Annotated in this window: 109 protein-coding genes and 1 tRNA gene (1 of these 110 running past the window's edge); 56 read left to right on the top strand and 54 right to left on the bottom strand. The window is 59.2% G+C overall.

The features are described from left to right. Positions 1-12: 12 nt before the first annotated feature. On the bottom strand, positions 13-1143 hold the full coding sequence (locus K3754_RS11955; RefSeq protein WP_259937574.1) for an SMP-30/gluconolactonase/LRE family protein: 1131 nt from the start codon (positions 1141-1143) through the stop codon (positions 13-15). A 90-nt stretch (positions 1144-1233) separates the two neighbouring features. Here K3754_RS11955 and K3754_RS11950 point away from each other — a divergent pair, with 90 nt between their 5' ends. Further along, entirely contained in the window at positions 1234-1800 is a 567-nt protein-coding gene (locus K3754_RS11950; protein ID WP_259937573.1) for a TetR/AcrR family transcriptional regulator, read from the top strand. A gap of 14 nt (positions 1801-1814) precedes the next feature. On the opposite strand, the gene K3754_RS11945 is transcribed toward K3754_RS11950, so the two are convergent. The 5 genes from K3754_RS11945 to K3754_RS11925 all read right to left on the bottom strand — a co-directional run bounded on the left by K3754_RS11945 (position 1815) and on the right by K3754_RS11925 (position 5953). Beyond that, complete coding sequence (locus tag K3754_RS11945; RefSeq protein ID WP_259937572.1) at positions 1815-2159, bottom strand: RidA family protein; 345 nt, start codon at positions 2157-2159, stop codon at positions 1815-1817. Continuing rightward, positions 2156-3562: an NAD(P)/FAD-dependent oxidoreductase gene (locus tag K3754_RS11940; protein ID WP_259937570.1), complete on the bottom strand. Its 1407-nt coding sequence runs from the start codon at positions 3560-3562 to the stop codon at positions 2156-2158. Before K3754_RS11940 ends, K3754_RS11945 begins: the two co-directional genes overlap by 4 nt. Then, positions 3559-3849: a (2Fe-2S)-binding protein gene (locus tag K3754_RS11935; RefSeq protein WP_259937569.1), complete on the bottom strand. Its 291-nt coding sequence runs from the start codon at positions 3847-3849 to the stop codon at positions 3559-3561. Before K3754_RS11935 ends, K3754_RS11940 begins: the two co-directional genes overlap by 4 nt. Beyond that, positions 3842-4942 (bottom strand): FAD-binding oxidoreductase, encoded by a 1101-nt coding sequence (locus K3754_RS11930; protein WP_259937555.1) that lies wholly within the window; start codon positions 4940-4942, stop codon positions 3842-3844. Before K3754_RS11930 ends, K3754_RS11935 begins: the two co-directional genes overlap by 8 nt. A gap of 90 nt (positions 4943-5032) precedes the next feature. Then, positions 5033-5953, bottom strand: a complete 921-nt coding sequence (locus tag K3754_RS11925) for a LysR family transcriptional regulator (protein WP_259937552.1) — start codon at positions 5951-5953, stop codon at positions 5033-5035. A gap of 224 nt (positions 5954-6177) precedes the next feature. On the opposite strand from K3754_RS11925, the gene K3754_RS11920 reads away from it, so the two are divergent. From K3754_RS11920 to pssA, 9 genes are all read left to right on the top strand, one after another. Continuing rightward, entirely contained in the window at positions 6178-7791 is a 1614-nt protein-coding gene (locus K3754_RS11920) for an ABC transporter substrate-binding protein (protein WP_259937550.1), read from the top strand. Between the two features lie 52 nt (positions 7792-7843). After that, positions 7844-8839: an oligopeptide/dipeptide ABC transporter ATP-binding protein gene (locus tag K3754_RS11915; protein ID WP_259937547.1), complete on the top strand. Its 996-nt coding sequence runs from the start codon at positions 7844-7846 to the stop codon at positions 8837-8839. Beyond that, positions 8832-9803: an ABC transporter permease gene (locus K3754_RS11910; protein ID WP_259937545.1), complete on the top strand. Its 972-nt coding sequence runs from the start codon at positions 8832-8834 to the stop codon at positions 9801-9803. Before K3754_RS11915 ends, K3754_RS11910 begins: the two co-directional genes overlap by 8 nt. Next, entirely contained in the window at positions 9796-10728 is a 933-nt protein-coding gene (locus tag K3754_RS11905; protein WP_259937543.1) for an ABC transporter permease, read from the top strand. The genes K3754_RS11910 and K3754_RS11905 overlap by 8 nt, the downstream gene beginning before the upstream one ends. A 2-nt stretch (positions 10729-10730) precedes the next feature. Beyond that, positions 10731-11753: an ABC transporter ATP-binding protein gene (locus K3754_RS11900; RefSeq protein ID WP_259937542.1), complete on the top strand. Its 1023-nt coding sequence runs from the start codon at positions 10731-10733 to the stop codon at positions 11751-11753. A 110-nt stretch (positions 11754-11863) separates the two neighbouring features. Then, positions 11864-12313 (top strand): gamma-glutamylcyclotransferase family protein, encoded by a 450-nt coding sequence (locus K3754_RS11895; protein ID WP_203210866.1) that lies wholly within the window; start codon positions 11864-11866, stop codon positions 12311-12313. Positions 12314-12406: 93 nt separating this feature from the next. Continuing rightward, entirely contained in the window at positions 12407-13543 is a 1137-nt protein-coding gene (gene nagA, locus K3754_RS11890; protein WP_203210867.1) for an N-acetylglucosamine-6-phosphate deacetylase, read from the top strand. 77 nt (positions 13544-13620) lie between these two features. Then, the gene (locus K3754_RS11885; protein ID WP_259937529.1) at positions 13621-14301 is read left to right on the top strand and encodes a phosphatidylserine decarboxylase; all 681 of its coding nucleotides are present in this window, start codon (positions 13621-13623) and stop codon (positions 14299-14301) included. An 8-nt stretch (positions 14302-14309) separates the two neighbouring features. Continuing rightward, on the top strand, positions 14310-15065 hold the full coding sequence (pssA, locus tag K3754_RS11880) for a CDP-diacylglycerol--serine O-phosphatidyltransferase (protein ID WP_259943340.1): 756 nt from the start codon (positions 14310-14312) through the stop codon (positions 15063-15065). Positions 15066-15074: 9 nt separating this feature from the next. Here the strand turns inward: pssA and K3754_RS11875 are convergent, their stop codons facing one another. From K3754_RS11875 to K3754_RS11865, 3 genes are read right to left on the bottom strand one after another with little or no spacing between them, the layout of a single operon-like run. Next, positions 15075-16085: an ABC transporter substrate-binding protein gene (locus K3754_RS11875; protein ID WP_259937513.1), complete on the bottom strand. Its 1011-nt coding sequence runs from the start codon at positions 16083-16085 to the stop codon at positions 15075-15077. Next, entirely contained in the window at positions 16064-17431 is a 1368-nt protein-coding gene (locus tag K3754_RS11870; RefSeq protein ID WP_259943339.1) for a sensor histidine kinase, read from the bottom strand. The genes K3754_RS11875 and K3754_RS11870 overlap by 22 nt, the downstream gene beginning before the upstream one ends. Further along, on the bottom strand, positions 17424-18089 hold the full coding sequence (locus K3754_RS11865; RefSeq protein WP_120502706.1) for a response regulator transcription factor: 666 nt from the start codon (positions 18087-18089) through the stop codon (positions 17424-17426). The genes K3754_RS11870 and K3754_RS11865 overlap by 8 nt, the downstream gene beginning before the upstream one ends. 106 nt (positions 18090-18195) lie before the next feature. Here K3754_RS11865 and K3754_RS11860 point away from each other — a divergent pair, with 106 nt between their 5' ends. From K3754_RS11860 to K3754_RS11850, 3 genes are read left to right on the top strand one after another with little or no spacing between them, the layout of a single operon-like run. After that, positions 18196-19182: a tripartite tricarboxylate transporter substrate binding protein gene (locus K3754_RS11860; RefSeq protein WP_259937510.1), complete on the top strand. Its 987-nt coding sequence runs from the start codon at positions 18196-18198 to the stop codon at positions 19180-19182. A 60-nt stretch (positions 19183-19242) separates the two neighbouring features. After that, complete coding sequence (locus K3754_RS11855) at positions 19243-19725, top strand: tripartite tricarboxylate transporter TctB family protein (RefSeq protein ID WP_259937508.1); 483 nt, start codon at positions 19243-19245, stop codon at positions 19723-19725. Positions 19726-19729: 4 nt separating this feature from the next. Beyond that, positions 19730-21244, top strand: coding sequence for a tripartite tricarboxylate transporter permease (locus K3754_RS11850; RefSeq protein ID WP_203210872.1), 1515 nt, complete (start codon positions 19730-19732; stop codon positions 21242-21244). A gap of 18 nt (positions 21245-21262) precedes the next feature. On the opposite strand, the gene K3754_RS11845 is transcribed toward K3754_RS11850, so the two are convergent. Both K3754_RS11845 and K3754_RS11840 read right to left on the bottom strand, forming a co-directional pair. Then, positions 21263-22642, bottom strand: coding sequence for an aspartate aminotransferase family protein (locus K3754_RS11845; protein ID WP_203210873.1), 1380 nt, complete (start codon positions 22640-22642; stop codon positions 21263-21265). 121 nt (positions 22643-22763) lie between these two features. Next, on the bottom strand, positions 22764-23258 hold the full coding sequence (locus tag K3754_RS11840) for an Lrp/AsnC family transcriptional regulator (RefSeq protein WP_238933021.1): 495 nt from the start codon (positions 23256-23258) through the stop codon (positions 22764-22766). A gap of 95 nt (positions 23259-23353) precedes the next feature. On the opposite strand from K3754_RS11840, the gene K3754_RS11835 reads away from it, so the two are divergent. From K3754_RS11835 to K3754_RS11825, 3 genes are all read left to right on the top strand, one after another. Beyond that, positions 23354-24538: a M24 family metallopeptidase gene (locus tag K3754_RS11835; RefSeq protein ID WP_259937505.1), complete on the top strand. Its 1185-nt coding sequence runs from the start codon at positions 23354-23356 to the stop codon at positions 24536-24538. Beyond that, a complete protein-coding gene (gene doeB, locus K3754_RS11830; RefSeq protein ID WP_259937503.1) occupies positions 24535-25527 on the top strand; it encodes a N(2)-acetyl-L-2,4-diaminobutanoate deacetylase DoeB in 993 nt (330 codons plus the stop codon). The genes K3754_RS11835 and doeB overlap by 4 nt, the downstream gene beginning before the upstream one ends. Positions 25528-25808: 281 nt before the next feature. Then, entirely contained in the window at positions 25809-31367 is a 5559-nt protein-coding gene (locus K3754_RS11825) for a DUF4214 domain-containing protein (protein ID WP_259937501.1), read from the top strand. A gap of 33 nt (positions 31368-31400) precedes the next feature. Here K3754_RS11825 and hemN read toward each other — a convergent pair whose 3' ends face one another. Genes hemN through ccoG form a run of 5 tightly spaced genes read right to left on the bottom strand, consistent with a single transcriptional unit; the run spans position 31401 to position 37097 of the window. Then, the gene (hemN, locus tag K3754_RS11820) at positions 31401-32753 is read right to left on the bottom strand and encodes an oxygen-independent coproporphyrinogen III oxidase (protein ID WP_203210877.1); all 1353 of its coding nucleotides are present in this window, start codon (positions 32751-32753) and stop codon (positions 31401-31403) included. Further along, positions 32750-32950: a cbb3-type cytochrome oxidase assembly protein CcoS gene (gene ccoS / locus K3754_RS11815; protein ID WP_203210878.1), complete on the bottom strand. Its 201-nt coding sequence runs from the start codon at positions 32948-32950 to the stop codon at positions 32750-32752. The genes hemN and ccoS overlap by 4 nt, the downstream gene beginning before the upstream one ends. Continuing rightward, positions 32947-35139: a heavy metal translocating P-type ATPase gene (locus tag K3754_RS11810; protein WP_259937490.1), complete on the bottom strand. Its 2193-nt coding sequence runs from the start codon at positions 35137-35139 to the stop codon at positions 32947-32949. The genes ccoS and K3754_RS11810 overlap by 4 nt, the downstream gene beginning before the upstream one ends. Positions 35140-35148: 9 nt before the next feature. Next, positions 35149-35601 (bottom strand): FixH family protein, encoded by a 453-nt coding sequence (locus K3754_RS11805; protein WP_259937488.1) that lies wholly within the window; start codon positions 35599-35601, stop codon positions 35149-35151. A gap of 2 nt (positions 35602-35603) precedes the next feature. Further along, on the bottom strand, positions 35604-37097 hold the full coding sequence (ccoG, locus tag K3754_RS11800) for a cytochrome c oxidase accessory protein CcoG (protein WP_203210881.1): 1494 nt from the start codon (positions 37095-37097) through the stop codon (positions 35604-35606). Between the two features lie 199 nt (positions 37098-37296). Here ccoG and K3754_RS11795 point away from each other — a divergent pair, with 199 nt between their 5' ends. Continuing rightward, positions 37297-37887, top strand: coding sequence for a DJ-1/PfpI family protein (locus K3754_RS11795; protein WP_259937485.1), 591 nt, complete (start codon positions 37297-37299; stop codon positions 37885-37887). 90 nt (positions 37888-37977) lie between these two features. Here the strand turns inward: K3754_RS11795 and ccoP are convergent, their stop codons facing one another. The 4 genes from ccoP to ccoN are packed head-to-tail and all read right to left on the bottom strand — an operon-like array spanning position 37978 to position 41484. Next, on the bottom strand, positions 37978-38877 hold the full coding sequence (gene ccoP / locus K3754_RS11790; protein ID WP_203210883.1) for a cytochrome-c oxidase, cbb3-type subunit III: 900 nt from the start codon (positions 38875-38877) through the stop codon (positions 37978-37980). Further along, positions 38874-39098, bottom strand: coding sequence for a cbb3-type cytochrome c oxidase subunit 3 (locus K3754_RS11785; protein ID WP_203210884.1), 225 nt, complete (start codon positions 39096-39098; stop codon positions 38874-38876). The genes ccoP and K3754_RS11785 overlap by 4 nt, the downstream gene beginning before the upstream one ends. Before the next feature lie 14 nt (positions 39099-39112). After that, positions 39113-39868: a cytochrome-c oxidase, cbb3-type subunit II gene (gene ccoO, locus K3754_RS11780; RefSeq protein ID WP_203210885.1), complete on the bottom strand. Its 756-nt coding sequence runs from the start codon at positions 39866-39868 to the stop codon at positions 39113-39115. Between the two features lie 11 nt (positions 39869-39879). Continuing rightward, positions 39880-41484: a cytochrome-c oxidase, cbb3-type subunit I gene (gene ccoN / locus K3754_RS11775; RefSeq protein WP_203212106.1), complete on the bottom strand. Its 1605-nt coding sequence runs from the start codon at positions 41482-41484 to the stop codon at positions 39880-39882. Between the two features lie 194 nt (positions 41485-41678). On the opposite strand from ccoN, the gene K3754_RS11770 reads away from it, so the two are divergent. Then, positions 41679-42518 carry a universal stress protein gene (locus tag K3754_RS11770; RefSeq protein ID WP_203210886.1) on the top strand — a complete coding sequence of 280 codons (840 nt, stop codon included), beginning with the start codon at positions 41679-41681 and terminating at the stop codon, positions 42516-42518. A 4-nt stretch (positions 42519-42522) separates the two neighbouring features. Here K3754_RS11770 and fnrL read toward each other — a convergent pair whose 3' ends face one another. The 3 genes from fnrL to K3754_RS11755 form a co-directional block, all read right to left on the bottom strand. Then, positions 42523-43269 (bottom strand): transcriptional regulator FnrL, encoded by a 747-nt coding sequence (gene fnrL / locus K3754_RS11765; protein WP_203210887.1) that lies wholly within the window; start codon positions 43267-43269, stop codon positions 42523-42525. A gap of 119 nt (positions 43270-43388) precedes the next feature. Then, complete coding sequence (locus K3754_RS11760; protein WP_259937480.1) at positions 43389-45656, bottom strand: mechanosensitive ion channel family protein; 2268 nt, start codon at positions 45654-45656, stop codon at positions 43389-43391. Next, a complete protein-coding gene (locus K3754_RS11755; protein ID WP_259937478.1) occupies positions 45653-46774 on the bottom strand; it encodes a 2Fe-2S iron-sulfur cluster binding domain-containing protein in 1122 nt (373 codons plus the stop codon). Before K3754_RS11755 ends, K3754_RS11760 begins: the two co-directional genes overlap by 4 nt. A gap of 188 nt (positions 46775-46962) precedes the next feature. Between K3754_RS11755 and K3754_RS11750 the strand changes: the two genes are divergently transcribed. The 3 genes from K3754_RS11750 to choV all read left to right on the top strand — a co-directional run bounded on the left by K3754_RS11750 (position 46963) and on the right by choV (position 49818). Beyond that, entirely contained in the window at positions 46963-47886 is a 924-nt protein-coding gene (locus tag K3754_RS11750) for a choline ABC transporter substrate-binding protein (RefSeq protein ID WP_203210890.1), read from the top strand. Positions 47887-47971: 85 nt separating this feature from the next. After that, positions 47972-48805, top strand: a complete 834-nt coding sequence (gene choW / locus K3754_RS11745) for a choline ABC transporter permease subunit (protein ID WP_259937477.1) — start codon at positions 47972-47974, stop codon at positions 48803-48805. Next, entirely contained in the window at positions 48802-49818 is a 1017-nt protein-coding gene (gene choV, locus K3754_RS11740) for a choline ABC transporter ATP-binding protein (RefSeq protein WP_259937475.1), read from the top strand. The genes choW and choV overlap by 4 nt, the downstream gene beginning before the upstream one ends. 229 nt (positions 49819-50047) lie before the next feature. On the opposite strand, the gene K3754_RS11735 is transcribed toward choV, so the two are convergent. Together K3754_RS11735 and K3754_RS11730 are read right to left on the bottom strand one after the other, a co-directional pair. Continuing rightward, positions 50048-51292 carry an APC family permease gene (locus tag K3754_RS11735; RefSeq protein ID WP_259937473.1) on the bottom strand — a complete coding sequence of 415 codons (1245 nt, stop codon included), beginning with the start codon at positions 51290-51292 and terminating at the stop codon, positions 50048-50050. Between the two features lie 338 nt (positions 51293-51630). Further along, entirely contained in the window at positions 51631-52335 is a 705-nt protein-coding gene (locus K3754_RS11730; protein WP_259937471.1) for a helix-turn-helix domain-containing protein, read from the bottom strand. Positions 52336-52353: 18 nt separating this feature from the next. Here K3754_RS11730 and mddA point away from each other — a divergent pair, with 18 nt between their 5' ends. Together mddA and K3754_RS11720 are read left to right on the top strand one after the other, a co-directional pair. Further along, a complete protein-coding gene (gene mddA, locus K3754_RS11725) occupies positions 52354-53223 on the top strand; it encodes a methanethiol S-methyltransferase (protein WP_259937463.1) in 870 nt (289 codons plus the stop codon). Position 53224: 1 nt separating this feature from the next. Beyond that, complete coding sequence (locus tag K3754_RS11720; protein ID WP_259937462.1) at positions 53225-53830, top strand: OsmC family protein; 606 nt, start codon at positions 53225-53227, stop codon at positions 53828-53830. 137 nt (positions 53831-53967) lie between these two features. On the opposite strand, the gene K3754_RS11715 is transcribed toward K3754_RS11720, so the two are convergent. After that, positions 53968-54681: a VIT1/CCC1 transporter family protein gene (locus tag K3754_RS11715; protein WP_203210897.1), complete on the bottom strand. Its 714-nt coding sequence runs from the start codon at positions 54679-54681 to the stop codon at positions 53968-53970. 279 nt (positions 54682-54960) lie between these two features. Here K3754_RS11715 and K3754_RS11710 point away from each other — a divergent pair, with 279 nt between their 5' ends. Next, on the top strand, positions 54961-55284 hold the full coding sequence (locus K3754_RS11710; RefSeq protein WP_259937457.1) for a TraR/DksA family transcriptional regulator: 324 nt from the start codon (positions 54961-54963) through the stop codon (positions 55282-55284). Between the two features lie 110 nt (positions 55285-55394). On the opposite strand, the gene K3754_RS11705 is transcribed toward K3754_RS11710, so the two are convergent. After that, positions 55395-55470, bottom strand: a tRNA-Thr gene (locus K3754_RS11705). 255 nt (positions 55471-55725) lie between these two features. Between K3754_RS11705 and K3754_RS11700 the strand changes: the two genes are divergently transcribed. Next, the gene (locus K3754_RS11700; protein ID WP_203210899.1) at positions 55726-56601 is read left to right on the top strand and encodes a hypothetical protein; all 876 of its coding nucleotides are present in this window, start codon (positions 55726-55728) and stop codon (positions 56599-56601) included. 174 nt (positions 56602-56775) lie between these two features. Here K3754_RS11700 and K3754_RS11695 read toward each other — a convergent pair whose 3' ends face one another. Continuing rightward, positions 56776-58311 (bottom strand): trimethylamine methyltransferase family protein, encoded by a 1536-nt coding sequence (locus K3754_RS11695; protein ID WP_259937455.1) that lies wholly within the window; start codon positions 58309-58311, stop codon positions 56776-56778. A gap of 215 nt (positions 58312-58526) precedes the next feature. On the opposite strand from K3754_RS11695, the gene K3754_RS11690 reads away from it, so the two are divergent. From K3754_RS11690 to kynU, 8 genes are all read left to right on the top strand, one after another. Next, positions 58527-60818: a bifunctional salicylyl-CoA 5-hydroxylase/oxidoreductase gene (locus tag K3754_RS11690; protein WP_259937453.1), complete on the top strand. Its 2292-nt coding sequence runs from the start codon at positions 58527-58529 to the stop codon at positions 60816-60818. After that, on the top strand, positions 60815-61534 hold the full coding sequence (locus K3754_RS11685) for an SDR family NAD(P)-dependent oxidoreductase (protein ID WP_259937452.1): 720 nt from the start codon (positions 60815-60817) through the stop codon (positions 61532-61534). The genes K3754_RS11690 and K3754_RS11685 overlap by 4 nt, the downstream gene beginning before the upstream one ends. Further along, complete coding sequence (locus K3754_RS11680) at positions 61531-62010, top strand: MarR family winged helix-turn-helix transcriptional regulator (RefSeq protein ID WP_259937450.1); 480 nt, start codon at positions 61531-61533, stop codon at positions 62008-62010. The genes K3754_RS11685 and K3754_RS11680 overlap by 4 nt, the downstream gene beginning before the upstream one ends. After that, positions 62000-62800, top strand: coding sequence for an enoyl-CoA hydratase family protein (locus tag K3754_RS11675; RefSeq protein WP_203210904.1), 801 nt, complete (start codon positions 62000-62002; stop codon positions 62798-62800). Before K3754_RS11680 ends, K3754_RS11675 begins: the two co-directional genes overlap by 11 nt. Before the next feature lie 113 nt (positions 62801-62913). Next, positions 62914-64062 carry an acyl-CoA dehydrogenase family protein gene (locus K3754_RS11670; RefSeq protein ID WP_259937448.1) on the top strand — a complete coding sequence of 383 codons (1149 nt, stop codon included), beginning with the start codon at positions 62914-62916 and terminating at the stop codon, positions 64060-64062. A gap of 1 nt (position 64063) precedes the next feature. Further along, positions 64064-65683, top strand: a complete 1620-nt coding sequence (locus K3754_RS11665; RefSeq protein WP_259937446.1) for an AMP-binding protein — start codon at positions 64064-64066, stop codon at positions 65681-65683. Beyond that, positions 65680-66507, top strand: a complete 828-nt coding sequence (locus tag K3754_RS11660) for a tryptophan 2,3-dioxygenase (RefSeq protein ID WP_259937441.1) — start codon at positions 65680-65682, stop codon at positions 66505-66507. Before K3754_RS11665 ends, K3754_RS11660 begins: the two co-directional genes overlap by 4 nt. Beyond that, positions 66508-67698, top strand: a complete 1191-nt coding sequence (gene kynU, locus K3754_RS11655; protein ID WP_259937433.1) for a kynureninase — start codon at positions 66508-66510, stop codon at positions 67696-67698. Between the two features lie 84 nt (positions 67699-67782). Here the strand turns inward: kynU and pcaG are convergent, their stop codons facing one another. From pcaG to K3754_RS11625, 6 genes are read right to left on the bottom strand one after another with little or no spacing between them, the layout of a single operon-like run. Then, positions 67783-68373 carry a protocatechuate 3,4-dioxygenase subunit alpha gene (gene pcaG, locus K3754_RS11650; RefSeq protein ID WP_259937431.1) on the bottom strand — a complete coding sequence of 197 codons (591 nt, stop codon included), beginning with the start codon at positions 68371-68373 and terminating at the stop codon, positions 67783-67785. Beyond that, on the bottom strand, positions 68373-69113 hold the full coding sequence (gene pcaH / locus K3754_RS11645) for a protocatechuate 3,4-dioxygenase subunit beta (RefSeq protein ID WP_259937428.1): 741 nt from the start codon (positions 69111-69113) through the stop codon (positions 68373-68375). The genes pcaG and pcaH overlap by 1 nt, the downstream gene beginning before the upstream one ends. After that, positions 69113-70282, bottom strand: a complete 1170-nt coding sequence (gene pobA, locus K3754_RS11640) for a 4-hydroxybenzoate 3-monooxygenase (protein WP_259937424.1) — start codon at positions 70280-70282, stop codon at positions 69113-69115. The genes pcaH and pobA overlap by 1 nt, the downstream gene beginning before the upstream one ends. Before the next feature lie 52 nt (positions 70283-70334). Next, the gene (locus tag K3754_RS11635) at positions 70335-71129 is read right to left on the bottom strand and encodes a metal ABC transporter permease (RefSeq protein WP_203210912.1); all 795 of its coding nucleotides are present in this window, start codon (positions 71127-71129) and stop codon (positions 70335-70337) included. Continuing rightward, positions 71119-71880, bottom strand: coding sequence for a metal ABC transporter ATP-binding protein (locus tag K3754_RS11630; RefSeq protein ID WP_259937423.1), 762 nt, complete (start codon positions 71878-71880; stop codon positions 71119-71121). Before K3754_RS11630 ends, K3754_RS11635 begins: the two co-directional genes overlap by 11 nt. Continuing rightward, complete coding sequence (locus K3754_RS11625) at positions 71877-72356, bottom strand: transcriptional repressor (RefSeq protein WP_203210914.1); 480 nt, start codon at positions 72354-72356, stop codon at positions 71877-71879. The genes K3754_RS11630 and K3754_RS11625 overlap by 4 nt, the downstream gene beginning before the upstream one ends. Before the next feature lie 85 nt (positions 72357-72441). Between K3754_RS11625 and K3754_RS11620 the strand changes: the two genes are divergently transcribed. Next, the gene (locus K3754_RS11620; RefSeq protein ID WP_259937414.1) at positions 72442-73515 is read left to right on the top strand and encodes a zinc ABC transporter substrate-binding protein; all 1074 of its coding nucleotides are present in this window, start codon (positions 72442-72444) and stop codon (positions 73513-73515) included. Here K3754_RS11620 and K3754_RS11615 read toward each other — a convergent pair. Together K3754_RS11615 and K3754_RS11610 are read right to left on the bottom strand one after the other, a co-directional pair. Further along, a complete protein-coding gene (locus K3754_RS11615; protein WP_259937413.1) occupies positions 73476-74630 on the bottom strand; it encodes a Hint domain-containing protein in 1155 nt (384 codons plus the stop codon). The genes K3754_RS11620 and K3754_RS11615 overlap by 40 nt on opposite strands. Positions 74631-74866: 236 nt before the next feature. After that, positions 74867-76888: a PhoX family phosphatase gene (locus K3754_RS11610; protein WP_259937411.1), complete on the bottom strand. Its 2022-nt coding sequence runs from the start codon at positions 76886-76888 to the stop codon at positions 74867-74869. A gap of 292 nt (positions 76889-77180) precedes the next feature. Between K3754_RS11610 and K3754_RS11605 the strand changes: the two genes are divergently transcribed. From K3754_RS11605 to K3754_RS11595, 3 genes are all read left to right on the top strand, one after another. Beyond that, on the top strand, positions 77181-77837 hold the full coding sequence (locus K3754_RS11605) for an ATP-dependent Clp protease proteolytic subunit (protein ID WP_203210918.1): 657 nt from the start codon (positions 77181-77183) through the stop codon (positions 77835-77837). Between the two features lie 125 nt (positions 77838-77962). After that, positions 77963-79231 carry an ATP-dependent Clp protease ATP-binding subunit ClpX gene (clpX, locus tag K3754_RS11600; RefSeq protein ID WP_203210919.1) on the top strand — a complete coding sequence of 423 codons (1269 nt, stop codon included), beginning with the start codon at positions 77963-77965 and terminating at the stop codon, positions 79229-79231. Positions 79232-79306: 75 nt separating this feature from the next. Next, a complete protein-coding gene (locus tag K3754_RS11595) occupies positions 79307-79669 on the top strand; it encodes a RidA family protein (protein WP_259937410.1) in 363 nt (120 codons plus the stop codon). A gap of 13 nt (positions 79670-79682) precedes the next feature. Here K3754_RS11595 and K3754_RS11590 read toward each other — a convergent pair whose 3' ends face one another. After that, complete coding sequence (locus K3754_RS11590; RefSeq protein ID WP_259937409.1) at positions 79683-81449, bottom strand: FkbM family methyltransferase; 1767 nt, start codon at positions 81447-81449, stop codon at positions 79683-79685. 171 nt (positions 81450-81620) lie between these two features. Here K3754_RS11590 and K3754_RS11585 point away from each other — a divergent pair, with 171 nt between their 5' ends. Both K3754_RS11585 and K3754_RS11580 read left to right on the top strand, forming a co-directional pair. Continuing rightward, a complete protein-coding gene (locus tag K3754_RS11585; protein WP_203210922.1) occupies positions 81621-82004 on the top strand; it encodes an NADH:ubiquinone oxidoreductase subunit NDUFA12 in 384 nt (127 codons plus the stop codon). A gap of 42 nt (positions 82005-82046) precedes the next feature. Next, positions 82047-82400, top strand: coding sequence for a DUF2155 domain-containing protein (locus tag K3754_RS11580; protein WP_259937407.1), 354 nt, complete (start codon positions 82047-82049; stop codon positions 82398-82400). Here the strand turns inward: K3754_RS11580 and aat are convergent. Genes aat through accB form a run of 3 tightly spaced genes read right to left on the bottom strand, consistent with a single transcriptional unit; the run spans position 82364 to position 84866 of the window. Further along, positions 82364-82999: a leucyl/phenylalanyl-tRNA--protein transferase gene (gene aat, locus K3754_RS11575; RefSeq protein ID WP_259937404.1), complete on the bottom strand. Its 636-nt coding sequence runs from the start codon at positions 82997-82999 to the stop codon at positions 82364-82366. The genes K3754_RS11580 and aat overlap by 37 nt on opposite strands. A 6-nt stretch (positions 83000-83005) precedes the next feature. Continuing rightward, complete coding sequence (gene accC, locus K3754_RS11570) at positions 83006-84358, bottom strand: acetyl-CoA carboxylase biotin carboxylase subunit (protein ID WP_203210925.1); 1353 nt, start codon at positions 84356-84358, stop codon at positions 83006-83008. A gap of 10 nt (positions 84359-84368) precedes the next feature. Next, entirely contained in the window at positions 84369-84866 is a 498-nt protein-coding gene (gene accB / locus K3754_RS11565) for an acetyl-CoA carboxylase biotin carboxyl carrier protein (protein ID WP_203210926.1), read from the bottom strand. Between the two features lie 144 nt (positions 84867-85010). Between accB and K3754_RS11560 the strand changes: the two genes are divergently transcribed. Beyond that, positions 85011-86513: a class I adenylate-forming enzyme family protein gene (locus K3754_RS11560; RefSeq protein ID WP_259937401.1), complete on the top strand. Its 1503-nt coding sequence runs from the start codon at positions 85011-85013 to the stop codon at positions 86511-86513. Between the two features lie 96 nt (positions 86514-86609). On the opposite strand, the gene K3754_RS11555 is transcribed toward K3754_RS11560, so the two are convergent. The 5 genes from K3754_RS11555 to K3754_RS11535 all read right to left on the bottom strand — a co-directional run bounded on the left by K3754_RS11555 (position 86610) and on the right by K3754_RS11535 (position 91861). Beyond that, positions 86610-87362, bottom strand: coding sequence for an ABC transporter ATP-binding protein (locus K3754_RS11555; protein ID WP_203210928.1), 753 nt, complete (start codon positions 87360-87362; stop codon positions 86610-86612). 11 nt (positions 87363-87373) lie between these two features. Then, positions 87374-88135: an ABC transporter ATP-binding protein gene (locus K3754_RS11550; RefSeq protein WP_203210929.1), complete on the bottom strand. Its 762-nt coding sequence runs from the start codon at positions 88133-88135 to the stop codon at positions 87374-87376. An 11-nt stretch (positions 88136-88146) separates the two neighbouring features. Further along, positions 88147-89370, bottom strand: a complete 1224-nt coding sequence (locus K3754_RS11545; RefSeq protein ID WP_203210930.1) for a branched-chain amino acid ABC transporter permease — start codon at positions 89368-89370, stop codon at positions 88147-88149. 3 nt (positions 89371-89373) lie between these two features. Then, positions 89374-90402: a branched-chain amino acid ABC transporter permease gene (locus K3754_RS11540; protein WP_025048373.1), complete on the bottom strand. Its 1029-nt coding sequence runs from the start codon at positions 90400-90402 to the stop codon at positions 89374-89376. 112 nt (positions 90403-90514) lie between these two features. Continuing rightward, entirely contained in the window at positions 90515-91861 is a 1347-nt protein-coding gene (locus tag K3754_RS11535) for a substrate-binding protein (RefSeq protein WP_203210932.1), read from the bottom strand. Between the two features lie 231 nt (positions 91862-92092). Here K3754_RS11535 and K3754_RS11530 point away from each other — a divergent pair, with 231 nt between their 5' ends. The 5 genes from K3754_RS11530 (at position 92093) to K3754_RS11510 (ending at position 98156) form a co-directional block, all read left to right on the top strand. After that, a complete protein-coding gene (locus K3754_RS11530) occupies positions 92093-93388 on the top strand; it encodes a helix-turn-helix domain-containing protein (protein ID WP_259943336.1) in 1296 nt (431 codons plus the stop codon). 114 nt (positions 93389-93502) lie between these two features. Beyond that, the gene (locus tag K3754_RS11525; RefSeq protein ID WP_259937398.1) at positions 93503-93871 is read left to right on the top strand and encodes a response regulator transcription factor; all 369 of its coding nucleotides are present in this window, start codon (positions 93503-93505) and stop codon (positions 93869-93871) included. Between the two features lie 14 nt (positions 93872-93885). Further along, positions 93886-94170 (top strand): hypothetical protein, encoded by a 285-nt coding sequence (locus K3754_RS11520; RefSeq protein ID WP_203210935.1) that lies wholly within the window; start codon positions 93886-93888, stop codon positions 94168-94170. After that, positions 94170-96902 carry a sensor histidine kinase gene (locus tag K3754_RS11515; protein ID WP_259937396.1) on the top strand — a complete coding sequence of 911 codons (2733 nt, stop codon included), beginning with the start codon at positions 94170-94172 and terminating at the stop codon, positions 96900-96902. Before K3754_RS11520 ends, K3754_RS11515 begins: the two co-directional genes overlap by 1 nt. 63 nt (positions 96903-96965) lie before the next feature. Beyond that, a complete protein-coding gene (locus K3754_RS11510) occupies positions 96966-98156 on the top strand; it encodes a FliM/FliN family flagellar motor C-terminal domain-containing protein (protein ID WP_259937395.1) in 1191 nt (396 codons plus the stop codon). A 16-nt stretch (positions 98157-98172) separates the two neighbouring features. Here the strand turns inward: K3754_RS11510 and K3754_RS11505 are convergent, their stop codons facing one another. Next, complete coding sequence (locus K3754_RS11505; RefSeq protein WP_259937393.1) at positions 98173-98595, bottom strand: TIGR01244 family sulfur transferase; 423 nt, start codon at positions 98593-98595, stop codon at positions 98173-98175. Between the two features lie 87 nt (positions 98596-98682). Further along, positions 98683-98922, bottom strand: coding sequence for a hypothetical protein (locus tag K3754_RS11500; protein ID WP_203210939.1), 240 nt, complete (start codon positions 98920-98922; stop codon positions 98683-98685). Between the two features lie 100 nt (positions 98923-99022). Here K3754_RS11500 and K3754_RS11495 point away from each other — a divergent pair, with 100 nt between their 5' ends. Both K3754_RS11495 and tig read left to right on the top strand, forming a co-directional pair. Continuing rightward, positions 99023-99307 (top strand): DUF2312 domain-containing protein, encoded by a 285-nt coding sequence (locus K3754_RS11495; protein ID WP_025048364.1) that lies wholly within the window; start codon positions 99023-99025, stop codon positions 99305-99307. Between the two features lie 175 nt (positions 99308-99482). Continuing rightward, the gene (gene tig / locus K3754_RS11490; protein WP_259937390.1) at positions 99483-100814 is read left to right on the top strand and encodes a trigger factor; all 1332 of its coding nucleotides are present in this window, start codon (positions 99483-99485) and stop codon (positions 100812-100814) included. 63 nt (positions 100815-100877) lie between these two features. Here the strand turns inward: tig and K3754_RS11485 are convergent, their stop codons facing one another. Then, a complete protein-coding gene (locus K3754_RS11485; RefSeq protein ID WP_259937389.1) occupies positions 100878-101288 on the bottom strand; it encodes a helix-turn-helix domain-containing protein in 411 nt (136 codons plus the stop codon). 67 nt (positions 101289-101355) lie between these two features. On the opposite strand from K3754_RS11485, the gene K3754_RS11480 reads away from it, so the two are divergent. Further along, positions 101356-101829: a DUF2938 domain-containing protein gene (locus tag K3754_RS11480; protein WP_259937387.1), complete on the top strand. Its 474-nt coding sequence runs from the start codon at positions 101356-101358 to the stop codon at positions 101827-101829. Between the two features lie 28 nt (positions 101830-101857). On the opposite strand, the gene K3754_RS11475 is transcribed toward K3754_RS11480, so the two are convergent. The 5 genes from K3754_RS11475 to K3754_RS11455 form a co-directional block, all read right to left on the bottom strand. Next, positions 101858-102352, bottom strand: a complete 495-nt coding sequence (locus K3754_RS11475; protein ID WP_259937386.1) for a lytic transglycosylase domain-containing protein — start codon at positions 102350-102352, stop codon at positions 101858-101860. Positions 102353-102511: 159 nt separating this feature from the next. Next, a complete protein-coding gene (rplI, locus tag K3754_RS11470; RefSeq protein WP_259937384.1) occupies positions 102512-103141 on the bottom strand; it encodes a 50S ribosomal protein L9 in 630 nt (209 codons plus the stop codon). Between the two features lie 11 nt (positions 103142-103152). Beyond that, positions 103153-103380, bottom strand: coding sequence for a 30S ribosomal protein S18 (gene rpsR, locus K3754_RS11465; protein ID WP_005852865.1), 228 nt, complete (start codon positions 103378-103380; stop codon positions 103153-103155). Between the two features lie 28 nt (positions 103381-103408). Further along, positions 103409-103762, bottom strand: a complete 354-nt coding sequence (rpsF, locus tag K3754_RS11460) for a 30S ribosomal protein S6 (RefSeq protein WP_025048358.1) — start codon at positions 103760-103762, stop codon at positions 103409-103411. Between the two features lie 155 nt (positions 103763-103917). Next, on the bottom strand, positions 103918-105318 hold the full coding sequence (locus K3754_RS11455) for an MATE family efflux transporter (protein WP_259937354.1): 1401 nt from the start codon (positions 105316-105318) through the stop codon (positions 103918-103920). A gap of 286 nt (positions 105319-105604) precedes the next feature. Here K3754_RS11455 and K3754_RS11450 point away from each other — a divergent pair, with 286 nt between their 5' ends. Together K3754_RS11450 and K3754_RS11445 are read left to right on the top strand one after the other, a co-directional pair. Then, complete coding sequence (locus K3754_RS11450) at positions 105605-106138, top strand: hypothetical protein (RefSeq protein WP_203210946.1); 534 nt, start codon at positions 105605-105607, stop codon at positions 106136-106138. Between the two features lie 313 nt (positions 106139-106451). Continuing rightward, positions 106452-107036, top strand: a complete 585-nt coding sequence (locus tag K3754_RS11445; RefSeq protein WP_259937352.1) for a YceI family protein — start codon at positions 106452-106454, stop codon at positions 107034-107036. A 53-nt stretch (positions 107037-107089) separates the two neighbouring features. Here K3754_RS11445 and K3754_RS11440 read toward each other — a convergent pair whose 3' ends face one another. Continuing rightward, entirely contained in the window at positions 107090-108289 is a 1200-nt protein-coding gene (locus K3754_RS11440; protein WP_203210948.1) for a cytochrome b/b6 domain-containing protein, read from the bottom strand. A gap of 140 nt (positions 108290-108429) precedes the next feature. On the opposite strand from K3754_RS11440, the gene fabD reads away from it, so the two are divergent. From fabD to fabF, 6 genes are all read left to right on the top strand, one after another. Then, a complete protein-coding gene (fabD, locus tag K3754_RS11435; RefSeq protein ID WP_259937350.1) occupies positions 108430-109362 on the top strand; it encodes an ACP S-malonyltransferase in 933 nt (310 codons plus the stop codon). Further along, positions 109362-109928, top strand: coding sequence for an alpha/beta hydrolase (locus K3754_RS11430; protein WP_259937349.1), 567 nt, complete (start codon positions 109362-109364; stop codon positions 109926-109928). The genes fabD and K3754_RS11430 overlap by 1 nt, the downstream gene beginning before the upstream one ends. Before the next feature lie 24 nt (positions 109929-109952). Beyond that, positions 109953-110690, top strand: a complete 738-nt coding sequence (gene fabG, locus K3754_RS11425) for a 3-oxoacyl-[acyl-carrier-protein] reductase (protein WP_203210951.1) — start codon at positions 109953-109955, stop codon at positions 110688-110690. A 201-nt stretch (positions 110691-110891) separates the two neighbouring features. Beyond that, on the top strand, positions 110892-111125 hold the full coding sequence (locus K3754_RS11420; protein WP_025048350.1) for an acyl carrier protein: 234 nt from the start codon (positions 110892-110894) through the stop codon (positions 111123-111125). Positions 111126-111302: 177 nt separating this feature from the next. After that, entirely contained in the window at positions 111303-111836 is a 534-nt protein-coding gene (locus tag K3754_RS11415) for a GNAT family N-acetyltransferase (protein ID WP_203212107.1), read from the top strand. Positions 111837-111969: 133 nt separating this feature from the next. Beyond that, positions 111970-112727: the 5' portion of a beta-ketoacyl-ACP synthase II gene (gene fabF, locus K3754_RS11410; protein WP_203210952.1), read on the top strand. The gene runs 502 nt beyond the window's last position; only the first 758 of its 1260 coding nucleotides appear in the window; its start codon is at positions 111970-111972; its stop codon lies beyond the right edge, outside the window.

Genomic DNA, 112727 nt, shown 5'->3' with positions numbered 1-112727 from the left:
CGCTGGCCGTCGTCACTCTGCGGTGTTGCCCGCCGGAATGCGGTAGATGGCATAGGGCGCCGATTGCTTCATGACCTCGGCCGAGGCGGGATTGCCAAATGGATCAAGCAGATCGGTCAAGCGGCTGTCGGTAAACCAGATGTCGCCATTCGGGGCCACCGTCACGCTGTCGGCCCAATCAACGCCGTCCAAGGCCACAAGCGTTTGCAATCTGCCATCCTCAAGGACCGCCAGTCCGCCATTTTCCACATCCGTCAGGATCACAGCCCCCGCCGGGGTCAGCGCGATGCCATCGCTCATCGGGGCAGGGCCGAGTTTTTCGATGGCGTTCTCGATGTCTTCAGGGCGGCTGTCGAAATTGGTCAAAAGAGCGGTTGGCACACGGTAAACACTGTCATGGCTCATCGCCGCATAGATTAGCCAATCGCCATCTTCGGACAACTCCAATCCGTCCACGCCCACCTGAAAACTGACCAAACCATAGCCCAGACGATAGGCACTGCCATCGGTGCGCCGCATGACCCAATTTTGCGGCGCGATCGTTTCATGGCCCTCCAGCACCTTGCGGACCTCTTTGGTTTGGGTGTCGAGTACCAGCAGCGCCGCATCGGTGAACCGCAGCAATCCGGTGTCGGCCAGATAGACATACCGGCCATCAGCCGAGACCCGCAGATCCTGCGCAAAACCGCCCATGCCATCGGGGAATGTATGTTCAAAGGCAATCTGGCCGTTGTCGATGTCGATAGCCAACACCTGCGTCGGGCGGCCTTCCATGGCGCCGGGGCGCACGACCCAAAGCCGGTTTTGGCGGTCCACAGTGATGCCGAACACACCGTGCAATTGTGCGGCAAGTTCAGGCGCCAGGGGCACTGCGCCGCCAGGGGTCCATTCAAAGATCAGATGTTCTGTATGGTCTTGCGGGCGATGAAACGGGTGATAGGTGAAAAAGATCCGCCCTTGCGGCCCTGCGGCGACCATACCCGGCGGCAAGGGCAGCGTGATTGCGGGCGCCGCATCGCTGCGCAGAGGCGGCGTCGAAACATCAGGGTAGGGCTTGCCCATCCCATAGATCAGCTTGATCGCCAGCAAGGTGGCGATCACTGTTCCGAGAAGGGCGAGAAGGGCCCACTTGATGATTTTCATGACGCAGTTCCATTTTTTGAACAGGGAGAATCAAAACGAATTGAACGAATAACGATCATAGTGTATAGTTTTGAAAATGGAACAGCCTTTATGACAGATGCCCTCAGCCCCCTCCGGTCCAGCCGCCGTGACCGTATCGTTTCATTGGCCCAACAGGCATTTGTGCAATCGGGTTTTCGCGCCACCTCGATGGAGGGACTGGCGCAAGCGGCGGGGGTCTCCAAGGCGACACTTTATAGCTATTTTCCTGACAAGGATGCGGTCTTTGTCGCGGTGGCCGATCATGTGGCGTTCCGTTTGATCAATGCGGTGGAGGCGGCGCTGGCCTCGGACGCGGCGACGGTCCAACAGCGGGTGAGGGCGGCCCTGACGGACAAACACCGGATTGTGCATGATCTGGTGCGGCAATCGCCGCATGCCGCTGAGCTCTTTGCTGCCAAGACCCGTTTGCGGTCGGTTCAGTTTGTGGAAACCGACAGTGTTATCGAAAACGCAATTGCAAAGGCCCTGGCGCAGGTCTCCCGCAATCCCCAGGAACTGGCTGCGCTGTTGCTCTCGGCCAGTCAGGGAATTGCCAATGCGGCACAGGACTTTCAAACCACTGAGGACAGGATTGCGCAGCTTTGCGTGTTGATCCCCAACGGCGACGCGGGTTGACGAGGTGTCGGGCGCTAGGCCAATGCCGCTGTGATAATGATCTCGACCTTCAGCTCTGGCCGGGCCAAGGCTGCCTCGCCGCAGGCACGGGCGGGGGCCGCGCCCTCGGGCACCCAACTGTCCCAAACCGCATTCATCGCCGCAAAGTCCGACATATCTGCCAGCCAGATCACCGCTTGAAGGATATGCGCAGGGCTTGATCCGGCTTCGGTCAGCAACGTTTCGATCCGGCGCAGGCATTCGCGGGTCTGATCTGTGACATCGCCCTCGGCCCCGCCAACCTGACCGCAAAGATAGACGGTTTCCTTGTGGATCGTGATCTTGCTCATGCGCTGTGCGGTGTGGCTGCGGGTGATCATGGGTCTTGTCCTTCGGGCTGTGATGGGGCGGGGCTGTGCAGGGCGGCAACTTCGCCCAATGTGACGGGTTTCAGCGGGGCACGGATCCGGAAATATCCGGTGTCTTGATGGTTTTGCCCCGTCGCTTGCGCCAATAGTTCGGTCACCGTCAGTCCGCAAGAGCGCCCCTGACAGGGGCCCATCCCCGCGCGGCCAAAGGCCTTGGTCTGGCTTGGCCCTTTGCAGCCAAGGCGGGCATAGGCGCGAATGTCACCTGCGGTCACGTCTTCGCAGCGGCAGACGGTCACGGCATCGGGGGGGCACAAAATCGCTGCGGGCGGGGCATAAAGCGCATCCAGAAACGGGCGCAGCGCCCGTTCGCGGGCGAGATTTCGTTTGGCGGAGGCCGCGAGGCCATCACGCTGGGCGGTGGTGATCCGGCCAGCGCTGCGCAAGATATCGGCAGCGGCGCATTGACCGGCGTGCTCTGCCGCTCTGGCCCCGCCGATTGCCGCGCCATCACCGGCGATGTAAATCTGTGGATGGCTGCTTTGCCCCCATTCGGAAACAGACGGGTGGAAACAGCGTTGCCCCGCGTGCCAGCGATGATCCAGGCGCAAGGCGCGGGTGATCTGTGTGTTTGGCACCACCCCTTGATGCAACAGCACGGTCGTGCATTCCAGATGATGTGCCTGACCCTGAGCCGTGAACCGCAGCCCGCTGGTGGCAGTATCGCCCGTGATGGCCAGATCGCTGGCAGCCGTGTAACGCGGCACAGCGGCGCGGCGCAGATCGCGCAGCATCCGCGCCCCTTTCGCCAAGGTTTTCCAGCCGCGCAACGCGCCGACCGCATGGCGCAACGCGGCGCGGTAGTGGACGGGTGTCTGGGTCTCGACCAACGCCTTGGGCGGCGTGCCTGCCTGCACCATCTGCACTGCGACCAGATAAAGCAGTGGACCGGTCCCCGCCAGAACGGCGTCCTTGCACAATAATCCGCTGGTCTTCATCAAGATCTGCGCCGCGCCTGCAGTCATCACCCCTGGCAAGGTCCAACCGGGCAGCGGCACAGGCCGTTCCGTCGCGCCCGTGCAAAGCAGCAGGTGATCTGCCTTGGCGCGATAGGCCTGGTCGTCTTTGGAATAGGTGACGGTGCAATCTTGATCCACATCCCAAACCACCGCGCTTGAGATCACCGTGAGGGGGGCCGCAGCCAAGCCATCAATCAGCGGCAGGCCTGCGGCATAGTCCGGACCCATAACGGCCCTTTGTGTTGCCGTGGATGTTGCCAGATTGCGGTAAATCTGGCCGCCCGGCGCGGGGTTTTCATCCAGCACCAGCACAGACATGCCCTGCTGCGCGGCCAGCATGGCGGCGGCCATGCCAGCTGGACCTGCACCGATGACGATCAAGTCGGAGCGGGTCATGGGATGTCCTTTACAGCGGGCGGCGATGTAACGGTCAGACCGTCCTGCGCTGCGGTCTGGCAGGCTTGCACCGTTTCGCCATCCACCACCACAAGACACTCAAAACAACTGCCCATCATGCAAAAAGGCCCGCGGGGCGCGGCGGTTGTCGGGGTCTGGCGAAACACCCTATGGCCCTTTGCCAGCAATGCCGCGGCGATGGTATCGCCGGATTGGCCAGTGACCTCTGCGCCGTTGAAGGTGAAGCGCAGGCTGTCGCGCTGGCCCTTGTCCATCCGTTCAAACATCAAACCGGTCCTCACCAAAAGCTGTCAGATCAGGCTGCTCCGCGCTGTCGGTCAACCAATCGCCCAATACCCCTGCATGTGCCGCCGCCAGCGTGATGCCGCTGTGGCAGGTCACAAAAAAAGCGCCGGGATGCTGCACCGACCGCTGGTAGATCGGCAGTCCATCGGGTGACATGATCCGCAACGCGGCCCAGCTGCGCAGCATTCTGGCGTGGGCCAGTTTGGGAAACATATCCACTGCATGCGCCGCCAGTCCGGCCACCGTTGCCACATCCTCGCGATCATTGAGACCAACCTCGGCGCTGCTGGCACCGATCTGGATGCCGCCTTCGTCGACCTGCCGGACCTCGACATTGGGCCGGTTCATCAGTTTGGGCAGCTTTTCTGTGATGATGATCTGCCCCTGCTGCGGCCGGATGGGGGCAGTGAACCCCAGCTGCGGCCCCAGCGTCATCGCGCCCAACCCGGCGGCCAGCACAACCTTTTCTGCAACCATAGTTGTGTTGTTCTGGTCGGTCATGGTGAACCCCGCTGATTGCGGCTGGACGTCTGTCACCCTGTGGCCGGTCCGCACCGTGCCGCCCAACTGGCGCACCGCGATGGTCAGCCCGCGCAACAGCCGCAAAGGGTTCACATGCCCGTCCTCACGGCAATAGAGCGCGCCCGCCACCTTGGGTCCGATGTTGGGCTCTTCTGTCTTGAGCGCGTTGTGGCCCATCACCTCGAACGGATAATCGCCCCCCAGACGGTTGCGCAATCCTTCGTAAAGCTTGCGGTCGGCATCAAGGCTGTCTTCGCTCATGTGGATGATATAGCCGCCATCCTGTTGCAGGTTCAGTGGCAGGCCAGAGACAGTTTCGATCTCATCGGCAAAGCTCCGGTAGGCGCGGGCAGAGGCCCTTGTCCATTGCGCATAGGCCGGTTGGTGCAATCCCTTGCTTTGCACCCAGACCAGCCCGAAATTGCCCCGAGAGGCGCGAAAGGCACTGTCACCTTCATCCCAGACGCAAACCGATTTGCCACGCTTGAGCAGGCCAAAGGCAAGCGACAGCCCGACAATCCCGCCTCCGATGATGGCAAATTCCGCTTCCACTGTGTCTCCGGCCTTGTGTGATGATCAAGGGATGCACCGCAAAAGAGGGAAGGGCAAGGCCGGCGCAGGCCAGCACACTGACCGGGCGGTTCAAAGTTCTGCGCGTTGCGACAATTGTGTCTGTTCCTCGCATTTGATCTTGAGCCAGTTCACAAAGTCCACAACGTTTGAATTGTGCGAATTTTTTGCCGGATACACCGCATAATACCGTTCTTTGCAGACCAAGCGATGCTCATGGGCGAGCCTGAGCATGCCGCGCTCCAACTCGTTCTGGATCAGGAACTCTGGCAGAACCGCAACGCCGATGCCGGCCAGCGCGGCCTCGATCACATGGGCGTAGAATTCAAACCGCGGGCCAACTGTTGCGCCCACTGGCCGGGTGCCGCAACTTTTCAGCCAATCATTCCAAAGATAGGGGCGCGTGGTGTGCTGGATCAACGTATGTGAGGCTATCTCGTTGGCCTGCATCATGGGTTGGTCCAGTTCAAGCACGGAAGGGGCGCAAACGGCCACGACGGCCTCGTCCATCAGGTATTCACAATGGGCCTTGTCCCATTCAGGCAGGCCAAAGTGGATGGCCAGATCCGTGACTTCGTTTTCAAAATCAAAGGGGCTGATCTTCGAGATCAAGTTCAGCTCAATCAAGGGGTGTTCTGACAGAAACTCACTCAGGCGCGGCACCAGCCATCTGGTGCCAAAGGTCGGCAGAATGGCAACGGTCAGCACACCGCCATGCCGGCCTTGAGAGATCAGCCGCGCGGTTGAAATTTCCAATCGGTTGATAATCTCGCTGACTTCTTTGGCATATTCACGCGCTGCCGGTGTCGGGGTGAGCTGTCGCTGCTCGCGGGTGAACAATTTACGCCCCAACAAATCTTCAAGCCCCGAAAGGCGTTTGCTTACAGCGCTTTGCGTCAGGTTCAGCTCCTCCGCGGCCAAGGTGACGCTGCCCAGGCGAACGGTCGATTCAAAGCAGGCCAAAGAACTGGTTGGCGGCAATGTGCGTCTCATCGGATGTCCCTCACATCGGGTGTGTTGTCATTCCATTTTGGACTGATAGAGCGGCGAAATCTTCATTTTACATGTTTTGGCATTTCTCCAAACTAGAGGAACAAATTCACATTGGGCAACTCCAAACCCGCAATTTGGTCCGTTTTTCGGGCAAATATGCTTTGCAAAGGCAAATGTCGTGATTGGGGTGATCCTGTTTCTGACTTTCACATCGGGGAGGATGTATGATGTTTCGGAATTTAATGGCCGCCTCTGCGCTGATGGCTTTGCCAATCAGCGCCATGGCCCAAGACGGCGAGATTGTGCCAGAGGTTGATTTCCTGACCTGGCCCGCCGCGAAATATTCGCACTACGCAGAAAGCTCAAACTACGTGGCAGAGCAGTGGGAGAAGCTGGGGCTTAAGGTCAATATCAATCCCGTCGCCTTCCCCAATCCGATGCTGTCTTTGTGGTTCAAGGAGCATAAGTTTGACGCGGTCTTGTCCTCGCTCTCGGGCAATCCGCTGCGGCTTGAGCCGGACTTTTTCACCAACTCTCAGTTCAACTCGGCAAATTCCGCCCCCGGCAACTGGAACGTGGGTGAATACAGCAACCCCATGGTGGACAAACTGGGCGAAAAGCAGCTGGGCATCTACGACCCCGAAGAACGCCGCGAAGTGATCTATGCCTTGCAGGAGGAACTGTACAACGATCCGCCCGAGGCCATCGTGACCTATGCCATCAGCACCCATGCGATCAACAGCGACAACATGGAAATCGACGGCTTTGAAGCCTCGCCCGAGGGCATCCGCGCCAACGACAACATCATGCGGATGAAGTCCAAACATGGTGGTCCCGTGCGCATCGGCTGGACGGTGGATTACACCACGCTCAACCCGCTGGTGGCCAGCACCAATGAAGACCTGACCAATCTGGCCCTGATCTATGACAAGCTCGTGGTGCTTGCACCCGATGGATCGCCACGCATGTGGTTGGCGGAGTCCATTGAGGTGGTCGATGACCTGACCGTGGATGTCAAAATGCGCACAGGTCACACGTTCTCTGACGGACAGCCGGTGACACCGGAGGACGTGAAATTCACCTTTGAGTATATGAAAAAGTGGGAATCCGCTTACTTCACCAAATATCTTGAAAAAGTGGCCTCGGTGAACGTTGTTGGTGATGACACGGTCCGTTTCACACTCAACCAACCCTATGCGCCCTTCGTGATGAACACGCTGGGGCAGGTCTATGTCTTGCCGCAGCATGTCTGGGGCACGCTGGTAGAGGATCTGGGCATCGAAAAGCCACAGGATTTTGCCAATGATCGCCCAATCGGCAGCGGCCCCTACACCGTGAAATACCGCAAGGAGGGGCAGGAGATGTACCTGTCTGCGCGCAAGGAGCACTATGGCGAACCGCAGTCTGATATCCTGAGTATTGTCTACGGCTCTGCCGAGGTGGTGATGCAATCACTGCGCAAGGGCGAGATTGACGCCTCTTTCCAGCCGGTTGTTCCGATCACCATTGATGAATACCGCGGTCTCGACAACATCAAGCTCTATGAGGCGAAGTCGAACGGCTACAACTCCGTGCGCTACAAGGTTACAGGGCCGGTGTTCTGGAACAAGGACCTGCGCCGCGCCTTGGCCCATGCCGTGCCTTATGATGCGATCATCAATGACATCTTTGGTGGTCTCGCGGCGGCCTCGGGCAGTTCGATCGTGCCGGTCAACGCCTATTGGCACAATCCTGCACTGAAGCCGCCGGTCTTTGATCTCGATCTGGCCCGGCAGATGCTGAAGGACGCCGGGTTCACCTGGGATGACGACGGACGGCTGCACTTTCCGCCCAAGTGATCCGCACAGACTAAACCATACCTCAGCCCGCAATCGACAACAGGTCACCCCAATGATTGAAGCAAACAATCTCGTTCGTCATTATCCGGTGGTGACCGGGCTGAGGTCTCTTTTTTCCGCGGACCGGCACAAGGTGGTCCGCGCTGTGGACGGGATCAGTTTCAAGGTCGATGCAGGCAAGGTGCTGGGCATCGTCGGCGAAAGCGGATGCGGCAAATCCACCACGGCCAAGATGCTTGTGGGGCTGGAAAGCCCCACAGCTGGCAGCATCCTCATAAACAAGGACGATCTGGGTGAGATGCGCATCCGCGATCGCCATGCCTTTCACCGGCAGATGCAGATGGTGTTTCAAGATCCTTACGGCTCCATCAACCCCAGCCATGATGTGTTTCAGATCGTTTCGCGCCCGCTGGTCTACCAGGGGGAGACCGATACAGCCAAGATCCGCACAGCTGTTCTCAAAGCGATGGAACAGGTGGGACTAAACCCGCCCGAATTGTTCCTCAGCAAACATCCGCATCTTCTGAGCGGGGGGCAGCGGCAGCGCTTGTGCATCGCACGGGCGATTGTTCTGGACCCCGCGTTTCTGGTCGCGGATGAACCCATCTCGATGCTGGACGTGTCGATCAAATGGGACATCATCCGCCTGCTACGCCAGTTGGTGCGGGAACGCGATCTGTCGCTGGTTTACATCACACATGATCTGGCGACCGTTCCGACGATCTGTGACGATGTGGCGATCATGTATCTGGGCAAGATTGTCGAGATCGGCCCTGTTCGGGAAATCCTGAGAAACCCCAGCCATCCCTACACCAAGGCGCTGATAGCCTCGATACCCAGCCATGTGCCGGGGGCGGAGAGGCCTGCCGCGCAGATCGAAGGGGCTTTGCCCGATGCGATCCGGCCGCAGGAGGGTTGCCTGTTTCGCGACCGTTGCCCAGTGGCGATTGCTGATTGCGCAACACAGGCGCCGCCATTGGCCTCAACGGGCAAACAGATGGTGGCCTGTCATCTGGCCAACACAGGGAAGGACGCCGCCCATGGGTAAGTATCTTGTCACGCGTCTGGTCCATATGGTGCTGACCCTGCTGGCGATGCTGGTGCTGATGTTCTTTTTGTTCCGGCTGATGCCGGGTGATCCTACGGCCATGGTGATCAGTGACGCGCTTTATCCCAAGGCCCAAGCCGCCATGATGGAGCAATTCGGCCTCGACAAACCATTGCACCAGCAATTCGTGATCTACCTCAAGAATTACGCCCAGTTCGACTTTGGTGTGTCTTTCCGGACCAATAGGTCGGTTGCGGAATTGATCGAGGGACGGCTGATGAACACCATCATGCTGATCCTGCCGTCGCTCATAGCGGCCTATGGGTTGGGCATGATCATCGGCGCGGTGATGGCATGGTGGCGTGGCGGCAAGGCAGAGTTCTCTGTGGTGTTTGCGGCCACGGCCTTTCAATCGGCACCAGTGTTCTGGGTCGCGATGCTGGCGATCTTGGTGTTCTCGCTATGGCTGGACTGGTTTCCAGCGGGCCATATCGTCACCCCCGGTGCATTCCCGGACCCGACGCTGGCGATGTATTTTTCCAAGGATTTCCTGCACCATCTGGCACTGCCCTTCATGGTCAACACCGCCTATCAGATCTGTTTCCCTCTGCTGCTGATGCGCTCCAGCATGCTGGGCACGATCGGCGAGGACTTTATCGAACTGGCCCGTATGAAGGGGCTGAAGGAACGCCGCATCCTTTTTCACCACGCGGCGCGCAATTCCATGCTGCCAGTGGCGACCACGATCCCGATGATCCTTGGCTGGGCTGTCGCAGGCTCTGTCGTGATCGAAACCGTGTTTTCATGGCCGGGGCTGGGATTGCTGATGATCCAGGGCGTCGAGACATCGGATTATCCGGTGGTGCAGGCCGCTTTCTTCCTGATTGCCGTATTGACGGTGCTGGGCACCTTTGCGGCCGATCTTCTTTATGGGCTTTTGGATCCGAGGATTGTTTATGACTGAGATCACCGCCGAAACCGCCGCGACACAGATGGCGGCCAGCGAGGCGCGTTTTGAAAAAGGGCCGGTGGCCTTTGCCCGGCACTTCTTGCGCACCGTGCATCAGACCTGGTCTGGCAAGATCGCTTTCTGGATCTTTGTTTTCTGCGCCCTGATGGCGATCTTTGGGCCGCTCATCGCGCCCTTTGACCCGATGGAGCGTAACTATGACGCGGCGGGCAAACTGGTGCGATTGGCCCCGCCATCGCTGGATCATTGGCTTGGCACCACGGCGCTGGGCCGGGATGTGTTCAGCCAGATCTTGTGGGGCGCAAGGCCCGCGATGCTGGTGGGAGTGCTGACAGCGCTGGGCGTCGTGGTCATCGGCGTCAACGTCGGACTGATTTCCGGCTATTTCGGCGGCAAGACCGACGCCATCCTGATGCGCATAACAGACGTGTTTCTGGGCTTGCCCTTCTTGCCCTTCATCATTGTGGTGCTCTCAATCTCGGGGCGCAGCATCTGGACCATTATCTTTGCCATGACCCTTGTGATGTGGCGGTCCACCGCGCGGGTGATCCGGGCGCAGGTGCTGTCGCTCAAGGAAATGCCGTTTATTGCCGCCGCCCGTGTGTCCGGTGCCAGTGATTGGACCATCATTTACCGCGAAATTGCCCCCAACATCCTGCCATTGGCATTGGTGAACATCGCCTTTGCGCTGGCATGGGCCATCATCACCGAGGCCAGCATCGGATTTCTGGGCTACAGCGATCCCGAAGTCGTCAGCTGGGGATCGGTGATCTATCAGGCCTTCGCCAGCCAGATGATGTACCGCGCCCCATGGTGGGTGATCCCTCCGGGGGCCGCGATCATGGTGTTGGTCAGTTCCGTCTATTTCATCGGACGCGCCTATGAAGAAGCGGTCAATCCGCGCCTGCGGGGGCTTTGATCATGGCAAACCCGCGCCTGTCCGTCACTGATCTGTCCGTTCGTTATCGCACTGACCGCGGCCCTGCCGCCGCCTTGCAGGGGGTGAACCTCACCCTTGAGGCCGGTGAAAACCTTGGTCTGGTCGGCGAATCCGGCTGCGGCAAGAGTACCTTCTTGAAATCGGTCATGGGGGTTCTGCCTGGCAACGCAGAGATCCTGTCCGGAGCGGTCTGTCTGAACGGAGAGGACATGATCGCCGCCACCCCGGAACGCCGCCGTCAGCGGCGCTGGAAAGACATGTCGATGATCACCCAAAGTGCTTTGAATGCGCTTGATCCCGTGCATCGGGTGGGCGATCAGATCATTGATGCCATCAAGGCGCACGAGAATGTCTCACGCCGTGAGGCAACGGCACGCGCCAAAGACTTGTTCGAACTTGTCGGTGTCGACCCCAAACGCTTTCGCGAATTCCCGCATCAGTTTTCGGGCGGCATGCGGCAACGGGCGATTATTGCGATGGCATTGGTTCTGAACCCCTCTGTTGTCCTGGCGGATGAGCCGACAACCTCGCTTGATGTCATTGTCCAGGACCAGATCTTCCGCCGCATCCGTGATCTGCAAACCCAGTTCGGCTTTTCCATCCTGCTGGTCACACATGATCTGGCGCTGGTGATCGAAAACTGTGACCGCATGGCGGTGATGTATGGCGGTGTCATCGTCGAAGAGGGGCCAACAGCGCAGGTCGTGAACACGCCGTTTCATCCCTATACCTTGGGGCTGAAGAACTCCCTTCCTGATCTGGACAGCGAGGCAGAGCCGATTGCCATCCCCGGCACGCCGCCTGATCTGGTGGATCCGCCCAGGGGCTGCCGCTTTGCGCCGCGATGCCCGTTTTCGCAAGATCAATGCCACCAGACCTTCCCGCAAATGCAGCATGTCGCAGAAGGGCATCGCGCGGCCTGTCACCGAATTGCCGACATCGAAAATATTCGCGTGCAGGCTGCCCGCCCAGAAAAATGGAGCGTTGCCTCGGCGCTTGGGTGAACCGGTTTCACCGCCCCCCGCGCAGAAATGGGCGCGGTCCGGGTGCGGCGCGATGTGGCCATTAAACAGGTTTTCAAACGGTTGAATAAGATGAACGAAAGGAACAACACATGAATTACTTTGCCTACGGGACACTTCTGGATGTCGAAGGCATGCAGAAGTTTGCCCCCTCCGCCAAACCTTTGGGGATTATGAAACTCAAGGGATACCGGATGGGCTTTGGAGCGTGCAAACGCGATGGCGTGACCGGATGCACGCTGGATGTGGCTCCCGATGATGTCATGTACGGGATCCAATATGAGTTGAGCCAAGATGACATGGAAAAGCTGGATCAAGCCGCCGTGTCAGAGGATATGTGGGCCCGCAAAGAGATCACGCTCATTGATGCAGATGGCAATGAGGTGCCCTCGGTGACCTATGAAATACCCGGATTGACCCGCATGATTGCACCCAGTGACGACTATGTGCGCCCGATCCTCAAGGGGCTGGACGAACTGGACCTGCCCGAAAGCTATGTCGTTCATATGAGGCAGATTATCGCCCGCGCACAAACGGCCTGACCCTGCGGATTTGGCATCGGGCCACTGGCAGGCTCGGCACTGGATGTGTTAGATCCAAAGTGATGCAGATCGCCGCAAGGATACCGGCCAACGATGTTGAAACCCAGCCAGGCCTTTTTGGGCGCAAACATCCATGACGGAGAAACCTTGCACCGGGGGCATATGTTGATTGCAGATGCAGCGGGGCAGGTGGCGGCGGTGCCCGAAGGACCATTGCCGGAAGGCTGCGTTGCGACCGATCTGGCAGGTGGAACGATCATGCCGGGATATGTGGACTTGCAAGTCAACGGTGGCGGCGGCGTGATGTTCAATGACGCGCCCAAGGTGGAAACCCTACAGCAGATGGCAGCGGCCCATGCCGCGCTGGGCACAGCCGCCTTGTTGCCCACGCTGATCACGGACACCCGTGCCCGGACGGAGGCGGCAATTGCCGCCGTGATCGAGGCGCAAGCGACCAGATTGCCGGGTATCGTCGGCCTGCATCTCGAAGGGCCCCATCTGGCGGTTTCCCGCAAGGGCGCGCATGACGGGGCGCTGATCCGGCCTATGGAGGACGAGGATTTGCAGATGCTGCTGCGGGCAGCTGATCGCATTGCAACCCTCAAGGTCACGCTGGCCCCTGAAAACGCCAGCTTGGCGCAGATCAAAACCCTGTCAGACGCTGGCGTGGTTGTTTTCCTTGGCCATACCGATGCGGATTACGAGACCTGCATGGCCGCCTTTGATGCGGGCGCGAAAGGCGCAACGCATCTGTTCAACGCCATGAGCCAGCTGACCAACCGCGCCCCCGGTCTGGTAGGGGCCGTGCTGGATCAGGACGATGTCTTTGCCGGGGTGATCGCTGACGGCATTCACGTGCATCCCGCAACCATGCGTCTGGCGCTGCGGGCCAAGGGGCGCAAGGATCGGATATTTGCCGTGACAGATGCCATGGCCACAGCTGGCAGCGACGTGCACAGCTTTGCCCTCAATGGCCGCGAAATCCGGCGGTGCGGTGACCGGCTGACGCTGGCGGATGGCACCTTGGCCGGGGCGCATCTGGATTTGACCCGCGCCATCGCGGTTTTGACGGAACAAGCCGGTGACAGCCTTGAAACGGCAATGGCGCGAACCACATCATGGCCAGCGGCGCTGCTGCGGGATGGTGGGAATTGGGGACGGCTCAATGCGGGGCTGACACATCTGGTCCACCTGCCTGACGCTGCGGCGCGGCCAAGGTGGTTGACCTGAGGCCGGTGTGAATACCCTTGCACTCTTGCCCAATCGCCTTATGAGGGATGCGGTACCTGCCACAAGGAAAAGACGCCATGCAAATGATGGGCACCTTCATCAAACCAATGCACCCTGAAGGCACCAAATTTGTTGCCATATTTGCGGCTGTCACGTTTGTCCTGTTCGTGTTTTCGACCTTTCTGGGTTGGATCGGCGTTGGCTTGACGGTGTGGTGCTATTACTTTTTCCGCGATCCTGAACGGGTCACGCCGGACCGTCCGGGACTGATCATCAGCCCTGCCGATGGCGTGATCTCCCTGATTGAACCTGCGGTGCCGCCCGCGGAACTGGGCATGCCGGATGAGGCGCTGACCCGTGTGAGCGTATTCATGAACGTGTTCAATTGCCACGTGAACCGCACGCCGGTTTCCGGCGAAATCCGCGCGGTCAGCTATCGCCCCGGCAAATTTTTCAATGCCTCGCTGGACAAGGCCAGCGTGGACAACGAACGCAACAGCCTTTGCGTCAAGATGGACAACGGGCAGGAACTGGCCGTGGTGCAGATCGCCGGCCTGGTGGCCCGGCGCATCGTCTGTTTTGTCGAACCCGGCGCAACCTTGCAGCGCGGTGAACGCTTTGGCCTGATCCGCTTTGGCTCGCGGCTGGATGTCTATTTGCCCAAAGGGGTCGAGCCGATGGTCCGCATTGGCCAAACCATGATCGCGGGCGAAACGGTGTTGGCCGAACTGCCCGCCGCCACCGAAGAGGGCGCATGAGCAAACGGATGGGCGATCTTCCTGAAAAGACCAAGGGTGAGTTTTCGCTGGTCCAGCTGATCCCGAATATGCTCACCATTGCGGCGATTTGCGCCGGTCTGTCGGCCATTCGTTATGGGGTTCAGGGCAATTTCGTTTTTGCGGTGCAGCTGATTGTAGTGGCCGGTGTTCTGGACGGTCTTGATGGCCGCATGGCGCGGCTTTTGGGCAGCGACAGCGCCATGGGTGCGGAACTCGATTCACTGGCCGATTTTCTGAACTTCGGGGTTGCGCCGCCGCTGATCCTGTATTTCTGGGCGCTGCAAGACATGAACAGTGCCGCATGGTTTTCGGTTCTGGTCTTTGCGGTCTGCTGCGTGGTGCGACTGGCGCGGTTCAACGTGTCCAGCAAGGCCGAAACCGACCAGCCTCCCAGTCCGCATTTCACGGGCGTGCCGTCCCCCGCAGGCGCGCTTTTGGTCCTGTTGCCGATGTTCGCGACCTTTGCTTTTCCCAATACGTTGGTCCTGCCGGAGCTGGTGATCTGTGCCTATATGGTGGTGATTGGACTGCTGCTGATCAGCCGCGTGCCGACATGGTCGTTCAAGACCACCAAGGTCTCGCGCCACAATGTCAAATACTACCTTGTTGGCGTGGCGGTCGTGGCGGCGGCGGTGCTGACCTATGTCTGGACCACCCTCGTGGTGCTGTGCCTTGCCTATATGGTTGTTGTCCTGTGGTCGTTGTTTACCGGCCGCGTGCCCGGCTTTGGCGGCAAATCCTGAGGCAGGTTTTCAGCGGTCCTGTATGATCGCGCTTTGCCATTCCTTGAGAAACGTGCGCCGCTTGAGCCGGTCAAGATAGGTCATCAACGCAGGCTCCAGTGCGATGGTGGATTGTGCAATGCTGCCTTGTTCCAAGTTGAGCGGGGGCAGAGGGAAATCCTGGGGCGTTCCGGCCGACTGCAGCGCAATGAGATAGCGGATGAACTCAGCGCCCATTTGCGGATGGCTGGCACCGCTGGGCACAAAGGCCGTGCGCATCATCGTGGTCGGAAAATCAGACGGCAAGATGATCTCAAGCGCATCATGGGTGTCACGCCGCGCCAGCGCATAGCTGCCCAAAACATTGTAGGCGACAGAAATCTTGCCGGAATAAAGATCGTCAATCATCTCGCCCGAACAGCAATAAAGCCGGATATCAAGCCCGCCCATCACCTCCATCAGCCGCCAGAACGTTTCGGATGCGCGGGCGTCCTGTGTGGCAAACAGATAGCCAAGCGCAGACTCGCGCACATCGTAAGTGCCCAAACGTCCGCGAAACTGCTCCGGCCGCGCCCGCAGCGCCCGGATCAGATCCTGACGGGTCTGGGGCATCTCATGTCCGGCAAAGGCGGCTCGGTTGATCACGATCGCTGCCGGTTCCGTGGTAAAGGCAAACAGGCTCTGCCGCCATTGCGCCCAATCGGGGTGGCTTATGTCATTGATCTGCCGGGCATATCCATCATTGGCCAGTTTAAGCTGCAAATCCATCGCGCTTGAGATCACCAAATCATAGCCATCGGGGTTCTCGCGGAATCGCCGGTCAATCTCGGCGGTACTATGCACGAAGTATTCGATGGCCCATCCCGGCTGTTCACGCAAGAACCGCTGGATGATGGGTGCAAAAAACGAGGTGTCGGTGCTGGACAACACCCGCAGTGTCTGGCTTGCGGCGCTGCCTTCAAATAGCTGCTGATCTTCCCAGTCTTGAGCCAAACCTACCACGGGCCAAAGCAACAGAACTAGAACTGCAAGGATACGCATGCGCCGCCCTCCACCCGGTTTGACAGGTTCAATGTGCCGCCATGGGCCAAGGCCACATCCTGCGCAATGGTCAGGCCCAGTCCGGATCCAATGATCCCCTCCGCGTTGTTACCGCGTTTGAACCGGGCCGCCAGCGTATCGATTTCCGCAGGGGGAAACCCCGGACCCTGGTCGCAAACCTGGATCTGCTTTACCGGATCGCCGGTCAGTGTGATGTCCACCGCGCTTTCTGTCGGGGCATATTTCAGCGCGTTGTCGATCACGTTGCGGATGGCGTTCTGCAGCAGGATCGGATCACCTGAATAGGGCAGTTGCGCCGCGCCATGGACCCGCAGATCGACATCGCGCATATCCGCAACGGGCGTCAGGCGCAGAACCAGATCCTGCACCAATTCAACCAAATCAATGTCCTGCCGGTCCAGATGATCGGCGCGAAAGGTGATCATCGCATGATCCAGCAACTGCCCTGCCGCCCGTGAACTCTCATCAATCGCGCGGATCATCGACCGCAATGCCTCGCGGTTTTCGCCACGGTTGACCCGTTGCAGCGTCGCCTCGGCATAGGACCGCACGGTGGCCAGCGGGGTGCGCACGCGGTGCGCGGCTTCGGCGATGAAATCCTCCGATTGCTTGAGCGAATGATCCAACCGCCCCATCAGTGAATTGAGTGACTGCACCAGCGGCAGCATCTCTGACGGCACCGGCTTGGCAAACGGGCTGAGGTCTTGCGGCCCGCGCCGCGCCACGGAGGTGGTCAGGCGTTTGAGCTGGCCAATGGTGGCGGAGGTCGCCCAGAGCGACAGCACAACAGCCAGCGCAAAGAACCCCGCGCCAAAATAGGCGGCATTGCGCGAAATCCGGTTGAGCGTTCCGGCCAGCGCGTCTTGGGTCTGGCCCACGGAGACTGTGATCTGCGTGCGTTCGCTTTCCCCCACCAGCATGCGCGATGCGGTTGCAAGACGCAGGGACGTGTTCAGGAATTCAACGGTTTGAAATCCGTCTTGCGCCGCTTGGCTGTCTGCTTTGGGCAAGAGCCCCTCATAGCCTGAAACCAAGGACTGGTCCTGATGTACCGCATAGAACACCCGATCATCAGAGGCGGTGCTGAGCATGGAAAAGGACGCATAGGGAATGTCGATCTCAACCTGTCCGCGTCGCAGCACAGCGGCATCCAGAATAGAAGCGACAGAGGCGCGCAGAATGCTGTCCTGACCCTCCTGTGCGACCTGCGCGGCATAGCTGCGCAAGGCCAGAAACAGCAGCAGCGCCAGCACCGCCGCGCCGCCAATAAGGGTGATCATAAGCCGTCCGCGCAGCGATCCGGAGACAGGCACCTCCTCAACCATGGTCAAGCCTGTAGCCCAGCCCGCGCAACGTGGTGATGCGCAGATCGCTGCCTTCGAGATGTTTGCGCAGACGCCCGACATAGACCTCAATCGCGTTCTCGCTGGCGTCGTCATCAATGGAAAACAGCCGATCAAAAAGCTTTTGTTTGGAGAAAATCTGCCCCGGTGCATTCATGAACAATTCAAGCAGACGCAATTCGCGATTGCGCAGACCAATCGCTGCGCCGCCGATCTGGAGGGTGCCGGCCACCGGATCAAACACCGCGCCGCCCAGCTCAATCTCGGTCTTGCCCTTGCCCGCCTTGCGGCGCAGCACTGCGCGGCACCGGGCCTGCAATTCGGCGTGGTCAAACGGCTTGGTCACATAATCGTCGGCCCCAAGATCGAGCATGCTGATTCTGTCGGACACCTGACTGCGGGCGGTCAAAACGATCACCGGCGTGTCCTGTCCCCCCGATCTGTGTTGTTTGAGAAAGCTGCGCCCGTCGCCATCCGGCAACATGATATCGAGCAGAATAAGATCATATTCACCGGTCTCGGAAAAGGCGATGGCATCGCCCAGTTTGTCCGCGTGATCAACAACATGGCCGTCGAACTTCATCCGCGACGAAATCGCCTTGGCCAGCTCGGCATTGTCTTCGACCAACAGAAATTTCATGGCGCGGCGCGGCCTTCTTGTGACGTGTCAGGTTTGTGTCAGGTTGGCGTTCTAGTCTTCCTTCAACTGAGCCGTGCTGCGGCCAGATGTCAAATGGGAGGACAACATGACCACATTGAAACTGGGCCGCCGCGCCCTGATTGGCGCTGCCTTTGCCGCGCTTAGCTTTGGCGCACCTGCGATGGCGGATGGCCACAAGGTGCTCGATAGCATTCACTTCTTGATCCCCGGCGGTGCTGGCGGCGGTTGGGATGGCACCGCACGTGGCACCGGCGAGGCACTGACCGGCGCGGGCCTTGTGGGCACCGCGTCTTACGAAAACATGTCAGGTGGCGGCGGCGGCAAGGCCATCGGCTATCTGATCGAGAACGCCGAAAGCAACCACGGAACGCTGATGGTCAACTCCACACCCATCGTGATCCGCTCGCTGACGGGCGTGTTCCCGCATAATTTCCGCGATCTGACCTTGGTGGCGGGCACCATCGGTGACTACGCGGCGATTGTTGTGGGCAAGGACAGCCCGATCAATTCCATGGCGGATCTGCTGGCGGCCTATGACGCGGATCCTTCTGCCACGGCTATCGGCGGCGGCTCTGTTCCCGGCGGCATGGACCATTTGGTCGCGGCCATGGTGATGGAAGCGGCGGGCAAAGATGCGCTTGGCGTCAAATACATCCCCTATGACGCGGGCGGCAAGGCCATGGCGGCGCTGCTGTCAGGCGAGATTGCCGCGCTTTCGACCGGCTTTTCCGAAGCGGTGGATCTGGCCAAGGCGGGCGAGGTCAAGATTATCGGTGTGACAGCCGATGAACGTGTGGCTGCCGCAGCGGATGCGATGACTATGAAAGAGCAGGGCATCGACACCAGCTTTGTGAACTGGCGCGGGTTCTTTGGTGCGCCCGGTCTGCCTGCAGACAAAGTGGCGATGTACCAAGATGCGCTGGCCAAAATGTATGACACACCTGAATGGGAGGCCGTGCGCGCCCGCAACGGTTGGGTCAACATCCACAACTCCGGCGATGATTTCCGCGCTTTCCTGGAAGATCAGGAAAAGGTCATCGGTGATCTGATGAAAAAGCTCGGATTTCTTTAACAAAGGCTGAACATGGCAGGGCGGTACGCCGCCCTGCATCACCAAAGGGGGGATGGGACGATGGCGCTTGATCGCTGGATCGCACTGATATTGCTCGGAATTTGCCTGACTTATGGCTACACCGCGTGGTTCACAATGGACGGCAGCCTTGCCCCCTTTATGAAGCGCAACCCCATCTGGCCAAGCACCTTTCCCAAAGTTCTGTCGGTGCTGGGCATTCTTGCCTCGCTGATTATCCTGCTGGGGCTGGAGAAAAGCGAAACCCAAGTCGGTGAGATCGATTACCGCCGCTTGGGGGATTACCATTTGGGTCAGGCGATCTTGCTGCTGGCGCTGATGGTGGCCTATGCGCTGTGCCTGCGGCCGCTTGGGTTTCTGTTCTCCACCGGTGCATTTCTCATTCTGGGATCGTTCATTCTGGGCGAACGCAAATGGCATCTGATGGTGCCGGTTTCGGTGCTGACGGCTGTGGTGGTCTGGTATCTGGTGCAACAGGTCTTGGGCATCTACATGCGCCCCTTGCCCGGCTTTTTCGGAGGGTGATGACATGCTCGAAGGACTTCTGATTGGCCTGCAAACGGCCCTTTCCCTGCAAAACCTGTTGATGGTCATCGGTGGTTGTCTGATCGGGACATTCATCGGCATGCTGCCCGGCCTTGGCCCGATGTCGATCATCGCGATCATGATCCCGGTGGCGATCTCGATGGGTGATCCTTCCGCGGCGCTGATCCTGCTGGCCGGAGTTTATTACGGCGCGATCTTTGGAGGTTCGACCTCCTCGATCTTGTTGAATGCGCCGGGGGTGGCGGGCACCGTGGCCTCCAGCTTTGATGGCTATCCGATGGCCAAACAGGGCAAGGCCGGCAAGGCCCTGACCATTGCCGCCATCGCCAGCTTTGCCGGTGGTACAATCGGTGCATTGCTGCTGATGGTCTTTGCGCCGATGCTGTCCTCGGTGGCGCTGCTTTTCCACTCGGCGGAGTATTTCGCCCTTATGGTGGTCGGCCTGTCTGCCATCGCGGCCTTTGCGGGCACGGGGCAGGTGGCCAAGGCGATGATGATGACCGTGCTGGGCCTGATCATGGCGACCGTGGGCGAGGGGGCGCTCTTTAACCTGCCGCGCTTCACCATGGGGGTGATGGACCTGCAATCGGGCTTTGGCTTTATCACGCTGGCGATGGCGATGTTCGCCCTGCCAGAGGCGCTGTTTCTGGTGCTGAAACCGAAAATCACCCAAGGTGGCGGCGACGGCAAGATCAAAGACCTGCGCATCACCCGCAGCGAGGCCCGCGCCATCGCGCCGGTGATCGGTCGGCAATCTTTGCAGGGGTTCTTCATCGGGGTTCTGCCCGGTGCGGGCGCCACGATCGCCAGCTTTCTCGGCTACGCTGTGGAACGCAATATCGCCACCAAGGAAGAGCAAGAGGAATTTGGCAAAGGGTCGATCAAAGGCCTCGCCGCGCCCGAAACCGCCAACAACGCCGCCTGCACCGGATCTTTCGTGCCGCTGCTGACGCTGGGCATTCCCGGCTCTGGCACCACGGCGATCCTGCTGGGGGCTCTGATCGCGCTCAATGTCTCGCCGGGGCCGCGCCTGATGATCGACGAGCCGCAGATTTTCTGGGCGGTGATCATGTCGATGTTCATCGGCAATCTGGTGTTGTTGATCCTGAACCTGCCCTTGATCCCCTATATTGCCAAAGTGCTATCGATCCCGCGCAACTATCTGATCCCGTTCATTTTGTTCTTTACCTTGATGGGGGCTTACATCGGCCAGAACAACGCAACAGAGCTGCTTTTGCTGGTGGGTTTCGGCATCTGTGCCACGGCGCTGAAGTTTGCAGATTACCCGCTGGCTCCGCTGCTGATCGGGTTCATTCTGGGCGGCATGCTTGAGAACAACTTCGCCCGCTCCATGCAGCTTTATGATGGCATCGGGTTTATCTGGGAACGGCCGATGACGTTGGGCCTGTTGGTGATTGCCGCGATCCTCGTGGTGCTGCCCAGCTATCGTGCACGGCGGGCGCGGGCACGGGCGGCTGGGGTGGCGGACGGCGATTGATCGCCGCCCGCTGGTTGTTTAGCCCAGAATGTCAGTGATGGCCCGGTGGGTCACGCCGACAACGTGGTCCGCTTCGGATCGGGTAAGGCAGAACGGCGGGGCAAAGCCGATGATGTCGCCCTGCGGCATGGCGCGGGCAATCACGCCCAGTTCCAACATCCTTGCCACGATCCGTGGTGCGACTTTCTCAGCGGCATCGAAATAGATCCGGTCATCACGATCCTTCACCAGCTCGACCGCACAAAGCATCCCTTCGCCGCGGATCTCGCCCACATGGGCATGGGTGCCCAATGCCGCCGCCATTGCGGCGTTCAGGTGCGCGCCGGTGCTGCCCGCGTTGGCCACCAGATCCAGCCGGTCCAGCAATTCGAGGTTGGCCACCCCCGCTGCCGCGCCGATGGGATGCGCCGAATAGGTCCAGCCATGGCCAATGGGGCCGTTTTCATCGGTGCCTTGCTCCAGCACCTTCCACATCTTGTCCGACACGATGGAGCCGGACAGCGGTGCATAGGCCGAGGTCAGACCTTTGGCGATGGTGATCAGATCGGGCTTCATCCCGTAGTGATCCGATCCCATCATGGTGCCCAAACGGCCAAAGCCGGTCACGACCTCGTCCGAGATCAACAGGATATCGTGTTTGTTCAATACATCCTGAATCGCTTCCCAGTATCCGGCAGGGGGCGGAACAATACCGCCTGTGCCCAAAACCGGCTCGCCGATAAAGGCGGCGATGGTGTCTGGCCCCTCACGCTCAATCAACGCCTCAAGTTCTGCCGCGCAATGGGCGGTGAACTGTGCTTCGGTCTGGGACAGATCATCGCGGCGATAGTAATAGGGGGCTTCGGTGTGCACCACTTGCGACAGCGGCAGATCAAACTTGTTGTGGAACAATCCCAATCCGGTCAAAGAGCCGGTCATCAGCCCCGAGCCGTGATAACCGCGCCAGCGCGAGATGATCTTTTTCTTCTGCGGGCGGCCAAGGATGTTGTTGTAGTACCAGACCAATTTGATGTTGGTCTCATTGGCGTCAGATCCGCTTTGCCCGTAATAGACGTGGTTCATGCCTTCGGGCGCACGCTCTGCAATCATCCGTGACAAGGTGATTGAGGCCTCGGTACCGTGCCCCACATAGGAATGGTAATAGGCCAGTTCATGCGCCTGTTTGGCGATGGCCTCGGCGATCTCGGTGCGGCCATATCCGACGTTCACACAATAAAGTCCGGCAAAAGCATCCAATGACCGGTTGCCTTCACGATCCGTGATATGAACCCCCTCGGCCCCGGTGATGATCCGGTTGCCCATTTCGCGGCGGGCAAACTGGCCCAGATGGGTCGAAGGGTGAAAAAAGTGATCGTGGTCCCACTGGCTAAGCTGGTCGTTGCTGCGTGTGTCTGTCATGGCCGGTCCTTTGGTCTTTGTCTTGGCAGATGTGTTGCCTCATTGGGTTTGACCTAGCCTGCGGCGCGGCGATGATTTTTCGGCAAATCGGTTCTGATCCCAAAAAATCATCGGATTGCGCTCAGCCCCCGCTGAGCAGATCAAAGGGTGGCGGGCCGTCTTTGACTGGCTTGGTCACGATATAGGTAAAGTAGCGCGTCACCCCCGCACGTTGATCCAAAAGCGTGTCGATCAGGCGCTGGTAACTGTCGATATCGGGGCTCACGACCTGCAACAGATAATCAAAGCCGCCGCCCAAGGCCCAGCAGCCTGTGATCTCATCATGGCGGGCCACCTCGCGTTCAAATTTGTCAAAATTTTCAGCACGATGCGCGCCCAGCTCAACCGTGACAAAGACCGTGATAGACGGGCCGATGGCGCGCAAATGGAACTCTGCGCGGTAGCCTGTGATGACGCCGTTTTCTTCAAGCCGCTGCATCCGCTCCCAGCACGCCGTGGGCCGAAGCCCGACCTTGCGGGCCAGATCGCTTTTGCTGATCCGGCCATTGCGCGACAGCAGGGCAAGGATGGCGATATCGGTCTTATCAAGGCGCGGTGATTTCATGAGGGTGATCATGTCGGTGCAACATGGGCGCTTGTCAATTGCAACAAATCAGGAAAATCTAATCGGGAGGCGGGACAGGCCCGCGCGGATTTGACCGGAACAAGCCCATGACAACATTTGATAAAAACTTCTCTGACGATGAATATTACCGCCGCATTGCCAAAACCCGCACCGCGATGGACGCCGCCGGACTTGAGGCCATTGTGGTCTGCGATCCATCCAATATGTCTTGGCTGACGGGCTATGACGGGTGGTCCTTCTACGTTTATCAGGGTGTGGTCCTGACCCAATCGGGCGATCCGGTCTGGTGGGGCAGGGCGATGGATGCGGTGGGCGCGGGGCGCACAGTATTCATGGACGGCGCGGACCACATTCGCGGCTACGATGACACCTATGTGCAAAACCCCGACAAACATCCAATGTCCGATCTGGCGGGCTTGCTGAACGAACTTGGGCTGTCAAATGCGCGAATTGGCGTTGAGATGGACAACTATTACTATTCCGCCAAGGCGCATATGACACTAACCGGTGCATTGCCGGAGGCGCGGTTCGCCGATGCGACAGGTTTGGTCAATTGGCAACGGGCGGTCAAATCCCAGACTGAGATTGAATACATGCGCCGCGCTGCGCGTATTGTCGAAGTCATGCATGAACGTGTCCTCGAATTGGCCGAACCGGGATTGCGCAAGAACGATCTGATCGCCGAGATCTACGCAACTGCCATTCGCGGGGCTGAAGGGCATTGGGGGGATTATCCGGCGATTGTGCCAATGGCGCCGTCAGGCCTTGATGCCACAGCGCCGCATCTGACGTGGGATGACCGCCCGATGCAGAAGGGCGAGGCGACCTTTTTTGAAATCGCAGGCGCACACCGGCGCTATCAATGTCCGCAATCGCGCACGCTGTTCCTTGGCGATGTGCCGCAGAAATACCGTGATGCGGAAAGCGCGGTTCTCGATGCCATTGAGGCTGGGTTGGAACAGGCAAAGCCGGGCAATCAGGCCCAGGACATCGCCAACGCATTCAATGCCACGCTCAACAAGGCGGGTTTTGAGAAAGACAGCCGCTGCGGTTATGCCATCGGAATAAGCTATCCCCCCGATTGGGGCGAACGTACCATCTCGTTCCGGCGCGGCGACACCACTGTGCTGGAGCCGGGGATGACCTTCCACTTTATGCCCGCGCTCTGGCTTGATGATGGCGGGCTGGAAATCACGGAGCCGATCCTGATCACTGAAACGGGCCATGAATGCCTGTGCAACACCCCGCGTGAGTTGTGGGTGAAACGATGACGGCCAACCCGATCAGCGCCACAATCCCGCTGGATGCGCAGGGCGTGCATCATGGTTTTCTCAAGCTGCCCTACAGCCGCGATGACAGCGCCTGGGGCTCTGTGATGATCCCGATCACGGTGATTGCCAATGGGACGGGGCCAACCGCGCTGTTGACCGGGGCCAATCACGGCGATGAATACGAAGGGCCAATCGCGCTTCAGGATCTGGCGGTGACGCTGACCCCCGATCAGATCACCGGGCGGGTGATCATCCTGCCTATGATGAACATGCCTGCCTTTGCGGCCGGCAAGCGGTGCTCGCCCATTGACGGGGCCAATATGAACCGCAGCTTTCCGGGCCAGCCCGATGGCAACGCCACCGCCAAGATCTGCGATTTTATCGCAACCCGGCTGGTGCCGCTGGCCGATGTGGTGCTGGATTTCCATTCAGGCGGCAGCACGCTGGATTTTCTGCCCTTCGCGGCAGCGCATGTGCTGGAGGACAAAACCCATGAGGCCGCTTGCATGGCCGCGATGCAGGCGTTCAACGCGCCCTATTCGGCGCGAATGCTGGAGATCGACAACGTTGGCATGTTTGACACCGAGGTCGAAAATCAGGGCAAGGTCTTTGTCACAACCGAATTGGGCGGCGCGGGCACATCCACCGCCCGAAGTGTCGCCATCGCCCGCAAGGGGATCCGCAACCTGTTGATCCACAGTGGTATTTTGCAAGGTGAGATGACGCAGGATCCAACCATCAATATCGACATGCCGGATGCCAGTTGTTTTCACTTTGCGGAAACTGCGGGGATGATTGAATACCTTCGGGACATGGGGGATTCAGTGACTGAGGGGCAATCGATTGCCCGCATCTGGCCGGCAGACCGTACCGGCGTTGCGCCACAGATTTGCACTGCAGGGCGCAGCGGCATTCTGGCGGCACGTCATGTGCCGGGGCTGGTTAAAATGGGTGATTTCGTCGGGCTGGTGGCGGTGGTTCTGGACTGACCGCCTCCAAGGATTTCGACAGCGGCAATTCGCCGAGGGACATCTCCACTATGCCGATATTCGCCGACGGCGCAGGCTGCACTGGCGTTGTGGTCACGTTTATCTATTTTCTGTGCCCAAGCACGATTTGGAACATCTTTTCGTCAACTTTTTCGATCATGGTCACAGACGCTTGGGCGTTTTTGCGGGCCGGTTTTGCGAATGTGTGATGCAAGACGGGGCCGGTTGCGCGGGTGCACCTGGGCGCAAAGGCGCCGGATTGATGATTAAGGGTTTACGACATGTCGTTTGAGATCAAGTTTGACTATCGCTTTGACACGAATGGGTTTTTCTTGGACGCCAGCCGCCGTGCCACCCTCGAGGAAGCGGCCCGTCTTTGGGAAAGCGTCATCGGTGATGACTTTGACGACGTGCAGGCGGGTATCTCTTTCGACATCACCAATCCAACAAATGGCGTGACCCAGGAAACCATCACCCTGACCGAGGCCGTTGATGACCTGATTGTGTTCGTGGGCGCGGCCTCGCTTGGCGGTTCCACCTTGGGATACGCCGGACCATCGGGGTATTCGGCATCCGGCGATATCTTTTCAGCGCGGATCAGCGATGATTTTCGCGGCCAAGGTGCGGTCAGCGACTTTGAGCCCTGGGCAGGCACGCTGACATTTGACACCGGCACGAACTGGAACTTTGGCCTTGGAGCACCCTCTGCGGGGCAGAACGATTTCCTGTCGGTCGCGGTGCATGAGATCGGCCATATCCTTGGCATTGGCACCTCTGGTGCTTTTGATGCGCTGGTATCGGGCGAAACCTTTACCGGAACCAATGCCCGTTCGGTGAACGGCGGCGCAGCTGTGCCTCTGCACGATGATCACAGCCACGTCGAAGAAGGATTTGACGGTGATACCGTATCGCTCGATCCGATGCTGACCACGGGTACACGCGTGCTGCTGAGCGAAGTGGATAAAGCCATCCTTGCCGATATCGGTTACGAGGTCACAGGCTACACCGCGCAGGGATCTCAACCTGACATCGCCACTGGCGGGGGCGAAACGATTTTTGGCACCATCATCGGTGATCTCATCGACGGTCTGGGCGGCAACGATCAGATCCAGGGTGATCTGGGCGATGACACGTTACACGGCGGCGGCGGGCAAGACACATTGTTTGGCCAGACCGGCGCGGATGAATTGTTTGGCGATGCCGGAAATGATCAGCTTCAGGGCGGCATAGGCAATGACACCCTGCGCGGCGGCGCGGGGGAGGATGTGATGTTCGGCCAAGGCGGAACCGACACCTTTGTCGTCGGCCTTGGGGATGGCGAGAACACGGTCTATGACTTTGATCTTGGCACCGAGGTGATCCGGCTGATTGACAGCGGCTTTGCCACGGCCGATGCGGCGATTGCCTCGATCACCAAACCTTTCTCCAATGTCTCGCGGCTCACATTGTCTGACGGCACCTACATCGATATTTTTCACGGCTCGCAAAGCGGGACACCCCTGACCGCCGCCAACATCGAACTGCAAGGCGATGTGCCCGCCGGCAATTCCGCGGCAACCGGATCTGTCACCATCAGCGGCACCGCCCGCGAAGACCAGACCCTGACGGCGAATACCAGCGGGATTGCCGATGCCGACGGTCTGGGGGCGTTTTCCTATCAATGGCTGCGTGATGGCAGCGCGATCAGCGGCGCAACCGGAAGCAGCTATACCTTGGGCCAGGCCGATGTGGGCGAGCGGATTTCACTGCGCGTCAGCTTCGAAGACCAGGCCGGTAATGACGAAGCCTTGACCAGCGCCTTGACGGCCACCGTGCAAAACGTCAACGACGCGCCGGAAGGCGGGATTTCGATCAATGGCACCGCACGGCAGGGCGTGTTGCTGACCGCGCAGACCTCTGGCTTGTCGGATGCAGATGGCCTTGGTCTGTTCAACTATACATGGCTGCGGGACGGCGCGGCTATTTCTGGCGCGACGGGCAGCAGTTACCGCCTGACCCAATCAGATGTAGACGAAACCATCAGCCTGCGCGTGTCCTACACCGACCAGCAAGGCACAACCGAACACATCAACAGCGCCGCCACTGCCACCGTGCAAAACGTCAATGACGCGCCCCAGGGCGGCGTGCAGATCGACGGCACCGCGCAAGAAGGCAGCGTGCTTTCTGCGCGCACCAATGCCTTGACCGATGCCGATGGGCTGGGGGCGTTGTCCTATCAATGGTTGCGTGATGGCGGCGTAATCAATGGCGCAACAGGCAGCAGCTTTGCCCTGACGCAATCCGACGTTGGCCACGACATCGCGCTGCGGGTCCGCTACACCGATCAGCAAGGCACACTTGAGACCGTAACAAGCGCGGCGACCAGTCCTGTACAGAACCTGAATGATGCACCGCAAGGCGTGGTAGATATCACGGGAACGGCCTTGCAGGGCGCGACCCTCGTGGCGGACACATCTGCTATCACTGACAGCGACGGGTTGGGCGGCTTTTCCTACCAGTGGCTGCGCGATGGCGCGCAAATATCCGGTGCTACATCGGCCAGCTATCAACTGTCCCAGCAAGATGTGGATACACAGATCTCGGTGCGGGTCAGCTTTGTCGATGGGCAAGGCACATTGGAAACCCTGACCAGCGGTGCCAGCGCGGCAGTGCAGAACATCAACGATGCACCGCAAGGCACCGTGCAGATCAATGGCCAGCCACAGGAAGGTGCAACGCTGAGCGCAAATATAAATGCTCTGTCCGATGCAGATGGCCTCGGCGCGTTTTCCTACCAGTGGCAGCGGGGCGGCAGTGATATCGCCGGCGCAACCGGCAGCAGCTATCAATTGCAACAAGACGACGTCGGCGCGACAATCTCCCTGCGGATCACCTATACGGACGGGCAAGGCACGATAGAAGCCGTGACCAGCACCGCAACAGCCGCGGTCGAAAACACCAACACAGTACCCCAAGGCAGCGTCACCCTGACCGGTATCGCGGCGCAAGGCGAAACGCTGGGCGTAAATGCGTCGGCAGTGACAGACGGGGATGGCCTCGGCGCATTCTCCTACCAATGGCTGCGGGACGGTCAAAGCGTTGCTGGCGCGACTGCAGAAACCTACGAACTGGGGCAACAGGACGTGGATGCCCAGATATCGGTGCGGGTCTCCTACATTGACGGGCAAGGCACCAGCGAGGCCGTGACCAGCGGCCCAAGCGGCCCCGTGCAGAACGTCAACGATGCGCCTCAGGGCACAGTGCAGATCACCGGCTTGGCAAAGCAGGGCACATCTTTGACGGCTGCCACCGGCACCATTGCAGACCCCGACGGATTGGGCGCGTTTTCCTATCAGTGGCTGCGCGGCGGTACCGAAATTGCGGGCGCAACGGCGGCGCAGTACACGCCCGTGCAGGCGGATGTTGGCACCTCACTGCAAGTGCGTTTGTCCTATACTGACGGGCAGGGCAGCCTTGAAACCCTGATCAGCGGCGCAACCGCCATCGTGGAGAACCAGAACGATCCCGCCAGTGGCACGCTCACCATTGGCGGAAATGTGACCGAGGGCGGTACATTGACCGCTTCGGTCAGCGATCTGGCCGATGAGGATGGTTTGGAACCATACACAATCACCTGGCTCGCCGATGGTCAGGACACGGGCGTGACCGGCACAACCTATGCGTTGACCTCCGCCGACATTGGCAAGGTCTTTGCCGCCCGCCTGGCCTTTACCGACAGTTTTGGCGCCAGCGAGGTTCTGCTGTCCGGCCCAACCGGCCCTGTGACCAATACAAACGATCCGGTTTCGGGCACGGTCAACATCTACGGTGAGGCCAAGGAAGGCGCGAGATTGACCGCAGATCCCAGCGGACTTACCGATCCGGATGGACTTGGCCCGTTCCACTATCAATGGCTGCGCGATGGCGAAGCCGTGGCCGGTGCCACACAGGACGAATATGTCCTGACCGCCGCGGACATCGGCAGTGCCATTTCTGTGAGGGTGTCTTTCAATGATCAGTTCGGCAATGCCGAGGCAGCGACCTCCGGTGCAACGGCCCTGATCGAAAACGTGAACGATCCAGCAACAGGTGAACCGCAAGTGGTCGGCTCCCTGCAAGAGGGCAGCATATTGACCGCCCAAACGGACGGCATCGCGGATCTCGACGGCCTCGGCCCGTTTGCCTATGTCTGGCTGCGCGACGGCGATCCGGTGCCGGGGCAGACCGGTCCAAGCTATGCTTTGACAGCCGCCGATATTGGCAAAACGATCGAGGTCCAGGTCAGCTTTACCGACGGCCATGGCACGGTTGAGACCCTTACATCAGCCGCCACAGCGCCCGTCGAGAACGTGAACGATGCCCCCGAAGGCGCGATTACATTGACCGGCATGGCCAAAGAAGGCAGCACACTATTTGCAGATACCTCCGGGATCAGTGATCCTGACGGGACCGGCGCGTTCAGCTTTGTCTGGTTCCGTGACGGGCTGGTGCAGCCTGATGCCGTGACTGCCAATTATGATCTGGGTGCAGAAGATATCGGCGCGGAAATCCACGTGCAAATCAGTTACGAAGACGGGTTTGGCACGTTGGAAACCCTGACCTCGGCCGCCAGTGGCGTGGTGGAAAACAGAAACGACCTGCCGATAGGGGCACTGGTCGTGACCGGCACCGCCGAAGTGGGCAAAACGATCAGCGTGGATACAAGCGCTGTGGCTGACGCAGACGGATTGGGGGCCTTCGCCTATGTCTGGCTGCGCGACGGTGCGGTGATCGCCGGTGCCGAGGCAGGCGAATACACGCTCACGCCCGCTGATCTGGACGCCTTTATCGAAGCGCGGATTGCCTATACTGACGGCCACGGCACCGAGGAAACCCTGACCAGCTCCAGCTTTGGCCCTATCGGACCGCTTGTCAAAGACCGGGTCGAAGGCGGCCCAACGGATGATACCCTGACCGGAAGCACCGGTCCCGATGACGTATCCGGCGGCGATGGCGACGACACGTTGAACGGCGGGCAGGGTGATGATGATCTGAACGGCGGCGCAGGGGTGGACACCGCGCAGTTTGCCGGCGCACAGCAAAGTCACACGCTCACCATCAGCCGCAGTGGCATGGTGATTGCCGACCGCCGCGCGGATGGAAATGGCACCGATACGCTGCAAGACATCGAATTTCTCAGCTTTGACAGTACCTTACCCTTGTTTGACGGCGGGGATATGGATCTGCGGGCCTTTGCCGGTCCCGCCGCCCTGAGCGAAGACCAGATGGAAAGCGTGATCGAGCTTTACATCGCCTATTTCAACCGCGCTCCGGATGCGGTTGGGCTGTTCTTTTGGGCCACCGCCTTTGACAATGGAACGACCCTTGATGACATGGCAAAACTGTTCATTGATCAGGATGAAACCCGCGCGGCCTATCCGGATGGCACATCAAATCTGGATTTTGCCGAAACCGTCTACAACAACGTGCTGGGCCGTACACCGGATGTGGCAGGGCTCAACTTCTGGGTTGGACTTCTGGATGATGGGTCGGTCCAGCGGGCGGATTTCATTCTTGAGGTGCTGCGCGGCGCACGGGCCGACGCCCCGGATGACGCCAGCGCCGAATTCATCACGCAACAGGCGGCGGACCAACAATATCTGGAGGTCAAAACCGACATCGGCGCCTATTTCGCCGTGCACAAAGGCATGTCCGACGTGGAAGACGCTGCCGAAGCGATGGCGCTCTTTGATGGCACGGCGGCGGGCATTGAGGCCTCCACCGACGCGATTGACGCATTCTTTGCGGATGCGCTGGATGCCGCAAACGGGGATTTCCTGATGCCACTGATTGGCGTTCTGGATGATCCTTTTGCGGCCTGAGCCGAACCCATCCCGCGCAAGCAGGCGGGTCTCTCAGGAGACCCGCGAATAACCCACGTTGCCCATGGTGAACGTGTCAAAGAAATGTGCCAAACGGCGCACCAAGGGCCGCGCCTCGTCCGACAATGACAGGCGATCTGCGTCTTCGGTATAAAGGCCTGCACATTCCGCCCGCAGCGCCATAAAGGCCGGCGCCAGCATCGCCTGCTGTGCATCGCTCAGCGACAACTCTTTATAATCAATGGCATAATCGCACATCAGCATTTCGATGATCCGGCTGCGCAGCTTGTCTTCCGGCGTCAGCTCGTACCCGCGAGCAGTGGCCAGTTCCTCACCGCGCACGATCTTGGAATAGGGGCCGGTCTGCGGTGTGTTCTGGCTAAACCCTGTCTCAAAGCGCGAAATGGACGAGGCACCCAGACCGAGCAATGTGCCGCAGCCATCGACTGTATAGCCCTGAAAATTGCGCCGCAGTTTGCCCTGTGCCGCCGCGATGGCCATACTGTCTGTGGGCTTGGCAAAATGGTCGATCCCGATGGCGGTCATGCCCGATCCGGTCAGAACATCGGTGGCGTGATTGAACAAGGCAAAGCGGGCGCGGTCATCCGGCAGCGCCTGTTCGGGGATCAACTGCTGGCGTTTGGCCATATGCGGCACATGGGCATAGCCAAAAAGCGCGATCCGGTCCGGGTCCAGCGACATAACCTGATCCAGCGTGCGCCCGAACCCTTCGACGGACTGAAACGGCAAACCATAAACCAGATCAATGTTCAGCGAGGCAATGCCAGCCTGTCGCAACAGATCCACGGCGGTCTTGGTCTGGTCATAACTTTGAAGCCGGCCAATGGATTCCTGCACTTGAGTTGCGAAATCCTGCACCCCGATGCTGGCCCGTGACATGCCTGCGGACCGCAGCGCGGTGATCTTGTCAGCATCCACCAATGTCGGGTCAATCTCGACCGAAAATTCCGTGTTTTCATCACGTTGGAACACACCATCAATCGCCGCAACCAGCCGTTTGATCAACTCCGGCGGCAGGATCGTCGGTGTGCCGCCGCCCCAATGCATCTGTTTGATCCGCTGTTTGCCCTTCAGATGCTTGGCCACCACGGCCAGTTCGGCCTCAAGCGTGGCGATATAGTGCTGAACGGGGGCGAGACTGCTGACCCCTTGCGTACGGCAGGCGCAGAACCAGCACAGGCGTTCGCAGAACGGGATATGCAAATAAAGCGAAATCGGCTCATCCGGGTCCAGCGCGGCAAGCGCCTTGGCCTGAAAATCGGCGCCGATGCCGTCATGAAACGCAGGGGCCGGCGGATAGCTGGTGTATCGGGGCAGGCGCTGGTCAAAAAGGCCACGGGCCTTGAGTGTGTCAAAATCCATCATGAGGACTTTTTTGAATCGCTTTCCTCGGGCTGTCTTTGATCAAGATCAACTGGCGCGGTTTCGTCATCCAAAAGGACACGCCATGCCGCACCGTCCAGATCGTCGTATTGATCGGCCCGCAGGCTCCAGACAAAGGCGAGCAGGCCAAGCCCGCCAAGGCCCAGCGAAACCGGGATCAGGATGGACAGGATATTCATGCCTTGCGCCTCCGTTGCAGCCGCATCGCGTTGAGCAAGACCACGATGGATGAGCTGGACATGGCGATGGCTGCAAGCAGCGGCGTGACAAATCCGGCCATGGCGAAGGGGATCACCAAGGCGTTATAAGCTGCCGCGATGCCGAAGTTTTCCAGAATGCGCCGCTTGGCGCTGCGCGATGTTGTGATCAATTCGGGCAGGGCGGACAGCGTATCGCCCAGCATTACCACATCCGAGGCCGCCCGCGCCGCATCCGCCGCCGCCGCCGGCGCGACAGAGGCATAGGCCGCCGCCAATGCGCCCGTATCGTTCAGACCATCGCCGACCATCAAGACCTTGCTGCCGGTTGCCGCCAATCCGTTCAGATAGGCGATCTTGTCTGCCGGGCTTTGCCCCGCATGCACATGGCTGATACCAAGCGCCTGTGCCACAGCCTGTGTCGCGGCGGCGGTGTCACCAGAGATCAGGTGCATCTCGGTTCCGCTCTTGCGCAGCTCTGCCACCATGTCTGCGGCCCCTTTGCGCAGGGTGGCCTGCAGGGGCAGGAACACCGGCGCCGCGTCACCGATTTGCACCCATGCACCATGTCCACCCTCAGCTTTGGCACCGACAAAATGATCGGCACCCAGCTTGACCAGCTGACCGTTGAACCGGGCGGAAACGCCCTTGCCAGGGTGTTCGGTCACGTCGGTCAGAGAGGCTGCTGCGGTGCCAAGGGATTCAAGGCCCAAAGCCAGGGCGCGGGAAATCGGATGGGTCGAGGATTGCGCAAGACCCAGCGCGATGGCGCGGGTGGATTGTGGCAATGTCTCAACCGCGCCAACCTCAAGCTGGCCTTCGGTTAATGTGCCGGTCTTGTCAAAGACCACCACATCCGTTTCCGCGATCCGTTCCATTGCGGTGCCGTTCTTGACCAGCAGACCGGAACGGAACAACCGGCTTGCCGCCGCGGTGGACACCGCAGGGACAGCAAGTCCCAAGGCACAGGGGCAGGTGATGATCAGAACCGCCACCGCGATATTGAGCGAATGACGGAAATCACCGGTATAGGTGATCCAGCCAACAAAGGTCACAAGCGCCAGCAAATGCACAGCCGGGGCATAGATCGCGGCGGCCCGGTCGGCCAGTGCGGTATAACGGTTGCGGGCCGATTCCGCCGCGTCGATCATCGTGACCATGCGGCGCAGGCTGGTGTCGGCGCCCACAGCCGTGGCGCGGATCGTCAATGGCCCGCTCAGGTTCACTTCGCCCGCACTGACCTGCGCACCGACATTGGCGGCCACAGGCAGGCTTTCCCCGGTCAGCAGGGCGCGGTCGATGTTGCTGATCCCTTCGATCACTTCACCGTCAACAGGCACCCGTGCGCCGGGCAGAACGATGATCGGATCACCCACCTGCGCTTGGCTCAGGTTGATGGTTTCCCGCCCCTCGTCGGTCTTGCGCAGGATGCGCGGCACTTCGAGCGCGGCCAGTTCCTTGGCCGCAGATCGCGCCGTGGCGCGGCAGCGATGGTCAAGGTAACGGCCAATCAGCAGAAAACAGGTCAGCGACAGGGTCGCATCAAAATAGGCGGTATGCCCGCCAGCGGCTGTCTCATAAAGCGACATCGCGGCCGTCAGGATCAGCGCAAGCGAGATCGGCACATCCATGTTGAGCCGCCCGACACGCAGGGCCGTCCAGGCATGACGGAAAAACGGCTGTGCGGCATATCCCAAGGCTGGCAGCGAGATCGCGGCGGACAGCCAATGAAACAATGTGCGCGTGGCATCGGTGGCACCCGACCAAACCGCGACCGACATCAACATGACGTTCATCATGGCAAAGCCCGCGATGGCGATGCGGATGAGCAAGGCGCGGCCCTCGCGGTCGCCATCTTGCCCCAGGGCATCCACATCAAGGATGCGTGCCTCGATCCCCAGCCCGGTGAGATGATCAATCAGATCTTCGGGCATCGTGCCGGTCTCGGCCGTGATCTCAACCTGTTTGCGGTTCAGATTGACCCGCGCTGCATGCACATCGGCGCGGCCCAAGAGCCCGCGTTCCACGGTGGAGATACAGGCGGCACAATGGATCGAAGGCAGCGAAAGATGAAAGGTATCACCCGCCGTATCACTTTGCGCGGCAGCGGGCAGGGGGCCTGCCACGCAACCCGGACAGGCAGCCAAATGAGGGGTTTCGGCCAGTGACATGAGCGTTTCCTATCGCGCCGTGATCGGGATGCGGCGGCGGAATTCGGTGCCGTCCTCGGCCGTCATGTTCAGCCACAGCGTCCAATAGCCTGCTGGCACATCCACATCAGCCACCAGCGCCGTGCCATCCCAGACAAAGGCCGGGGTCACATCCTCTGCCACATGGGTTGCGCGGCCCAGTGTGGCTTTGACCTCGGCCGGTTGAAAGGCGACGCCGTCGCGGTTCAGCACGGTCAGTCTCAACTGCTGATCGGTGATCTCGGCAGTGACATTCCATGCCAATGCATTTTGTGCGGCGCGGTCGGCGTCAAACTTTTGACTGGCCACGTAGGAATTTTTGGTGACAAGCCCCGGAAAGGTGGAAACCGCCTGAAAGGCCAGGGTCAGGTTCACCCCGATGATCACGGCAAAACACCCTGCAAAAATGCCGAAGACATGCCAGCCGTTCATTGTACGCTTCATGATCATGAGCCTTTCCCGTTAAAGATTGTTGCCGTGCTGGCGCGGGTTTGTGTGTCCAGATCTTCAACCCAGATCCGCAAGTCAGTGCGGTCGCTGCTGGCCGCCGGATCTTGCCGCCGTGCAGTGACGTACACGCGCTGCAACATCGTGCTGTCTGCGGGTACTTCTACACTGAGGGTCTCGCTGCCTTCAAGGTTGATGCGCAGTGTCTCCTCCGAGGTCAGCGACAAATGGAACAGGCGGTCATCGCCAGATTTGTTGCGCAAGCGTACATCATAGATATTGCGGATCGACCCGTCCGATTGGGTCACATAGGTCGGGTTGCGCACTGGCGACACTGTCAGTTCAATGTCCGACCGGATGAACAGCGCAAAAAGCAGACCCAGACCGACAATCGACCACAGCGTGGTGTAAAGGATGGTGCGGGTGCGGAACACGTGCTGCCACACCGGCTTGGGCTTCCAGCTTTGGTATTCGGGCTCTTCCTTGGCGGGGGGCACATCTTCGAGCGCGAGATAATCGATCAAGCCGCGCGGCTTGCCGATCTTGTCCATGATCTCATCACAGGCATCGATACACAGGGCGCAGGTGATACATTCCATCTGCTGGCCATCGCGGATGTCGATACCCATGGGGCAAACGTTGACGCATGCCATGCAGTCGATGCAATCGCCCTGCGCGACTTCCACTTCGGGCACTTCGGTTTCGGCATAAGCCGTTGTGGTGCGGGCGGCAGCGGCGGCGCGGGCGCCTTTGCGATGCTTGCCACGCGGTTCACCGCGCCAATCGCGGTAGCCTACGGTCAATGTGCCTTCGTCCATCATCGCGGCCTGGATGCGCGGCCATGGGCACATGTAGATGCAGACCTGTTCGCGCATGAAACCGCCAAAGATAAAGGTGGTTGCGGTCAGCACCGCGATGGAGGCATAGGCGACATAGGGCGCGTCCAATGTGAAGAGGTTCACTGCCAGGGTCGGCGCATCGGTGAAATAGAACACCCAAGCCCCGCCTGTGGCGATAGAGATCAGCAGCCAGACGATCCATTTGCTGACCCGAAGCCGCCATTTGCGGAAATCCCATTTCGCCTTGAGCAATCTGATCCGCGCATTGCGGTCCCCCTCAATCCAGCGTTCGACCAGCAGGAACAGATCGGTCCAGACGGTCTGCGGGCAGGTATAGCCGCACCAGACCCGGCCAAGCGCCGAGGTGAACAGGAAAAGCCCCAACCCCGCCATGATCAGCAAGCCCGCGACGAAATAGAACTCATGCGGCCAGATCTCGATCCAGAAGAAGAAGAACCGCCGGTTGGCCAGATCCGCCAGCACCGCCTGATCGGGCATGTTTGGCCCGCGATCCCAACGCACCCACGGCAGCAGATAGTAGATGCCAAGGGTGATGCCCATGATCCACCATTTCATCGTGCGAAAGAAACCAGACACACGGCGCGGAAAGATGGGTTCACGGGGGGTATAAAGTGGCTGAGGGGAATCTGTCATTTGAATCGGTCCAAATAAGGGTCTGTTCGCACCGGAGTTATGCAGCCGCAGCGTGATCTTTGCTTTGATCTGGGTCAAGTGTCCTGACAGCCTGCGTCAGCAGACCGCAGGCGGGGGCCGAAACGGCAGGTTCTTTACTGGACGCAGATCCATCGGGCTGTCACACCCAAATCAATTAACGCATTGAAAGGACAAAATAATGCACAAGGTTGCGGTACTGCTTTGCGATGGATTTGCCGATTGGGAATATGCTTTGATCGGGGGCACGGGTGGGCCATTCTACGGGCTTGAGATACAATATGTCACACTGGGCGCGGCCTATCTGACCTCGCAAGGCGGAATGAAGGTTGAGGTGGACAATACCCTGGCTGATCTGGCGCGATTGCGGCCCCTTGTGATTGCCGTGATCGGTGGCACAATCTGGGAAACGGACCACGCGCCAGAATTCTCAGAGCTGCTGCGCCATCATCATCAAGATGGCGGCACGGTGGCCGGGATCTGTGGCGGCACCTTGGCATTGGCGCGGGCAGGGCTATTGGACAATTGTGCCCACACGTCCAATGCACCGGCGTTCCTGACAGACAATGCACCAAGTTACTCAGGGCAGGGCCACTATCTGACGCAACCCGCGGCCGTAAGCGACGCCAGCGTGATCACCGCCCCCGGTACAGCGCCGGTCAGCTTTGCCGCCGAGGTGTTTCGTGCGGCAGGTCTGGCTGCAAAGGCCGTGATGCAATTCAGGACGATGCTGGCCGCAGAGCACAACACCGACATTACCGGACGAACATAAAAAAGGGGTGCCCCTCCTCAGGCACCCCTTCCTTTGCGCGCGGTTTGGTGCGAACAGAACCGCAAACGCAAAGTCTCTTGTGGCTTGGTCTCAGTTGGCGGGTTCTTCGCCGCCGCCAAGCTGGTGAACATAGGCCGAAACAGCCTGCACCTGTGCCTCTGTCAAACGCGAACCCCATGGGGGCATCACGCCGAACCGGGCATTTGTGATGGTGTCTGTCAGTGCCTCGCGGTCACCGCCATAAAGCCAGATCGCATCCGCCAGATTTGGCGCACCCTGATCACGGTCGCCAAGGCCAGCGTCGCCGTGGCAAGAGGCACAATTGTCCGCGTAAAGCTCGGCCCCCGGTGCCGCGACAGCCGCGTCAAATTCTTCGCCCGACAAGGACCGAACATGTTCGACCAATGCGGTGATTTCCTCTTTTTCCAGCAGCTCACCAAAGGCGGGCATCTCGGAATAGCGGGCATCATCATCCACATCGTTGCGAATACCGTGGCGGACAGTGTAGGCGATATCTTCCATCGAGCCGCCCCAGAGCCAGTCGTCATCCAGCAGGTTGGGGTAGCCCTTGGCACCCGCCGCACCAGAGCCGTGGCACTGTGAACAATTGTTGCGGAAGACAGAGGCGCCCGAAGACACGGCATAGCGGAACAGATCTTCGTTCTCGCGCAGGGTGTCCAGATCGGCGCTGGCCAGTTGAGCGTCCCGCGCGGCAGAGGCTTCGCGGAACCCGTCGATGTCCCGGGCCACTTCGCCGCGTGTGGAATAGCCCAGCAAGCCCTCGGTCGCACCGTTGATCAATGGCCATGCCGGATAGGCCACGGAATAGCCGATGCCCCAGATGATGGTCAGATAGAAGCACCACAGCCACCAACGCGGCAGAGGGTTGTTCAGCTCCTCGATCCCGTCCCATGTGTGACCCGTGGTTTCGATTCCGGTGACGTCGTCAACGTTATCGTTCTTGCCGCTCTTCGTGTTCTGCGCGCTCATTTCGCGTCTCCGATCTGATAGTGTCCGCCCTTTGGGTCGGTGCCATCGGCACCGTCCAGAGATCCGGTCGTGTCATTGCGAAAGGGAATGTTGGCGGTTTCCAGGTGGGTCTTCCGGCTGCCGGGCCGGAAGGCCCAGACAATCACGCCGAGGAAGAACAGCGTCATTGCCAAAAGCATCCAGCTGTCCGCGAATTCCCGCATCCAAGAATAGGTTTCCATCGTGGTCTCCTTTCTTAACGGCTTGCGTCAGGCGTGAAGGTCGAGAAATCGACCAGCGTGCCAAGCATTTGCAAATACGCCACCATCGCGTCCATCTCCGTCAGGCCGGGCTGGCCGTCAAAGTTGCGGACCTGTGCGTTGGGATAGCGCTCCTGCAGACCGTCGTAATCGCTGTCGGGATCGGCCTGAGCGAGGAAGTCCGCCGCCGCATTCTCAACCATCTCGTCGGTGTAGGGGACGCCGACGAAACGTTGGGTGCGGATCAGGTCTTCGATGTATTTCGCATCAATCGGGGTACGCGCAAGAAATGCATACTTGGGCATGATCGATTCAGGCACCACGGACTGGGGGTCCATCAGGTGATCCACATGCCAGCCGTCGGAGTAACGGCCGCCGACCCGTGCCACATCAGGGCCGGTTCGCTTGGACCCCCACTGGTGCGGGTGGTCATACATGCTTTCTGCTGCGAGGGAGTAATGGCCGTAACGGTCCACTTCGTCCCGCATCGGGCGGATCATCTGGCTGTGGCACACATAACAGCCTTCGCGGACATAGATCTCCCGACCGGTCAGCTCCAGCGGGGTGTAGGGGCGCATCCCGTCTACCTCTTCGATGGTGTTTTCGAGGTAGAACAGCGGTGCGATTTCCACGATCCCGCCGATGGTCACAACGGCCAGAGACAGAACCATCAGCAAGGTGGCCGATCTTTCGATCATCGCATGGCGGGCAAGGAAGCCCTTTTTGGGCGCAGTGTTTTGATTATCAGACATGTTTTTGTTCCTTACTCAGCTGGCACACCAACGGGGGCAGTGACTTTCTGTCCTCCGCGGATGGTCATCCACATGTTCCACACCATGATCAGCGCACCGGTGAGGTAGAGAACCCCGCCCAGACCCCGCACGATGTACATCGGGAACTTCGCAGCAACGGTGTCGGCAAAGGAGTTCACGAGGAAGCCCTGTGCATCCACTTCACGCCACATCAGGCCTTCCATGATGCCGGTCACCCACATGGATGCCGCATAAAGGACGATACCGATGGTCGCGAGCCAGAAGTGCCAGTTGATTGCAGACATGGAGTACATCTGCGCACGGCCCCAAAGCTTTGGCGTCAGGAAGTAGAGCGCCGCAAAGGTGATCATACCGTTCCAGCCAAGTGCGCCGGAGTGTACGTGACCGATGGTCCAGTCAGTGTAGTGGCTCAGAGAGTTCACCGCGCGGATCGACATCATTGGTCCCTCGAATGTGGACATGCCGTAGAACGCAAGGCTGATCACGAACATCCGGATGATCGGATCGGTGCGCAGCTTGTCCCAGGCGCCGTTCAGCGTCATCAGACCGTTGATCATCCCGCCCCAGCTGGGCATCCACAGGATGATGGAGAACACCATGCCAAGGGTCGAGGCCCAGTCAGGCAAAGCGGTGTAATGCAGGTGGTGTGGACCGGCCCAGATATACAAGAAGATCAGCGCCCAGAAATGGATGATCGACAGTTTGTAGCTGAACACCGGACGGCCGGCCTGTTTTGGCACGAAGTAGTACATCATGCCCAGGAAACCCGCAGTCAGGAAGAACCCAACCGCGTTGTGGCCATACCACCACTGGGTCATGGCATCCTGCACACCCGAGAACACCTGAATAGAGCGCGAGCCCCAGATGCTGACGGGAACGGACAGGTTGTTGACCAGATGCAGCATCGCCACGGTGATGATAAAGCTCAGCAAGAACCAGTTGGCCACATAGATGTGCTTTTCCTTACGCTTGATCAGCGTGCCCATGTAGATGAACAGGAACGCCACCCAAACCAGGGTCAGCCAGATATCCACATACCATTCAGGTTCTGCATATTCTTTGGATTGTGTGGCACCCAGCAGATAGCCGGTCGCGGCCAGCACAATAAACAGCTGATAGCCCCAGAACACGAACCAACGCAGGTTCCCGCCCCAAAGCCGCGTGCCGCAGGTGCGCTGCACAATGTAGAACGACGACATGATCAGCGCGTTGCCGCCAAAGGCGAAAATCACCGCTGATGTGTGAAGGGGACGCAGACGCCCGAAGTTCGCATAGGGCTGTGCCCATTCGAAGTTCAGCGCTGGAAAGGCCAGCTGAAACGCGATGAACGTCCCGGCAAGAAACCCGACAACGCCCCAAAAGCCGGTGGCAATAACGCCGGCCCGCACCACGTCGTCCATGTATCCGTTTGCGTCGATACCGCCATTGTTTGGCTCGTCTGTGCGCCGAAGCACCCAGATGAACATCCCGGCGGCCACAACCATGATGATCAGCGCATGGATCTGATAAGCCAGATCGCGGCCCCAATCGGCTGCAAGGGCTGCAAAGATCGTAATCAGCCCCAATATGATAAGTTTGAAATAATCAGACGTCATTTTCTGTCCCCTCTGTCCGCCACCAACCCCGAGGAGCGGGAAGGCGCGGTTTGCGTCGTAGAGCAGCATTTGCATCTTGGCCCGCAGATGTTCTTTGATCTGTGTCAAATGCCGCTCGTTTTCTTTTTGGGCGATATCAAAGACAGGGGTCAATGCGACATGCAGGCTGCTTGGGAAATAAAAGGAGAAACAGCATGTCCATTCAGACTGTCACCACTGTTCTGACTGACAAGGAAACAGCCGTATCGCAGATCGAGGCCGCGGCAAGTTTTGCCCGTACCTGTGATGCGCATCTTCAGGTTCTGGCATTGGGCACAGGTCTGGATCAGCCCGGTGTGGTGCAGGGGGCCTTGGACGCGGTGCCGATCTCGGCCAGCCTCGAAGACGGGATGCTCCGGGCCAGAGAACTGGCCGAGGTTGCCCAGCAGGAGCTGGCAAAGGAAGATATCCGCTGGGATGTGGATGAGGTGTCGTCGTTGACCTCGTCGCGCAGCAATGACATCACCCGGCATATCCGGTTCAGCGATCTGGTGATTCAGCAACGGTCCTCTGACAGGGTTGCGGCGGCCCATGTGGCGCAAACGGCGGAAACGGTTCTGTTTGACGGGGATTGCCCGCTTTTGCTGCTGCCCGAAAAGCATGAAATGCTGGCCCCCGCGAAAAAGGTCATGGTCGCATGGGACGAAAGCGCAACCGCACTGCGGGCCGCGCGTCTGGCGCTGCCGCTGCTGCGCCGCGCCAGCAGTGTTTATGTCGCCATTGTCGATCCAGCCAAGGATTCGCCAGACCGGTCAGACCCCGGTGGCGCCTTTGCTCAGTTTCTGGCCCGCCATGATGTCAAATGCGAGGTGATGGTGTTGTCGCGCACCGATGACACGGTTTCGCAGACCATCGAACGCCGTGCGCAGGAGTTGGGCTGTGAACTGGTGGTGATGGGCGCCTACGGCCACTCACGGCTGCGGCAGGCGCTGTTTGGCGGCACGACACGGCATATGCTGGAAAGCGCGGCTTTGCCGGTGTTCCTCGCGCACTGACGTATCAGGTCAGCATCATCCCATCGGTATCGTCCCCGGTTTCGGCCATCAAACCAGCCAGATCGGGGATGGTGATGGTGCGGGTGCCGCCCAGCTCGATAATGCCATCCTTGCGGAGGGCAGTCATCTGGCGGCTGACGGTTTCGATGGTCAGGCCCAGATAATTAGCCATTGCCTCACGCGACATCGGCATTTCAAACGACAGGCCATCTTGAAGTTTCTGCATATGCAACGACGCGGTGCGCCGGCCAATCAAGGACAGCAGACAGGTGATCTTTTCCCGCGCGGTCTTGCGGCCCAAAAGCATCATCCACTCGCGGGCAACTTCCAATTCATCCAGCGTCATCGCCAGCAGGCGCTGTCCGATATGTGGCGTATCTTTGATCATGTTTTCAAAAGGTTTGCGCCGGAAACAGCACAGGGTCACCTTTTGGATCGCGACCACGTCATAGGCCACGGCATCCCGTCCCGGACGGCCAATGAAATCGGAGGGCAACAGCAAACCAACCATTTGGATACGCCCATCCGGCAGGGTACGAGAAAGCGTTGCCGCACCTGACACAACGGATGCGACGAAATGCATCTCGTCGCCCTCAAACATGATCGACTGGCCCGCATCAAAGGTCCGGTAATACTTGATATCTTCAAGCCGGCTTAACTCATGCGGCTCGCAGGTCGCGCAAACAGCACGATTGCGAATGTTGCAATCTGAACAGGCCATGAAATCCGAGCTGGATTGCGCCAGAGTCATAAGGAGGTCTTTCGTTCGCTAAAAGTCTAATAGTTCTAACATCAAGACAGCCACAAGCAAAGCCTCATCGGTGCGTCATTCTCGCCCTCATCACAAAGGGAGCAGGCATCACAGGGCGATCACGGCTCATCCGGGATCGGCGCCTTGGGGCCAAGTTGGGTTTCAGTGGCTTGCTGTGCGGCGGCTGCGACCGCCGTGCGTTCCTCTTCGGTCATGTTGTCAGATCCGGCCACTTCGACCTTGACGTTTCGCTCGGCCATGCGGATGCCGTTGGCTTCAAAGGCATCGCGCACCATCTGGTAGGCATCGCGCCGCACCAGCCATTGCTCGCCAGGGCGGGTCATGAACTTGACGCCAACAACCATGTTAAACTCTTCCATCCGCCGCACACCTTGGGACTTGAGCGTTTCGATAATGCTGTGACCGTAGAATTCGTTCTCGAGCATCTCCGCGCCAATCTTTTTGATCAGCTTCTTGACCAGTTTCAGGTCGGTCTCGAAGGGCACGCGGAATTCCAGCTTCATGATCACCCAATCACGCGAATGGTTGGTCAGATGACGCAATTCGCCAAAGGGCAGGGTATGAACCGCGCCTCTGTGATGGCGGATCTGCAGGGACCGGATCGAGATTTTCTCCACCGTGCCGCGGAGCTGGTCAATTTCGACATATTCGCCAACCCGGAACGCATCATCGACAAGGAAAAAGATCCCCGAGACCACATCCTTGACCAGTGACTGCGCACCAAATCCGATGGCGATGCCCAACACGCCCGCACCTGCGAGAATCGGCGCGATGTTAACGCCCAGCGAGGACAGCACAGACATCGCCACCATCACCAGCAAAGTGACCATCAATGTGACCCGCAGCAACGGCAGCAAGGTGGCCATCCGCGCCTCTGGCCCCGGCGCTGTTCCCGGTTCGGGCGGGCGGTAGGCGGCCAACCTGCGGTCAATGGCCGAACTGGCCCAGACCCAGACCAGATCCGCCAGCAAAAGCGCCACCGCGCTGTCGATCAGCACCCGCAGGGCGCGGCCCGAGAATGTCGGCGTTGCCGCACGTTCAAAGACCCGCAAGTCCCAGACCAACGCCAGAATGATCCCGACCGCAAACAGCGCCACAAAACGCACCAACCGCTGCGCCAGCGGGCGATAGCTTTCGTAAGGATGATCGGGCAGGGGCGCGTCTGTCTCTTCGGCCGGTTCTTCCTGGGCGGGTTCAGCCAGATCGCCTCTGTCTTGCGGCGCGGCATCAGGGTTGGGCGCTTCGATGCGGATCACCTCAGCTTTGGCGCGGTCAAAACTGTCATCCACCCAAAGCCGCAGCAACCGCAGACCGGGCACCAATAGACCAAGCAGTGCAAAGCTCCACATCAAGGGGGGCAGATCAAGCAAAAGCGCGGCGTAGACCAGAACCGCCAGCACGCACAGATAGACCCGCCAAAGCCGCTGTGTGCGGCTGCGGGGCAGGGCGAGGATTGCCCCGATCTTGTGAAAACCATAGATCACCGCGGCCAGGGTCAGAACCAGCGCCAAAGTAGCCAGCGCAAGGCTCACGCCCAAGGCTTGCGGCGTCTGACCGCCGCTGCCGGTGATGCGCCCAAAGACATCTGCCATAGATGCGGCGAGCACGAAGAACCCGGCCAGACAAAGGAGCAGTTTGGACAGGAATTTGGCCACCGGATTGGACAGCGGCAGCAACCGCAACTCCTCGACCGAGGGGGCCAGAAACAACACCAGTACCGCCCGGATTGCCCGCACGCCAAACACCACAACCAAGAGGTTAAGCACCAAGGTTTCCAATGTCGGCGGCCATGAAAAGGCGGCAAAGGTGCCAATGCTGCCAACCGCAAAGATCGCCAAACCGGTCAAGGTGATCAACGACCGCAAGGTTGCCGCCGTCACCCGTTCGCGCACGGTGCTGACATGTTGCAATTCGATGCGCAGTTTGACCGGATTGGTGTATTGCCGGTAAAGCCATTCCAGCCCCGCGCCCACAAACAGAAAAATCATCACAAAGGTCAGGCCGCGCACCTGTTGTGCGGGGGTGACCTTGGTTTGCCAGCGCTCAAGAATATAGGCCGGGGCAGATGGGAAAGCGCGCCATGCCTGCCCCAGATCGCCAATCCGCGCCCGTATGCCGGTCAGAACAGCCTCGGCCTCTTCGCGAAAGGTTGCGCCGTTGTCCTCGGCGATCACTTCGGTGGTGTCCGCCTGAGCGGTCAGCCAGCCTTGAATGCGCGGATCGGCCAGCAGTCGGGTGAATTCGTGCAGATCATTGGCGGAAGGGGCATCAACGGGCGCAGCACTGGTATCTTGCGCGGTGGCGGGGACGGCCGCCAAGGACAGGCCCAAACACAGCGAAACGGCGCGGATCAGGCGGATCATCATGCAGGCACCTCATCGGTATGTCGCGCCGGTTCTGCCACGCGGGGGCTGTCAAAACTGAAATCCGGCGGAAACACCCGTGCGACGGTCAATTCGGTGCCATGCTCAAGCGGCAGTTGGCAGGCCAGCCGCACGTCATCGCCCTTGTTGATACGGTCCAGCGTCATCTGCTCCAGCGGGGTGGGCGGTGGCGGCGGATTGCCTGCCACATCGAGAATGCGCACCGCGCAGGTGCCGCAGCGCCCGCGCCCGGAACACAGGTTGGCATGGGGCTGATCGGCGCGGCGAAACCCGTCCAGAAGGCTTTGACCCGTCAAGGGGGCAATCCGCCCGATATCTTGGGTGGTCACTGTGACCCGCACATTCTGCGCCAGCCAGTTGCGCAAACCGCGCCCCGCGAGCACCAGCGCAGCCAGCCCAGCAGACACCCAGATCACCCAGTTTGTGACAGTCTTGATCAGGCCGAAGGGGATCGGTGCCACAAAAGCCGGATCGCGGATCAATTCCGGCCCCGCGCCCTCGGCCAGCACGATCCGCCCGGCCTGCGCAAACCCGATCAACGCCAGAACCGGCACTGCCACGGCCATTGGGTAAAGCCAGGGCAAATACCCCGCTGCCGCCCGCTTGGCGCGCAGCCACATGAACAGGCCCGCACAGCCATGTACCCAAACGACCGACAACAGAACCACCTGCGTCAATCCGATGCCCGGATTGCTGAGCCAGAAAATCCGGTTGATCAGGACATAATCCACCAAAACGCCCGATTGCTGCAACATCGACACGCCAATCGCATGGGTGGCGAGTAAGGGCAGAACCGTAAGCCCCGACAAGGCTTGCACCAGATCCTGGACAGTGCCGGAGATACTTGGCCTTTGGTAAATCGACCACAGCCCGACAAAATAATGCAATAGCAGCATCGTCAGCGTGACATAGGAGGCCGCGCCATTGGTCCAGACACCCGAAAGATAGGGGCGCGCAGCATCCATCGCATCCACCGACAGAATGCCAAGGCACAGGTTCAGCAAATGACAGGTCACATAGGCCAGCAGGTAAAGGCCGCTGAACATGCGCAAGTTGCGCAGGGTGGTGCGCTGCGCCGGGCGAGTGGGGGCGTTGCTCAATGGAGTGTCCTTGATCAAAAAACTGCGTCAATATCTCACAGTCTATGATCTGGGACGGGCAGGGCGCAAGCGCGGTGCTATTTGCCGCTGCCCCCCGCGCCGGGGGATAAATCATGTTGCATTGTCAGGTCAGTTGCTTTTTTATTGGCTCAGCAATCAATAAAAATCATCTGGGAGTCACCTGAACCATGAAAACCTTGCTTGCGACAACCGCATTGGCGCTGACCATCGGCACATCTGTAGCCGCCGCCTCTTGCGACAAAGTCACCTTCTCCGATGTTGGCTGGACCGACATCACAGCCACCACCGCCGCCGCCAGCGTCGTCCTGGATGCACTGGGTTATGACACCGAAACCAAGATCCTGTCGGTGCCTGTGACCTATACCTCCATGGCAGCAGGCGACATCGATGTCTTCCTTGGCAACTGGATGCCCACAATGGAAGCGGACATTGCCCCTTACCGCGAGGCTGGCACAGTCGACACTGTCCGCGCCAACCTTCAGGGGGCCAAATACACATTGGCCGTGAACAAGGCTGCCGCCGACATGGGCATCACCTCCTTTGACGCCATCGCCGCCAAAGGCGAAGCGCTGGATGGCAAGATCTATGGTATCGAGGCAGGAAATGACGGGAACCGTTTGATCCAGTCGATGATCGACGACAACGCCTTTGGTCTCAAAGACTTTGAAGTGGTGGAATCTTCCGAACAGGGGATGCTGGCACAGGTGGCCCGCGCCAACCGCAAGGGCGATCCGGTTGTCTTTCTCGGCTGGGAACCACACCCGATGAACGCCAACTTTGAGCTGACCTACCTTGAGGGCGGCGATGATTTCTTTGGTCCCGATCTGGGCGGCGCGACCGTTTATACAAACACCCGCGCCGGCTATGCCGCGGAATGCCCCAACGTTGGCAAACTGCTGGGCAACATGGAATTCACGCTGGCCATGGAAAACGAAATCATGGGTGCCATTCTGGATGATGGCAAAGATCCAGAAGAGGCCGCCACAGATTGGCTCAAGGCCAATGCATCGGTGCTCGACGGCTGGCTGGCAGGGGTCACCACCAAGGACGGCGGCGACGCGATGATGGCCGCCAAAGACGCGCTGAAGTAAGATCAGCCCACAATCGAAAGATGCCCGTTCTTAGCCATAGGACGGGCATCTTTTTTGAATGCACAACAGTTTGGCGGGGGACGCAATGGACTGGCTGACAGAAAACAAAGTGCCAATCGACGACGTCGCAGAGGCGATGTTCGAGTGGCTGCAGATCAATGGCGCGTGGTTCTTTGACGGGCTGGCCTTGCTGATGGAACAATTGATCGACGCGATCCTTTGGGTGCTGCAAACCCCGCATCCGCTGATCATCATTGCGCTGTTTGCCGTGCTCACATGGGTGATCCAACGCAATTGGAAAACCGTGGCCTTTGTTGTGCTGGGCTTTCTGTTCATTCTCAATCAGGACTACTGGGAGGAGACCACCGAAAGCCTGACGCTGGTGCTTTCGGCCTGTGTGGTCTGTATGGGGGTGGGCGTGCCCATCGGCATCGCGGCGGCGCACCGGCCCAAGCTGTACCGTTTCATGCGTCCGGTGCTGGACCTGATGCAAACCCTGCCGACCTTTGTCTACCTGATCCCCGCGATTGTGTTCTTTGGCATTGGCATGGTGCCGGGTCTGATCGCCACGGTGATCTTTGTTTTGCCCGCTCCGATCCGCCTGACGCAATTGGGCATTTCCTCTACGCCCAAGGCGCTGCTTGAGGCCGCTGAAGCCTTTGGCGCCAAGCCGAGCCAGACCCTGTGGAAAATCGAGCTGCCCTATGCGCTGCCGCAGATCATGACCGGGCTGAACCAGACGATCATGCTGTCGCTGTCAATGGTGGTGATTGCCGCGCTGGTGGGCGCGGACGGGCTCGGCGTGCCGGTTGTGCGCGCGCTCAATCAAGTGAACACCGGCCTTGGCTTTGAAAGCGGGCTGATCATTGTCGTGGTCGCAATCATGCTGGATCGAATGTTGCGGGTGGGCGGAAAATGACCAAAGCTGTTGAATTCAATAACGTTTCCATCGTCTTTGGCGAAAAGCCGGGCAAAGCCCTGCCGCTGATGGACGCGGGCCAAAGCCGTGCAGAGATTGAAGCCGCCACGGGGCAGGTGCTGGGCGTGCACAATTGTTCCTTCGAGGTCGAAGAGGGCGAGATCCTCGTGTTGATGGGGCTTTCGGGGTCGGGCAAATCGACGCTGCTGCGGGCGGTCAACGGGCTGAACCCCGTGGTGCGCGGCAATGTCACTGTGAACGATGGGGCGTGGTCCTGCGATGTGCAGGGCTGCTCCCCCGCGGATTTGCGCCGGGTGCGCCGCGAATGCGTATCCATGGTGTTTCAGCAGTTTGGCCTGCTGCCCTGGCGCAGCGTGCGCGACAACGTGGCACTGGCGCTGGAATTGTCGGATGTGCCCAAAAAAGAACGCCTTGAGCGTGCCGACAAACAGCTGGCCCTTGTGGGCCTGTCCGATTGGGCTGACCGCAAAGTGGGCGAATTGTCCGGCGGCATGCAGCAGCGCGTGGGCCTCGCCCGCGCTTTTGTCACCGAAGCGCCGATCCTGTTGATGGATGAGCCGTTCTCGGCCCTTGATCCGCTCATCCGCACCCGGCTTCAGGACGAATTGCTGGACCTGCAACGCGATCTGAAACGGACGATCATTTTTGTCAGCCACGATCTGGACGAGGCCTTCAAGCTGGGCGGCCGCATCGCGATCATGGAAGGGGGGCGTATCGTGCAACTGGGCACCCCGCGCGAGATTTTCTCAAACCCCGCGTCAGAATATGTGGCGGATTTTGTGGCGAATATGAACCCGCTTGGCGTTCTGACCGCACGGGATGTTATGGGGGCGCAGACCGGTTCCGCATCCGCCGAAGTTCCGGCCGAAACGCCCGTGGCCGACCTGATTGATAAACTCAGCGGCGCACAGACCGCTCTGAACGTCACGGACACCACAGGCACCGTCGGCACCGTTACCGCGCAAAGCATTGTTGAGCGCCTCAAAGGTTGATCACCTGCCCATCTTGAACCATCTGCCTTGGCCAGAGGGGCCAGGGCAGACCAGGCTGGCCTTAGAACAGCAGGCCTGCGTTCGGGATGTGTTCAGAACAATGAGAAACGGCGCAACCCGGTGTCTCCAAATCCGCATGGGTTCAATTCTCGCCTTGAGCCTTTGAGTGCCGCGCGGCCCAGATTCCCCGAGCAAAAGTAGCCCACAGCGGCCGGACCTGTTGCATCTTTCAGATCTCGCTTCCGACGAGGGACGCACCGATCAATAGTCCCAGGCAAAGTATCGCACCGACAATCGGTAATAGGATAGGCACCTTGAACGTACCTGCCGGTGCAGGGGCATGCCGGAGCTTCATCCACACCAGTGCCAGGTTGATCAATACAAAAATCGCCAAAAGCACTTCGGACGATGTTTCCACCAGTTTATCCAGAGGGATCATTGTTGCCATAACCAACACCGCTGTTGCGACCAGTATTGTTGCTCTGAGAGGGGTTTGCGTGCGCGGGGATACAACGCCGATCCAAGCTGGAAGCCGACCCTCCTGTGCCATGCCGTATGCCACTCGCGCGGCCATGATAAGGATGATCACAACACCGTTCATGGTCGCGACAATTGCGATCAGGGTAATGGCAAGCGGGGGCAGTCCGGTCAGGCTTTCAAAGAGCAAGCTGATAGGTGCAGATGTGCCCGCGAAACCCTCGGCAGAAACAGTCTGCGTTGCGACAAACGATACCAAAATATAGAGCACAGTTACCACGAATAGCGTGATACCAATGGCCCATGGCATGATCTTGGATGGGTTCTTGGCTTCCTCGACAAGATTGACGACGTCGTCAAAACCAATGAATGCAAAGAATGCGATCATGCTCGCGGCCAACACGCCAGAAAGGGCCGCACCATCCGATGCCGGGGGCATAAGTGAAGATGGCAACGCGCTTATGCTGCCCGGATCGCCAACAAGCCCAAAGACGATAATGACCACGAGGCCTATAACCTCCACCAATGTCATCGCACCCGCTATGGCCACGGATTCCCGTATGCCCCATGCTGCGATCGTGGCCATCGAAAGGACGATGGAGACCACAAGCACTTCTTCTGGCAGATGTATCAACTCTCCGACATAGCCTGCTGCCCCTACCGCGATCGCCGAAGCTGCGACCATCGCTTCGACCAGAACAGCAAGGCCGACCAGTATCGTCAGCCAGGGAAGACCAAATGACCGTTCGACATAGACCGCTTCGCCCGCGGCCTGTGGAACCCGCCCGGACAATTCGGCAAAGGAGGCCGCCGTAAACCCCATTACGATGGCGGAAAGCAAAAATGCGGCAGGTGCATATGAGCCCGCACGCACAATCGTTTCACCAACCAAAACGTAGATGCCAGCACCAATTGTGACGCCAAGGCCATACAGAACAAGTCCGGGCAGGCCTATGGATCGCTTGAGATGTACCGCTTTTCGAGATGTCTTATCCATCGTCGGACCCCCAAGACCGAGCATTGCCCGCAATCGCTTTCATCTTAGGGTTAATCGCATGGCCCACATTGATTTGGGTCAACACATCCGCGCAGCTACGATAAACGCCAGGTGCCCTGATCGGAAAGTTGAGGCGACTGCGCATACAGCGCTGCAGCGTGCGTGCTGGAATTGCCTGTCAATGGCGGTCAGGCATCATGCGTTCGGACAGTAGATTTGAGATGATCGTTCTGGCCCTTTATGCAGGCGGCAGGGAATGGCTGATCGGGGATTACATTGCAGGTTTCTGCGATGCTGCGCATGGCGAAAAGTCCCCAAGCATTACGAGGCCTGAAATGTCACCGCGCAGAAGCAGCAGGCCGCACCCCGACAAGGGGGGACTGGGCCATCCAATCCTGCGCTGTGTTCATAAGATGCCTTGGCCCGTCCAAATAGATGGTTTGGTCATCAACGGCAGGCTGCACACCGACATCGCCCAGCCAGAGTGCGATAAGATTTGCAAGCGGTGCTGTCAGGTATACATCAACATCATGCCCCGGATCATCGGTGCAAAGGTCAACATCATCGTCGTTTACAATCACCCACCAAGTGTTCAGATCCGTGCGGTCGGAAATCTGCACGAGGATCACGGTTTCTCCGTCGGGCAGGCCCGAGGTGTTCAGCGTTCGGTGGAAATCCCAAATGAACCCGCCAACATCGCAATCTTGCGCCGCAATGCTGCGTTTGCGCCACCTCATACCCCAGACAGCCATGTTTTCTACTATTGGCCCCAGTTCCCGGCCAGATCGGGTCAGCTTGTATTCGGTAGCCTGACCAGATGGCGCTGCCTTTCGAATGATGATCTCTGCCGCTTCAAGTGTCTTGAGCCGTTTGCTCAGGATCGATGGGGACATTCTGGGGATGGCCTTTTGAAACCGGCTGAACCTTGTGGTTCCCAAGAACATCTCGCGCAGCAACAAGAGGGTCCATTTGTCGCCCAATAGATCTGCCGATGCCATTGCCGGGCAGAGGCTGCCTGATAGGTTCTTAGATTTTTTATCCATCCATGATGCCTATAGTGCGTGTGGGGGGCTGGCTACTACGGATTCAGTAGTCGTTTGGTACATAATCCGGAGTATCTCCAACCCTTTCCAGCGCCGATCCTTGAAGCAAGCCCGAATTCACGGGTGGTGCCGCAATGCAAGGAACCTGCCATGGGCCGATCACTGACATTCATTTATGGCGTCGCCGCCTACGTCATCTTTTTAGTAACGTTCCTGTACTCCATTGGTTTTGTTGGAAACATTCTGGTGCCCAAATCCATTGATTCCGGGGTGCAGGGGCCGGTTGCAAGATCGCTGATAATCAATCTGGCGCTGCTGTCTGTCTTTGCCCTGCAACATAGCATCATGGCGCGTCCCGCTTTCAAACGCATCTGGACAAAAGTTATCCCCAAAGCCGCCGAACGCAGCACCTATATCATGATGACCTGCGTTGCGATGATCCTGATCTTTCTGTTCTGGCAGCCGCTGCCGGCGCCTGTATGGCATATCAACACTCCGATCATCGCAGCGGTTCTGACCACATTGTTCTGGGTCGGCTGGCTGGTTGTTCTGGCCTCGACTTTCATGATTGATCACTTTGACCTGTTTGGCCTCAAGCAAATCTATGCAAATTTGAAAAGGCGCACGGCGACGCAACCTGGGTTCATCAAATTTGGCCTGTACAAAGTGGTGCGCCATCCCATCATGACCGGGTTTCTCATTGCCTTTTGGGCAACGCCAACCATGTCAGTCGGGCATCTGCTGTTTGCAGTGGTGACCACGGGATACATCGTCATCGCTGTGCTCCATCTCGAAGAGAGGGACTTGGTTGCCCAAATCGGTGAGGACTACCGTACCTATCAGCGTGAGGTTCCCGCGTTTGTGCCCGGACTTGGACGGGGGCGATAAAATGACACTGGATTCCAATCATCTGAGTCACATTCAATCCGTCGCACAGAGACCGCTGAACAATATCTCCGACCGTCAATTGCCCCTGCGCAAGCGCTATCATGACACACCGGAGGCTGCATGGGTGCATGATCACGCAAGGACTGTTGATGCCCAAGTGCCCGCCGATCACCCGATCCATGGGCATGTTGTCTGCGGCGAAGGCATCCCTTTGGATATCCCGGTATCTGTCCACAAAGCCGTCGGAGGAGAAAGCGATTTTCCCTGCCCGGGCGAACTTCTCGCCGCCGCCTTGGCAAGTTGCCTTGACACGGCGATCCGCATGATTGCCAATCTCAAGGAGATCAAGTTGAGCCACCTCGAAGTGCAGGTCAGCCTTGGTGCGGACGTGCGCGGGGCGCTCATGACAGGGGAGGGCGTGCCCGTCGGATTTCAAAGCGCACATATGAAGGTCGATCTGAGAACAGAGTGTGATTTGCCGGAGCCGCATCTGAACGCCCTGATCAACGCTGCCGAACGAAGCTGCGTCATTCTGCAAACGCTGCGCGCCCCGCCAAAGGTGGAAATTGAGCGGTGCCTGAGCGGTTTCGGCGGTCCGGGTGACTAATCACCCTAGCTTCACCACAATATCGCATCCCTTTCGGAAGAATTTTCCTGTGGCATCTGGGAACGAGGAGCCACCGCCATTGCTTCTCATTCAACACGTTCTGGCACGCCCGAATTGACGCCCCTCAATGCCTGTGCTTACGGATGGAACAATCCACCAACAGCATAAGCCAACAATGCGGCCGTGCCCCCGATTAGCAATGTTTCAAGGCCTGAGCGCCACCATTTGGCTAGTGACCAGCGGCTTTTGGCAGCGCCAATGAAAAAGAAGGTGAGCAAGGTCGAAACGATGGCAATGGGAAACGCATCTGCCAGACCAAACAAGAAGGGTATCAAAGGCACAGATCCCGCGATCATGAATGCCATAAACGTCGCAAGGGCGGCGCGCATGGGTTCGGGATCATTGGGCGCCAGCCCGTATTCATCCGTCAGCATCATCCCGATCCATTTGTCGCGGCTGCGGGCAATGGCACTTGTCGCTTGAACAAGCACGTCACCGGAGAGGCCGCGCATCTGCAATATCTGCCGCAGCTCTTCCAATTCGCCTTCTGGGTGCTCTGCAATATGGCGTTCTTCGATTTGGATAATGCGTTTGCGATCATCCAGTTCTGCCTTGGTGCCTGAATAGTTGCTCGCTGCCATCGAAAACCCATCCGCCAGAATATTGGCAAGGCCAAGGGCCACAATGATACTGTGCGACAATCCCGCGCCTTCGACCCCTGCAACAATGGCAAAGGTCGTAACCGCGCCATCAATCCCGCCATAGATCATGTCTTTGAGGTTGCTGTGCCGATGGCCCGCCGACAGGCGGTCAGCGATTTCCTTGCGGCTATGTCCATGTTCCTGTTTCATGAGCCCATCATCGCTCAACCCCGCCTGTTTGCCATTGAGCCATGTCAAATGCGCCGGGTTTTGACCTGCCAAATCACAGTCCCGCACATGCAGGTCTGGCGTGTTCCGCCGTTGCACGGGCTGATTGGCGCAGGACGGCAAAATCGCTGCCCGGCACGGTGTTCGGTGGGCAGTGCGCACCGTTGTTTTTTCGGAGAAAAATTCCTGCGCTTGATCCCAGTCAATACGCAGAAATGTATTTCCGGTCATAATGTTCGGGCAAACCAACGAGGAACAGACATGATTGACCTGACCCACTACGCAGAACTGATTTCCGCCCGCATCAAAGAACTGGATGACCGCATTCACGATGTCGATCACGAGCTTGGCGAACCCAAGTCTGCCGATATGAACGACCAGTCGATCGATCTTGAAGATGACGAGGTGCTTGAGGGACTGGGGATGGCGGCCCAAAAGGAAATCGCGCTTCTTGACCTTGCAATGAAGCGCATCAAGGACGGTAGCTTTGGCATCTGCAAGAAATGTGAAGAGCCGATTTCCGAGGCACGGCTAAACGCCGTTCTTTATGCACCGCTGTGCAAAAACTGTGCGGCTGGGGCCTGATTGCCGCGCTGACTGGCCCGAGGGGCATCAGCGGGCCGGGCCGTGGACTACATCGGTAAGGCCAGATATCTGGATCTTTCCGGTAGAAACAAGGCGCTGATTGATTGAAATGGTGCCCCCACACGGACTCGAACCGCGGACCTATTGATTACAAATCAATTGCTCTACCAGCTGAGCTATAGGGGCAGACATCGAAGATGTCAGTGCTGTCCGGTGCGTGTCACCGCCTAGCGTGGGCGTTCTTTAAAAGATGATTTGGGGGGATGCAAGACATTCTCTTGGGCAAAAGTCAGGAAATTTCACTTCGCCCATTTGGCGTGTCTTTGGCCAGCGCTCAACTTGGGTTTGCAATGCCCTGCAGGCAGCGGCGGATTGGCATTTTACACAAGCGCTTCAACGCTGTATTCAACGTGCCATAGCAATAAAATCGAGCGGTTGATCATGCAATTGATCTTGCACACAGGTGCGCATTTCACAGAACAAGAGCGGTTGATGAAATCGCTGCTGCGCAACAAGGGTGAATTTGGTCAACGCGGGATCGCTGTGCCCGGACCGAACAGTTACCGCGGGTTGATCCGCGACACTTTGAACGCCATGCACCGCACTCCGGCCTCAGCCGAGGCGCGTGAGGTGCTGCTGGATGTCATCCTTGATGGCAGCAAGGCCGATAGGGTGATCCTTTCGGATCCCAACTTTTTCCGCACCCCAGCAACGGCGGTGCGCAAAGGCCAGCTTTACCCCGCAGCCGCGCGGCGCATGCGGTTCATGGCCGAACTGTTCCCCGATGACGATCTTGAGATTTTTCTGGCGATCCGAAATCCGGCGGCGCTTTTGCCGATCTTGCATGGGAAGGCGGACAAGAAAGATCCGGATGCTTTCTGGGGGCCGCATGACCCGCTGGATGTGCGCTGGTCCGAGACAATCGAAGACATCAAGGAAGCGGTGCCGCATGTGCCGATTACCATCTGGTGCAACGAGGACATGCCGCTGATCTGGTCGCAAATCATTCGCGAGATGGCCGGGTTCGAGCCGCATGAAAAGGTCGCGGGCGGGTTTGATCTGCTGGCTTCGATCATGAGCAAGGAAGGCATGCAAAGGTTCCGCGCCTATCTGGATGGCCATCCGGACCTGACCGAAATCCAGAAGCGCCGGGTGATTGCCGCCTTCCTCGACAAATTCGCGCTCGAAGACGAGATCGAAGAGGAACTGGACATGGATGGCTGGACCGAAGATCTGGTCGAGGAAATGACCGATCTTTACGACGAAGACGTGCTGGCCATTCAGCGCATTCCGGGCGTGTCACTGATCACGCCCTAATTCTTCTGCACGATCACCGCGCTTCGCAAACACGCGGGGCGTTGCCCCGGGCCCAAGTGGTTTCAGGCCAAATCAAGATAAAAGGCGCTCTTGTCTTCATTTGGCCAGAAAAACCTCCGGGGGAGCGCCGCGCAGCGGCGGCGGGGGCTGGCCCCCTTATGCCTGCGGGCGGCCTTAACCTTCTGTGGGCGGGGCGCCGCCCGCCTTGGTGCCCGCATCTACAAACGCTTTCAATTTGTCGGCCATACCGGCGGTACTTGGGGGCGGGATGAAGTCGCGCAGCAGCCCTTGCCAGACGTCCACGGCGCGATCGGTTGAGGTTTTTGATCCCGCTTCGACCCATGCGCCGTGATTGCTGAGATCCGCAACCAGCGGTGTGTAAAAGGCGTCGCGGTAGCGGTCCATGGTGTGTTGCGTGGCAAAGAAATGCCCGCCGGGGTCCACATCCACCAAGGCATCCCAGCCGAGGCTGGCGTCATCTTCGGGGGTTGGCATCGCCATTTCGGCAAGCTGTTGTACCGCTTCCATGTCGTTGATGAATTTCTCAAATCCAAAGCTGAGCCCGCCTTCGAGCCAGCCTGCGGAATGCACCGTTAGCGTTGCGTTCGCTTGCAGCGCCGCCCAGAGCCCCATGTGGTTCTCACCGGCCCCCTGCGCATCCGAGATGTTTGAAGCCGCGCCTGCAGCGGATCGCCAGGGCAGGCCGATGTGCCGCGCCAATTGCCCCGAGCCAATGGTCAGTTTCATATGCGATGGCGTGCCGAAAGCGGGGGAGCCGGATTTCATGTCTACATTGGAGGCAAAGCCGCCATAGGTCACCGGCGCACCGGGGGCGGTGAGCTGTGCGAGGGTGATCGCGGCCAAGGCTTCGGTGTGTTGCAGGACCAGCGCACCGGCCACGGTGATTGGTGCCATCGCACCTGCCAGACAGAAGGGCGTGATGATGGTCATCTGGCCGGCACGGGCCATCTCGATGATGCCTTCGGCCATCGGCACGTCGATCTGCCGGGGCGAATTTGTGTTGATGATCGAATAGGACCACGACCCATTGCGCAGCTCGTCATCTGACAACCCATGCCCTAGCGCGATCATTTCGAGGCTTTGCGAGATCTGCGCTTTGCCACGGGCAAAAATGAAGGCGGGTTTATCGCTCAGGCTCAGCTGGGCTTCCATCATCGCGTAGTGCCGCAGGTGTGATGGCACGTCCTGCGGTTCCACCGAGGGGCCGAGGATGTGGATCGCGTCGAAGCTTTGGACAAGCTTGAGACTCTCTTCGAAGGTCTCAAGGCGCCCTGGTTGTCGCCCGCGCAGCGCATCAATCGAGTTGGGGCAACCGGCCCCTGCGGAAAACAGCATTGCGCCAGGCTCAAACCGCTGTTCGCGGTCCGGATTGGGCGCCCGCAGCCGGATGGACCGCGGCGCGGTCTCAAGCGCTGCTGCCACCAGTTCCGGCCCGATCCGCACCATTTCGGTGCTGTCATCCACAAGGGCGCCGGCCTGAGCAAACAATTTGCGCGCTTCGGGAAGCAAGACCTTCATGCCCAGTTCGGACAGCGCCTTGAGCGCCATCTGGTGCATGTTCGCAATGGCATCATCCGAAAAAATTCGTTGGGGTTCAAAGGGGTGGCGCATTTGCCGGTAGGCGTGACTGCGGGGCGGGGTGGTTGTGTCTGGGGCCTGACGGGCGCGGCGACCTTTGCGGAGGCTCATCTGTTGTCCTTTCATTTTCGCAGACCGTTGCATTTTGAAAGAACCCCTGTCGCGCAGGTTTCCCGACATTTCAGGTCGCTTTCATCATCAAAGCGGCGGATTTTGGCGCTGAAAGATTGACCGTGAATATTATTTTATATCTAAAATATTTTCACTTGAAGCAAATCACGACTCACCATACCCTGCCTGCAAATGGACATCTGAGGGAGAGGCTGATGCGTGCGATCTGTTTGGGCGGCGGGCCTGCGGGGCTCTATTTCGCGATCTCGTTAAAACTGCGCCAGCCGGACGCCGATGTGACCGTGCTGGAACGCAACAAACCCGATGATACCTTTGGCTGGGGCGTGGTTCTGTCGGACGAAACGCTTGATAATCTTGAGATCAATGACCCGGTGTCGGCGGCGACGATCCGCAGTCATTTTGCCTATTGGGATGATGTCGCGCTGGTCTACAAGGGCCAGAAAACCGTCAGCTCCGGCCACGGGTTCTGCGGCATTGGGCGGATGCGGCTATTGCTGATCTTGCAGGAACGGGCGCGGGAACTGGGCGTGAACCTGCAGTTCGAGACCGAAGTGCATGCCGCCTCGCATTACATGGATGACTACGATCTGGTGGTTGCCTGTGACGGGCTCAATTCCAAAACACGTTTGGAGTTTCAGGAAACCTTTCAGCCGGACATTGATGTGCGCAAGTGCCAGTTCATCTGGCTCGGCACGCATCAGAAATTCGACGACGCCTTCACATTTATCTTTGAAAAGACGGACAAGGGCTGGATCTGGGTCCACGCCTATCAATTCGACGATGAAACCGCGACCTTCATTGTGGAGTGCAATCAGGATACTTTTGACGCCTATGGGTTCGGCGAAAAAACCCAGGAAGAGACCATCGCCATCTGCGAAGAGATCTTCAAGGACCATCTGGGCGGTCATGCCCTGATGACCAACGCCAAACACATTCGCGGGTCCGCCTGGATCCAATTTCCCCGCGTTCTGTGCGAAAAATGGAGCCACAAAAACGTGGTTTTGCTGGGCGATGCTTCAGCCACCGCGCATTTCTCCATCGGGTCAGGCAGCAAACTGGCGATGGAATCGGCCATCTCGCTGGCCGATCACGTGACCGCAGAGAGCGATATCGAAGTGGCCTTCCAGAAATACGAAGACGCCCGCCGCCTTGAGGTGTTGCGCTTGCAATCGGCTGCGCGTAACTCATTGGAATGGTTTGAGGATGTGGAACGCTATCTCGATCTTGATCCGGTACAGCTCAACTATTCCATGCTCACCCGAAGTCAGCGGATCAGCCATGAGAACCTGCGCGAACGGGATGCAAAATGGCTCGAAGGGGCAGAGCGTTGGTTCATGGAGCAAGCCGGCGCGGGGGCAAACGGCCCGGTGCGCGCACCGATGTTTGCCCCGTTCCAGCTGCGCGATATGAAGCTGGAGAACCGTGTCGTCGTCTCGCCCATGGCGCAATACAAAGCCGTGGATGGCTGCCCGACCGATTGGCATCTGATCCATTATGGTGAGCGGGCCAAGGGCGGCGCAGGGCTGGTCTACACCGAGATGACCTGTGTCTCGCCCGAGGGGCGCATCACGCCGGGTTGTCCGGGCCTTTATGCGCCAGAGCATGAGGCCGCTTGGAAACGGCTGGTGGATTTCACCCATGCCGAGACCGACGCGAAAATCTGTTGTCAGATCGGTCATGCGGGGCGCAAAGGCTCTACCCGGATCGGCTGGGAAGGCATGGACAAGCCGCTGGTATCCGGCAACTGGGAACTGGTGTCCGCCTCCGCAATCCCGTGGTCGGACGAGAATGCGGTGCCCCGCGCCGCGACGCGCGCCGATATGGACCAGATCCGCGATGAATTCGTCAGCGCCGCCGAAATGGCGGACCGGGCAGGCTTTGACATGATCGAACTGCATGCCGCCCACGGCTATCTGATCTCGTCCTTCATCTCGCCCTTATCCAACACCCGGACCGATGAATATGGCGGCCCTCTGGAAAACCGGATGCGCTATCCGCTTGAGGTGTTCAATGCGATGCGCACGGTCTGGCCAGAGAGCAAGCCGATGTCGGTGCGTATTTCAGCTAGCGATTGGGCTGGTGATGATGGCGTGACCCCCGAAGAAGCCGTTGAGATTGCCAAGATGTTTGAGGCCGCTGGCGCGGACATCATTGATGTCTCCGCAGGCCAGACCAGCAAGGAAGGTCAGCCCGTCTATGGCCGGATGTTCCAGACGCCGTTCTCGGACCGCATCCGCAACGATGGCGGGATCAAAACCATGGCTGTGGGCAATATTTATGAGCCTGATCACGTCAATTCCATTCTGATGGCAGGCCGTGCCGATCTGGTCTGCCTGGCGCGGCCACATCTGGCCGATCCCTATTGGACCTTGCACGCCGCCACTGAAATTGGCGATCGTCATGCCAAATGGCCGCTGCCTTATGAGGCGGGCCGGGATCAGGCGTGGCGACTGGCAGACCGTGCCGCAGAGATGGAGAAAGTATGAGACGCATCTTAATCACGGGCGGCGGATCAGGCATTGGCCGCGCCATTGCACATCATTACGCCGATCAGGGGGATGACGTGACCATCGCAGGGCGCCGTATGGACGCACTTGAAGAGACCAACGGCGGGCGCGGGATGACTTGCAAACATCTGGACGTGACGGAGGAGGCCTCGGTCAAGGCGCTGTTTGATGCGCCTTATGATGTGGTGATCGCCAATGCCGGTTCCGGCAAGGCAATGCGCGTGGCTGATATGCCGCTCGAGGTCTGGCAAGGCACGCTTTCAGTGAACCTCACCGGGGTTTTCCTGACCTTCCGCGAGGCACTTAAGGGCATGACAGCAGGCGGGCGGCTTATTGCCATCGCATCAACCGCAAGCCTGAAAGGCGGCGCGAATATCGCCGCATATTCCGCCGCCAAACATGGTGTGCTGGGGCTGGTCCGATCACTGGCGGTGGAGCTGGCCCGCGAGGGCATCACCTGCAATGCGGTTTGCCCCGGCTTTGTCGATACCGACATGGGCCAAGCGGCCGTGACCGGGGTAATGGAGCGCATGAATATCCCCCGTGAGAAAGCCGAAAAGATGGTGGTGGGCGGCAACCCGATGCGCCGGATGATCCGAACGGATGAAGTCGTCGCAGCGGTGCAATTTCTGGCCTCCCCCGAGGCCTCGATGGTCAATGGTCACGCGCTGAGTGTTTCGGGCGGGGAAATATGACCGCCGCCAAGGATCGTGTGCGCCTCTGGCTGCGGCTGCTGAAAGTGGTGCGCGGGATCGAACATCAATTGCGCGACAACCTGCGCCGGGACTACAACACAACGCTGCCGCGCTTTGACGTGATGTCAGCCCTGTCGCGCCATCCCGAAGGGCTCAAGATGAGCCAGCTATCGGGCGTGCTGCGGGTCTCCAACGGCAATGTCACCGGCATCGCCGACCGGCTCAGCGATGAGGGCTTTGTCGAACGCATCGCCGTGCCCGGAGACCGCCGCGCCACCCGCCTGCGCCTGACCCGCGCGGGGGAGGCGGAGTTTGCCCGCCAAGCGCTGTCCCATGAGAAATGGGTGGATCTGATGCTGGCGGATGTGACCCCCGAAGACGCCCGTGCCATGGCCGCGCGGCTGCAAGCCTTTGCCGATGCGGCAGACCGGGCAGATATGGAAATGAACAAAAAGGAACCTGAGAATGCGCAGTGATGTGAAACATTTTCTTTGCGAGATCAAAGACGGCATCGCCACGGTGCGGCTCGACCGACCTGACCGCAAGAACCCGTTGACCTTTGACAGCTACGCCGAATTGCGCGACTGGTTCCGCGATCTGGTCTATGCCGACGATGTGGACATCGTCATCTTTGCCTCAAATGGCGGCAACTTTAGCTCTGGCGGAGATGTGCATGATATCATTGGGCCTTTGACCCGCATGAATATGAAAGAACTGCTGCAATTTACCCGTATGACCGGCGATCTGGTCAAGGCGATTGTAAACTGTGGCAAGCCGGTGATTGCAGCAGTGGACGGGATCTGTGTGGGGGCCGGCGCGATCATCGCGATGGCCTCTGACCTGCGGCTTGCCACGCCTGAGGCCAAAACAGCATTCCTGTTTACCCGCGTGGGCCTTGCGGGCTGTGACATGGGGGCCTGTGCGATCCTGCCCCGGATCATCGGCCAGACCCGCGCGGCAGAGCTTCTCTATACAGGGCGGTCGATGTCGGCGGAAGAAGGCGAGCGCTGGGGCTTTTTCAACCGTCTGGTGGACGGGCCCGATCTGGACGCCGAGGCACTGGCCTTTGCCAAGAAGATCCAGGCGGGACCAAACTTTGCCCATATGATGACCAAGACGATGCTGGCGCAGGAATGGTCAATGTCGATCGAGCAGGCCATCGAGGCCGAGGCGCAAGCGCAGGCGATCTGCATGCAGACCGGCGATTTTGAGCGGGCCTACAAGGCTTTTGTTGCCAAGGAACGGCCCGTATTTGAGGGCGATTGAGCCCGGATTGACAACGGACTTGGGGGCCAGCTCCCAAACGAAGACCACATTGGGGGCCAGCCCCCAAACCCCCGGAGGTATTTGGGGCCAAAAAGGGAAGAGGGAGGAGCGCAATGCCGGATCGGAGTTTTCTGACATGGCCGTTTTTTGAGGATCACCATCGGGAACTGGCCGGGGCGCTGGACGCATGGGCGGTGCAGAACCTTGGCGCTGTGGACCACGGGGATACCGATGCGGCCTGCCGTGATCTGGTGACAATGCTGGGGCAGGGTGGATGGTTGCGCCATTCGGGGGCCGAGGCCGGCGAAAGCCTTGATGTGCGTTCGCTTTGCCTGATCCGCGAGACTTTGGCGCGCTATGACGGGCTGGCCGATTTTTCCTTTGCCATGCAGGGGCTTGGCACCGGTGCGATTTCTCTGTTTGGCAATGCCGAACAGCAGGCGGAATGGCTGCCAAAGACCCGCAGCGGCGCGGCCATATCGGCCTTTGCCTTGACCGAGCCGCAATCCGGATCGGACGTGGCCAATTCCACCATGACGGCGCAGGCGGATGGCAACGGCTTTGTCCTGAACGGGCGCAAGACCTGGATTTCCAACGGCGGGATTGCCGATGTTTACACCGTCTTTGCCCGCACCGGGGAGGCGCCGGGGGCCAAGGGGCTGTCAGCCTTTGTGGTGCCTGCCGATACGCCCGGTCTAAAGGTAGAGGCGCGGCTTGAGGTGATGGCGCCGCATCCCTTGGCGACCTTGCATTTTGACGATGTGAAACTGCCCGGATCGGCCCTGTTGGGCGAGCGCGGCAAAGGCTTTGCCATTGCGATGTCGGTTCTGGATGTGTTCCGCTCAACCGTGGCGGCGGCGGCGCTGGGATTTGCGCGGCGGGCGCTGGATGAGGCGATGGAGCGGGTCAGCACCCGCCATGTTCAGGGTGCGCCTTTGGCCGATTTGCAGCTGGTGCAGGGCCATATCGCGGATATGGCGGTGGATGTGGATGCCTCGGCCTTGCTGATTTACCGGGCCGCCTGGGCCAAGGACAGCGGCGCGGCACGGGTCACACGCGAGGCCGCGATGGCAAAGCTGTTTGCGACAGATCATGCACAGCAAGTCATTGACAAGGCAGTACAACTGCACGGTGGCGATGGGGTGCGCCACGGCGAAACGGTTGAGCGGCTATACCGCGAAATCCGCGCCTTGCGGATCTATGAGGGCGCATCCGATGTGCAGCGGGTGGTGATCGCCCGCCAGACCTTGGGAGGACGTTAAGATGCTTGGGCCAACCGGACACAGCGACAGCTATTGCCGCGACAACCTGCCGGATCAGGCGCTTTGGCCGGATTTGCTGCTGGATGGGTTTGATTACCCGGACAGGCTGAACGTCGGTGTCGAGCTGACCGATGCAATGGTGGCCAAAGGCTTTGGCGATCATACGGCGCTGATCGGCAATGGCCGCCGCCGTACCTACAAGGAACTCAGCGACTGGACCAACAAGCTGGCCCGCGCCCTGGTCGAGGATCTGGGCCTCAAGCCGGGCAATCGGGTTTTGATCCGGTCCGCCAACAATCCCGCGATGGTGGCCTGTTGGCTGGCCGCGACCAAGGCAGGTGCGGTGGTGGTCAACACCATGCCGATGCTGCGGGCAGGGGAACTGGGCGCGATTGTCGACAAGGCCGAGATCAGCCATGCGCTTTGCGATACCCGGCTGATGGACGAGATGGCCGGATGTGCCAAGGCGTCGAGGTTCCTCAAGACCGTGGTTGGTTTTGACGGGACCAGCAACCATGACGCAGAGCTGGACCGCTTGGCGCTGGAAAAGCCGGTGCATTTTGATGCCGTGCCAACCGCGCAGGACGATGTGGCGCTGCTTGGCTTTACCTCGGGCACCACGGGCGATCCCAAGGCGACGATGCATTTCCACCGGGATTTGCTCATCATTGCGGATGGTTACGCCAAGGAGGTGCTGCAGGTCACGCCGGAGGACGTCTTTGTCGGATCGCCGCCACTGGCCTTTACCTTTGGCCTTGGCGGATTGGCGATCTTTCCCTTGCGTTTTGGTGCGGCGGCAACTTTGCTGGAAACCGCAAGCCCGCCGAACATGATTGAAATCATTGAAAAGTTCAAAGCAACCGTCTGTTTCACTGCGCCCACGGCCTATCGCGCGATGCTTCAGGCGATGGAGGAGGGCGCCGACCTGTCCTCGCTCCGCGCAGCGGTCAGCGCAGGCGAGACATTGCCCGCGCCCGTCTATCACGACTGGATGGAAAAGACCGGCAAGCCGATGTTGGACGGAATTGGCGCAACCGAGATTCTGCATATCTTCATCTCCAACCGGTTTGATGATCACAAGGCGGCCTGTACGGGCAAACCTGTTGGCGGTTATGAGGTTCGGATTATCGACGACAACGGCGATGACGTACCGCGCGGTGAGGTTGGCAAACTGGCGGTGCGCGGGCCAACGGGGTGCCGGTATCTGGCGGATGATCGGCAGAAGACCTATGTGCGGGACGGTTGGAACATCACCGGCGACAGCTTCATGATGGACGATGACGGCTATCTGCATTTTGCCGCCCGCAACGACGATATGATCATCTCGGCGGGCTACAACATTGCCGGACCGGAGGTCGAAGCGGCCTTGCTGAGCCATCCAAAGGTCAGTGAATGCGGCGTTGTTGGTGCCCCGGACGAGGCACGCGGTGCGATTGTTCAGGCCCATGTGGTCTTGATCGAGGGGGCCGTTGGGGATGCGGCCCTGGTCAAGGAATTGCAAGACCATGTGAAGGCAACCATTGCTCCCTACAAATACCCCCGCGACGTCCGTTTCATTGACGCCTTGCCCAAGACGGCGACCGGGAAAATTCAAAGATTTGCACTGAGAGAAGACCAATGAGCACGTTTGACGAGGCCGCAAAAGGGGCCAAAATGGACTTCGCCAAGGACAAGTCCTATGGCGATTATCTGGGGCTGGACAAAATCCTGACCGTGGAAAACCCGCTGGATATGGCCCATGACGGTTTGTTGTTCATCATCCAGCACCAGACCTCCGAATTGTGGATGAAGCTGGCCATTCATGAGTTGACAGAAGCACGCCGTTGCATCGCAGACGGGCAATTGCAGCCTGCGTTCAAGATGCTCAGCCGCGTGGCGCGGATCTTTGAACAGCTCAATTCAGCCTGGGATGTGCTGCGGACCATGACGCCCAGCGAATATACCGCGTTTCGACCTTATCTGGGGGCATCGTCGGGGTTTCAGTCCTATCAATACCGCCTGATCGAATACCTGTTGGGCAATCGCAACCGCGCCTTGACCAAACTGCATGAACACACGCCGGAGCCTCATGCCGCGCTGACCGATGAACTGGGCAAGATCAGCCTCTATCAGGTGGCGATCGATCTGTTGTGCGACCGTCTGGGCGTTCCATCCCTGGCAGGAGAGGCAGAAGGCACCGCCTGGCAGGCCAAGCCTGAGGTGCAGGATCTGTGGCAGAAGGTCTACGAGGATCCCCAGACCCATTGGGAGCTTTACGAGCTGGCCGAAAAACTGGTGGATCTTGAGGATTACTTCCGCCGTTGGCGGTTCAACCATGTCACCACGGTGGAGCGGGTGATCGGGTTCAAACGGGGGACGGGCGGCACATCCGGGGTGGCCTACCTGCGCAAAATGCTCGAAGTAGAGCTGTTTCCGGAATTGTGGCACGTCAGAGGAGCGCTTTAAGTGGCTGATGTATTGAGAAAAGACCAGTTTATCCTTCCCGAAGGCGTGATCTATCTGGATGGCAATTCGCTGGGCCCGATGCCCAAAACCGTGCCGGCCCGCGTGTCAGAGGTGATGACGGGCGAATGGGCGCAGATGTTGATCGGCGGCTGGAACAAGGCCGGTTGGATGGCGATGCCCGAACGGGTGGGTGATCAGGTCGGCGCGCTGGTGGGCGCATCGGCGGGATCGGTTGTGATGGGCGATACCCTGTCGGTGAAGGTGTTTCAGGCGCTGGCTTCGGCGGTGAAACTGCGCCCGGAACGGCGGGTGATCCTGAGTGACACCGGCAATTTCCCATCGGACCTCTACATGGCCGAAGGTCTGGTTGGCTTGCTGGAGCAGGGCTACGAACTGCGCACAGTGGCCCCCGAAGAGGTGGCCGAAGCGATTGGCGATGACATTGCCGTGGTGATGCTGACAGAGGTCGATTACCGCTCTGGCCGGATGCATGACATGAAGGCAATAACCAAGCTCGCCCACGCGGCGGGGGCGGTGATGGTTTGGGATCTGGCGCATTCGGCGGGGGCGATCCCGGTTGATTTGGCCGGGTCGGACTGTGAATTTGCGGTTGGCTGCACCTACAAATACCTCAATGGCGGGCCGGGTGCGCCTGCGTTCATCTATGTGCGGCCTGATCTGGCAGATACGGTCGAACCTGCGCTGAGTGGTTGGCTTGGTCACCGGCAACCCTTTGATTTTGATCTCAACTACACACCTGCCAAGGGCATTGAGCGGATGCGCGTCGGCACGCCGCCGATCCTCCAGATGGCGGCCTTGGAAGAGGCGATGAAGGTCTGGGACGGTGTTGATATGGGGGATCTGCGGGCGGCGTCGGTGGCCTTGCAGGAACAATTCATCCAAGAGGTTGAGGCGCAGGTGCCACAGCTTGAACTGGCCAGCCCGCGCGATGCAAAAATCCGCGGCTCGCAGGTCTCGTTCCGGTTCGAACATGGCTACGCCGCGATGCAGGCGGTGATTGATCGCGGTGTGATTGGCGATTTCCGTGCGCCCGACATCATGCGCTTTGGTTTTACACCGCTGTATCTGGACGCGGGCGATGTCACTGCCGCGGTTGAGATCATCCGTGATGTGATGGCCAATGGTCTGTGGGATGATGACAAATACAAGGTCCGCAGCCGCGTGACGTGATTGGGCGCGAGGGGCAGTTTTCCTGCCCCTCGGGGTCCGTCGCGGCGGGTATTGTTCCGCGTGTTTGGTCTAAGCCGATTTGGTCTAAACGTCGAAAAACACGGTCTCGTCAGCGCCTTGCAGGTGGATGTTGAATCGATACACCCCATCCTTTTCGGCATCGGCGATCAAGGTTTGAACCCGCACGCGATGTTCGATCCGGCCCAAAACCGGATCAGTTTCTAACGCCGGATCACCCGGAAAATAGACTCGCGTGTGTAGCCCGAGATTGATTCCCCGCGCCACGATCCACAAGGTGATATGTGGCGCTTGCGTCCCGCCTTGTGGCCATGGAGTTTCCCCCGGTTTCACCGTCTCAAAAGTAAACGCGCCGGTCGCCTGATCGCAGGCACATCGGCCAAATCCGGTGAAATGCGGATCGGCCCCGTCTTGCCCCGCATAGCGCCCGCCCGCATCCGCCTGCCAGGCCTCAACCATCGCATCGCGCAGCGGTGTGCCGGTGCCATCAAAGATCTGGCCAGTTAGGGTGATCCGTTCCCCGGCAACATCGCCAGTGATCATCCGTACGCCAAGGTCTTCGTCATAAACCCCTGTGATCCCCGCAAAATTTGGGGTGCAGCCGATATGAACATAGGGGCCAGCGGTCTGGCTTGCGGTTTCTGGCAGATCGCCCATCACAGACCCTCCATCCGGTTTTCAAACATGGTTTGCCGCCGTCCGCGCAGGGTGATGTTGAACTCATAGGCGCGGGCATCCATCGGCACGGTCCGGTTCATATCCAGAGGCGCGATCAGTCGCTCAACGGCGGATTTATCCCCGATCGACCCGACGATCGGACAGCGCCAGATCAGCGGATCACCCTCGAAATACATCTGCGTGATCAACCGCTGGGCAAATCCCGCGCCAAACAGGCTAAAGTGGATATGCGCCGGTCGCCAATCGTTCGGGCCATTGGGCCAGGGGTAGGGGCCGGGCAGCACGGTGCGAAACTCATAAGACCCGTCTTCGCGGGTGATGGTGCGCCCGCATCCGCCAAAATTTGGGTCAAGCGGGGCAATATAGCCCTCTTTCTTGTGTCGATAGCGCCCGCCGGCATTGGCCTGCCAAACTTCGATCAATGCACCGGCAACGGGGCGGTCAAACTGGTCGCGCACCTTGCCATGCACAATAATGCGCGGTCCGATGGCCGAGGCGCCATCTTGCGCAAAATTGTGCAGCAAATCCGCATCCAGCGGGCCAAGCAGGTCATGCCCAAAGACCGGTCCGCTTTCCTCGCCAATGCTGGTGGGAAAGGACAGCGGCGCGGCCTGCGGGCTGCGCTTGACGGAGGTGCGATAGGGCGGATACAGCGCCACGGGATGATGACCGGGCTGGCGGGCGGCATAGCCGCCTTGGGGGATCTTTGTGTCAGACATCAGTAGGGCAACCCCACGTAATTTTCGGCCATGGCTTTTTGCGCCGCGTCATTGCTGCGCAGGAAATCAAGTTCGGCTTTTTGCATGCGAAGGTCAAATTCCGATTGGTCCGGGAACCGGTGCATCAGCGATGAGAACCACCAGCTAAACCGCTCGGCCTTCCAGACCCGTGCAAGCGCCTTTTCCGAATATTGGTCAAGGCCCTCAGGGTTCTGGTCCTGATACCAGGCTTTGAGCCCTTGGAAGAGGTAGTGTACATCCGAGGCGGCAGTGTTGAGCCCCTTGGCCCCGGTGGGCGGCACGATATGCGCCGCATCTCCGCACAGGAACAACCGGCCCCAGCGCATCGGCTCCGTCACAAAGGATCGCAGCGGCGCGATGGATTTTTCAATCGACGGGCCGGTGACCAGTTTCTCCGCAACGTCTTCGGGCAGGCGGCGCTTGAGTTCGGTCCAGAACGCCTCGTCCGACCAGTTTTCAACCGTATCGGCCATCGAACATTGGATGTAATAGCGGCTGAGGTTTGCGCTGCGCATGGAACACAAGGCAAAGCCGCGCGGCGAATTGGCGTAGATCAACTCGTGATTGACCGGCGGCGTTTGTGACAGGATGCCGAGCCAGCCAAAAGGATAAACCTTTTCAAATTCTTGCCGAATGTTTTCGGGGATGGTCTGGCGACTGACCCCGTGAAACCCGTCACAGCCCGCCACATAATCGCAGTCGATCTGATGCGATTGCCCGCCCTTGTCAAAATTGACGCTGGGCCGGTCGCTGTCCGCGCCGTTGATCACCACATTGCTGACCTCAAAATGGGTCACCGCGTCAATGCCGTCGCGGGCGTCATACAGATCACGGGTCACTTCGGTTTGCCCGTAGACCATGATCGAATGGCCCGCATGGGCGGCGAGATCAACGCGGAACATATCGCCCTCATAGGCGATCAGCGTGCCATCATGCGGCAGCCCTTCGGCCTGCGCGCGGCTGTCGATCCCGGCCTGTTTCATCAGGTCCAGCATGCCGCGTTCCAGCACGCCTGCGCGGTTACGCGACAGCACATAATCGCGCGTCTTTCGTTCCAAGATCACGGCATCGACGCCTATCCCGTGTAGCAATTGCCCCAGCAAAAGCCCCGATGGACCGCCCCCGATGATGACAACCTGATGGTGCATGACTCTCCCCTTTTGTGGGGGAGCGTATTGTAATCTATTGAAAAGGCCAGTGTTATCTTCGCCGCAGAAGCGGTGAAATTGCCGCAGACAGGGCAAAGACCACAGCCGCCACAGTGACAATGCTCGGCCCTGTAGGGGTATCAAAGGCAAAGGATCCGGCCAATCCGCCCAATGCGGAAAAGCCGCCAATCGCCACGGCGCAGATCGCCATTACCTCCGGCGTGCGGGCAAAGGGTCGCGCGGCGGCGGCGGGGATGACCAACATGGCTGCGATCAGCAGCGCCCCAACAACCTTGAGTGCGACCGCCACGGTCACGGCAAGCGCCAATGTCAGAACCAGTTTCTCGCGCTTGGGATGTCCGCCCGATGCAACCGCCAGATCGGGGTTCAACGTTGCCGTCAGCAGCGCCTGCCAGCGCCAGACCATCAGGCCGCCGACCAGCGCGGCACCGATCCAGATGATCGCCAGATCCACCTGCCGCACCGCCAGAATATCGCCAAACAGATAGGCCGACAGGTCCACCCGCTGTCCGGGGATCAGCGACACGGCCACAAGGCCAAGCGCCAGCGCCGAATGAGCCAGCACTCCCAGCAGGGCATCGGTGCTGACATTGCGTTCGGTCAGGGAGCTGATGATCAGCGCCATCACCAGCGCCACCAGGAGGACGCCGCCAACAACCGGCAGATCTGTCGCCAAGGCCAGCGCCACGCCCAACAGGGCAGCATGGCTGGTGGCATCCCCAAAATAGGCCATCCGCCGCCAGATCACAAAACAGCCCAAAGGCGCGGCGGCCAGCGCAACACCAAGCCCGGCAAGGGCGGCACGCATTGCAAAATCATCCAACATTCTGGTCCTCACCGCATTGGCTGTGATCATGATCATGATCATGATCATGGTCATGGTTGTGATGATGCCGGTAAAGCGCCAAAGCCCCCTGTGTGCCAGTGCCAAAGAGCGCGCGATACTCCGGCGCATCGGCGACGACCTCCGGCGCACCTTCACAGCAGACATGGCCATTGAGGCACAAAACCCGGTCAGAGGCGGCCATCACCACATGCAAGTCATGGCTGACCATCAGGATCGCCACGCCTGTGCGCTGGCGGACGTCTTCGATCTGCCGGTAAAACGCGGCGGCACCCGGCTGGTCCAGCCCCTGTGTCGCCTCGTCAAGGATCAGAACATCGGGCGATCCCAGCAAGGCGCGGGCCAGCAGAACCCTCTGAAACTGCCCGCCGGACAGATCGGTCATTTGCCGCTGTGCCAGTTCCGGCACGCCCGCCTGTGCCAGAGCTTGGGTTGTGACTTCTTGGGATTGGCGCACTGGCAGGCTTAGGAACCGCTGCACCGTCAGGGGCAATGTCCCGTCGATTTGCAGCTTTTGCGGCACATAGCCGATCTTGAGACCCGGCTTGCGGATCACCGCGCCGCTGGCCGGCTTCAATGCGCCGATCAAGGCCCGCAGCAGACTGGACTTGCCAGACCCGTTGGGGCCGACAATGGTCACAATCTCGCCCTGTGAGAGTTTGAAATGCACATCGCGCAGCACAGTTGCACTGCCATAACGCAGGGTCAGACCCTTGGTCTCAATCAATGTCACGCCGCATCATCCTGACAATCGGGGCAAAGGCCCTCGGCCTCGACCACGGTGCGTTCTATGGTAAATCCGGCGGCGCGAGCCGCTTCGCCCAGGCGCCCCTGGGCAGGGGCCGTGTCCGTCTCCGCCACCGATTTGCAACTGCGACAGATCAGGAATGCGGGCGCGTGATCGGACCCCAGATGCGCACAGGCGATATAGGCATTTAATGCCTCGATCTTATGGGCGAACCCGGCTTTTACCAGAAAATCCAATGCACGGTAGGCGACGGGCGGCTGTGCGCCCAAACCTTCCTCGGCCAGCACGGCAAGCAGATCATAAGCCCCCAGCGCCCGATGCTCGGCCAGCAGAATTTCGAGCGCCCGCCGCCGCACAGGGGTCAGGCGCAGGCCGGTTTCGGCGCAGTGGGCCTCTGCCTTGGCCAAAGTGCCTTTGACGCAGGCGGCGTGATCATGTGCGGCAAAGCCGATAGCGGACATGGGAGGCCTTTCTGAATTTTCCCTATTGATATGTTATAACATCCACGGTAGCAAGCGTGATATTATAACATTACCGGAGACCACCATGCGCCGCCTCAGCCTTTTGTTTTCATTGCTTGCCACGACCTCCTTTGCCGAAGTGCCGCGTGTGGCGACAGATATTGCGCCGGTGCACAGCCTCGTCGCGGCAGTCATGGACGGGGCAGGGGCGCCCGATTTGATAATTGCGCCCGGTGCCTCCCCCCATGGTTATGCCATGCGCCCCTCAGAAGCGCGCAATCTGGCCGCAGCGGACCTGGTGATCTGGGTTGGCCCCGGTCTGACACCGTGGTTGGCGGATCCGCTGGAAAGCCTTGCGAGTGATGCCGTGCAAATGAGCCTGATGGATGTGGAGGGCACGCGGGTCTTGCCAGTGCGCGAAGGTGTTGGATTTGAGGACCACCACCATGACCATGGTTCCGAAGATCATCATGACGATCATGATGACCACGCCGATCATGATGAGCATAAAGATCACGATGACCACGCCGATCATGATGAGCACAAAGACCACGAGGAACACGATGGTCATGAAGCCCATGATGATCATGCAGACGACAGTAAACACGCCGATCATGACGACCACGACGACCACCACACGGGTGGCGTCGATCCGCATGCCTGGCTTGACCCGCTGAATGGCGCGGCTTGGGCGGTGGCGATTTCCGACCAATTGTCAAAGATGGATCCGGACAATGCCGCACTCTATCAAAAAAACGCACTCTCCCTGATGCAAAGCCTGCTGGCGCATGAGGCCGAAGCGCAGGAGACATTTGCCCCTCTTCAAAACCGCCCCTTTGTCGTGCTCCATGATGCGTTCCAATACGTCGAAGCGCGATATGAACTGCATGCCGTGGCCTCGGTTCATGACACAGAGGCCGCCAGCCCCGGCGCGGCGCGTGTCGCTCAATTGCGTGAGCATGTGCAGTCAGAGGGCGTGGTCTGTGCCTTTGCAGAGCCGCAGTTGAACCAAGCTTTGCTGGTTACTGTAACTGAAGGTATGCCCGTAAAAATCGGCACGCTCGATCCCTTGGGTGCAGATGTGCCGCTGGGCCGCTCTCATTATCTGGAAACGTTGAATCAACTTGCCGCAGACATGCGGGAATGTTTGGCAGAGTAACGCCTTTCAAGCCCCACACTGGCGGCAGTTTTTGCCGCCGGTGCCATTGGCCGATTTCTCTGATCCTTGTGGCTGACTTTCAGGCCTCCGGTCAGGCTTTGTTGGACCTGCACTTTCGCGTCTTGCATCTTCAGACACACCCGCGCGGTCGGTCCGTTCAGCGCCGCACCTTGATGTGGTGCCGCGCCAAATAGGGCTTTGACCCTGCGACGCTCCGCCTGTGTCATCCCGCTGATCACCATCTGCCCAAGCAGCAGGCTCTCTGCATAACAGCCGTTGGCGCGGACAACCTCATGGCGCCGGCAGGCAAAATGCACCCATGTGATCTGCGATCTGCCTGTCATGTACCGAATGCCCGCCAGACCGGTCAACGCTTTGGCGGGGACCAATGCGGGCCGTTCAAAAATCTCCATCAGTTGTCCGTTGGCGCCAACGAGGATGCGGTGTTGAGGTGAGACCACCAAATCCCGCTCTGGCAGGTTCGGGCCCAAGGACCCGGTCTGAATGAGAACCGGTAACCTGCCTTCCGCGAGAGACAAAAGGGTCTGGCCGCTGCAGCGCACCCATTGGATCTGTTGCGCACCATTGTCGGCCGTGATCACATGGTCCCCGGCGCGCAGGTCTTCGACAGGGCATTGCCCGGACGGCGTGTCAATCAGGGTTCCGGGGGCGTAACATGGCACGGTGCCTGCATTCGGATTGGCTTGCGCATAATAGGACGCTCCGCCATCGTCCGACTGCAAGCTGCCGGTCGCGGGGGGCGTGCCGATATCCGTGCTCGACTGGCCGGCTGCCGGACCATTGGTTGCATTCACAACCCGGCCTTCGAAAGAGATGAACTGAACCAAGGTTCCGGTGTCATCCACCAATGCCACACCGTCCTCGCTGCGAATGCCAGGCAGTCCGACAGAGGCATTGTCCAGAACGTAAACGTCCTGATTGCCGATGGTCGCCTGAAGGGAACCCATCCCGTAAGGGCCACTGAGGACACTGCCGAATTCGTCGTAGATATAAAGCGTGAAGCCGGACATGTCGGTACCGATTGGTACGGCGATCTCGACAAACTCATTGCCAATACCGCCCTGCGTGTCGAGCTCGGATATATAGGCGGTCATCGCGCAAACCCCATGTTGAGAGACCAGCCAGCAATCAGGACCGGCCGGAAAGCCTTGCAATGGGGTCACCGGAATTTGTGTCTGAAATGCGGAAAGAGGCGGGCGCAGTTAGGTCAAATGGTGGTGTTTTTATTTGCATTTTCTCTTGTTTTGAGCGGCCAATTGGGAGTTTTGGAAAAAAGAAAAGCCCCGCCAAAACGGCGGGGCATAGGCTTCTGAAATGTCTTGGTTTGAATTCAAACTGCGATTTTTCCGCCGCCCTTTTTTGTAACCACCACCACGGAGGGGCGCGGTGGCATCTTGGGGTCAAAGTCCGGCCAGCGGGTCGCGGGATCTTCAAAGGTTGAGGCCCGTTCAAACCCCTTGAGGTCTTTGGTGCCATCGGTGCCGGGGTGCTGCACGGCAAGGAACAATGTCTCGCCATCATCGGTGAAGTAGGGGCCGCACATTTCGCCGCCCACCGGGCAGCGGAAGAACAGCTTGGACGTGCCGCGCGCCGTGCCTTCGGTTTCCACCGCATACAGCCCGTCGGATTTACCGGTCTTGCCCCATTTGCTGCCCTGATCGGTCGATACCCAAAGGCGGCCATCGGCATCCATGGCGCAATTGTCGGGCGATCCGAACCAGCCGTTTTCAGAGGTCTCGGGGTTCCACTGTGCGCCAACCTCGGAAACCGACGGATCGCCACATTTCACAAGGATAGACCAGGTGCCACGGGTTGCCGCGTGATCACCGCCGTCTTCCTTGATCTCGATGATATGGCCAAAGTCGCTTTTGCTGCGTGGGTTGGCAGCGTTGGTTTCCTTGCGTTTGTTGTTGTTTGTCAACATGATGTAGGCCGTGCCGTCGCCGCGCGGCTGCGCGTCTTCGGGGCGGTCCATCGGTGTCGCGCCCAAGAGATCCGCAGCGAGGCGCGTATCAATCAGCACATCACCTTGATCGTTAAACCCGTTTTCAGCCGTGAGCGGCCCCATACCATGCACCAGCGGCATCCATGTGACACTGCCATCCTCGTCAAAGCGGGCCACGTAAAGCGTGCCATCGCTTAACAGTTTGGCATTGGCCGCGCGGTCCTCGGAGACAGAGCCGTTGGAGACATATTTGTACTGATAGTCAAAGCGGTTATCGTCGCCCATATAGACAACCAGCTTGCCTTCGGTGCTGACAGTGGTTTCCGCGCCTTCATGGCGGAAACGGCCCAAAGCGGTGTGTTTGACGGGGGTTGAGGTCGGGTCCATCGGGTCCACTTCGACCACCCAGCCGAATTTATTCGGCATATTGGGTTCCTTGTCGATGTTGTAGCGGTCGTGGAACTTGCCCCAGGCATACCAGCGGCCCGGCACGCCGTAGCGTTTCTTCTGCGCAGCATCGTCATGCGCGCTCAGGTCCGGCTTGCCATCCGCATCCAGAACATCGGTCCAGAAATAGCCGTGAAAGTTTTCCTCGGCCATCAACCATGTGCCCCATGGCGTCATGCCTCCAGCGCAATTGTTGATCGTGCCGATCACGTTCATACCAGCAGGATCATCGTTTGTTTTCATGCGCTTGTGACCCGCCGCAGGGCCAGACAGGGTCATTGCGGTGTTCAACGGTGTCACCCGGCGATTCATCTTGCCGTCCTGCACCACGGACCATTGGCCTGCATCATCCTGCGCAATCTCGACCACGGTGCCACCATGGGCAGCCATCTCGATGTCGATCAATTCGGGCGTCATCCCTTCGAACCCGGCTTTGTCCTGACGGCCCAGACCGGGGAACATCACTTCTTCGTTGGTGTATTCGTGGTTCACACACAGCAGGCCGCGTGTTCCAGCCTCGTTCAGCGGCACAAAGCCGACGTAATCGTTGTTGTAGCCAAACTGCTGGAGCTGGGCCTCGGCGGTCTGGTTCATCACGTCAAATTCGGGCGCATTCGCAAGCACCGGATCACCCCAACGCAGCAACACCTGCGCGTCATAGCCTTCGGCGACATGGTGGGTCTCGTCATTGCCTGCCGTCAGCTCTTCGAATTTGTAGCGGCTCTGCGCCTCGGCTGCGGAGGCCTCGTTCGGGGCCATCAAGGCCGAGCTGCCGAAAAGCGCAGTGGTGGCCGACACCCCAAGCATCCCGCGCAGAACATCGCGGCGGCCATAGCGGGCGTTGATCACATCGCCGATGGTGTGGCTCAGATTGGGATTTGTCGGGATATCATCAAAGGCCTCAAAGGCTTCGGCCTTGTTGCCGATGCTGGGGTCATTCAGGATGTCTTTGCGCGTCATGGCTTTTCCTATGGCTGCGGGTTGCGTTGCGCCCCTAGTGGCCCGTTTGTGTAATGGATTTATGTAGCTCAGATGTCAGTTTTGTTACCGCTGCAAAATTCGCCTCCAAGCAGCCGATGGCAGCCCGCCCGCGACATTTGACCCCCGCACAGCGCCAGTTGCAAGGCCGCGCAGCCCCGCCAATTGGACGTGGCGGGCAGAGCCCCCCTTGAACCCCCCAAGGGGCGAGACTAATCTCTGGGTAACGGTTTTGCGGGTATGGTCCTGCGGACATCTTAACAGGCAGGCATCAATGACAGATCCATACGAAACATACATGAACACGCTGGTCCCCATGGTGGTGGAGCAAACCAGCCGCGGCGAACGCGCCTATGACATTTTCTCGCGTCTGCTGAAGGAACGGATCATCTTTTTGTCCGGCCCGGTGCATGACGGCATGTCTTCGTTGATCGTGGCGCAGCTTTTGCACCTGGAGGCGGAAAACCCGTCGAAGGAAATTTCCATGTATATCAACAGCCCCGGCGGCGTTGTGACCTCGGGCCTGTCGATCTACGACACCATGCAATACATCAAACCCAAGGTCAGCACGCTGGTCATCGGGCAAGCGGCCTCGATGGGTTCGCTGCTGCTGACGGCGGGCGAGAAAGGCATGCGGTTCTCACTGCCCAACAGCCGTGTGATGGTGCACCAACCCTCTGGCGGCTATCAGGGGCAGGCGACGGATATCATGATCCATGCGCAGGAAACCCAGAAACTGAAAACCCGCCTGAACGAGATCTACGTCAAGCATACGGGCCAGACCCTCAAGAAAGTCGAAGAGGCGCTTGAGCGGGATAACTTCATGTCACCGGAAGACGCCAAAGACTGGGGCCTGATCGACGAGATTGTCGAAAGCCGCGGCAAGGCAGACGATCCGGACGCCCCCACAAAGGGCAAGGATGACAAGTAACACCTGAACCATCCGGCGCTGCGATTTTGCGATTGTAGCGCCGGTGCCTCTGGCCTAGGATCAGGGCCAACCACGCAGTCCCCAACGCAGGGGCAAATAAACACGAAAGACCTGAAAGGGTTGAGATGGCGAATAATTCCGGCGGCGACAGCAAAAACACCCTCTATTGCAGTTTTTGCGGCAAGAGCCAGCACGAGGTGCGCAAGCTGATTGCGGGGCCAACCGTTTTCATCTGCGATGAATGCGTTGAGCTCTGCATGGACATCATCCGGGAGGAAACCAAAGCATCGGGCCTCAAGGCAACCGATGGTGTGCCAACCCCCAAAGACATCTGCGAAGTGTTGGATGATTACGTGATCGGACAGGCGACAGCAAAACGTGTGCTGTCGGTCGCGGTGCACAACCATTACAAGCGCCTCAACCATGCCCAAAAGGGCGGCGATATTGAGTTGGCGAAATCCAACATCCTGCTTATTGGCCCCACCGGCTGTGGCAAAACCTTGCTGGCGCAAACGCTGGCACGGATTTTGGATGTGCCCTTCACCATGGCCGATGCCACCACATTGACCGAAGCCGGTTACGTGGGTGAGGACGTTGAGAACATCATTCTCAAGCTGTTGCAGGCTTCTGAATACAACGTTGAACGTGCGCAGCGCGGCATTGTCTATATTGACGAGGTCGACAAGATCACCCGCAAGTCCGAAAACCCCTCCATCACCCGCGACGTGTCGGGCGAGGGCGTGCAGCAGGCCTTGCTGAAACTGATGGAAGGCACCGTGGCCTCCGTTCCGCCGCAGGGCGGGCGCAAGCATCCGCAGCAGGAATTCCTGCAAGTGGACACCACGAACATCCTGTTCATCTGTGGCGGCGCATTCGCCGGTCTGGACCGGATCATCGCGGCGCGCGGCAAGGGCTCTGCCATGGGTTTTGGCGCGGATGTGCGCGACAATGATGACCGCGGCATCGGCGAGATTTTCACCGAGCTGGAACCGGAAGACCTGCTGAAATTCGGGTTGATCCCTGAATTCGTCGGCCGTTTGCCGGTGCTGGCGACTTTGGAAGATCTCGATGAGGACGCGCTTGTCACCATCCTGACCCAACCCAAGAACGCATTGGTCAAACAATACCAGCGCCTGTTTGAGCTGGAAGACACGCAGCTGACCTTCACCGAAGATGCGCTGTCGGCCATCGCCAAACGTGCCATCGAACGCAAAACCGGTGCGCGGGGCCTGCGCTCCATTCTCGAAGACATTCTGCTGGATACAATGTTCGAATTGCCGGGCCTTGATTCCGTGTCCGAAGTGGTCGTGAACGAGGAGGCCGTGAATTCGGACGCTGCGCCGCTGATGATCCATGGCAAGGAAGCCGAGAAAGAGCCGGCGACGGCGGGCTGATCCGTGATCAGCGGCTAACGATTTGAGGGCGGGCCTATGGGTCCGCCCTTTTTTAATTGAACGTGAGGAATTTCCATGACCATCAAACGCATTCACTCAGGCGGCGAATTTGAACCAAAGGTCGGCTATTGCCGTGCCGTTGTCGCAGGTGGCTTTGTGCATGTGGCGGGCACCGTCGGGCAGGGTGATGATGTGGTGGCACAATGCCGCCATGCCTTGCAGGTGATCAAAGCGGCGCTCACCGAGGCGGGCTGCAGCTTTGCCGATGTGATCCGCGTCACTTACATGCTGCCGGACCGCCATGAATTCGAACCTTGCTGGCCGATCCTCGCCGAGACATTTGGCGCCAACCCACCGGTGGCCACGATGATCGAATGCGGGCTGATCGACCCGAAATACCGGATCGAGATTGAGGTGACGGCGCTTTTGCCGGATTGATCAAATCGCCGTCTCAGGCGACCTCCTCAAATCCTTTGCCCAGCTCCTTGCTGACCTCTGCCGGCTTCAGAGAGGGCCATTTCTTGGCGGTCTGACCGATGAAACCTGCCGCAGTCAGCTCGTCCTGAACAGCGGGCATGTTCAGTTCTCCCATCCACAGGCGCGGCTTGGCCGGGCCGACAGGTTTCCATGATCGGGCCAGTTGTGTCACCGTCACGGGGGGCTTGCCGAGGAACGCGGTCAAATGCCGCTCCAACTGCCGCGTGGCGCCGGAGGGGCGGCGCACCACCATCGCAACCTCCGCTGCCGGATCGGCGACCATGGCCAGCAGATGCAGCGCCGACCCTTCGGCGGCGATCACCTTGCGGGCGGCTTTGTATGTTGCGATCTGGCTTGTGAGATCATGTTTTTCCGGGTGGTAGATCGTGTAACCCTCAGCCTCCAGATAGGTCTCTAGCTGCTTTTCTCCCAGCAGATTACCGCGACCCGAGGGCAGGGCGCTGCGGCTGATATAAAGCTTCTCCGGCCCGTCCGCAGCGATATCTTTGGCAAAATGCCCTTGGATCGCGTCTTGGTAGTTCTGGGTGCCTTCGATCATCGTGCCAAGGCCAAAGCCCTGACCGGGGATCACAAGCTGTTCCACCTGTTCTGGTTTGTCAGCGCAGACAACCGGCACATCGCAGCCCATCAGATCAATGAATACCTTCTGAAAATCAGCCACTTCACTGCCATTGCGCGGGCGTTTGGGGACGAACAGGATACCATCGATCTCACCCTTCAACGCGGGCAGGGCCCAAAGGCGGCTGGTGCTTTCCACCAGAAAATGCCCGAAATGCATCCACAGGACGCCGCCCCAAAGCCAGCGCCCCTTGCGCAGCGGTAGATCACCCTTCGGCATCGGCGGTTCAACCGTCAGCGCCCGCCCGTTGCGCCACAAGGCGCCCGTGGGGCAATAGCGGCCATCCTCATGCAGAACGCCAGCCTCCTGTACAAAATCCTGCTCCGCAGGGGGCACCACAATCGCTTGCGGCACCTCGCGCATCTCGCGGGTCCAGCCGCGATCCGGCTTGGGCGGGCTGAGCTCTTCATCATAAATGCAGGTCCAGACATGGCGCGTGCAATGTTCCGGCACCTGCGCAAATCCGGCTTGCCGCAGGATGCTTTTGCATTCGCGCATGCCGTCCTTGCCATAGGCCTCGGGATGAAATTCGATGACAACCGCACGAATGCCGCTCAGATCGGCGTGGCGCAGAAAATCAAGCTCGCCACCTTCGATGTCCATCAGCAGCACATCAGGGGCAAATTCGGCATGCACACGGGCGTAGTCCGCTGTCGGCACATCGACGCGGGTGGTGGAACGTTTGTCACTGTCGATGAGAGAGGAGCCGAGATAGGAATTGCGGATGTGAAAAGCCATCGTCTGAGGCGCATCCGGCGCAGAGATCAGGACCTCGTTGCGCACCTCGATCACTTGTTCCAGCTTGTTCAGCCGATAAAGCGCGTTGATATGTTCGATCAACCCCGGATTTGCCTCAAAGGATAACACCTTGGAAGGTTTGCCATTTTTCGCGGCAATCGCCCCAACCAGACCAATCCCCGCACCCATCTCAAGAACGTTGTCGCCGGGGCGGATCACATCCAATGCACCGGCAATTTCCTGCCCCTCGTAACGCGCTGCATTGATCCGCTCAGCGCGGGTGGGGGTCATCATCGGGCTGTCGGGCACTTTCACGCCATGACATTCCGCCACATGCAGCGGTTTCGAAGGGGTGCCTGCCATCGGTATTATCTCCGTTTTGGAAACAATACGGCGAATGTTTGCGCGATCCAAAGGGATTTAACCGGCAAATTGACCAAGTTTCATGGCAGGAGTCTTTGCTGCAACACCATAGGTTACTGGACGCCGCCGCGGCCATGGTGCATAACCCGAACAACAAGAGCGGAGACCGTCATGGGCATTCTCAACACAATTTTCCGGGCTCTCACTTGGTGGGATGGCCAGACCTTGAACACACAGCTTTTCACTTGGCGCAAAGGCACCAAAGTGGGCGAGGATGATCAGGGCAATATTTACTACCGCAACCATGACGACAGCAAACGCTGGGTGATCTACAACGGTGACATGGAGGCAAGCCGCGTCAGCCCCGATTGGCATGGCTGGCTGCACCACACCTGGAATGAAACGCCCAGTGACCGCCCATTGGTGCACAAGCCATGGGAAAAGCCCCATGTTGAAAACCTGTCTGGCACCGAGATGGCCTATGCACCTGCAGGGTCGATCCGGCGCCAGAAACCCGCAGACCGGGGCGATTACGAAGCATGGAGCCCAGAGTAACCGGTATTTGCGTTTCCGGCGCGATGCGGTGAGGTGGCTAAAATGTTGAAATACCTAGCAGTATTGACCTGTCTGGCGGCGCCTTTGGCCGCCCAAGAGGTGACAAGTGCCTCTGGCGGTGTCCTGCGGGCGCTCGACAAGGTATCGGGCCAGACCACAGATATTGAAATCGGCGTTGGCAACGCCGTGCGGTTCGGCAATTTGCAGATCGTGATGGCCGACTGCCGCTATCCGGCGGGCAACCCGTCCGGCAATGCTTATGCCGCCTTGGAAATCTCCGAAGCGGGCAAGGCCGGGACGCTTTTTTCCGGCTGGATGATTGCCTCCGCGCCTGCGCTTTCGGCGCTGGAACATGCCCGTTACGACGTTTGGGTCATCCGCTGCACAACCTCATAGAGACTGGCCACCGGCGGCGCATCAAAGCGGGCTTTCACCTCTTTGGCGCGATCAAGGCGGGCGTGATACTCCGCGCGGGTGATCTCTTGCGCACCAAGTGACGCCAGATGATCGGTCAAAAATTGCGCATCAAAAAGCACAAAGCCAGCCTGCCGCAACCGATCCACCAACACAGCCAGCGCCATTTTTGATGCATTGGTGCGCCGCGAAAACATGGATTCGCCGAAGAAGGCGCCGCCCAATGTGACGCCGTAAACCCCGCCCACAAGCGTCTGATCTTCCCATATCTCAATGGAATGGGCGTGACGTTTGAGATGTAGCGCGTTGTAAAGGCCAAAGATTTCATCGTTGATCCAAGTATCTGCACGATCTGCGCAGCCCTCAACCACTCCGGCAAAATCTTCATCCACGCTGGCGCGAAACGGCGAGCGACGCATCGCCTTTGCCAGTGACCGGGACAGATGAAACCCGTTCAGCGGCATCACCCCGCGCCGCCGCGGATCGACCCAGAAAATCTCCGGGTCGTCGCGGTGTTCGGCCATCGGAAAAATCCCGATGGAATAGCCATGCAGCAGCAGTTCCGGCGTCAGCTCGGACATTGCAGATCAGGCATCGCCGAGATTGGTTTCCAGCCAGTGTTCCAGCCAGTGAATGTTGTACCCGCCGGACTGGATGTCCTCTTCCTGCAACAGCGCATGGAAAAGCGGCACCGTGGTATCAACACCATCGACGATCAGCTCGCCCAAGGCACGTCCAAGACGCGCCAGTGCCTCGGGCCGGTCACGGCCATGCACGATCAGCTTGCCGATCAGGCTGTCGTAATAGGGCGGGATCGAATAGCCATCATAAAGCGCCGAATCCATCCGCACACCCAGACCGCCGGGGGCGTGATATTGGGTGATGCGTCCGGGGCAGGGGCGGAAATCAGGCAGTTTTTCTGCGTTGATGCGCACTTCGATGGCATGGCCATTGATGGTCAGATCATCCTGGCCAAAGGACATATCCATGCCGCTGGCCACGCGGATTTGCTCGCGCACCAGATCAACACCAAAGATCGCCTCGGTCACAGGGTGTTCGACCTGCAAACGGGTGTTCATCTCGATGAAATAAAACTCGCCGTTTTCATAAAGAAACTCGATGGTGCCCGCGCCGATATAGTTGATGTCAGCCATGGCATCGGCGCAAACCTTGCCGATCCGCGCGCGTTCTTCGGCGGAAATGGCGGGGCCGGGTGCCTCTTCAAAGACCTTCTGGTGGCGGCGCTGCAAGGAACAATCGCGTTCCCCCAGATGCACGGCTTTGCCTTTGCCATCACCAAACACCTGAATTTCGATGTGGCGCGGTGTGGTCAGGTATTTTTCGATATACACTTCGTCATTGCCGAAGTTCGACTTGCCCTCGGCCCGCGCGGTCTGGAAGGCTTTTTCCATGTCCGCTGCGGTTTCGGCCACTTTCATGCCCTTGCCGCCGCCGCCTGCCGTGGCTTTGATGATAACCGGATACCCGATCTCTTCGCCCAGTTTTTTCGCTTCTTCGAGGTTGGCCACGCCGCCCTCTGATCCGGGCACACAAGGCACGCCCAGTTTTTTCATCGTGTCCTTGGCAGTGATCTTGTCACCCATGACGCGGATATGCTCCGCCGTGGGGCCGATAAATGTCAGGTCATGGTCTTCGATGATCTGCACAAATCCGGCGTTCTCGGACAGAAAGCCATAGCCGGGGTGGATCGCCTCGGCGCCGGTGATCTCACAGGCGGCGATGATCGCGGGAATGGACAGGTAGGATTGGCTGGATGAAGGCGGACCGATGCAGACAGATTCGTCCGCCATCCGCACATGCATCGCGTCACTGTCGGCGGTGGAATGCACCGCAACCGATTGAATGCCCATTTCGCGGGCCGCACGGATCACGCGCAGGGCGATCTCTCCGCGGTTGGCAACGAGGATCTTGTTGAACATCTGGGCGCCCTTATTCGATGATCACAAGCGGCGCACCAAATTCGACGGCATCGCCATCGCCCACCAGAATGCGCTTGATTGTGCCCGCTTTGGGGGCTGGAATGTGGTTCATCGTTTTCATCGCCTCAACGATCAAAAGCGTATCTCCTTCAGAGACACTTGCGCCAACGGTGATAAACGCCGGTGCGCCCGGTTCACCCTGCATATAAACGGTCCCGACCATGGGGGAGGTCACGGCGCCCGGATGGCTGGCCGGATCTGCAGGTTCTTCTGCGGAAGCGGCGGCAGTCGGGGCCGCAGCGGCGGGCGCAGCGGCCATCGGTGCTGCAGCCTGCATCTGTTGCGGTGCCACGATCTGTTGGGGTGGCTTGCGGCTGACCCGCACATTGAGGCTGTCATCCTCGGCGTAATCGCGTTTGACCTGCAGTTCGGTCAGGTCATTTTCGTTCAGCAGCTCGGCCAAGGCCTTGATAAAGGCCACATCAGCGTCATGGGTGTTCTTAGTCATTTTTTTCCTCAACACTTCTTTTGTGCAGGCACCGAAAGTGCCGTGACGTTTTTTCGCTTATATGCCATGGGCCTCCCCATGGAAAGCCGCCAGTTGCAGCCTCAATAAAGGCTTGGCATGGTGGGATTCAAAGGGGACGTTTTCATGAATCTCGACCATTGGTTGATCCGCACCGCTGCGGCCATGCCGGATTGGCCCGCTGTATTTGAGGGGCGGGACCAGATTTGTGACTATGCGGGACTGAACGCCCGCGCCGGTGCGCTGGCCGCTTGGCTGATCACGCAGGGCGTTGCGCCGGGGGACCGGGTCGCGGTCTTTATGAAGAATGTGCCAGATTATCTGGTGGTTCTTTATGGCATCTGGCGCTGCGGCGCGGCGGCGGTGCCCATAAATGCCAAGCTGCACGGCCGTGAGGCGGCGTTCATCATTGAGGATGCCGGTGCCAAGTTGGTATTTGCCAGCCCGGAGTTGTCGCAGGGTCTGAGGGAGGCGGACAGCGCAGCGCAGGTTGTGACCATTACCGAGGAGGATTTCGAGGCCGCCATGGCCGCCCCGCCCATGCTGAACCCGGTGGATCGCACAGCGGATGATCTGGCATGGCTGTTCTATACCTCCGGCACCACGGGCAAGCCTAAGGGCGTGATCATCACCCATGGCATGCTGATGTCGATGGCGCTGTGCTATGAGGCGGACGTCGATCCAGTGCGCGCGGAGGACGCAACGCTTTATGCCGCCCCGATGAGCCATGGTGCAGGGCTTTATGCCCTGATGCATGTGGCCAAGGGGGCAGCGCATATCTGCCCGGCGTCTGGCGGGTTTGATCCGGCGGAAATCCTTGATCTGGCCGCGCATTTCGGATCGGTTCACATGTTCGCTGCGCCCACGATGGTCAAACGCATGACCGATTACGCCAAGGGCGCAGGCCTGCGCGGGCAGGGGCTGCGCACCGTCGTCTATGCGGGCGGCCCGATGTACAATGCCGATATTATTGAGGCTGTAGACCAGTTTGGTCCGGTCTTTGTGCAGATCTACGGGCAAGGAGAATGCCCTATGGGGATCACCGCCCTGTCCCGCGCCGATGTGGCAGACCGCAGCCGCGCTGACTGGCAAAAGCGGCTGGCCTCCGTTGGACGGGCGCAATCGGCAGTCGAGATTCGCATTGGGGATGCAGGCGGGCAACCATTGCCCAGCGGATCACAAGGTGAGATCATGGTGCGCGGCGCAACAGTCATGCCCGGCTATTGGCAAAACCCCGAGGGCAGCGCCAAAGCCCTGAAAGACGGCTGGCTGATGACCGGTGACATGGGGTTTCTGGACGATCAAGGCTACCTGACCCTGCAGGACCGCAGCAAAGACGTCATCATCACCGGCGGGTCAAACGTCTATCCACGCGAGGTAGAGGAGGTCTTGCTGACCCATCCAATGATCAGCGAAGCGGCCGTTGTCGGACAACCCCATGCAGAATGGGGCGAAGAGGTGATTGCCTTTGTCGTCGGGGATGCCGATGCCGCGGCGCTGGATGCGCTGTGCCTGAACGAGATTGCGCGGTTCAAACGGCCCAAACGCTATCACCACCTGACGGAGCTGCCCAAAAACAACTATGGCAAAGTGCTCAAGACCGAGTTGCGCAAGCTGTTGGAGGGCTGATGGCATGCAGCCAGTGATCCGCAGGCCAACAAAAAAAGCAGCAGGCGGACCTGCTGCTTAGTTGGGGGTAATTTCATGCCTCAGCCAAAGCCAAGATCAGATCGCGAGGTACTCCGCCCGAAGCTCTGCGTTGTTCAGAACCTCTTCGGCTGTGCCGTCAAAAACGATCCCGCCGGTGTCAAGGATCACCGCCCGGTCGGCCAGTTTCAGGGCGCGCACCGCGTTTTGCTCAACCAAGATCGTGGTGATCCCCTGTTCCTTGATCAGGCCCAGTGTCTTTTCAATCTCGTCCACAATCACCGGCGCGAGACCTTCATAGGGTTCATCCAGCAATAGCACTTTGATGTCCCGGGCCAGGGCGCGGGCGATGGCCAACATCTGCTGTTCGCCGCCTGAAAGTGTGACGCCCTCCTGGTTTTTGCGCTCGCCGAGGCGGGGGAAGAGATCATACAGACGATCCAGTGACCAACCCACCGGTGGCGCGATCTGGGCCAGTTTGAGGTTTTCCTCAACCGTCAGGCCGGGGATGATCCGGCGGTCTTCGGGCACCAATGCAAGACCGGCGGCAGAGGCCTGATGGCTGGCCATCTTGTGCAGGGGTTGGTGGTCCAGCCAGATCTCGCCATGCTGCACCTCGGGTTCGCTCAGACGGGCGATGGCCCGCAGAGTGGAGGTCTTGCCCGCGCCGTTGCGGCCCAGCAGGGCAAGGATTTCACCCTCATGGACGTTAAAGGTCACGCCTTGCACGATATAGCTTTCGCCGTAGTAGGCATGCAGATCCCAGACCGACAGAAAGGCGGGTGCGGTGGCGGCGTGATTGGCGTTGCGGTTCAGTGTTGCGGTGTTCATTTTTCTGATCCTTATGCCGCTTGGGTTTCGCCAAGGTAGGCTTCGCGCACCTTGGGATGACCCTTGATCTTGTCAGGTGTGTCTTCCACCAGCGGCGTGCCCTGTGCCAGAACGGTGATCCGTTCGGCCAGTGAGAACACCACATGCATGTCGTGTTCGATGATGGCGATGGTGATGTCGCGCTCTTCCTTGATCCGTTTGAGCAGATCAATGGTGTTGTTGGTATCCGCGCGCGCCATGCCCGCCGTTGGCTCATCCAGCAACAGCAAACGTGGATCCTGCGCCAGACACATCGCAATTTCCAAGCGCCGCTTGTCACCGCGTGACATGGAGGCGGCGTGCATCTCGCGTTTGTCGATCATGTTCATATCGACCAGCATTTCTTCGGCCTTGGCAACGATCTCCTGCTCATTGGCGATGGTTTCCAGTGCATGCATCCGGAACGCGCCATCGCGTTTGGCAAAGCAGGGGATCAACATGTTTTCCATCACCGTCAGATCGCCAAAGATCTCGGGTGTCTGGAACACACGGCTGATGCCCATCTGGTTGATCTCAAAGGGTTTGCGGCCCAGAACCGATTGCCCGTCAAACATCACCGATCCAGTGTCAGGGATCAATTTGCCGACCAAACAGTTCAGCAAGGTGGACTTGCCCGCGCCGTTCGGTCCGATGATTGCATGCACGGTGTTTTCTTCCACGTTGAGGTTCACATCCCCCAGCGCTTGCAACCCGCCAAACCGTTTGCCGACATTCTTGACTTCTAGAATTGCCATTGTTTCGTTCCTTATTCAGCTGCGGGGTTGCGCTGTTTGGCGGCTTTCGCCTCAGCGTCGGCGGATTTTGCGTCCTTGCGGCGGAAGGTGGCCCCGATTTTCTCAGCGCCCTGCACAAGGCCGCCAGGCAGGAAGATCACAACCATCATGAACAGCAGGCCAAGGGTCAGGTGCCAGCCCTTGCCCACGAAGGGGTGGACGATGGTGACCATGAAATCCTCGATTCCATCGGGCAGGAAGGAGAACCAGCTGTGCAACACGTTGTCGTTGATCTTGGCAAAGATGTTCTCAAAGTACTTGATGAAACCCGCGCCCAGAACCGGACCGATCAAGGTGCCTGCGCCGCCGAGGATCGTCATCAGAACCACTTCGCCCGAGGCGGTCCATTGCATCCGCTCCGCGCCCGACAGCGGATCCATGGAGGCCATCAGACCGCCCGCAAGGCCGGCATACATGCCAGAGATCACAAAGACCGCCAGAGTATAGGGCTTGGTGTTCAGACCGGTGTAGTTCATCCGCTGCTGGTTCGATTTCACCGCCCGCAGCATCAGCCCGAAGGGTGAGCGGAAGATACGGATCGCCAGATAGAACATGCAGATCAGCACCAGCGCACAGAAATAGTAGCCAAAGTTGAAGTCAAAGCTCCATGCACCGACATCCAATGTATAGGTCGACTGCATCTTTTGGCCAAAGAGGTGCGGAATGTCCGGTTTCGCGGCGCTGTGGAAAAACTGCGGATCGGAGGTATAGACCTGCAGGCCCGTTTCGCCATTGGTGATCGGCGTGCCGACAAAGCGGCCGATCAGATCCGAATAGGCAATCGCAAACAACATCTGTGCAAAGGCCAGTGTCAGGATCGAGAAGTAGATCCCTGAGCGGCGCAACGAGATATAGCCGATCAGCAGGGCAAAGAAGGCCGAAACAATGACCGACAGGATCATGCCGGGAATGATGTTGTAGCCCAGCAGCTTGAACATCCAGACCGCCGAGTAGGATCCGATCCCCAGAAAGGCCGCATGGCCAAAGCTGAGATAACCGGTCAGACCAAACAGCAGGTTAAAACCGATGGCAAAGATACCAAAGATCGCAAACCGCTGCATCAGGTCCGGATAGCCTGCATTAAACTGCGCCATGGCAGAGCCGGCAGGAAATGGGTTGAGGAGGAAAGGGGCGAACAGCGCCAGGCAGATCACAATGATCAACAACTGGGTGTCGTGTTTTTTGAGTCCGAGCATTGTTTATTCCTCCATCACGCCTTTGCGGCCCATCAGGCCCCGCGGACGTGTCAGCAAGATGATGATAGCAACCACGTAGATGATGATCTGGTCGATACCGGGCAGAATGTTTTTGATTTCGTTCATGGAGGCGAGGCTCTCGAGGATACCCAGCATAAAGCCAGCCAGAACCGCGCCGGGCAGGGAGCCCATGCCGCCGACGACCACAACCACGAAGCTCAGGACGAGAAAATCCATACCCATGTGGTAATTGGGCGAGTTGATCGGCGCGTACATCACACCTGCCAATCCCGCGACCGCCGCCGCGATGCCGAACATGATGGTGAACCGGCGGTCAATGTCGATGCCCAGAAGGCCCACAGTTTCCCGGTCAGCCATGCCTGCGCGCACCACCATGCCAAAGGTTGTGAACTGCAAGAAGGCAAAGACAGCACCGATGATCAGCGCAGAAAAGCCAAAGTAGACCAAACGCCAGTAGGGATAAGCGAGCGAGCTGTCGAGACCCAGCAGGGGGCCAAAGTCAAAGCTGCCAACAAAGGCAGAAGGCGCGGGGGTCGGGATCGGGTTGGCGCCGTAGAAATACTTGATGACCTCCTGCAGCACGATGGCAAGGCCAAAGGTCACGAGGATCTGATCAGCGTGGGGACGTTTGTAGAAGTGTTTGATCAGGCCCCGTTCCATGACAAAGCCGACAAACAGCATTACCGGTATCGCCAGCAGGATCGCCAGCGGCACCGCCCAGTCGATGATGGAGGCGCCCACCTCGGGGCCAAACCAGCTTTCGACATAGGGGGTTTTGATCTTGAGCGGATTGCCGAGAAAGTCCTTCTCGGTTTCCGACAGCGTTTCCGAGCTGAGCGTCAGAATACGCTGGAGGGTAACGGAGCAGAACGCACCAATCATGAAAATCGCACCATGGGCGAAGTTCACCACCCCCAGCGTGCCGAAAATCAACGTAAGGCCCAGAGCGATCAACGCATAGGCGGATCCCTTATCCAGGCCGTTCAGAAATTGAAGAATGATTGCGTCCATGGTCCCCACCTCTTGCAATGCGTCATTACGCAGGCAGGTCGCGCCCGGCGTAATGGTATGGGACAGGGCGCATCAAACGGAATGCGCCCTGTAGTCGTTGGATTGGGTCGGCTTATGCGCCTGGGTTACACTTGCCCAGCTCGCCACCGGCAAACATTGGGTGATCTGGCGCATACTCAACCTGAGCACGCGGTGTCACTTCAACGATTTCCAGTGTGTCGTATTCGTTGGACGGGTTCTCTTTGCCCTTCATGACCAACACGTCTTTGAAGCACTGGTGGTCTTCGCCGCGGTACAGAACCGGACCGTTGCCCAGACCGTCGAACTCAAAGTCTTCCAGAGCTTCGACAACGCCGCATGGGTTGAAAGTGCCGGCACGTTCGCAGGCATCCGCATAGAGCAGCGTCTGAACATAGCAGGTGTGCGCGGAGTTGGATGGCGGACGGCCATACTTTTCACCGAAGGATTTCACGAAGGCTTTGGAGCCTTCATCCTGCAGCTGCCAGTTCCAGTTCATGGAGCCGATCACGCCTTGCACGTTTTTGCCCGCACCAGCGGCCATCAGCTCGGAATAAAGCGGAACAACGATCTCGAACTTCTTGCCGTTCACTTCTTTGTTCAGCAGGTCGAACTGGATCGCGTTGGTCAGCGAGTTCACCATGTTGCCGCCGTAGTGGTTCAGAACAAGAACGTCCGCACCGGAGTTCAGCACAGGCGCGATGTAGGACGAGAAGTCGGTGGACGCGAGCGGCGTCAGCACGTTGTTCACAGTTTCCCAGCCCATGGCCTCGGTCGCGGCTGCGATCGATTCCTGCTGTGTCCAGCCCCATGTATAGTCAGCCGTCAGGTGATACGCGCGGCGGTCAGAGCCATATGCGTTCTTAAGCACTGGCGCGAGTGCAGCGGCAGACATGTAACCGTTAAAGAAGTGACGGAAACCGTTGGCTTTCTTGTCTTTACCTGTTGTGTCGTTTGAGTGGGTCAGACCCGCCATGAAGATAACGCCGGCCTCTTGGCACAGGCCTTGAACAGCAACAGCCACACCGGAGGACGAACCACCGTTGATCATGATTGCGCCGTCTTTTTCGATCATCGCCTTGGCAGAGGCACGCGCCGCGTCAGACTTTGTCTGCGTGTCGCCTGTTACAAACTCGACCTTCTTGCCGAGAATACCGTTCCCTTTCAGCGCTTTGGAGCTGAAAGTGTTCATCATACCGCCGTCGCCTTCACCGTTGAGGTGCTGAACAGCAAGTTCCTGGGCGCGCAACTCGTCCAGACCTTCTTCGGCATAGGGGCCGGTCTGGGGCACGTTAAAGCCCAGGGTTACGGTGCTGCCTGTGGGGGCGTTGGTAAAGCCAGAGTGCCCGTCGGCACGCAGATACGTCGGCAGTGCAAGACCGGCACCAGCTGCTGCGCTGGTTTTGATCAGACCACGACGTGTCAGATTGGAAAATGACATGAATTCCTCCCGAATTATGAAACAGCAAAGGCGCGTCTCCCGCGCACCTTCACACGGCACAAATGTGCAAATTGACTATCGCCTGCTATATGAAAACCAATCAATAACCCCCTTGATAAACACATTAAATTTGTAAATATCTTCGCAGGAACATTTTCGAAGGTGTAAAGAAAATGATATTGCAGCGCAGAAACCCATTGAAAACGCGGGATATTGACCGGAGCCACGGCAATGGCACGTGAGGGGCTGACCGGCAGCCGCATCCGCGAACGCCGCGTGATGGCCGGGCTCAAACAGGCGGATCTGGCCCGCGATATCGGTATCTCGGCCAGCTACCTTAATCTCATCGAACACAACCGCCGCAGAATCGGCGGCAAGCTGCTCCTCAATATCGCGGCGGTTCTGGGGGTCGAGCCGCAAACCCTGACCGAAGGGGCGGAGGCTGCCCTGATCGCCGCCCTGCGCGAGGCTGCGGACGAGGCGGGTTTGACCGGACCAGAGGCCAGCCGAGCCGACGAATTCGCCGGGCGTTTCCCCGGTTGGGCCGATGTGCTGGCCGGAACGCGGCGGCGGGTGGCCTCCCTTGAACAGACAGTCGAGGCTTTGACCGACAGGCTCGCCCATGATCCGCATCTGGCGGCGTCCATGCACGAGCTTCTCTCCACCGCTGCCGCGATCCGGTCCACCGCTGCGATCCTTGCGGAAACCAAGACCCTTCAGCCGGAATGGCGCGAACGGTTTCACGCCAATATCAATGAAGACAGCCACCGCCTTTCTGACAGTGCGCAGGCCCTGGTGTCTTATCTTGATGCCGAAGCGGACGCCGCCGATGCTGCCAGCTCGCCGCAAGAGGAGGTCGAAGCGTTTCTGTCAGAACATGATTTCAGCTTTGGCAGTCTGGAAACCGGTTCCGCGACCGAGGCCACTATTGCCGAGATTGTAGAGACCGCCGAGATGCTCAGGTCGCAGGCCGCCAAATACATTGCACGAGGGGTCTTGCAACAATGGGCACGTGATGCAGCGGCTTTGTCACTCAAAGACCTGCGCAAGGAGATCGAAACCGCAGGAACAGACCCGCTGACGCTGGCGCGGAACCTGCACAAACCTGTCGTGGTTGTTCTGCGCCGTTTGGCCGCCTTGCCGGAGCTGGGCGCGGGGCTTGTGGTCTGCGACCGCTCTGGCACGGTGATTTTCCGCAAATCGGTCGAAGGCTTCACCGTGCCGCGCCACGGGGCCTGTTGTCCGCTTTGGCCGCTGTTTGGCGCATTGGCGCAAACGGGCATGGTGATTTCGGAAACCGTCATGCAACTGGGCCGCGCCCAAGCCAAATTTGAATGTTTTGCCACATCCGAAACCCAATCGGCGCCGTCCTACAATGCGTTGCCACTTGTGCAGGCGGTGATGGTCTTGCTGCCCGCATCCGCCGGCGCGGGGCAGGGGCGGTCGATGGGATCGACCTGCAGGGTTTGCCCGCAAGAGAGCTGCGCCGCCCGCCGAGAGCCGTCAATTCTCAGCAGCGGCGTCTGACTGCGGCCTTTGGGCTTTTGACAGCCCGCTCAAACCGTTGCATGCTCAGGGTCGGCATGGCGCCAGCTGCATCAGACAGAGCCGCCCTGCCACCTTGGGGGAGGAGGACCGCGCGTGAGCAAACATGTCGTGTTGGTTGAGGACGAAACAAACATTGCAGAGGCAATCCGCTTTTTGCTGTCGAATGAGGGCTGGCGGGTCGAAACCCTGGCGAACGGATCAAACGCAGTGGACGTGATCCGAAACACCGGGCCGGATCTTGTGATGCTCGATGTAATGCTGCCCGGCAAAAGCGGGTTTGAAATCCTGCATGATTTGCGGGCGGATCCGGCCTTTGATGCGCTTCCGGTGCTTATGTTGACCGCACGCGGCCAAAGCCGCGACCGCGAGATGGCGGAAAAAGCAGGCGTAAGCCGGTTCATGACCAAACCGTTTTCCAATGCCGAGATGCTGGATGCGGTGCGCGAACTGACCGCACAATGAAAGGGGCCTGAGCGATGCCGCAGCGGCGCATGTTTCTGGAACGGCGCAGCTATCGAATGCGGCGGATGATGGACGCGCTGCGGTTTCTTCCGTTGATTGGCCTGTGCCTGTGGATGGTGCCCCTGCTTTGGCCTTTGCCAGAGGCGGGTGATGCCGATCCGATGCCGATGAGCGTGGCCCTGCGATATCTCTTTGGTGTCTGGCTGGCCTTGGTGGTCATGGCTTGGGCGCTGTGGCGCTACACCCGCGGCGAAGCGGAGGTAGACACGGCACAGGGCAGCTCGGACAGGACGCCCTGATGGTTTCTCTCAACGAATTGGTGCTGGTGTGCCTGACCTATGTTGTCGGACTTTTTGCCATCGCCTTTCTCGCGGAACGCGCCGCATTGCGGGGGCGCGGGGGATGGCTGCTGCGCTCACCGGTGGTTTATACGCTGTCGCTGTCGATCTATTGCACCGCATGGACGTTTTACGGAGCGGTGGGTTATGCCGCGCGGTCGGGGCTGGAGTATCTGACGATTTACCTCGGCCCGTCTATCGTGATGATTGGCTGGTGGTGGGTGCTGCGCCGTTTGGTGCGCATCGGGCGCAGCCAGCGTGTGACGTCCATCGCAGATCTGATCTCGTCGCGCTATGGCAAGTCGAACACCCTTGCCATTGTTGTGACCGTGATGGCGGTCATCGGCGTGACGCCCTATATTGCCCTGCAATTACAGTCGGTTATCCTGTCTCTGGCAATTTTTGCGACACCGGATGCGGGCCTTGCCGGGGCCGAGGGTGCGCCGTTCAACAGGGCGCAGGCGGCCTTCTGGGTGGCAACGGGGCTGGCGCTGTTTACCGTTCTGTTTGGCACGCGCAATCTCAATGTAAACGAACGCCACCATGGTGTGGTGATCGCGATCGCAGTGGAAGCGGTGGTGAAACTGGTCGCATTGATCGCGGTTGGGGTCTTTGTGGTCTGGGGGCTGGCAGGCGGCGTGGGCGACACGCTTGAGCGTATCGACGCCTCCGCCATTGGTGATTGGGAAGTGCAGGGCAGCCGTTGGGCGGCGTTGATGTTCGTCTCTGCGGCGGCGTTCCTGTGTCTGCCGCGCATGTTTCAGGTCATGGTGGTGGAAAACAACGACGACCGGCATCTGCAAATCGCCTCCTGGGCCTTCCCGCTGTATTTGATGTTGATGAGCCTGTTTGTGGTGCCAATTGCGGTCGTGGGCCTTGATTTGCTGCCTGCGGGATCAAACCCTGATCTCTTTGTGCTCAGCCTGCCGCTCAGCCAGGGTCAGAACGGGTTGGCGATGCTGTCTTTTCTGGGCGGTTTTTCCTCTGCCACCTCCATGGTGATCGTGGCCACGCTGGCGCTCAGCACCATGGTCAGCAACCATATCGTCATGCCGATCTGGCTTAACCTGCGGCGCGGCGGGGCCACCCAATCGGGTGATGTGCGCAGCGTGGTGATCCTTGCGCGGCGGCTCTCGATCCTGCTGATCATCGCGCTTGGCTTCTCCTATTACCGCGTGAGTGGTGGCAGCGGCGCCTTGGCGGCCATTGGCACGATCTCCTTTGGCGGTGTGGCGCAGTTCCTGCCCGCGCTTTTGGGCGGCATGTTCTGGCGCGGCGCGACGCGGTTGGGCGCGCTCTGCGGGTTGGGTATCGGCTTTGTCCTGTGGGTCTTCACCATGCTCTTGCCCAGCTTTGGCATGGATGTGGCCCTGTCACAAAGCACCTTTGAGCAAGGCTTGATGGGGGCCGCGTGGCTGCGCCCGCAAGCGCTTTTTGGGGTTGAGGGGCTGGACCCCACGGTACATGCCGTTGTCTGGAGCCTGAGCCTGAACACTTTGATGTTCTTTGTGGTCTCGCTTTTTACCTTTCCTGATCCGATTGAACGATTGCAGGGCGCACAGTTTGTCAATGTGCTGGACCACGGCGGATCGGCGCGGGGCTGGACGGCCTCGGTGGCGGGCAGTGAAGACTTGATGATCATGGCCCAGCGGATCCTGGGGGCGGCCGAGGCACAGGCATTTTTCCGGCAAGAGGCCAAGGCACAGGGACGGCCGGGCAACCTGCCGGAACCCACACCGGCCTTTGTGCAGGAGTTGGAGCGCGAGCTGGCAGGTTCGGTTGGTGCGGCCACGGCCCATGCGATGGTGGGGCAGATCGTTGGCGGCACGTCAGTGTCGGTGCAGGATTTGCTGGCGGTGGCGGACGAATCCGCCCAGATGCTGGAATACTCCAGCCAGCTTGAGGCCAAATCGAGAGAGCTGTCCGAAACCGCCGAAGAATTGCGCCACGCCAATGAAAAGCTGACCCAATTGTCGCTGCAAAAGGACAGTTTCCTCAGCCAGATCAGCCATGAGTTGCGCACGCCTATGACCTCGATCAGGTCGTTCTCTGAAATCCTGCGGGACGCGGCCAAGCTCAGCGAGGCGGACAAGACCCGCTATGCTTCGATCATCCATTCGGAGACCATTCGCCTGACCCGGCTGCTTGACGATCTGCTGGATCTGTCCGTGCTCGAAAACGGGCAGGGCAATCTGCACATTGGCGAAGGTGCATTGCAAGATGTGCTGGACCGGGCGGTGACCACGGCCCTGACCGGCAGCGAAAACCCCATCAGCGTGACCCGCGCAGGGGTGCAGGAAAAGATCATCATCCGCACCGATCTGGACCGGTTGGTGCAGGTATTCATCAATCTTATCACCAATGCCAAGAAGTACTGCCGCGCCGACGCGCCCGCATTGACCATTCTGGTGGGGCGGCGCAGCGACGGGATCACGGTTGATTTTGTCGACAATGGTGAGGGCATCCCCGCCGATGCGCAGGCTGTCATCTTCGAAAAGTTCTATCGCGCAACTGGCGCCGAAGGAGATGGTGCAGGGTTGGGCTTGGCGATCTGCCGCGAGATCATGCACAGGCTGGACGGCGAAATCAGCTATCTGACATCCTATGAAGGGGCCGCGTTCCGGGTTTTCTTGCCGGCATCGGCGCTTGCCCCGGTCCAGACAGATCAATCGGAACTCAGCCAGCCCGCATAAAGGCCATAGTAACCAATCTTCCGCTATGGCTGGACCCAGCAATCCCAACCGCGGGCGGAGGCAATGGGTCAAGACCAAGAACAATCAGCCATAACCGAGGAGACAACACCGCCTGCAGGTGTCCTGCATCGCAAAGCCCATTCGGGCCGCGCGACGCATCAGGCCCGTGCAATGACTCTGGCCAAGGCGCTGCGCCTGACTTTGGCCAAGGTGGCGGATGATCTGTTCGATATGGCGATGGCAGTGATTGGCCTGCGCCGCGAAACCCGCAGCGCGGACACCTTGGGTGAGCTGTTTCCGGCGGATGCGCTGCTGCTGCTGATGGATGGGCCCCAGCGGCAAAGGGGCGGCGTTGTGGTCGATCAGGCGCTGGTCGGCGCCTTGCTGCAACAACAGACCATGGGAAAGGTCTTGCCCGCCGCAGAGGGCGACGTGCGGACCACGACCGAAACCGATGCCGCGATGTGTGCGCCTTTCATTGACGCGCTGATCCTCCGTGCGGCTGGCCTGCCTGAAACGGAGGCCGACCGCGACCTGATCCGCGGCTATACCTTTGGTGCGCGGACGGCTACGCCGCGGCTGCTGTTGATGGCGCTGACGGCACAGGATTATGAAATCATCGAAATCACGGTGGATATCGATGGCGGCACTCGGCAGGGGACATTGACCCTTTGCTTGCCGCACAGCGAGGTGGCCCAAGACCCGATCCCGCCGGAGGACGTCAAAGATGACAGCGTCGCACCCGACAAACGGGTTCCCAAAAAGCTGACCGAAACGGTTTTGGCGTTGCACGTTGATCTCAATATCGCGCTCACCCGGTTTCGGATGCCGCTGCGCCGGCTTGGGGCACTCAAGGTGGGGGATCAGATTGATCTGGGCCGATGTGCCTTTGATCAGGCCCGCGTGCTGACCATGGGCGGCAAAGCACTTGGCCTTGGCACATTGGGGCGCGTCAACGGGATGCGGGCGCTCCGGGTCACACAGACCGGGCAGGGTCAAAAGCAGACGGAACCGGACGGGGATGCCCGCGCGGCAGTTGGCTTGTCTCCGGCCGCTGCAATGATGGAGATGCCGGGTGCAGATTATGACGGAGCGGAGCCGCCTGAAATGGAGGATGACATGCCCGAGTTGCCAGACCTGCCAGATCTTCCTGACCTGCCGGATTTGCCCGATCTGCCGGAACTACCTGATTTGCCGGACATGTCAGACCTGCCGGGCTTCGAAGATCCCCCCGCCGAACAAGAGGCGGGGTAGCTTCAATCCAGAGGGATCAAACGAAAGGTTGATCCAGCGCGGGGCGGATGTTGCTCAGATCATAACCGCCCGCCGCGGCGGCTGCGACGATCTCATCTGCGGGCAGCGTGCCGGCTTGCCCCAGCGCCCATGCAATGGTCGAGCGGGTGCCAGAGGCGCAATAGGCCAAAACCACATCGCCTGTATCCAGACCCAGCGCCCGGTTCTTGGCAATCACATCGGGCACCATGGTCTGATGGGTCAGCGGCTGAACCGCAAAGGCGATCCCAGCAGCCTCAGCCGCGGCGCGGATCGCATCAGCGCTGTGGCTTGGCGGCACTTCGGCGTCAGGGCGATTGCACAGGATGCGAGTGATGCCAGCGTCGCGCAGGGCGTCCATATCGGACGGGTCAATCTGCGGGCTGACAAAATAGCGGGGGGTGATTTGGCGAATATCCATAGGATGATTTAAGCGCAGAGCGGGTTCCTGTCCAGCCGTCATTGCAGGTCGGTGCAATGGGTCGCAGGGCAGGAGGCAAGGCCCGCCTCAGCCCATGAAGATCCCGACCACAACCATCATCAGGCCAATGACCGACAAGAACAGCGCCCCAAGGTTCAGCGGCAGTGCAGATTGCAGCACGGCGCGCATCGCCTCATCATCCAGTTGTGCACGTTTGGCACGGGTGACCTTGAGAATGCACCAGACCAGCCCAACGAGCCCCAGCAGGGACAGCGCGGCACCAGACCAGATGATCCAATCAAAAACGGTAAATGTGTCGGTTTCCATGGCAGGCTGCTACGACAATCCCCCGCTTGGGGCAAGTCCCGCTTGCGGGGGCGCCGCCCCGAAGGTAGTCAGTCTGAAAGCCAATCAAGAGGACCGTCAGATGAGCGATACAGGCACCAACCCAGACGTGATCGAAACCGCAGGCGATGCGACATACCGTGTGACAGCCAACGAGCTGCGCCAGTTTGTGGAACGGATCGAGCGTCTGGATGCGGAAAAGAAAGACCTGGCCGAGCAACAAAAAGAAGTCATGGCCGAGGCCAAGGCGCGCGGCTATGACACCAAGGTCATGCGCAAGGTCATCGCTCTGCGCAAACGCGACAAGGACGACATCGCCGAAGAAGAGGCGGTTCTGGAAATGTACAAAGAAGCCTTGGGCATGTGATCCGATCCGGTGGCCAAGGGACCTGTTTTGCAGATGCAGGCAGGTTTTTAACCCCAACCACCGCCTAAGGCCGGTTCGACCGGGCTGACCCCCTTGCGCACGTCCTTCATCAGCCATAGAAGGGCGGAAATTTTTACCCGCGCCGCGCGGCGCGGCCCTATCCTATGGAGCAAACATGCAGGTCAACGAGACGCTGAACGAAGGTCTGAAACGCGGCTATGCCATCACCGTGACGGCGGCCGAGCTGGACGCCAAAGTGAACGAGAAGCTGGCCGAGGCGCAGCCTGAAGTCGAGATGAAGGGCTTCCGCAAGGGCAAGGTGCCGATGGCGCTGCTGAAAAAGCAGTTTGGCCAGCGCGTGATGGGCGAAGCGATGCAGGAAAGCATCGACGGCGCGATGAACGAGCATTTCGAAAAATCCGGCGATCGCCCTGCGATGCAGCCCGAAGTGAAAATGGCCAACGAAGACTGGAAAGAAGGCGACGATGTCGAGGTCACAATGACCTATGAAGCGCTGCCAGAAATCCCTGAACTGGACATGTCCAAGATCAAGCTGGAAAAGCTGGTGGTCAAAGCCGACGACGCCGCTGTGGATGAAGCGCTGGCCAACCTTGCCGAAACCGCGCAGGATTTCAAAGCCCGCAAGAAAGGCTCCAAAGCCAAAGACGGCGATCAGGTTGTCATGGATTTTGTCGGCAAAGTGGATGGCGAAGCCTTTGAAGGTGGCTCTGCCGAAGATTATCCGCTGGTTCTGGGGTCCAACTCCTTTATCCCCGGCTTTGAAGAGCAGCTGGTTGGCGTAAAGGCCGGTGAAGAAAAAGCCGTGACCGTGTCTTTCCCTGACGATTATCAGGCCGAGCACCTGAAGGGCAAAGAGGCGACATTTGATTGCACAATCAAAGAGGTGAAAGAGCCTGTTGCCGCTGAGATCGACGATGAACTGGCGAAAAAATTCGGTGCCGAAGATCTGGCCGGGTTGAAAGCGCAGATCGCTGAGCGTCTGGAAGCCGAATACGCCGGTGCCTCCCGCGCGGTGATGAAGCGCGGCCTGCTGGACCAGTTGGACAGCATGGTTGACTTTGACCTGCCGCCCACCCTGGTTGAAACCGAAGCGGGCCAGATTGCCCACCAGCTGTGGCATGACGAAAACCCTGACGTTGAAGGCCACGATCACCCCGAGATCGAAACCAAGGAAGAGCACACCAAGCTGGCGACACGCCGCGTGCGTCTTGGCCTTCTGCTGGCAGAACTGGGCCAGAAAGCCGAAGTACAGGTGACCGACGCCGAGATGACCCAGGCGATCATGAACCAGGCACGACAGTACCCTGGTCAGGAACGCCAGTTCTTTGAATTCGTTCAGCAAAACCAGCAGATGCAGCAACAGCTGCGTGCGCCTTTGTTCGAAGACAAAGTGATTGATCACATCGCGGAAAACGCCGAAGTGACTGAAAAAGAGATCAGCAAGGACGACCTGCAAAAGGCCGTTGAAGCGCTCGAAGACGAATAAGATCAACTTGATCCAAGTTGTGAAGGCCGCGCCATCTGGTGCGGCCTTTTTCGTTTGTCTCCGCTAAGGTTTACCCTGCCGCCTGCGGGTTTTTGTGATTTGCAGGATACGCCGGAACTTGGGGCATTCCAGATGGCTGGGTGCCGTGCAATTGGCCGCATGACGCAGGCCATCGCGCATGCGTTGCAACTCTGCAATTTGTAGGTCAAGCGCATCGGCGCGGGCACGCAGGGCATCTGGCGACAGGCGCGGCGCGTCCCGCCGGCCCATCAGCGCCGCGATCTCGCGCAGTTTGAAACCGGCCCGCTGGCCCAAGCCAATCAACGTCAGACGGTCCATCACATCGGCGGTGAACACGCGCTTGATCCCCTTGCGTCCGACCGCGCGGATCAGCCCAATTTCCTCGTAATATCTGAGGGTTGAGGCAGGCACGCCGCTGTCTTTGGCCAGTTCGGAAATGTCGGGGTTTTGCATGGTTGACCTCAAGTGCACTTGAAGATGCAGGTTGCGCAGCGTGAACGTAACTGACAAGAGGCAAAAAATGTTCGGAGATGGAATAGCGGCGCAGGTGATCCCGGTTGGTGTGGTGGCCACGGTGGTGATGGATGTGATTTCGGTGCTGAGGGCGCGGCTGAGCGGGGTAAGGGGGCTGGACTACGCGCTGTTGGGCCGCTGGATGTTGCACATGTGGTCCGGTCGATGGTTTCACAACAACATCGCGGCCACTGAACAACGCGGCGGTGAACGCCCGTTTGGTTGGCTGCTCCATTATGTGATTGGTGTGATCTGGGCAGCGCCTGCGGTTTGGATGGTGCAGGCCGGTGCATCCGTGGTCGCTGCGGCGTTTGTGGTCGGAGTGGGCTCCGTTGTGGCGCCATGGTTCGTGATGCAGCCCGCGTTCGGGATGGGGATTGCGGGGCGGAAATTGCCAGAGCCATGGACGGCCCGCAGCCGGAGCCTGCAAACACATTTGACCTTTGCACTGGGGCTTTGGGTGGGTCTGCGCGTGATTTGACGGAGATCCAGCCACAGGCCGCATCCCGTCAGCCAGACTTCAAACCGGTTTCGACCAACATGCCGCGGCGCTTGGCCTCATAGTAATAGCCCCGCGCGTACCAGCCGATGGCGGTGTCGAAATTACCATCGGACAAGAGCCACGCGCCGCGCAAGTATTTGAGACCAAACTGCAAATTGGTTTCCGCGTTCAGCAGATCAGCGGGGCGTCCGCGAAAACCCATGGTGCGGGCCGTGGCGGGCAGGATTTGCAGGAGCCCCCAATAAGGGCCGTTGCGGGCCGCAGGGTTATGCGTGCTTTCCCGAATGGCAAGGCGGTGCACCAACGGTCGCGGCAAGGCATAGTGATCCGCCCAACGGTTGATGCTGGCCCGCAGGGCGGGGGTTTCATTGGGATAGAGCGGCGGTTCGGGCGGGTTGGTGTAGGGCGCCGGGGCGCTGTTGCCGCCACCCCCGCACGCCGCAAGCGGCAACGCCCCCGCGCAGAGCAACAACATCGAACGTCGGGAATAGAGGTGAGGCATGGAACGCACCGGCAAACAGGAACAATAGCCTCTGTTTATCCCGCAAGGGCGTTACGACAAGGTAAAGCCTTTGGCATCGGCGGCGATTTGCGCAGGGCAAAGAAAAACGCCGCGCAGGATCTGCGCGGCGTTTCTGTTCGATAGAAGGGAAGGGGGAGATCAGGCTTTCGCCGCGTCGTCCTCAGCTTCTTCTGCAGGCTGGACCGCTTCGGCCAGCTCGTCATCGTCGGATGCGGCGGAACCGATATCATCAAACAATTCGGCAATCTCGAAATCAGCTGCGGCTTCTTCTTCCGCGGCCAGTTCCTGAATGGATTTGCCGGACGCCTGAAGCTCGGCCTCTTCAGGGGAACGTGCAACGTTCAACTGAATTGTGGCTTCGACTTCGGGGTGCAGAACAACGGTGACATCGTGCAGACCCAGATCCTTGATCGGGTTCTGCAGAACAACCTGTTTGCGGTCCACGGTGAAACCAGCCTCTGTCGATGCTTCGGCGGCGTCACGGGTGGTGACGGAGCCATAAAGCGCACCGGCGTCAGAAGCAGAGCGAATCACGATGAACTGCTGACCGTTCAGCTTGTCCGCCATGGCTTCGGCTTCTTTTTTGGTTTCGAGGTTCTGTGCTTCAAGCTGTGCTTTGCGTGCTTCGAAGGCTTCCACGTTGGCTTTGGACGCAGACAGCGCCTTGCCCTGTGGCAGCAGGAAGTTGCGAGCATAACCCGGCTTTACGTCCACAACTTCGCCCATTTGGCCAAGCTTGGATACACGTTCCAGAAGGATAACTTGCATGTGCTTTCTCCTTACTTAACGGCGTAGGGCAGCAGGGCGAGGAAGCGGGCGCGTTTGATGGCACGGGCCAGTTCACGCTGCTTTTTCGCGGATACCGCGGTGATACGGGAAGGCACGATCTTGCCACGCTCAGAGATGTAGCGTTGCAGCAGACGTGTGTCCTTGTAGTCGATCGCAGGTGCGTTGTCGCCCGAGAATGGGCAGACCTTGCGACGGCGGAAAAATGGTTTTGCAGCCATGGTTTAGATCCTTTTCCTCAAGCCAAAATCAGCGACGTTCGCGGCGCTCGGGCCGTTCGTCACGTTTCTGCATCTGAACGGATGGCAGGTCTTTATGCTCATCCATTTTGATGGTCAGAACACGCATGACATCGTCATGCAGGCGCATCAGGCGTTCCATTTCCTGAACGGCGGTCGCTGGTGCGTCGCTGCGCAGGAAGGCATAGTGGCCCTTGCGGTTCTTGTTGATTTTATAGGCCATTGTCTTGACGCCCCAGTACTCGTGATCCACGAGTTTCCCGCCATTGTCGGACAGGACGGCACCAAAATGTTCGATAAGGCCTTCGGCTTGCGTGTTGGAAAGATCCTGACGCGCAATCATAACATGCTCATACAGTGGCATGTGTACTCCTACTTTTATCAAGGCGCATTTCATAGGCAGGGCATGATCCTTTGCGGCCCCACCACGAGAGACTGCGCGGTTCAAAAGATTTGCAAAGGAAGGGTCCATATACACGGTTTGACGCGCAGGGCAAGGCCGCCGCGCGTCAAATAGGATCAGGCCCGCGCGGCGGCAAAAAGCCCATAGCGCAGGTTCAGGCGGCGGGCGGTCTGGGACAGCACTACAAAGGTGAGGATCGCCATCAAGATCTCAGACACCGGACCGGCAATCCAGATCCCAAACTCCCCCATCAAAAGCGGCAGGGCAAAGGTCAGCGGCAGCGCAAAGGCATAGGGTTTGGTCAATCCCAGCACCGCCGCCCGTGTCGCATCCCCCAGCGCCTGAAAGTAGGAGGCGATCACAATCATCGGACCCGCCAGCCAGAACATCACAGTGGTGACTTGCAAGATCCATTGAAACGCCGTGATCACCTCTGGATCAGAGACAAAGAGCCGTGCAATGGGACGTGCCAGTGCCACAAAGACCACCTGACAACCAAGGCAATAAAGGAACGCGATCCAGATCCCGATCCGCAAGCTGCGATCCGAGCGGTCCAGCGCCCGCGCGCCATAGTTGTTGCCGACAATGGTTTGCAGCGCATGGGTCAGCCCCAAAAGCGGCAGAAAGGCAAAGGTCATCACGCGGGTGATGATGCCATAGGCCGACACTGTCGCCGTATATTGCGGCGCATCCACCATTTGCAGCGCCAGCAGAATCGCGGTGGAGCCCAGGGCCACGCCAATGAAGTTCAGACTTTGCGGCGCACCAAGGGCGAGGATACGGCCCCAATCGCTTGTCAGGGGCGCTTGCAGCAGGGCGCGCGGGGTGAGCAGGGTTTTACCCGACAGGCGAAAGCCGATAACGATCAGGATCGTCACCAGTTGCGCCAGCGCCGTGCCATAGGCCGATCCGGCCACGCCCATCTCCATCAGGGCGATCAGGACATAGTTAAAGGCAATGTTCAGCAAGGACACCAAAAGGCTGAGTGCGGCCATAACACCGACATGGCCCTCATTGCGCAGCGCATCCGAATTGACGCTGAGCACGAAAAGCAAGGGCGACATGAACATCGTGATGGCCAGATAGGTCTGGGCCATCTCGGCCAGCACGTCGGACCCGGCTGCAAGAAATTGTGCAACCGCCGGTCCAACCGCCAGATAGGTCAGCACCAGCAGCACACCGGCGAACAGGGCCAGCCCATGCGCACCGGCAAACACGGCGCGGGCGGCGTCATGCTCTCCTGCGCCCAGGTGCCGGGCCAGTTTGCTGGACATGCCGTTGCTGACCAGCGTCGCCAGCGCCACAATCAGCATGAACAAAGGAAAGATCAGGGTCACAGCGCCAAGCGCCTCTGCGCCGACATAGCGGCCCAGAAAGATCGCATCGACCACCGTCAGCAGACCGTTCATCGACATCACAAAGATGATGGGCAGTGCGGTCTTGGCAAAGATCGGGCCAAGCGGCCCGTGGGTAAAGGGATTTTGCGGAGAAGGATCCACAGCAGGATTAAGGGACATGATTGGCCTCACAAACACGTTCCGCATTTTCGAAAGGGGCCCGCGTTTCCCACCGGCAGAACAGGGTAGGTCCAAAATCAATCCGACACTTCACCGGTATTGCGGGCGGCAGGCGGTCGGGCCTGCGGCACAGGTATCGCCATTGGCGCAGAATGGCAATGGCCGGCAAAGAGGGCAGATAACGGCGCTGCCCTGACAAGGTACGCACATCGCCCAGTTGTCGCCCAATTCTCGGCCATTTCTTCGCCCATTCCTTAACTCAAGATGAACAGCGAGGATGGGTGCAGTGACAGCGACAGCAGATTTTATGGAGGGCGAGGATGCTTCCTTTTTGTCAGAAGACAAACAAACCAGCGCGATGCGCAACCGGCCAAATGATGAGGGCCGCGTGATGCAGCGCTCGGTGCAGCGGCTGATGGGCGCGTCATTGATGGTTGCGGCGGTTGGCCTCTGGGTCGCACCGGGATCAAGCTGGGATAACGATCTGTTGCTGTTCAAGCTGGCTCTTTCTTTGACTGGGGGATTGGCCGGGTTCGGTCTGCTGCTGGCCAGCAGCACTCCCCGCGATCCGCGTGTCGAGATCGACACTATCCGCCGCGAGGTGCGGGTGGTGCGCCCGGCCAAAGGGGTCGGTGACATCATCTTGCGACGCTGCGGGTTTGACGATCTGGCCCGCGCCGAACAGGACGGGCCGCGCGTGCGCATGTGGGACCGGAACGACGACTTGCTGGTGGACATCACAATGAAGAATCGCGATGCCCTTTTCAGCCTCGTGGGGGGGCTGAAAGACGTCGGGAAACTGGCGCAGACTGCCGGGTGACGCTGGGCAAAAGCCCGCAAAAAGCAGAACGCTTGCGTGATCCGGGCAGAAGGCCCAAAAACCGGTGCAGAAGGCCCGGACAAGACAGGCAGAATGCCTGAAACGACAGGGCAGAATGCCCGACACAAAGGCAGAATGCCTTTTCACGACCCAAAAGCGCCCCGGCAATAGCCGGGGCGTTTGTTTTTGCAAGGGCCGCCGGCCGGCTCCAGTGTTCAAAAATGCGCAGACCCTGTTCAGACCTGTCCAATTGCACTTGCGCCCTTGGTCCCCATTTTGGCTTGCACAAACGCAAACCAACGGAGCGACCCAAATGAAAAACGCAATTCTTGCCTCGGCCCTCGGCCTGACAACAGTTCTGGCCGGACCATCCTTTGCCGCAGGCGCAGAGAAATATGTGCTGGATGCCAGCCACAGCCAAATCGTGTTTGATTACAACCACCTCGGCTTCTCCACCAGCTATGGCATGTTCTCTGGCTTTGAAGGCGAGATTATGTTTGATGCGGACGCCCCTGACGCCTCTTCGGTCACGGTGTCCATGCCTGTGATGTCGATGTTTACCGGCTGGGAAGAGCGCCACGCGCACTTTATGTCGCCAGACTTTTTCGGCGCCGCTGAGGGCGATTTGGTGACATTCACCTCTACAGGGATCGAAGTCACCGGCGACAATACCGCTCTGATCACCGGTGATCTGACGCTGAACGATGTAACCAAATCAGTGGTCCTGGATGCCAAGCTGAACCAAAAAGGCGATCACCCGATGGCGGGCAAGCCCTGGATGGGTTTTGACGCCACCACCACGCTGGTGCGTTCGGATTACAACCTTGGAAAATTCGCGCCCTATGTGAGCGACGAAGTACAGGTGAAAATCTCTATCGAGGCGATGAAAGCCGACTAAACTTTCAACGCGAGACAGAACAATAGGCCGCCGGACACCCCGGCGGCCTTTTGCTATTCCGTGCCGCGCTGCGCGGTCAGGGTGATTTTGACCCGCACCTCAAAGCCCAGCGTTGCGGGGTCATTGACGTTATCACCAATCCCAAAGCTGCGCCGGTCCAGTGTCAGATCACCGCGCATTTCAGCGCGGTTGCCGTCCACCGAAAGGCTGAACGGCAGGGTCAGGGGCGCGGTTTGATCCTTTATGGACAGGGTTCCGATCGCCTCATACCCGTCGGCGGCATGTTTGATATCTGCCTTGAATACCGCCGTTGGATAATCCGTGGCAGCAAAAAAGTCAGGCCCAAGCGCCTGCGCGGTGACAGAGCCAAGGGTGAGCGAGGGGATCGAGATCGTTGTCTCCACACTGCCGATCGCGACATCGGGCGTCGGGATGGTCTCATCAAAAGCAATGACAGAGGTCCAATCAGCAAAGCTGCCAGTGATTTCAGAGCCGAATTGTACCACGGTAATTTCGATGGTGCCGGTTTCGACCTGCCATTGTGATGTGACCTCGGCCAGGGCTTCGGGCGCGGCTTGGGTTTTGCCGCCTGCCAATGCTGCCGATAGACCCAGGGCCGCCAACCAAAGCGCAACGGCGGCCAAAACGGGGGTGCGGCTGTGCGCCTGATCGGGCAGGGGAGGCAGATCCGGACGGCCCGGCAACATCCGGCGCAGTGTCGCGTCACGGTCGATCACGTGGTGTTTCAATGCGCCCGCGATATGCAGCACCAAGGACAGGATCAGCAGCCGCCCGGACACGAAGTGCAGCGCGCCAAAGAAGTGTTCAACCGCGGTGGATTTTGGCACCAGCGGCAGTCCCTGGCCTAAGGGCCACCAGATCGGCGCGAAACCTGCCGCGGCTGCGTGGGAGATCCAGCCGGACAGCGGCACCACCACCATCGCGCCATAAAGCATCCAGTGCACGGTGTCTGCCGCCCAGCTTTCCAGTTTTTTGTCAGCGTTCAAAAGGCCGGGCTTGGGCTGAGTGAACGCCCAGATAATCCGCAGGACAGCAAGGAAGAATGCCAGCACGCCCAATGTCTTATGCAGTGAAAACAGCCATGCCTTGCGGGCCAGCTCGGCGTCCGTTTCAAAAGGCAATTGATGGGCAAACCATCCCATCGGGATCAGTGACAGGATCAACAGGGCCATCAGCCAATGGATCGCCTTGGTCACCGCGCCATAGCGGGTTTGGGTGTTGGATAGGGACATCGTTAGCTCCTGCTTGGGTCTGCGCCAACCTAAGTGTCAATCCGGCCAAGGCAATGACAATCCATGCACAGCGTCTCTGCACTCTTGTTCAGGGGGGCGGTGCAGGCTAGACCAAAGGCCACTGAAAAGAAGGGGCCAACATGAGCATCGCATTCGTATTTCCCGGTCAGGGCGCACAGACCATCGGTATGGGCAAGGCGCTGGCAGACGCCTATCCAGAGGCGCGGGCCGTTTTTGATGAGGTCGACGCGGCCCTGGGTGAAAAGCTGTCCGATCTGATCTGGGAGGGTGAGATCGAGACACTGACCCTGACAGAAAATGCGCAGCCTGCTCTGATGGCCACCTCGATGGCGGCGATGGCGGCGTTGAAGGCCGAGGGGATTGGTCTGGACCGGGCGGCTTTTGTGGCGGGCCATTCATTGGGCGAATATTCGGCACTTTGCGCGGCGGGCACGTTGTCTTTGGCCGATACCGCACGGTTGTTGCGCATTCGCGGCAAGGCAATGCAGGCGGCGGTGCCTGTGGGTCAAGGCGCGATGGCGGCGGTTCTGGGGCTGGACGCAGACACAGCGGCCAAGGTGGCCGAGGATGCCGCGCAGGGCGATGTATGCCAGTTGGCCAATGAAAATGATCCAACCCAAAACGTGCTGTCCGGCAGCAAGGCAGCCATTGAACGAGCGCTTGTTCTGGCCAAAGAGGCAGGGGCAAAACGCGCCTTGCCATTGCCGGTTTCGGCGCCTTTCCACTGCGCCTTGATGCAGCCAGCGGCGGATGAAATGGCCCGCGCCCTGGGCGAGGTCACGATGAATGATCCGCAAGTGCCGCTGGTGGCCAATGTTACGGCAGAGGCGGTGACCGATGCAGGCCAGATCCGCGATTTGCTGGTGCAGCAGGTGACCGGGCGCGTGCGCTGGCGGTCTTCGGTGGAATGGATGGCCGCGCAGGGCGTGACCGAATTTTGGGAGATCGGCGCAGGCAAGGCCCTGTCCGGTATGATCCGGCGGATCGCCAAGGACAGTGCCATGCGGGCCATCGGCACGCCCGATGATGTTGCGGCGACCAAAGACGCCTGATGCGGCTGGCCGCGCTACTTGGTGCTGTATTGGCGATTCTCGGCTGTGCGATTACAGACAATGCCGTGGATCGCACAGCGATGGAGGTGCGCGGCAGCCAGCTTTGGCTCAATGGTGAGATCACCAGCCGTACACCGGCGAATTTCGAGGCGGTGATTGCCGCCAACCCGCAGATTGTCACCGTGGTGCAGGGGATGATGCCAGGATCACTGGATGATCAGGCGGTATTGCGGATGGGGTATTTCTTGCGCGGGCGCGGGCTGGACACCCATCTGACCGCGCAGAGCGAGATCTATTCAGGTGCGGTGGATCTGTTCCTGGCCGGCGTGCGCCGTACCGCGCAAAACGGTGCGGTGATCGGGGTGCACAGCTGGGCCGATGGCTTTGGCGAGGGCAGCAGTTATCCGCGCGATGCGGCGGAGCATCAGACCAACGCGCAGTACACCCGCGATATGCTGGGCAGTGATGCGTTTTACTGGTTTACCTTGCAGGCCGCGCCCTCAGACGGGATACATGAGATGACACGGGGTGAATTGGCGCGGTTTGGTGTGCTGACCCACCCCTAAAAGAGAAAGAGCAAAGGAAGACACATGTTTGATCTGACAGGTAAAAATGCACTTGTGACAGGTGCATCGGGCGGGATTGGCGCCGATATTGCGCGCAAATTGCATGCGCAGGGCGCAACAGTTGGCCTGTCCGGCACCCGCACTGAGCCACTTGAGGCGCTGAAGGCGGAACTGGGCGAGCGGGCGCATGTGCTGCCGTGTAACCTGAGCGATATGGAGGCGGTTGATGCGCTGCCCAAACAGGCGGCAGAAGCGATGGGATCGGTTGATATTCTGGTCAACAACGCCGGGATCACCCGCGACAATCTGTTCATGCGGATGTCGGATGATGAATGGCAGTCGGTTCTGAACGTGAATCTGACCGCGACGTTCAAGCTGTGCAAAGGGGTGATGCGCGGCATGATGAAGGCCCGATGGGGCCGGATTGTGAATATTTCCAGCGTGGTCGGCGCCACCGGCAACCCCGGTCAGGCCAATTATGCGGCGTCCAAAGCAGGCATGGTGGGCATGTCCAAGTCGCTGGCTTGTGAGGTTGCCAGCCGCGGGATCACAGTAAATGCGGTTGCGCCCGGATTTATCACCACGGCGATGACCGATAAGCTGACCGATGATCAAAAGGCTGGAATCATGGGGCAAATCCCTGCTGGCCGCATGGGCGAGCCATCCGAGATTGCCGCTGCTGTGGTCTATCTTTCCAGCAATGAAGCGGCCTATGTAACAGGCACCACCTTGCATGTGAACGGCGGCATGGCCATGTTGTAGCCTCTGACGCAAAACGTTTGCCTGATAGGATTGATATGGTAAACGAGGCGCAGATTCGTATCGAGGGGTGCTTGATCGCACCCTATTCCCTGTGCGAACAGGGGAAATAGCCGCCTCGGCAACGGGGTAATTTCCAAGCGTCGTTCAACGGCGTGCGGATAGAAAAGGGCCCAAACAGGGCCAAAGACATGAGGACTTATTATGAGCGACGTCGCAGACCGCGTGAAAAAAATCGTTGTGGAACACCTTGGTGTTGAAGAGGACAAAGTGACCGAGAATGCGTCGTTCATCGACGATCTTGGCGCAGACAGCCTTGACACTGTTGAACTGGTGATGGCGTTCGAAGAAGAGTTCGGCATCGAAATTCCAGATGACGCAGCCGAAAACATCCAGACTTTTGGCGATGCGGTAAAGTTCATCAAAGAAGCCTCCTAATCGGCTTTTCGCATTGGCCTGAGCGCCTTTGCAGCTATGAAATTCAAAGCGGCGTTGTTCCTTGGCGGAATGGCGCCGTTTTCTATTGGGCAGGGCAAAGCAGGGGTTGTGCCGGGCGGCAGGCCGCGCAAAACTGAGGCAAAGCAGCAGTTTACGAGTGAAGGCAATTCACCCTCAATGTCCCGAAATATTCCGACTATCAACACCCGCCGATTGACCCTGCGTGCCATGCGGGCCGAGGATTTTGGCCGTTTTGCCGAAATCTGGGCGATGCCCGAAGTGGTGACCCATATCAGTGGCAAACCGCGGCCCAAATCCCAATCATGGGACGCATTTTTACGCAATGCGGGCCATTGGCAGATTACTGGCTTTGGCCAATGGGCCATCGAAGTTCACCGTCAGCATCAGATGGCAGGGCAGACCGGCTTTTTCTTCGGCTCACGCGGATTGGGCGATGATTTTGATCCTTTTCCCGAGGCGGGATGGGTGCTCGAACCGGGGAGCCAGGGGCAGGGTTTGGGGCTGGAGGCCGTACAGGCCGCCCATGATTGGTTTGACCGTGTGATTGCAGGTCGGACGGTCTGCATGATCACGCCGGACAACACCGGATCGCTGCGCATCGCACGGGAAGTCGGCTATGTTCCGCTCCGCGAGGCGGAATTTGGCGGCGATAAGGTGCAATTGATGACCCGCAAGGGGCCGGTTGGCTAACTTCGGGGCTTGGCGGGGGCGGGTCGCCGTGGCACGCTTGGTCCGCTGTGCGAGGGCGTGCCTGCGCACTTGAACAAAGGGGGTGCCGCAAGGTATAGCCCCCCAAAGCGATATAACACCAAGGGGCTTGGATATGCGCAGAGTAGTTGTAACCGGTTTGGGTTTGGTCACGCCGCTGGCAGATGGCGTAGAGGAAAGCTGGAGCCGTATTCTGGACGGTCAGTCCGGCGCGGGCCCGATTACGGGGTTTGATGCGAGCAATCTGGTCACGCAATATGCCTGCGAAGTGCCATTGGGTGATGGCAGTGACGGCACGTTTGACGCTGGCAAATACATGGAACCCAAGGAACAGCGCAAGGTAGATACCTTTATCCTGTTTGGCATGGCCGCCGCGCAGCAAGCTGTTGAAGACAGCGGCTGGATGCCGACGGACGTTGAAGATCTTGAGCGCACGGGCGTATTGATCGGATCCGGCATTGGTGGTTTGAACTCCATCGCCAACACCGCCGTGATGATGAAAGAAAAAGGTCCGCGCCGGGTCAGCCCGTTCTTTGTGCCGGGTGCCTTGATCAACCTGATCTCGGGGCAGGTGTCGATCCGTTATGGGTTTAAAGGGCCAAACCATTCGGTTGTGACGGCCTGTTCCACGGGCGCACATGCCATTGGCGATGCCAGCCGTCTGATCATGCTGGGCGATGCGGATGTGATGGTTGCAGGCGGTGCGGAAGCGGCAATTTGCGAGATTGGCATTGCCGGTTTCAACGCCTGTAAGGCGCTGTCGACCAAACGTGGCGATGATCCCAAATCCGCCAGCCGCCCCTATGACGCGGACCGCGACGGTTTTGTCATGGGTGAGGGCGCGGGTATTGTGGTTCTGGAAGAATACGAACA

The organism is Sulfitobacter sp. M368 (assembly GCF_025141875.1).
GTDB classification, from domain to species: Bacteria; Pseudomonadota; Alphaproteobacteria; order Rhodobacterales; family Rhodobacteraceae; genus Sulfitobacter; species Sulfitobacter mediterraneus_A.
Note: the sequence above shows the minus strand (reverse complement) of the source record. Positions and strands in the feature narration are given on the sequence as shown.

Bases quoted from the DNA above. Each gene is read 5' to 3' on its own strand.
- K3754_RS11955 (WP_259937574.1), bottom strand. From the start codon at position 1,143: ATGAAAATCATCAAGTGGGCCCTTCTCGCCCTTCTCGGAACAGTGATC.
- K3754_RS11950 (WP_259937573.1), top strand. From the start codon at position 1,234: ATGACAGATGCCCTCAGCCCCCTCCGGTCCAGCCGCCGTGACCGTATC.
- K3754_RS11945 (WP_259937572.1), bottom strand. From the start codon at position 2,159: ATGATCACCCGCAGCCACACCGCACAGCGCATGAGCAAGATCACGATC.
- K3754_RS11940 (WP_259937570.1), bottom strand. From the start codon at position 3,562: ATGACCCGCTCCGACTTGATCGTCATCGGTGCAGGTCCAGCTGGCATG.
- K3754_RS11935 (WP_259937569.1), bottom strand. From the start codon at position 3,849: ATGTTTGAACGGATGGACAAGGGCCAGCGCGACAGCCTGCGCTTCACC.
- K3754_RS11925 (WP_259937552.1), bottom strand. From the start codon at position 5,953: ATGAGACGCACATTGCCGCCAACCAGTTCTTTGGCCTGCTTTGAATCG.
- K3754_RS11920 (WP_259937550.1), top strand. From the start codon at position 6,178: ATGATGTTTCGGAATTTAATGGCCGCCTCTGCGCTGATGGCTTTGCCA.
- K3754_RS11915 (WP_259937547.1), top strand. From the start codon at position 7,844: ATGATTGAAGCAAACAATCTCGTTCGTCATTATCCGGTGGTGACCGGG.
- K3754_RS11910 (WP_259937545.1), top strand. From the start codon at position 8,832: ATGGGTAAGTATCTTGTCACGCGTCTGGTCCATATGGTGCTGACCCTG.
- K3754_RS11905 (WP_259937543.1), top strand. From the start codon at position 9,796: ATGACTGAGATCACCGCCGAAACCGCCGCGACACAGATGGCGGCCAGC.
- K3754_RS11900 (WP_259937542.1), top strand. From the start codon at position 10,731: ATGGCAAACCCGCGCCTGTCCGTCACTGATCTGTCCGTTCGTTATCGC.
- K3754_RS11895 (WP_203210866.1), top strand. From the start codon at position 11,864: ATGAATTACTTTGCCTACGGGACACTTCTGGATGTCGAAGGCATGCAG.
- nagA (WP_203210867.1), top strand. From the start codon at position 12,407: ATGTTGAAACCCAGCCAGGCCTTTTTGGGCGCAAACATCCATGACGGA.
- K3754_RS11885 (WP_259937529.1), top strand. From the start codon at position 13,621: ATGCAAATGATGGGCACCTTCATCAAACCAATGCACCCTGAAGGCACC.
- pssA (WP_259943340.1), top strand. From the start codon at position 14,310: ATGGGCGATCTTCCTGAAAAGACCAAGGGTGAGTTTTCGCTGGTCCAG.
- K3754_RS11875 (WP_259937513.1), bottom strand. From the start codon at position 16,085: ATGCGTATCCTTGCAGTTCTAGTTCTGTTGCTTTGGCCCGTGGTAGGT.
- K3754_RS11870 (WP_259943339.1), bottom strand. From the start codon at position 17,431: ATGGTTGAGGAGGTGCCTGTCTCCGGATCGCTGCGCGGACGGCTTATG.
- K3754_RS11865 (WP_120502706.1), bottom strand. From the start codon at position 18,089: ATGAAATTTCTGTTGGTCGAAGACAATGCCGAGCTGGCCAAGGCGATT.
- K3754_RS11860 (WP_259937510.1), top strand. From the start codon at position 18,196: ATGACCACATTGAAACTGGGCCGCCGCGCCCTGATTGGCGCTGCCTTT.
- K3754_RS11855 (WP_259937508.1), top strand. From the start codon at position 19,243: ATGGCGCTTGATCGCTGGATCGCACTGATATTGCTCGGAATTTGCCTG.
- K3754_RS11850 (WP_203210872.1), top strand. From the start codon at position 19,730: ATGCTCGAAGGACTTCTGATTGGCCTGCAAACGGCCCTTTCCCTGCAA.
- K3754_RS11845 (WP_203210873.1), bottom strand. From the start codon at position 22,642: ATGACAGACACACGCAGCAACGACCAGCTTAGCCAGTGGGACCACGAT.
- K3754_RS11840 (WP_238933021.1), bottom strand. From the start codon at position 23,258: ATGATCACCCTCATGAAATCACCGCGCCTTGATAAGACCGATATCGCC.
- K3754_RS11835 (WP_259937505.1), top strand. From the start codon at position 23,354: ATGACAACATTTGATAAAAACTTCTCTGACGATGAATATTACCGCCGC.
- doeB (WP_259937503.1), top strand. From the start codon at position 24,535: ATGACGGCCAACCCGATCAGCGCCACAATCCCGCTGGATGCGCAGGGC.
- K3754_RS11825 (WP_259937501.1), top strand. From the start codon at position 25,809: ATGTCGTTTGAGATCAAGTTTGACTATCGCTTTGACACGAATGGGTTT.
- hemN (WP_203210877.1), bottom strand. From the start codon at position 32,753: ATGATGGATTTTGACACACTCAAGGCCCGTGGCCTTTTTGACCAGCGC.
- ccoS (WP_203210878.1), bottom strand. From the start codon at position 32,950: ATGAATATCCTGTCCATCCTGATCCCGGTTTCGCTGGGCCTTGGCGGG.
- K3754_RS11810 (WP_259937490.1), bottom strand. From the start codon at position 35,139: ATGTCACTGGCCGAAACCCCTCATTTGGCTGCCTGTCCGGGTTGCGTG.
- K3754_RS11805 (WP_259937488.1), bottom strand. From the start codon at position 35,601: ATGAAGCGTACAATGAACGGCTGGCATGTCTTCGGCATTTTTGCAGGG.
- ccoG (WP_203210881.1), bottom strand. From the start codon at position 37,097: ATGACAGATTCCCCTCAGCCACTTTATACCCCCCGTGAACCCATCTTT.
- K3754_RS11795 (WP_259937485.1), top strand. From the start codon at position 37,297: ATGCACAAGGTTGCGGTACTGCTTTGCGATGGATTTGCCGATTGGGAA.
- ccoP (WP_203210883.1), bottom strand. From the start codon at position 38,877: ATGAGCGCGCAGAACACGAAGAGCGGCAAGAACGATAACGTTGACGAC.
- K3754_RS11785 (WP_203210884.1), bottom strand. From the start codon at position 39,098: ATGGAAACCTATTCTTGGATGCGGGAATTCGCGGACAGCTGGATGCTT.
- ccoO (WP_203210885.1), bottom strand. From the start codon at position 39,868: ATGTCTGATAATCAAAACACTGCGCCCAAAAAGGGCTTCCTTGCCCGC.
- ccoN (WP_203212106.1), bottom strand. From the start codon at position 41,484: ATGACGTCTGATTATTTCAAACTTATCATATTGGGGCTGATTACGATC.
- K3754_RS11770 (WP_203210886.1), top strand. From the start codon at position 41,679: ATGTCCATTCAGACTGTCACCACTGTTCTGACTGACAAGGAAACAGCC.
- fnrL (WP_203210887.1), bottom strand. From the start codon at position 43,269: ATGACTCTGGCGCAATCCAGCTCGGATTTCATGGCCTGTTCAGATTGC.
- K3754_RS11760 (WP_259937480.1), bottom strand. From the start codon at position 45,656: ATGATGATCCGCCTGATCCGCGCCGTTTCGCTGTGTTTGGGCCTGTCC.
- K3754_RS11750 (WP_203210890.1), top strand. From the start codon at position 46,963: ATGAAAACCTTGCTTGCGACAACCGCATTGGCGCTGACCATCGGCACA.
- choW (WP_259937477.1), top strand. From the start codon at position 47,972: ATGGACTGGCTGACAGAAAACAAAGTGCCAATCGACGACGTCGCAGAG.
- choV (WP_259937475.1), top strand. From the start codon at position 48,802: ATGACCAAAGCTGTTGAATTCAATAACGTTTCCATCGTCTTTGGCGAA.
- K3754_RS11735 (WP_259937473.1), bottom strand. From the start codon at position 51,292: ATGGATAAGACATCTCGAAAAGCGGTACATCTCAAGCGATCCATAGGC.
- K3754_RS11730 (WP_259937471.1), bottom strand. From the start codon at position 52,335: ATGGATAAAAAATCTAAGAACCTATCAGGCAGCCTCTGCCCGGCAATG.
- K3754_RS11720 (WP_259937462.1), top strand. From the start codon at position 53,225: ATGACACTGGATTCCAATCATCTGAGTCACATTCAATCCGTCGCACAG.
- K3754_RS11715 (WP_203210897.1), bottom strand. From the start codon at position 54,681: ATGAAACAGGAACATGGACATAGCCGCAAGGAAATCGCTGACCGCCTG.
- K3754_RS11710 (WP_259937457.1), top strand. From the start codon at position 54,961: ATGATTGACCTGACCCACTACGCAGAACTGATTTCCGCCCGCATCAAA.
- K3754_RS11700 (WP_203210899.1), top strand. From the start codon at position 55,726: ATGCAATTGATCTTGCACACAGGTGCGCATTTCACAGAACAAGAGCGG.
- K3754_RS11695 (WP_259937455.1), bottom strand. From the start codon at position 58,311: ATGAGCCTCCGCAAAGGTCGCCGCGCCCGTCAGGCCCCAGACACAACC.
- K3754_RS11690 (WP_259937453.1), top strand. From the start codon at position 58,527: ATGCGTGCGATCTGTTTGGGCGGCGGGCCTGCGGGGCTCTATTTCGCG.
- K3754_RS11685 (WP_259937452.1), top strand. From the start codon at position 60,815: ATGAGACGCATCTTAATCACGGGCGGCGGATCAGGCATTGGCCGCGCC.
- K3754_RS11680 (WP_259937450.1), top strand. From the start codon at position 61,531: ATGACCGCCGCCAAGGATCGTGTGCGCCTCTGGCTGCGGCTGCTGAAA.
- K3754_RS11675 (WP_203210904.1), top strand. From the start codon at position 62,000: ATGCGCAGTGATGTGAAACATTTTCTTTGCGAGATCAAAGACGGCATC.
- K3754_RS11670 (WP_259937448.1), top strand. From the start codon at position 62,914: ATGCCGGATCGGAGTTTTCTGACATGGCCGTTTTTTGAGGATCACCAT.
- K3754_RS11665 (WP_259937446.1), top strand. From the start codon at position 64,064: ATGCTTGGGCCAACCGGACACAGCGACAGCTATTGCCGCGACAACCTG.
- K3754_RS11660 (WP_259937441.1), top strand. From the start codon at position 65,680: ATGAGCACGTTTGACGAGGCCGCAAAAGGGGCCAAAATGGACTTCGCC.
- pcaG (WP_259937431.1), bottom strand. From the start codon at position 68,373: ATGGGCGATCTGCCAGAAACCGCAAGCCAGACCGCTGGCCCCTATGTT.
- pcaH (WP_259937428.1), bottom strand. From the start codon at position 69,113: ATGTCTGACACAAAGATCCCCCAAGGCGGCTATGCCGCCCGCCAGCCC.
- pobA (WP_259937424.1), bottom strand. From the start codon at position 70,282: ATGCACCATCAGGTTGTCATCATCGGGGGCGGTCCATCGGGGCTTTTG.
- K3754_RS11635 (WP_203210912.1), bottom strand. From the start codon at position 71,129: ATGTTGGATGATTTTGCAATGCGTGCCGCCCTTGCCGGGCTTGGTGTT.
- K3754_RS11625 (WP_203210914.1), bottom strand. From the start codon at position 72,356: ATGTCCGCTATCGGCTTTGCCGCACATGATCACGCCGCCTGCGTCAAA.
- K3754_RS11620 (WP_259937414.1), top strand. From the start codon at position 72,442: ATGCGCCGCCTCAGCCTTTTGTTTTCATTGCTTGCCACGACCTCCTTT.
- K3754_RS11615 (WP_259937413.1), bottom strand. From the start codon at position 74,630: ATGACCGCCTATATATCCGAGCTCGACACGCAGGGCGGTATTGGCAAT.
- K3754_RS11610 (WP_259937411.1), bottom strand. From the start codon at position 76,888: ATGACGCGCAAAGACATCCTGAATGACCCCAGCATCGGCAACAAGGCC.
- K3754_RS11605 (WP_203210918.1), top strand. From the start codon at position 77,181: ATGACAGATCCATACGAAACATACATGAACACGCTGGTCCCCATGGTG.
- clpX (WP_203210919.1), top strand. From the start codon at position 77,963: ATGGCGAATAATTCCGGCGGCGACAGCAAAAACACCCTCTATTGCAGT.
- K3754_RS11595 (WP_259937410.1), top strand. From the start codon at position 79,307: ATGACCATCAAACGCATTCACTCAGGCGGCGAATTTGAACCAAAGGTC.
- K3754_RS11590 (WP_259937409.1), bottom strand. From the start codon at position 81,449: ATGGCAGGCACCCCTTCGAAACCGCTGCATGTGGCGGAATGTCATGGC.
- K3754_RS11585 (WP_203210922.1), top strand. From the start codon at position 81,621: ATGGGCATTCTCAACACAATTTTCCGGGCTCTCACTTGGTGGGATGGC.
- K3754_RS11580 (WP_259937407.1), top strand. From the start codon at position 82,047: ATGTTGAAATACCTAGCAGTATTGACCTGTCTGGCGGCGCCTTTGGCC.
- aat (WP_259937404.1), bottom strand. From the start codon at position 82,999: ATGTCCGAGCTGACGCCGGAACTGCTGCTGCATGGCTATTCCATCGGG.
- accC (WP_203210925.1), bottom strand. From the start codon at position 84,358: ATGTTCAACAAGATCCTCGTTGCCAACCGCGGAGAGATCGCCCTGCGC.
- accB (WP_203210926.1), bottom strand. From the start codon at position 84,866: ATGACTAAGAACACCCATGACGCTGATGTGGCCTTTATCAAGGCCTTG.
- K3754_RS11560 (WP_259937401.1), top strand. From the start codon at position 85,011: ATGAATCTCGACCATTGGTTGATCCGCACCGCTGCGGCCATGCCGGAT.
- K3754_RS11555 (WP_203210928.1), bottom strand. From the start codon at position 87,362: ATGAACACCGCAACACTGAACCGCAACGCCAATCACGCCGCCACCGCA.
- K3754_RS11550 (WP_203210929.1), bottom strand. From the start codon at position 88,135: ATGGCAATTCTAGAAGTCAAGAATGTCGGCAAACGGTTTGGCGGGTTG.
- K3754_RS11545 (WP_203210930.1), bottom strand. From the start codon at position 89,370: ATGCTCGGACTCAAAAAACACGACACCCAGTTGTTGATCATTGTGATC.
- K3754_RS11540 (WP_025048373.1), bottom strand. From the start codon at position 90,402: ATGGACGCAATCATTCTTCAATTTCTGAACGGCCTGGATAAGGGATCC.
- K3754_RS11535 (WP_203210932.1), bottom strand. From the start codon at position 91,861: ATGTCATTTTCCAATCTGACACGTCGTGGTCTGATCAAAACCAGCGCA.
- K3754_RS11530 (WP_259943336.1), top strand. From the start codon at position 92,093: ATGGCACGTGAGGGGCTGACCGGCAGCCGCATCCGCGAACGCCGCGTG.
- K3754_RS11520 (WP_203210935.1), top strand. From the start codon at position 93,886: ATGCCGCAGCGGCGCATGTTTCTGGAACGGCGCAGCTATCGAATGCGG.
- K3754_RS11515 (WP_259937396.1), top strand. From the start codon at position 94,170: ATGGTTTCTCTCAACGAATTGGTGCTGGTGTGCCTGACCTATGTTGTC.
- K3754_RS11510 (WP_259937395.1), top strand. From the start codon at position 96,966: ATGGGTCAAGACCAAGAACAATCAGCCATAACCGAGGAGACAACACCG.
- K3754_RS11505 (WP_259937393.1), bottom strand. From the start codon at position 98,595: ATGGATATTCGCCAAATCACCCCCCGCTATTTTGTCAGCCCGCAGATT.
- K3754_RS11500 (WP_203210939.1), bottom strand. From the start codon at position 98,922: ATGGAAACCGACACATTTACCGTTTTTGATTGGATCATCTGGTCTGGT.
- K3754_RS11495 (WP_025048364.1), top strand. From the start codon at position 99,023: ATGAGCGATACAGGCACCAACCCAGACGTGATCGAAACCGCAGGCGAT.
- tig (WP_259937390.1), top strand. From the start codon at position 99,483: ATGCAGGTCAACGAGACGCTGAACGAAGGTCTGAAACGCGGCTATGCC.
- K3754_RS11485 (WP_259937389.1), bottom strand. From the start codon at position 101,288: ATGCAAAACCCCGACATTTCCGAACTGGCCAAAGACAGCGGCGTGCCT.
- K3754_RS11480 (WP_259937387.1), top strand. From the start codon at position 101,356: ATGTTCGGAGATGGAATAGCGGCGCAGGTGATCCCGGTTGGTGTGGTG.
- K3754_RS11475 (WP_259937386.1), bottom strand. From the start codon at position 102,352: ATGCCTCACCTCTATTCCCGACGTTCGATGTTGTTGCTCTGCGCGGGG.
- rplI (WP_259937384.1), bottom strand. From the start codon at position 103,141: ATGCAAGTTATCCTTCTGGAACGTGTATCCAAGCTTGGCCAAATGGGC.
- rpsR (WP_005852865.1), bottom strand. From the start codon at position 103,380: ATGGCTGCAAAACCATTTTTCCGCCGTCGCAAGGTCTGCCCATTCTCG.
- rpsF (WP_025048358.1), bottom strand. From the start codon at position 103,762: ATGCCACTGTATGAGCATGTTATGATTGCGCGTCAGGATCTTTCCAAC.
- K3754_RS11455 (WP_259937354.1), bottom strand. From the start codon at position 105,318: ATGTCCCTTAATCCTGCTGTGGATCCTTCTCCGCAAAATCCCTTTACC.
- K3754_RS11445 (WP_259937352.1), top strand. From the start codon at position 106,452: ATGAAAAACGCAATTCTTGCCTCGGCCCTCGGCCTGACAACAGTTCTG.
- K3754_RS11440 (WP_203210948.1), bottom strand. From the start codon at position 108,289: ATGTCCCTATCCAACACCCAAACCCGCTATGGCGCGGTGACCAAGGCG.
- fabD (WP_259937350.1), top strand. From the start codon at position 108,430: ATGAGCATCGCATTCGTATTTCCCGGTCAGGGCGCACAGACCATCGGT.
- K3754_RS11430 (WP_259937349.1), top strand. From the start codon at position 109,362: ATGCGGCTGGCCGCGCTACTTGGTGCTGTATTGGCGATTCTCGGCTGT.
- fabG (WP_203210951.1), top strand. From the start codon at position 109,953: ATGTTTGATCTGACAGGTAAAAATGCACTTGTGACAGGTGCATCGGGC.
- K3754_RS11420 (WP_025048350.1), top strand. From the start codon at position 110,892: ATGAGCGACGTCGCAGACCGCGTGAAAAAAATCGTTGTGGAACACCTT.
- K3754_RS11415 (WP_203212107.1), top strand. From the start codon at position 111,303: ATGTCCCGAAATATTCCGACTATCAACACCCGCCGATTGACCCTGCGT.